Genomic DNA, 115343 nt, shown 5'->3' with positions numbered 1-115343 from the left:
ACACTTTGTTGCTGGCCAGGTTTCCCATAGCGTATTCAATCTCGGCAGAGTGTACGGCCCCACGCGCAGGTGGCATTTTGGGTGCGTCGGACCCCTTTACCACCCCACCGGCCAGACCAGCCGTTGCATTGCCCATTTCAGGATTCATGGCGGGGCGCGGGCGCGAATACAGATACCGATATACGGGTTTACTGCCCCCAGTCCTGCTGTGACTATCCGACCATTTCCAGGTGCTATACCCAATAAATCGGTCACTGGCTAAGTTGGTAGCCGCCTGTATAATCTCGTCCTCCGTTGTGCCGGGATACAGTTTCAAGACTTCATCGGCCCGGTCGCCGTATAGTTTTCTCAGCGCGTTGGCATACGTCTCCGGCGTTGGTTTCTCCTGTCCTAAAATAGCCCGGTAGCCTGATTCTTCAGAGTTCCAGCCCACCAGCAATGGCACATGAGCCTGCTCACCAGCCGCGAAGAGTTCCAATGGCGCTTTCGGGAAGAAATACCCATCGACGGTCGAGGTGAATCGGGGCAGATTTGGTTTGGCTGTTGCTTCGAGCAGTTGGGCAGCAGGCATCGCCCGCAGGTCGGCCAGGGATTTTGCGCCTACGGCCGTTGCAAAGGCAACGCCGTTTTGCTCTCCTTCGGCCAGCGAAATGGGCGGCAGCGTTCCAAGCAATGAGCCACTCTCACCAATGGCGCCAGCAATCAGGTTTTTCGACAGGGGAGACACCATTTGGGCGCTCACCGAAATCGACCCCGCCGACTCACCCGCAATTGTAACCTTTTTAGGGTCTCCCCCAAAGGCGGCTATATTTTGTTGAACCCAGCGCAAAGCCGCACTTTGATCCAGATACCCATAGTTCCCTGACGCGTGATGCGGAGATTCTTTAGTTAACTCTGGGTGCGCCATGAAACCAAACACGCCCAGCCGGTAGTTGACGGTGAGGGCTACGATGCCCTTGCGGGCCATACTTTCGCCATCGTAGCGTCCTTCGGAGCCATCGCCCGCTACAAAGCCTCCCCCATAAAAATACACCAATACAGGGAGTTTTTCATTGGCCGACTTTGCCGGCGTCCAGACGTTCAGGTACAAACAATCTTCACTCATGCCATCGGAACGAAAACCCATATCGCCGAAAATCGCCCGTTGCATAGCACGGGGACCAAACTTATCTGTTCGGCGAACACCCTGCCAGTTTTTAACGGGCTGCGGTTCTTTCCAGCGCAGGTCGCCAACAGGCGGGGCGGCAAACGGAATGCCTTTAAACGCACGAATTCCGCTGGCTTCGGTGATTCCTTCAACAGTACCGTTAGCCGTTTTTGCCTGGGGAGCGGTTTGAGCAACGGCTGCCAGGTGGCCAGCCTGAACAGCTATTAGCAACATAAACAACGTTTTCATAATCATCTGTTTTTTAAGGGGGTAAGACCCGTTCTTTCTGTCTCAGGCGATACCAGACAGAAAAACAGGAAATTTAGGCTATTATTGTCTCATTGTGTGACAATAATAAAGCGATAAATTGAAAAATCCCAATTTTTTGTTATTTGCATCGCCTAAACTACCCAAACAGAAGAGTTGTTTTTTCAGTATGTATCTTTAGTGCTATCCATTCACCACTATGCAGGATCAGGTAGTTCCCGAAGCAATCAGGCCCGACGGTGCGGGCTTCTTACCGGGTCTGGCCATCGACGCGGTCATTTTTGGTTTTCACCAGAACGAACTCAGAATTCTGCTGCTCGAATACCGAAATACGGATCTGCTGGCCCTGCCGGGGGGCTTTATCCGCGACGATGAGGATTTGAACGATGCTGCCCGCCGGGTGTTGTCAGAACGCACGGGACTTACCGACATTTACCTCGAGCAATTTTATATTTTTGGCGATCTCAACCGCCACGATCCAACTCCTCTGCGGGCCATTCTGACGGCAAAAGGCGCCGTTCCTGCCGCTACGCACTGGCTCCTCCGCCGGTTTGTTTCTGTAGGCTATTATGCACTGGTCGATTTCACGAAAGTGCTGCCCATACCCGATTCACTATCCGACAGTTGCGCCTGGTATGATTTAGCAAGCCTGCCTCCGCTCATGCTGGATCATCAGGTCATTGTTCAAAAAGCGCTGGAAACCCTGCGAGTGGATCTCGACCGGAAGTTAATAGGCTTCAATCTGCTGGCCGAAACGTTTACGATGGCCGATCTGCAACGGCTTTATGAAACGATTTTAGGGCAGAAACTTCGACGGTCGGGTTTTCAACGTAAGATCCTGAGTTTGGAAATTTTGGAGCGGCTCGACAAGAAGTATAGTGGAGGAGCGCACAAAGCCCCGTATCTGTATCGGTTTATATCAGCCAAAGAGGGACAGTCTACGTAACGTAATCTTTGCTCACCTGCTTACTAAACTATCGGCCCGATTCGTTAATTTTTTCATGCGTGGAAACGTGCTGTATCGTTCTATTTTACCGCTGCTGATTGCCTTGCCAATTGGCTTTGTGTGGCTCTACCCGCACCTGATACGGTGTATACGCGTTGCGTATTCGACAGATTTTCAACTACTTACGGGAACAAAAACTATCTACTGTAGTCATACAGCAACAGCACAGCAACAAAAACAGCTTCGCCAGCACGTGCTGACCGCCCAGAATCGCATTCAACGTTTCTGGAGCGATAGCCACGGACAGGCTGTCCTGATCTACTGCCCCAAACAAGCTGATTATGAGCAATATTGTGCGGGTGGTGAAGGCGCGGGATGTAGCATTGGCACCCCCTGGGGAACCTCTTACTTAGTGCTTGGCCCCGACGGTAACAACGCCGACGTGATCGCGCACGAACTCTGCCACGACGAATTGTTTACCCGATTAGGGTGGTGGCGGGTGAAACGCCAGATTCCGCAGTGGTTCAATGAAGGATTGGCCCTGATGGTCGATTACCGCTTTAGCAGCCCAGCCGTTTGGGAGCAGCCAGACAGCTCTAAACACCATGATTCGTTGTTTAGCGAGGGGAGTCGAATACCCTTGTCCAGGCTACCCATGCTCAAACTCACTGACCTCGAAACCACCCGCGATTTTTTCGGGGGCGATTATACGCACACGATGCTGGCTTATCAGACATCGGCCGGGGAAGTGGCCCGCTGGTTATCATTGGTGGGAAAAGCGGGCGTTCCGGCTCTGACCAACGCCCTCGCCGACGGGGATAACTTCGGCGAAACCTACCGACGGCTGGAACGAATCAGCCGAAAAAAGGATCCCTGAGTAGGCGCTCATCCGTTGCGCCATAGACATCACCAACTTGTAGGGGCTACTCTTAGCAGGTACTACAAATACATGAGCCACGAAAGGAGAAAAAACACTTGTTCGTCTTTTCCCTTTCGTCTTTCTTGTTTGCCGGACGTGTAAATCGCCATTGCATGAATTTAAACCTGACTAATAAACTGATCCTCGTTACGGGTGGGGCCAAAGGAATTGGCGAAGGCATCTCGACCGTTTTAGCCGCCGAGGGCGCCATTCCAGTTATTATAGGCCGAAATGAAGCCGACAACCAGCAAACGGTCGATGCCATTCGGGCCACCGGCGGACAGGCGCATCAGTTTGTGGCTGAACTGACCCAGCCCGATGAATGCAAACGGGCCGTTGAACAGACCCTGGCTCAGTTTGGCCGCATCGACGGGTTAGTCAACAACGCGGGGGTGAACGATGGCGTTGGGCTTGAAAATGGCTCTTATGAAGGCTTCATTGCCTCCTTACACAAGAACTTAGTGCATTATTACCTGATGGCCCATCATGCCCTGCCTGCCCTGAAAGCCTCGAAAGGCGCCATTGTGAACATTGGCTCGAAGGTGGCCGAAACGGGCCAGGGTAATACCTCAGCCTATGCAGCCGCCAATGGTGGCCGGAATGCACTCACCCGCGAGTGGGCCGTTGAATTGCTGCCCTACAGCATCCGGGTCAACTGCGTTATTGTTGCCGAAAGCTGGACTCCCCTCTACGCTAACTGGATAAAAACGCTGCCTAACCCCGAAAAGAAACTGCAGCAGATTATCTCGAAAATTCCGCTCGAACACCGGATGACAACCACCGAGGAACTGGCCAATGCAGTAGCGTTTTTGCTGTCCGACAAATCGAGCCACACAACCGGTCAGCTTATTCACGTCGACGGCGGCTATACGCATCTCGACCGGTCGATTACAGATTAATAAAATAGTTTCAGGTTTCAGCCGGGCCGCCGGAGCGATTTAAAGTTCCAGATTGCACAGCCATAGAACGTTAAAGTTGGAACTGGAAACCTCTCAAACCCCTAAACTGCTAAAGATGCCAATTGGACCCGCTTCAGACCACGTAAAAATCAAATCCGGCCAGGCGACCGGTAATTATGGTCTTGCTTTTGTGCTCGTTACCAGCCTGTTTTTTTTATGGGGACTGGCCAACAGCCTGAACGGATCGCTCATTAAGCAATTCCAGATTGCGCTGGACCTCAATCGGTTTCAGGCGGGTATTGTGGATTTTGCGTTTTACCTGGGCTATTTTTTCATGGCTCTCCCTGCGGGCTATGTGATGCGGAAGTTTGGCTATAAACGCGGTATTCTGCTGGGGCTGCTCCTCTACGGGGGTGGTGCATTTCTGTTCTATCCAGCCGCCGAAGTCCGGGTCTACAGCTTCTTTTTGCTGGCGTTATTTACGATGGCCTGTGGCATTGCCTTTCTGGAAACAGCCGCCAACCTGTACGTAACGGTTCTGGGCGACCCGGCCAAATCAGAGTGGCGACTTAATTTTTCGCAGTCGTTCAACGGCATCAGCATTATTCTGGGACCAATTATTGGCGCATTATTTATTTTTTCCAAAACCGAATATACGCCTGAAATGCTGACGGCCATGGCGCCGGTTCAGGCCGAAGCCATTCGGGTGCAGGAGGCCCTGTCGGTGCAGGGGCCCTATTTGGTGATTGGCACGATTATCGCGTTTGTTACCATCCTGTTTGCCATTACAAAAATGCCCGAAGTGGGGGCCGAAGAGGAACAAGCCGCCGGTGACCTCTCGATTCGGCGCGTGTTCCGGCACCGGCATCTGACCTTAGGCGTAATTGCCCAGTTTGCCAATGTAGGCGCACAAGCTACTCTTTGGGGCTATTTTGTCGACCTTAAACTCGACTTCTCCCGCGATGGCCACTGGGCGCTGGCCGAAGGTTACATGAACATTATCAACTCGGTAACCGGCTCCCCTACCGACTTGTCGCCAACCCAGATTGCGGGTTTTCATGCGTCCTTTGCCTTAGTGTTGTTTATGTTGGGCCGGTTTGTGGGCACGTCGCTCATGACGCGCATCCGGCCAAATCGGGTGCTGGGAATCTACGCGGCCGGCGCTGTAGTGATGGTTATTGTGGCCATGCTGTTCGGTGGCCTGACCGCCGTAATTGCCCTCAGTTTCACGTATTTCTTCCAGTCGATACAGTTTCCAACGATTTTTGCCCTGGCAACAAAAGGCTTAGGGGCCGAGTCGAAAATTGCGTCGTCGTTAGTGATTATGAGCATTGTAGGCGGGGCGCTGATGCCGTTGGTGGCTGGCGCATTGTTTGCCAACGGTGCGGTCTACGCGCTCCTTGTACCCCTGCTTTGTTTTGCCTTTATCGTCTATTATGCCATGCAGGGTTATCAAATTAAGGCTGATGATCTGCATAATCCGACTATTGCACCTGAAATTGCTCCCTGATTATGCGCTATTGCCTTGCCCTCGACCTCAAAGACGACCCGGCTTTAATTGCCGACTATGAACGGTATCACGAGCGAATCTGGCCCGAAATCGAGCTTAGCATTCGCGAGTCGGGCATTAACGACATGGAAATCTACCGGATTGGGAATCGGCTGTTTATGATCATGGAAACAACCGAAACATTTTCGTTCGAGGCCAAAGCAGCCGCCGATGCCGCCAACCCGAACGTGCAGAAATGGGAAGACCTGATGTGGACCTATCAACAGGCACTGCCGATGGCGAAGCCCGGCGAAAAATGGATGCTGATGACGCCGATATTCAAGCTCTGACTTTCCATGCCAAACCTGTATATCCTTGCCGGGCCAAACGGAGCCGGGAAAACTACGGCAGCTTATACGCTCTTGCCGGAAGTTCTGGGCGTTTTTGAATTCGTTAATGCTGACGAAATAGCGCGAGGGTTATCGCCATTTAACGTTGATGGTGTAGCCTTCGAGGCTGGCCGCATCATGTTGCATCGAATAGAGCAGCTTATGAGTCACGCCATTGACTTCGCAATCGAAACAACACTATCCACTCGTTCGTATGTGCAAACCATACGCCGGGCGCAAAAATTGGGCTACTGCGTAAGTCTATACTATTTCTGGATACCCTCGGCGGATGTCTCAAAAGAACGGGTTGCTATGCGCGTATCAAGAGGTGGACACAACATTCCACTTGATGTAATTGAACGGCGGTACGGGCGGAGCATCATTAATCTGATAAGCCTATATTTGCCTCTCTGCAACTATGTCAGCATTTTCAGCAATGCTGACATAGTTGCAGAAATAGTGGCTACAGGTGGAATTGATGTTGACGTTAGTGTGTTAAATGAAGATATTTGGAAAATCATTTTGACCTATGAAAGCAAGTCCGACAAAGCCGATACCGAGTAACAATGCGGTACTGGCAGGATTACGCCGGGCCGTGCAAAAAGTTATTGAACAGGCAAAACATAACGATGAAGAGTTAGTCATCTCCCGCAATGGTAAGCCTGTCCGTATCAAAGCCCGCGATTTGTAAGCTGCATTCCTGTTAACCTGATTTCTTCAAACGCCCGGTCTGAACACGGGCGTTTTTGTTACTATTCAATACCGGGCGTATCGCTATCTTTACGGCAATTAACTCCATCAATTTTCTTAACCCGATGAAAAACTGGCTTTATTGCCTGCTTGCGGTTGCGCTGAACTATCCGGTGCAGGCCCAACTGACCTCGACTGGCAACTTCGTTCGCGATACCTACCAGAAGTTCGAGTACAAAATCCCAATGCGCGATGGCACCAAACTGCATACTCATGTGTATGTGCCAAAAGACGCATCGGCAACAACCCGTAACGACGGTGATGCCGTGACGACGGACCGGGCAAACCGACCGAAATACCCGTTTTTGATGCAGCGGACGTGTTATAGCGTAGCTCCCTACGGCCCCGACGCCTACCCTACGCAACTTGGCCCGTCGGGAACGCTCATGCGCGATAAATTCATTTTTGTGTATCAGGACGTTCGGGGCCGGTGGGCGTCTGAAGGCACCTGGACCAACATGACGCCCAATAGTCCCGATCCGCCTGCTCCCGCGAAAAAAGGTAAAAAAGCGCCACCAGCGTCAACGGCCGGTGCGCCCGACGAAAGTTCGGATACGTATGACACCATTGAATGGTTACTGAAAAACATACCGAACAACAATGGCCGCGTGGGACAGTGGGGCATCAGTTACCCCGGCTTCTACACGGCGGCATCACTGCCCGACGCCCACCCGGCTCTGAAAGCAGCCTCGCCCCAGGCACCCGTCTCTGACTTTTTCTTTGATGATTTTCATCACAATGGTGCGTTCATCCAGGCGTATCTGTTCACGTATCCGGTGTTTGGCCTTCAACACCCCAAACCCACCACCGAAGCCTGGTATACCGATCAGTTTATCAAAACCGGAACGAAAGACGGCTTTCAGTTTCAGTATGACCTGGGTCCGCTCAAAAATGCCGACAAATACTATAAAGACAATTTCTATTGGCAGGAAACCGTCGACCACCCTAACTACGACGAGTTCTGGCAGAAACGAAACATTCTGCCGCACCTGAAAGCCATCCGCCCCGCCGTGATGACCGTTGGGGGCTGGTTCGATGCCGAAGACCTGTACGGCCCGCTGAACATCTACAAGACCATTGAGAAAAACAGCCCTGGTGCGTATAATACGCTGGTAATGGGGCCGTTTGGGCACGGTCGGTGGTCGCGCGAGACGGGCCACACGCTACACAGCAACGTTTATTTCGGGGATAGTATCGCTACATTTTACCAGCGCAACATCGAAGCAAAATTCTTTACGCACTTCCTGAAAGGCGCGGGCGACGGCAAGACCGGCCTTCCCGAAGCGTATCTGTTCAACACGGGCCGCAACGAGTGGCGCACATTCGACAAGTGGCCCGCAACGGATGCCCAAACGAAGCAGTACTACCTGATGACGGACGGAACGCTCGCGACTAACCGGATCATGGGCGCTCCGGATGCGAGTGGCAGTCGTTTTTCGGAGTTTATCTCCGACCCCATGAAGCCCGTTCCTTATACCGAAGACATTACCACCACCCAGGGCTTCACGCCTTTCAACTACATGTCGGAAGATCAGCGGTTTGCGGGCCGTCGCCCCGATGTGTTGACCTTTCAGACCGACGTGCTGACCGACGACCTGACATTGGGTGGCGAAATTACGGCTAAACTCAAGGTCAGCACGACCGGTACCGATGCGGACTGGGTCGTGAAACTCATTGATGTGTACCCACCCGATGAACCGAATCATTCCCACATGCCGAACGCCAATATCACGCTTGGTAACTACCAGCAGATGGTACGGTCGGAGGCCATGCGCGGGCGGTTTCGCAACTCATTCGAGAAGCCGGAACCCTTCAAACCGGGCGAGGTAAGCGACGTAACGTTCCGGTTACAGGACGTACTCCATACGTTCAAAAAAGGGCACCGGCTCATGATTCAGGTGCAAAGCACGTGGTTCCCGCTCATCGACCGAAATCCACAGAAATACGTAGACAACATCTTCAAAGCCGACGAAAAAGACTTTCAAAAAGCCACGCACCGCGTGTACGACAATTCGGTAATTGAGGTGCAGATTCTAAAATAAATCAATTACAATGTTATACCTATCAACTTATGAAAGCGATTTGGAACGGACAAACTATTGCCGAAAGTAACGACACCGTTGTGGTAGAGGGAAATCACTATTTCCCAATAGAAGCCATAAAATCTGAGTTCTTAACCGATAGTTCGACGCACACAACCTGTCCCTGGAAAGGACTGGCGTCCTATTATTCGCTGACGGTAGCCGGTAAAACCAATCCCGATGCGGCCTGGTATTATCCCGAACCCAAACCAGCCGCCAGCCAGATCAAAGACCGGGTGGCCTTCTGGAAGGGCGTGCAGGTAGTCCAATGATTGACATTCAGAATCTTACCAAACGCTTTGCTTCTCACACGGCTGTCGACGAGGTGACGCTGCGCGTTGAGAAAGGCGAAACGCTGGTGTTGCTGGGCACAAGTGGCTGTGGCAAAACCACAACCCTCAAAATGATTAACCGGCTCATCGAACCAACCTCGGGTTCTGTTCAGGTTAATGCTATCGATGTGCGTCAGCAGCCCGGCCCCGAACTTCGCCGACGAATTGGCTACGTCATACAAGATGGGGGTCTGTTTCCGCACTATACCGTTGCTGAAGCCATCGCTACCGTACCACAGCTACTTGGCTGGGAACCAACTGCCATTCAGCTACGAACCCGCGAACTGATTGACAAACTCCAGCTTCCCGAAACGATCCTGACGCGCTATCCTGCCGAACTCAGTGGCGGCCAACGGCAGCGTGTGGGGCTGGCGCGGGCGCTGGCCGCTAAGCCCGCAGTTGTTTTGATGGATGAACCGTTTGGTGCGCTTGACCCCTACACCCGGCGACACGTTCGGCGCGAGTTGTTCGGTCTCAACGAGTTGAAAGAGACAACCGTTGTGCTTGTTACGCATGACGTGAGCGAAGCCCTCGAACTGGCCGACCGCATCGCGCTGATGGATAAGGGTCGAATTGTACAGATTGGTCCACCCGATGCGTTCCTAAAGCACCCTGCCAATGCCTTCGTCCGGGATTTTCTGGATTTATAAGAAGCTGTCTAACTTTCTTAAAATTACCTGTGGATTCCCGTTGCTGTGTCCTCACCGTGCCACGGAGGCAGCAACGGGGACAATCGACTAAAGCAAGTTCACAAAATGTAGACAGCCTCTAAAACACTGAGAAAATAGAGGTAACACGGAGCAGTTCCCTCTGTCTCTCTATGAATTTTCTCCGTTTCTCCGTGTTAAAAAAAATGCTTGACTTCATTCGCCAAAACGCCGATAAACTGCTGGAGCAGACCCGAACCCATGTCGGGCTAACATTCCTATCGCTGTTGCTGGCGTTGTTGCTGGGCGTACCGCTGGGTATTCTGATTTCGCGTCGGCAGCGGCTGGCGAGTGGTGTACTGGGCGTAGCGGGCATTCTGCAAACGGTGCCCAGCGTGGCCCTGCTGGGTTTCCTGATTCCGCTACTGGGCATTGGCGTTGGGCCGGCGTTGGTGGCTCTGTTCCTGTATGCGCTGCTGCCCATTATCCGGAATACGTATGTGGGCATTACCGAAGTCAGTCAATCGGTGAAAGAAGCCGCACGCGGTGTGGGCATGACGGCTAATCAGGTGCTCACGAAAGTGGAATTACCGTTAGCCCTGCCCGTTATTTTTGCGGGTGTTCGCACCGCTACGGTTATCAATGTGGGGGTGGCAACGCTGGCTGCCTATGTGGCCGCTGGTGGACTTGGCGAATTTATTTTCAGTGGCATTGCGCTCAGCAACGTGAATATGATGCTGGCGGGAGCCATTCCGGCTGCTTTGCTGGCGATTGGTTTTGATTTCGGACTGGCCCAGTTGCAACGGTTATCGGGACGCAAACTCCGGGTTGGGGTGGTGACTTTCTTATTGTTAATACCCCTGCTGTCAGCGTTTTATCTCGTGCCGGGTAATCAGGATAAATTGATTGCTGGTTTCGCACACGAATTTTATGGCCGTTCGGATGGGTATCCGGGTTTGCAGAAAACGTATGGGCTGAAACTTCGCCCCCGACTAATCGACCAGAACCTGATGTACGAGGCCATCCATCGGGGTCAGGTGGATATCATCAGTGGCTACTCGACCGATGGGCGCATCAACGCGTTCAATTTACAGGTGCTGGCCGACAACCGACACGCATTTCCGCCCTACGCTGCGGCTCCGGTCGTTCGACAAACGACGCTTGATCAACACCCTGACCTCGGCCCAATACTCAACCTATTAGCCGGAAAACTGACCGATTCGGTCATGACTGCGCTGAACTACCGGGTCGATTATAAAAAAGAATCACCGGAAGTAGTGGCGAAAGATTTCCTGAAACAGGTTGGTTTATACAAAGCTCCGGCATCCGGCGACCGCACCGAAACCGTCGTGATGGGGTCGAAAGGATTCACAGAACAGTATATCCTGGCCGAAATTTACCGACAACTGATTGAGGAGCAAACGCCGTTGCGCGTCGTAACGAAAACGGGGCTGGGCGGCACACAAATTTGCTTCGACGCCCTCCGGACGGGCGCAATTGATTTTTATCCTGAATACACCGGAACCGGGTTGCTGGTCATTCTGCAACCACCAGCCGCAAGCTTACAGGCCTTGCCTATGCAGGCTGATTCGGTTTATGGGTTCGTTCGGCAGCAGTTTCAGGAGAAGTACAAACTCAACTGGCTCAGGCCGCTGGGTTTCAACAACAGCTACTGCCTGATGATGCGCCGAAAGCAGGCACAACAACTGGGCATTCGGTCGATTGAGGATTTGGTGGGGTATCTGGGGAAGAAGTAAATGTATTGGCGAAGGCACGCTGTTTTTGACTTGATTGACAGGTTAAGAAAAAATCACTTCCGGCTCACAAATCTATTCCCTTTCACGTAGTACCGATAGGGCAAATCGACGCCGTGCGTCAGGCCAATGCGCGTGGTGGTGACCATCTCGAAATTGTGGAGTACCGGCCCACGAATATAAACTTCGCCCGTCGTTAGCGAGGAGGAATTGTGGGCTATTCGGCTGATGCCCAGCGCGATGGTTAGTTTACCAGGGCCGTTGGCAAGGTTGCGCCAGCCGTCGGCGGTGGTTGGGTCGATGGTGTTGTTTCGGTATCGCTCAAAACCGGTTTTGAAGGCCTCATTGCGTCGCAGGCCCATTAACTCGATGCCTTCGGTGGGTTCGAGCGCACGAATGAGCACGGCCTCGCCCACGCCCTCCGGCCCCGTTACGATGTTGATGCAGTTGTAATGGTTATAAATCTGATAGACATACAGCGTTCCGGCGGGTCCGAACATGGCCGCATTTCGGGGCGTTTGCCGCCGATAGGCATGGCAGGCCGGGTCGTTGGTAAGGTAGCCCTCCGTTTCCACGATAATCCCGGCTGTTGTCCCTTCCGGTGATTCACGCACTAATTCGCAGCCCAGCAAAAGTTGAGCAAGGGTGAGGGTGTCGTGTTGTTGATAAAAATTAAGGGAACGTTTTGGCATACGTCAAATCATTAAATATCGACTTAACTATATAGCCTGATAAATTCATCAAAGAGCATAATTCGGCGAAACCCTTTTCGACGTGACGCTTCAACGATTGGTTTATCGCGGGTGATCAAGACCGAGTCAGTTTGTATAGCTAAAGCCAGATAGCTGATGTCTTTAGGATCGGTGTCACCAATAAGACTGACTATGAGCTGGCCAATCCAGTTTTGATTTTTCAACGATAATCTGGCTATATTTATCAATCTCAGTTAGCGCAAAATCAGATGTTATGACATCGAGCGTCTCTAAAAATACTTTATGAAAAGCACGGCCACCAATCAAAATGGCCATCAAAATATTGGCATCGAAAACAAAGCGCATTAGTCAGTTTATGGTTGATAATGATGTTTCTCCTGCTCCCAGGCTTGCTGACGGGCAGTTTGCCACTGTGGGTCATTCACTAACTCGTTGAAGTAATCTAAATCCGCCAGCGTTTCCTGAGCGGCTGCTTTAAGTTTGAGTTTAGTGGCTGCGTCTTTTAAAAACGCACTGACTTTGTCGGCTCCCAGTACGTCTATAACCTCAGGCTCAACAGTTACCATAAATTCCATAACAAATACTTGTCTAATTAGCTGTCTAACAGGAAAGTCTTATATCACATTCATGGTCTGCTCTTTAATCTTCTCTAATTCGTCTTTCATCTGCACCACAAACCGCTGCATGGCTGCGTCGTTAGCTTTGGAACCAATTGTATTGATTTCGCGACCAATTTCCTGCGAGATAAAATTGAGTTTTTTGCCATTGGCTTCTTCGGTGGCCAGCACTTCCAGAAAATAGCTTAGGTGGCTCTTTAGCCGGACTTTCTCTTCCGAAATATCAAATTTCTCGACATAATAAACCAACTCCTGCTCAAAGCGATTCTGGTCGAAGGTTTCGCTGTCCAACAGTTCCCGCACCGAGTTCCGCATCCGGTCGCGCACGGCCGGAATCCGCCGAACATCGTGTTCTTCAATGTCGGCCAGCCGGTCGGTAATGATCTGAATGTATTCCTGAAATTTACTTTCCAGCACGGCCCCATCCTGCTTGCGGAAAGCGTCGCACCGGCGAATGGCTTCCTGAACAGCCGCCTGCACCGTTGCCCAGTCCGACGAATCGGCAGTGGGGTCAGCCGATTCGGTCAGGTAGGCATTGGGTTGTTGCAGCGCCAGTTGCAGCACATCGCTGTCGGGAATACTCATCAGCATCGTGTTGGCCGTTTCCTTTATATCGCTGACGTAGGCCAGCACCAAAGGGCGGTTGATGGTAATTGACGGACGCATGGCGCTCGTGCGGGCAAGGTTCAGCGAAAGTTCAACCTTACCGCGTTCCAATTGCTGGGTAAGCGAGGCCCGCAATTCGATTTCTTTGTCCGAAAACTGCCGGGGCATCCGGCAATAAATATCCAAAAACTTAGAATTCAGGGTTTTAACCTCCGCCGTAACAGACAACCCACTGGCTTCCACTGTAGCGTTGCCGAAGCCAGTCATTGATTTTAACATTCGTTACTAAGTTATATGGTTTCAGGTTTCAGGTTCCAGATTGAAGAATCGCACGGGTGGCCCAGTGGAAACTTGAAACATTGACCCTGAAACAAATAAGTAACTTACTTCAATGCACCCGCTTCCAGTTCCAGAAATTCTTTCCGGTGACGGGCCACGTCGATAGCGGTGTAAATAGCCTGTAGCATCGACGTTTCATCGGCGAGGTTTTTACCGGCAATATCGTAGGCCGTGCCGTGGTCGGGCGAGGTTCTGACGGCAGGCATTCCGGCGGTAAAGTTTACGCCTTCTTCAAACGCAATGGCTTTGAAGGGTATCAGGCCCTGGTCGTGGTACATCGCCAGCACGGCATCGAACTTTTTGTAGGCGCGTGTACCAAAAAAACCATCGGCAGGATACGGGCCGAACACCATCTCCCCTTTATTGTTCCAGTCGGCAATGAGGGGCTTGATAATGTCGTTTTCTTCGTTCCCCAGCAGTCCCTCCTCGCCAGCATGGGGGTTCAGACCCAGCACAGCAATTTTGGGCTTTTCGATACCGAAATCCTGCTTCAGCGACTGCATCATGAGCATTAGTTTCTGGGCGATGCGTTCGCGGGTGATGTTTTGCCGAACGCGCCCCAGCGGTACGTGGCCCGTTACAACGCCCACGCGAAGCGTCTCACTAACCATAAACATCAGGTTGTCGGGCACCCCAAATTCCTGCGCCAGGTATTCGGTGTGGCCCGGAAACGTAAACTCCTCCGACTGAATGTTGTATTTATTGATGGGCGCCGTTACGAGGGCATCTAATTTCCCATCTTTCAAATCATCGACGGCTCGCTGCAAACACGACAGCGCAGCCTGACCGGCTTCGGGGGTTACCTGACCCGGCTGAATATCCTGATTCTGGTCGGGCCAGCAGGTAATCACGTTGGTGAGTTTATGGCTGATTTGCCCAATCGTCTGAGCGCCGTTGAGGTTCCAGTCTTTCAGGTCCAGCAGGTTCCGGTAGCGGTTCAGAATCCGCATGGACCCGTAAATGACGGGGGTGCAGATTTTCTGTAACCGATTGTACTGCAATGCCTTCAGGATTACTTCGGGACCAATGCCATTGTAATCGCCGAGCGAAATGCCGATAACCAGCCGGTCTTCGCGCCCACCCTGTTCAGCGGGGCTATCGTTCTGATTGCCCACGTCGCGTAATCCCGATTCAGGTACCATCGGTTCGCGTGGCTGATTCCGGCTTGTAGAATTCCGCTCCCGATCAGGCGCAGAACTGTCGCGCTGGCGGTTCTCAACAGGACGCTGTCCAGTTGCTGGCTGTCGATTATCCCGTTGTTGTCCGTCAGAACGCGGTTCGCCGTTGCGATGGTTGCCTCGTTGCCCGGCGACATCATTTCGGCTATTTCGATTGTTCTGGGGCCGATTTTCCCGTTGCTGCTGGGGCCGGCCATCGCGGGATGCGTCAGTACGCGGTTCGTCGGTACGTGGTCCGTCAGTACGTGGTCCGTCAGTACGGTTATCGCGCTGGGTCGTATTTTGCCGGTTACCAGCTTCCTGGTTATCCGGTGGCGGTACGGTTCCTAATTCACTTACCTGTGTATCGCTTAGGCGATTATCGGCTATAGGACCGACAGGCGGGGTAGTTGCGTCTGGATTCGATTCGTCAGGTTGGCGTGGTTCCATGCACTTTTTGTAGTTTCGCCAATTGGTTGGTTAATGAATAATGGAGAATGAATAATGAGTAATGGGTAGAAACGCGACTAATACTCCGGTTAACCTTTCGTTATTCAGTATCCATTTTACATTATTCCTTCTTTAGAATGTTGCAAGTTACGAAAACCCCACGGATGTCCCAGAATCAATCCTCTATTCTCATTGCCGACGAAATGCACCCGTCGCTCTTTACCATGCTCGATGAAGCAGGTTTTACCTATTCCTATCAACCCAAAATTACCCGCGCCGAACTGCTGACCTCCCTTGGGCCTTTTGCCGGACTTATTATCCGAAGCAAGACCACCGTTGACGAAGATGTGCTGACGCAAGCCCCCAACCTGCGCTTTATTGGCCGGGCCGGGGCCGGGCTGGATTTAATTGACCTCGATGCAGCCCGGCAGCGCGGCATCCGGGTGTTCCATGCGGGTGAGGGCAACCGCGATGCCGTGGGTGAGCATGTCGTTGGCATGTTGCTGGCTCTGCTGGCCAACATTTTGAAGGCCAACCGTGAGGTGCGTCAGGGCATTTGGGATCGGGAAGGCAACCGGGGCTACGAACTCGGCAGCCTGACCGTTGGCCTGATTGGGTATGGCAACAATGGTCGGGCAACGGCCCAGCGGCTTCGTGGTTTCGGCTGTCGGGTGCTGGCCTACGACAAATTCCTGACGAACTACGGCGACAATTTAGCCGAAGAAGCCGCCCTGGAACAAATCAAGGCCCAGGCCGATGTACTCAGTCTCCATATTCCACTTACCGACCAGACCCGGATGCTGATTGACGATGCCTTTATTGCCAGCTTCGCGAAACCATTTTATCTGATAAACATTGCGCGGGGCGAAATTGCATCGCTGGCGGCCGTGGTTCGCGGGCTGGAAAGCGGGAAAATTCGCGGGGCTTGCTTAGATGTCCTTGAAAACGAGAAATTAACCAAGCTTACGCCCGACCAGCAATCTGCCTTCGATTACCTTCGCCAGTCGGACCGGGTTGTGCTTACACCCCATGTGGCAGGCTGGACCCACGAAAGTTATATCAGGATTAATGAAGTGCTGGTGAGGCAGTTGGTATCATAGAGCCGCAACGTATGGCGGCTCTACTTGGCCACCGTAAACGTACCCGTGGTGCAAACTGTTCCGGCATCGTTTGTCAAACAGAGTTGCCCGTTAATGGCCCCGGTCGGTACCGTCACCCGCAGGGTTGCTCCCTCCAGAATAAACGTAGCGGGCGCCGACAGGCCATTGTTAAACCGAACTTCCTGAACAGAAGCCAGGTTTTGCCCTGTCACAATCAGTTCCTCACCAACCTTAGCGGACTTCGGCGAGAAATCGACGTTGGCTGCCAGTCGGAGAACCGTAAATGGGACTGTCGTTACCTCAACATTTGTTTCGTTAACGACCCGCAGCGGACCAGTCTGCGCCCCTGCCGGCACCAGCACCCAGCGTTCGGTATCCGTGATTTTACCCCCATCGGCGGCAGCTATAGGTGCGCCGGTAAAGAAAATCTGAGCGTTCAGCAGAAAATCGCCCTGCAACACAATGCGTTCACCAGGCCGGGCCTTCATCGGTATAATAGACGACACAACCGCTTTCTGCACCACCGTCAGAGGCACAGCGGTCGATGCCGTTCCAGCCCGGCTGCTCACCGTGATTGGGCCGGTGGTAGCCGTTTCGGGCGTACCAACCAGCAGGTCGAACCCTTCGTTGCGGCTGGTGATGGGCACCGGAATACCATTAACCCGAACGTCGGTGATGCGGTAAAGATTTTTGCCCGAAACGGTAAGTGGACGCCCACGCAACTGTCGATTAGGCGTGACAACCAGGTTGGATGGTGGCAAATAAAAAAAGAAAGACTCCGTGCCCGTGGTGCTTCCACCAATGCCACTGGCCGAAACGGTTACAGGCCCCGATGCGGGCAGCGCAGGCACAACAACTTCGATTTCCGTATCGCTCAATACCCGAAATGACGTACTAACCGAACCAATCGTTACGGTTGAAATATCGCGCAGGTTACGCCCTTCTACAATCAATTTATCGCCCGCAATGCCGTCCTGTTCGCGCAAATGGGCGATAAAAGGCGGCTGGAAAATTTTGACGGTGTCGGCGCTGGTAGCTACCAGTTCGTCGAAGACTCTCACCGCTACACGACCTGAGGTGGCTGTTTCGGGAATGATTGTCCGAATTTCGGTATCTTTCACGGTTGTGAGGGCTTTGTTGGTGACTAACCCATTAACATACACGATACCATCCGTCAGGTTTTTTCCCTGTATCACTAACTCCGTGCCGGGTTTTGTTCGCACGGGAGACACACTGGTAATCTGGGGGGTACCGGCAACGATAAACCGGCTAATCGACTCGCCCCCCGTGGTTTCGATGGCAACGGGCAATGGGCCACGTGGCGCGTTGGGCGGGACAACAATCGTGAGTCTTTGCGCCGTACTGTCCCGTATTTCCGCGTCGATGTTATCAAATCGAACCCGTTTAATCTGGTTCAGGTAATCGCCGGTTAGAACGACTACGGTTCCCGGAAGTCCATTACCGGGTGTAATGGTGGCTAATATAGGCGTTGGCTGTATAATCGTAAACGGCAATGGATCGGAAGTACCCTCTTCGGTCTGAACACGAATTTGCGTTCGGCCGGGGGCAACGCGCGGCACGGTTATCTGAATGGTCGTTTCATCGTGGCTGATGATGGGGGCGGTTACGGCCGATGTAGCAACACCAACTGTTACGACCGGGTCGGAGCCGAACTGATAACCGGTTAGGGTAACGGGCTTATCGACCAGTGCCTGACTGACAGATAAACTGACTAATTCTGGCGGACTGTTCTGCACCCGGCAACTCCATACACCAGGAAATACAAGAAAGAGGAAGAAAAGTGATACTGTCGATTTCATAACGGCAACGGGGCACGATACCCGACGCATACTGAGCAAAATTAGTCAATTTGGCCGTCTAAAAACCATTTTCCTCAAAAGCCTGTTAGCAGAATGGATAATGTATAATGAGTAATGGATAATGTGTTTGCCCTGATTATTCCTCATTTTTCATTGTTCATTATACATTATTCATTAAGCACAAATGACTTACCGCAGCCTGAAAACATCAAAATTACTTACGATAACCACACTTGGCGAATTGAAAGCCGCCGGGTACCAGTCTCGTCCAATCAAGCAGGAATTACGGGACAATCTGATTGAGCGAATCAAAGAGAAGGAGGTTGTATTTCCGGGAATCTGGGGCTACGAAGATACCGTGATTCCCGATGTGGAACGGGCTATTCTGTCGATGCACCATATCAATTTACTGGGGCTGCGCGGCCAGGCTAAAACCCGAATTGCGCGGCTGATGGTCAATCTGTTAGACGAATACATTCCGGTCGTGACCGGGTCTGAACTGAACGACGATCCGCTGCAACCGCTCTCGCGTTTTGCGCTGGATTTGATTGCTGAAAAAGGAGATGCCACCCCTATTTCGTGGATGCACCGCAGCGACCGCTATACCGAAAAGCTGGCGACACCCGATGTGTCGGTAGCGGATCTGATCGGCGATGTGGACCCGATCAAAGCCGCAACGCTTAAACTGCCGTACTCCGACGAACGAACCATTCACTTTGGCCTGATTCCCCGCTCGCATCGCGGCATCTTCGTTATTAACGAACTACCGGATTTGCAGGCCCGTATTCAGGTGTCGCTGTTCAATATTTTGCAGGAGGGCGATATTCAGATTCGTGGGTTCAAACTTCGGCTGCCACTCGATATTCAGTTTGTATTCACGGCCAACCCGGAAGATTACACCAACCGGGGCAGCATTGTGACACCCCTGAAAGACCGGATCGACTCGCAGATTGTGACGCACTACCCAAAGTCGATTGAAATTGGGAAGAAGATTACGATGCAGGAAGCAGTCGTGAAAACCGAACAGAAAGGGCTGGTGAAAACCAATGATCTAATCGCCGACCTGATTGAGCAGGTAGCACTCGAAGCTCGCGAAAGCGAATATGTCGATTCAAAAAGCGGGGTTTCGGCGCGTATGACCATTTCGGCCTACGAAAACCTGCTGTCATCGGCCGAACGGCGGGCCTTGCTCAACGGCGAGAAAGAAACCTACGTTCGCATTGCCGATCTGTATGGGGTCGTACCGGCCATCTGTGGCAAGGTTGAGCTGGTCTACGAAGGTGAGGTCGAGGGGCCGGTCATTGTGGCGCAAAACCTGATCGGTAAAGCCATTCGGAACCAGTTTTTAGCATACTTCCCCAACCCGGAGAAAGCCAAGAAAGACAAGCGGGGCAATCCCTACAAGAAAATTACCGACTGGTTTGGCGATGGCAACACGATGGATATCCTGAACGACCTGACTAACCGGGACTACGAAGCCCGGCTCCGCACCATCGACGGCCTCGATGATGTAGTCGATCAGTTTCACCCCCGGATGGGCAAGGCCGAAAAACTGTTCATGATGGAGTTTGCCCTGCACGGCTTAGCCGAACATTCATTAGTGGGCAAGAAAGCAATGGATACAGGTCTGTCGTTCAAAGACCTGCTCGGCTCGATGTTCAACCCCGGCACCCGCTTCGGCGAACAAGATGAGGATGAAGACCAGGATCGATATTGATTTAATGAATCATGTAGAATGTAGAATGAGGGTAGTGTCATTTCATTATTCATTCTACATTCTACATTATTCACTCCATCATTACCGCTGTGCCGTTGGCGCTCACCATGAGCATAGAGCCGCTGCCGCCAATGGTTTGGTAATCTAAATCGACGCCGATAACGGCATTGGCGCCAAGTCGGGTAGCCTGGTCAATCATTTCCTTGATAGCAATGCTCTTGGCTTCGCGCAGCCCCTGTTCGTAGGCCCCCGAACGCCCGCCAACTACATCGCGAATATTGGCGAAAAAATCCTTTACGATATTAGCCCCAATGATGGCTTCGCCATTGACTAAGCCGATGTATTGCGTGATGCGTTTACCTTCAATGTTGGGAGTAGTGGTTATGAGCATAAGGGAAGCGATAATTTATTGACGCTGTAAAGGTATAGAGTTGTTCGTTTATACACATGCCATTCATCAGGACCCTACACCTTCTAAAAGCCCCGGTGACCTATTCTACAACGGCTTATTTTTTAGCTGTTTCTGCACTTATTTTCTGTTCGATACGGTGCCTATTGGTTAAATTTGGAAAGCAATAAAAGCTACCTCTATACTTCCCCGGTGAGGAAGCGGTCGTATCGTAAAATGTGCAACAGATTTAAGAAGCTGTCTAAATTTCTTAAAATTACCTGTGGATTCCCGTTGCTGTGTCCTCACAGCAACCTCCCCGGTAGGCTAAACAGTGGCTGACGCGTAGGTTGCTGTGAGGACACAGCAACGGGGACAATCGAATAAAGCAAGTTCACAAAATTTAGACAGTCTCTAAGTGATTCAATTCAGGAACTCACTTTATTTGTAGGCTTATTTGTCTTTAGTCGAACTTAATCAATCACCTCGTATACGCAAACCTGATGAAAAAACTGCTCTTACCCCGTCTTCTCTCCTTCGCCCTGATGATAGCCCTATCCGTATGGTTGGATAGCTGCAAAAAAGAAGATGACCCTGGCGCACAACCGACACCAACAACGGTTGAAGGGAACTACAAAATCACCGCGCTTAAAGCAAGCCCTAAATTGCTGGGGCAGTTCGAGGATTTGCTGGGCGTCGCGCCCCTCGTTTTAGGAACCAGTTGCCTGAGTGACCTTACGGTTACGTTTAAAACAGGGGGTGATGTGACAACCGACAATCCAGCCTCCTGTCAGAAAAGCGCGGTACCTGCCAGCATGATTACGGGTATTGATGCGTCGAGTAAATGGGTCCTTAATGGCACGAAATTGACCGTTACGAAAAGTGATGCCTCCAAAACGGAATATGCTGTTTTGAGTACCGGGGCTACATTGCAGGTGCAATGGCAGGGACAGGCCGATTATGAAAACAAAGGGACCAAAACCACATATACCTACACAATGGACCTGAAGAAACAATAGACTTAGTATAAGACAGACCGCCTTTTGGTCGGCCAGGCCCCAAAAAACAACTCACAACAAGTTGTTTTTTGGGGCTTCCTGTATAAACATAATAACCTTACTTGACTAATGTTAATAGGCCATTATTTATAAATCTGTTACTTTTGAAACGACTAATTGTAGTCTCCAATCCTATAAACAAGTTAAATGAAAAAATTGAACTTAGCCCATTCAGTGGCTTACGCGTTAGTAGTGGTCATGCCGCTTTGGTTTAGTAGCTGTCAGAAAAGCAGCGATGATGCTGTAACGCCAACTTCGGCCTCTATTGTTGGAACCTGGAAAATGACCACGTATACGGTAAATCCGGGTTATGATATTTTCGGGTTTGGGCAGCCAATAACTGATCTGTTAGGTTTTTTACGGTCGTTGCCAACTAATGCAGGAGCGGATGCCGTGAGTTGTCTTACTGAAACAAAATTAATCTTTTCGGCAGATGGGAAAGCTACGTCTATACCCGGCGCTAAATGCGATGCAGCGATTAACAGTCAGGCTCCAATTGATGGTAGCGCAACCTGGAAGTTAGCGGGTGATAAACTCACCACAGTCAGTAGCACGGGGACGGATGTTTATACAGTTGTTATTACAGGCAATGTACTCAAATTAATCCAGCAAAGGCAGGAAGATACCAACGGCGATGGTAAGCCTGAAACGTACACACTGACGATTGAATTACTAAAAACATAGCCTACAATGGCGATCGGCTTTTTATCGTTTTGGTTTACATTCCCGGCTTCAACAGCCGGGATTTTTTTATGAGCAGCGTGTTCATTCTGGGGACTTTCTGCGGGAGCAGTTGCTTCTTCGGAACGAATTGAAAGCGGTTTCACACCCGCACTATGACAGTTCATCCAGCCTATTTTACTGTTTGGACAGCCCACCCCTGCCGATGCCCATCCGGCCTAATACCTTTGCATCGAACAAAAAACAAAACTCAATCAAATCACTTTACTTCCATGAAAATGATGAATGTTGGCCGTTTTCTGGCCTGGGCGTTAGTTGTCGCCATGCCACTCTGGTTTGGTAGTTGTAAGAAAGAGGGCGGTGCCGCTGATGTTATCATGCCAAACTCGATTGAAGGGAGCTGGAAAATTTCGGGCATGAAGTTATCCGAAGGTAATCAAACGGAAGACTATCTTGACCTAATCAAACAATATGCAGGGGCTGATGCGGTTGCCTGCCTGACCGACACCAAGATCACCTTCAACAGCAATGGTAAAGTAACTGGCGCCCAATCACCCAAATGCCAGTCGGGGGGCGCTGATGAGTACAATCCAGCTTCCAATAACGCTACCTGGAAGGTTAACGGCACGAAATTGACGCTTACCGACACTGACGGCGTGCAGACCTACGATCTTGTCGTGAACGGCAGCACAATGGCCTGGAGCATTCAGGAGCAGGATGACATTGACGGCGACGGCGTGAAAGAAACCTACACGACGACCATCGAATTTAAACGGGCTTAAGATTCGTTTCTATCCACAGCAAAAAGCAGTCCCTCGCCGTGTGGGGCTGCTTTTTGCTGTGCTGACTTAATTGGACAGGCAGTCGGCCAGGGTTTTGATATAAAGCTCCAGATACGTTTTGCTATCCCGGCTTCGGTACTGAAGAATGTAGCGGGGATGATCGAGCGTGACGATTTTCCCGAAGAAGCCCTGCTGCTCGTTCAGCCGGCGCAGATAGGTTTCGTTTTTCCGGCCTAAGCACACGGCTATGCGTTGGCTACAGCCAAAATCAAGTTGGGTTCGGACGGCTTCCGTAATGGCTGGCCATAAAGCTTCAGTGGTTACCCGGTCGTCGTAGAAGTTGTAGTTCTTCCCGTCTTTCGTCAGGGCTAATGGAAAAAGTGAGGTCAGGAAAAACTGGCTGTAAAACTCGTTTGCGCCACCAAATGCCTCAACGACCTGATAAATAAACCGGCTGGACAGTTCGGGCCGGGGTGCCGTACCAGTATCGCGAAGGGTATTGTCGATGCCACAATACCGACGTAAATTCTGGGGTGTGGTAAACGAAATACCGGTCACACCCGCACCAAACCGGCCGGGGTTGATGCCCAATATAAACACGCGAGGCTTGGCATCACTGAAAAATTTGGTGTAAAACTCCCTTACAACCTGTTGAACCTCTGGCTGTTGGTACGGATTCATAACGCCCAATCCGGGTGGCAGATTAGTCGGTGCAGTCAGTGAATTATAGTACGCGATAGCGCGGTTAGCAAAGGTTATCATAGCATCAGGCTTATCTAACTACCGAAAAACTGTGGAGAATAATGGCCGGAAGTGTGTAGATAGTTGTAACCTCTTTTCCCTGATACCATCCGGGAAGCCATTTTACATCCTTCAAGGCGAGCAAAGCAGCTTGTTTGGCATTAGCCAGAAAAACCGTATCTGTGTGCGAAGAAACAACTTTATAATGCACACCAGCCGGTGAAACTGTAGCTATTATCAGATACGATAGCTGCGTTACTCCGGCCTTTTGCAAATGGATGGGCAGCTTTGCTTCACGCACCAAAATACCAGTTACCTGATAGGTGCTGGCCAGGAATAGTGGCGGTGGGTTTAGTAGCACCACAACATTTTTGGCCTCTTGCTGAATAATTCCCGTACTATCTAATGTCGTTCGATTATTCGTGATAACCTTATGGGCCGAATAATCATAAACTAACTCAGGACTTCCCTTTCCATCGTAGAACGTCCAGACGCCCGTTCGTTGATTATTGTCATACTGCCCTTCTTCCAGCAGTCTGTTACCATCACGAAAGTATCGGCGATAGCTACCTACCCGGAGCGTATCGTTGGTCGTCAGTACTTCGTACTGCTCCAGTAGATAGCGACTTTTCGATTTTACCGTCTTGCGGAGCGGCTGACCATGCGCCAGTAAGGAGGTTAGCAGACAGAGAAGCAGAAGGGAAGTTTTCATAACGATTCAGTTATAATTTACTGAACCAATAATAACAGATGAATGCCAGCTCGCCAATAATCCGCTCGGCTTCCGGCGTTGGAATGCCTTCGACAAACACCGACAATAAAAATGGGATCTTTGTGTACACAATGCCCACATCGCCCCGAACGTAGTCTAACGTCCCGGTTTTGTGTGCGACAGCCGTGCCTTTGGGCAACAGGCGCGGAATGGTCGCCGTGTCTTTGTTCTGTTTCAACATAGCCATCATTTGCTGGCAGAGGGCGGGTGTGGCAACCTGATGCCGATAAATCATTTCCAGCAGCGAACTCATTTCCAACGCTGTAACGTAATTTTCACGACCCTGTTTCGCAGCCAGTGTATCCATCATTACCCGATTCAACCGGCTCTTTGTCAGGCCAATGGTTCTTATCCGCTTATTGATAACCTCACGACCAAGTTTGCTGATGAAGATATTGGTAGCGGTGTTATCGCTGTAGACCATCATCAGCCGGAGCAATTCGCGGTAGCTGATACGACTTTGATTTGGATACGTTTTCAAAATACCATCGCCCCCGGTTTTTTCGGCATCGGTCAGGCGATGCAATTGGTTTAACTTAATCGTCCCGGCTTTGGCCTGCTCCATAGCTTCGAGCATGATGGGCAGTTTGATCACACTGGCCGAAGGAACCCGCTCATCGGCGCGATAATTGACTACCAGCTTACTGTCGGTCAGCGACTTAACCAACAGGCTGACTTGTGCGGTGGCCGGAAGTTGGCGCAAATATGTATTTAGTGAGTCGGTCAATGCCTGGCCTGGCTGCGTCTGTGCAGAAACGGCTGTAATCATGCTTAGCAGCAAAAACAAAGTCGGAACGCTGGCCCCGACTTTGTTTATATGGCTTACCTGTAGTTGTATTGTCGGTTTTGAAAAAAAGCCCTCGTCAGGGTTAAGAGCCACTCCGGCGGCCCGGATGATCCACATAACCAGGTTTCTGTTAGCTACTGTCATTACTTAATATTCTTCCGGCGGTTGCGCTGAAAATCCTCGAACATCATGTTGCCCAGGCCCTGCAATCCGCTGTAATACGCCCGGCCATTATTTACCTTCGTGAACTCCTGCACAAACTGCTTCAGGTACGGGTCGGAGGCAATCATGAACGTGGTGATGGGAATCTCCAGTCGGCGGGCCTGTGCTGCCAGCGTCAGGGTTTTGCTCACCACTTTCCGGTCAAGCCCGAACGAGTTTTTGTAATACTTGATGCCTTCTTTCAAACAGGTCGGTTTTCCGTCGGTAATCATGAAAATCTGTTTGTTCTTGTTCTTCCGCCGACGCAGCAAATCCATCGACAGTTCCAGCCCGGCAACCGTGTTGGTGTGGTATGGGCCTACTTCCAGATACGGCAAATCTTTGGCCTGAATCTGCCAGGCATCATTGCCAAACACTACAATATCGAGCGTGTCTTTCGGGTATTTCAGTTTTATCAACTCAACCAGCGCGAGGGCCACTTTTTTGGCGGGTGTGATCCGGTCTTCGCCGTACAGAATCATCGAGTGACTAATGTCGATCATCAGCACCGTCGAGGTCTGCGTTTTCTGTTCTTTTTCAGTTACTTCGAGGTCGCGTTCCATGAGTGTGAACTCCTCAACTCCACTGTTTATCTGAGCGTTTTTGATGGATTCGGTCATCGAAATCTGCTCGAGCGTATCGCCAAACTGATACGTGCGGAGGTCGCTGCTGAGTTCGTCGCCGGTGCCAGTATAGGGTGTGTTGTGGTTCCCGCCCGATTTTGAGCGTTTGAGTTTACCGAAAATTTCTTCGAGTGCGCTCCGCCGGATCGTCTGTTCGCTCTTGGGCGTCATCACAATTTTCCCTTCCTGATTTTCTTCGGTCAGGTAGCCTTTTTCTTTCAGGTCATCGAAGAAATTCCCGATGCCGTATTTATCGTCGGTGAGGCCATATTGCCGGTCAAGCTGGCTCATCCAGGCCATTGCCTGCTCCACATCGCCGGAGGTGAGCAGCAGCAGTTGCTGGAAAATATTGAGCAGTTTATCGAAGTTGCTGCCTTCCTTCTGTTCGGGCGGCACAAAATCAGAAAATTGAAAGCCTTTCATGCGTAAGAGTCGTTAGTTGTAAGAGACGCAGGATGTTGCATCTGTATATAGGTAGGTGCCAAAAGAACAGTGTGTTTTGCGGATTTGTTCGCCTTTAACAGATTGCCTACAAATCAATCTGTACGCTTAATTCCGGCAAAACATCTTCGCCCGGAATGATAACTGTAGCGCCCTGCCGAATGTCAATGGAGCCATTTTCACGATAGATAAATACCTGCCTGCCCGCCCGATCAATCAACCAGCCTAATCGGCAGCCATTGTCTCGGTACTCTTCCATCTTCTCCTTTAAGACCTTAAGTTCATCACTTTTCGACCGGATTTCAACCACAAAATCAGGACAGAGTGGGGCAAAACCCTGCCGATCCGTTTCAGAGGTAGCGTCCCATCGTTCGCGGCTAACCCAGGCTACATCGGGAGAGCGAACGGCTGAGTTTGGCAACTTGAACCCAGTCGATGAGTCAAACATACAACCAAGTTGGGTTCGGCGATTCCAGATACCAATTTCAATTGACAGATCGGCGTTATAGCGTCCCGTTTCTGTTCCGGTAGGGGGCATAAAAATAATATTTCCGTTGGCGTCCCGCTCCAGTTTCGTCGTTTCGTTCGCCTGGCACAGCGCGAAGAAAAAGTCGTCGTTAAACGTCTGATTGCGCGGGGGGTGCATTGTGCGGAGTTGCAGTTCCATTGCTCAAGCTGTTTGGTCAAATATAACGAAAAAAGCCTTAAATTGACCTCACAACTGCGCCAGCAAATACAGCACCGCCATCCGAACGGCCACGCCGTTTTCGACCTGATCCAGAATGATGCTGTGGCTGGAATCAGCCGCATCGGAAGTCAGTTCAACGCCCCGGTTGATGGGGCCGGGGTGCATCAGCACGATGGGCCGGTTGAGGTCGTCGAGCATTTGTTTCGAGATACCGAAATAGAGCGAGTACTCGCGTAACGACGGGAAATATTTAATCTGCTGCCGTTCCAGTTGAATGCGTAGCACATTTGCCACGTCGCACCAGGCCAGAGCCGCCCGCACGTCATGCCCGACCTGCACACCCAGTCCTTCAATGTATTTAGGAATCAACGTTTTAGGGCCGCAAACCATCACTTCGGCGCCCTGTTTTTGCAGGCAGAAAATATTGGACAAGGCCACCCGCGAGTGCGTAATGTCGCCGATAATGGCGATGCGTTTTCCGGCTACGTCGCCGAGTTTCTCCCGAATCGAAAACGAGTCGAGCAGGGCCTGAGTGGGGTGTTCGTGGGTGCCGTCGCCCGCGTTGACAACGTTGGCTTTAATGTGTTTGGTGAGGTAATGCGGAGCGCCGGGGCTGCTGTGGCGCATCACAACCATATCGACCTTCATGGCCAGAATATTGTTGACCGTATCCAACAACGTTTCGCCCTTTTTGACGGAACTCCCCGAAGCCGAAAAATTAACTACATCCGCCGACAAACGTTTTTCGGCCAGTTCGAACGAGAGCCGCGTGCGGGTCGAATTTTCAAAAAAAACGTTGGCAATCGTCACGTCGCGCAGAGACGGAACTTTCTTGATGGGTCGGTTGATGACTTCCTTAAATTGCCCGGCTGTATCCAGAATAAGCTGAATGTCTGACTCGGTCAGGTCTTTGATACCCACCAAATGGCGGACGCTGAGAGATTGGGCCATGAGAGAGCGGTAGGGCTAAAATTAGGCAAAGATACAGGCTAACCCGGAAAATAATGCCGGATTTCCGCTGCTCACTCCATCACGATACAGCTATAGCCCGATACCGTAATGCGGTCGTCCACGAACGAACTGCCCGACCCTGTCGCGAAAACAAGGCAGCGGCACCAGGCTTCGCCGGGTGAAAGCACCACCTCGATAGAATTTCGCGTGAGGTTATGTACGATTAATGCCCGCTGCCCGGCTTCATTTTGCCGGATGAAGGCGACAATACCCAACTGCCGGATGCCCGTTTGCGCTAACCGGCTGAGGTTATCATTTAATATAGAGTGGCTATTACGGTACTGAATCAGTTGTTTATAATGAGCAAACAGCGAGTTGGGGTCGGTTTGCTGCTCGGCTAAAGGTCGAACGGTTTGGCTGGTACTGTATTTTCCCCGTCGCCAGTGCGTGCGTTGGTAGTCGTGGGCGCGTATGGCCCACAAAAATGGTTCGCGAATGGTTTCATCGGGCTTCTTCCCAAGCATCCCGATTTCTTCGCCATAATATAAATACGGCAGGCCCGGCAACGTCAGCAGCAGGTTTGCCGCGACTTTCAACTGGTTGATGTTTCCTTTCAGCAAGCTGCCGATGCGGTTCTGGTCGTGATTGGACAGGATCAGCGCGTCGATAAAGTGCGGATTCACATTGCCAAAAGCCCCGTGGACATACGCCAGAAATTCAACCAAATCCTCGGTATCGTCCTCGTTCCGAACGATTTCTTCAATCATCAGGCGCAGGTCGAAATTAAAATTGGCTTTCAGTCCGCGGAAATACGGTGCAATGCGTTCAGGGCGTGTCCAGACTTCACCAACCGTGTAGGCACCGGGCTTTGCTTCGTCAACCACGCGCCCGAACTGCTGCCAGAATTCATGATTTTTTGGCTCTTCCGATTCGCGATACAGATGCCGGGCTGCATCGAGCCGGAATCCATCGACACCCACATCGGTGAGCCAGTAGCGGGCAATCCTGAAAAATTCCTCACGCACGGGCGGATGGTCGAAATTCAGGTCGGGCATCCCACTCCAGAACATACCGTAGTACTGTTCGGCATACGCCCCCCCCCGCACCGAATGCCAGGGATTACGCTCGTCCGAATCGGCGGTGATGTCGCGGGTAGCCAGTTTGCGGGCTTTTATCTCATCGGGGTGTAACCATTTATAATACTGCCGGTACGGATTGTCGGGACTTTTGGCCGCTTCCTGAAACCAATGGTGCCGGATGCTGGTGTGATGCAGCACCAAATCAATGATAACGGCAATGCCGCGTCGATGGGCTTCGGCAATCAGTCGCTTAAAATCGACCATTGTGCCGTATTCAGGATCGATGCCGTAGTAGTCCGTTACGTCGTATTTGTGGTAACTTGGTGAGGGGCTGATGGGCATGAGCCAGATCGCCGACACGCCCAGGTCTGTGAGGTAATCCAGCTTACTCGTCACGCCATTAAGGTCGCCGATACCGTCGCCGTTGGAATCGGCAAAGGAGCGCACAAAAATCTCGTAATGAACACCCGTATGACCGATTTGAGTGTTGGTTAACTGGTCAGCCGATGCGCGAAAACGCCCGGTTGCTGCCTGCGAAGTATCTGATTGCATTCAGTCGAAAAAGAGGTATTCTCTGCCCAACAGAGAAAGCAGCCGTTGAGTTTGCAAGCTAAGAAGTTTGGTCAGAAGAGGGCGAGCGATAGACCTCAGGGCACTTTGACAAAGTTCTAAACTTTGTCAAAGTGCCCTGAGGTCTATCGCTCGCCCATGTAGACTCTATTCCAATACTGCACAGCCATAAGCCGGGACACTCAGCGTATTTTTCGTTAATGATGCACCTTTAGTGGTCTGAAAAACAACGTTCTGAAATGACTGCTCGCCCGCTGACAACGTTACCGACATTGGCTTGCCAGTCAGGTTCTGGACGACCAAAACTGAGCGGTTGCCTGACTTTCGTACAAACGCTACTACGCCCGCCTGCCGGATGCCCGTTTCGATTAACTGACTGAGGTTATCGTTCAGCACCGGATGGCTGTTGCGGTACTGAATCAGGCGTTTGTAGTGCCCAAAAAGCGAATTAGGGTCGGTTTGCTGACGGGCTAAAGGCACAACGGTCGAATCGGTACTGAACGATGGGCGCATCCAGTTGGTGCGTTGTTTGTCCTGACTGCGTTCGGCCCACAGAAAAGGCTCACGGATGGTTTCGTCGGGTTTGCGGCCCCGCATCCCCAGTTCTTCTCCATAGTACAGATACGGGTTCCCCGGCAGCGTCAGCAGTAGCGAGGCCGCCACTTTTTGGTGATTGAGATTGCCATTCAACACGCTGCCAATGCGATTCTGATCATGGTTGGTCAGCATGGTAGCGTCGATAAACTGCGGATTAGTTTGGGTAAAAATACCCCGGTTACGCGCCAGCATCCCCACAATTCCCAGCGAATCCGTTTCCTGTGCAATTAATTTCTGCAAGGCAAAACTAAGGTCGAAATTGAAGTTGGCTTTCAGCCCCCGGAAATAAGGCGCCACCTGTTCGGCCTTAGCCCACACTTCGCCCACGGTGTAGACGCCTGGCTTCGCCTGCTCCATTGCACGGCCAAACTCGGCCCAGAACGGTGCATTTTTGGCTTCGTCCTGATCGGGATAGATATGCCGGGCTGCATCCAGCCGAAACCCGTCAATACCAATGTCGTTGAGCCAGAAATTCCCGGCTTTATAGATTTCCTGACGCACCTTCGGCTCATCGAAATTCAGGTCGGGCATTCCGCTCCAGAACATGCCGTAATATTTTTCATCAGTTACGCCATTGCCGGTTCCATGCCAGGGGCTTCGCTCGCCAGAGTCGGCGGTGGCTTCGCGGGTAGCGAGGTTAAGCGAGTCAATTTGCTTCGGCGTTCTCCAGACGTACCAATTGCGGTACTGGCCAGTCGGACCTGCCGATGCCTTCTGAAACCAGGGGTGCTTGCTGCTGGTGTGGTTGATGACAAAATCAATGATGACCTTAATGTTTCGCCGGTGCGCTTCGGTCAGCAATCGTTTAAAATCGGCCATCGTACCGTATTCGGGGTCGATGCCGTAATAGTCCGTCACGTCGTATTTATGGTAACTTGGTGAGGGGTTAATGGGCATCAACCAGATGGCCGATATGCCCAGTTCTTTCAGATAATCAAGGTTTTTGGTGACACCATTAAGATCACCAATACCATCGCCATTGGAATCGGCAAAAGAGCGCACAAAAATCTCGTAATGAACACCGGTCTGCCCCGTAGGTTTGGCGGTCGGCTGGGCAAAAGCTCCGGTGCTGAATAGAATCAGGATGAGGATGTATCGTTGGAGAATAGGCATAATCAAGAATATAGAAACCGAGTAAAAACAAAATTTCCCGCCAATGCCCGCTGGTACTAAGAGACATTGGCGGGAAAGGTAAAGTTGATTCTGCCTATCGCTCACCCCAACCCTCTGGGGGAGAGGGCTTGGGGTGAGCGATAGCTTATAATAGCCTATTGCTTCGTCAGTGTGTAGGTATAGTTGCCGCCAACACCCAGGTTGAGCGTCACAAGGTACTTGCCCGCCGACGGCACTTTAATGTTGTCGCCCCCGTACTCAAGCAGACCGTCGGCTTTGGTATCGCCGAAGTTAATATCCCAGGCATCGTTAGCGCGGAATTTAAGCTCATCCTGTTTCAAATCGAGGGTAACTTTCCAGGTGCCGGTGGCCGCATCGTAGGTCAGGGGTGTACCGGCATCCCAGCCTTTGGGCGTAGCCGCACCAATAACGCTCCAAACGGTTGGCGTAGCGCTCCAGGTCAACGCATTAACATCGGCCTTGAGCAGGTAGTACCCGGCAGCCGGAATAGTCAGGTTATCGCCTGTAGTCGACAGTTTTCCGGCACCGCCCGTCCCATAATTGGTTTTATCCCAGTTAGGGGCCGAGGTGAATTTGAACGGTGTGGCTTTGGAGAAATTAACATATCCCTCATACACGCCATTGCTCTTTGCCGACGCAATCTTCGGTGCCTTGTCGGGTGCCCAGCCCTGATAATCGCCCGGTACCCAAAGTGACGGGTACTCAATAATAACCAAATAAGGCGTGCCAGTGATGGTTGTTGCGGCCGAATACATCCGGTTTGAAGGCCCGTCGTTGGGGCGGCTGATTTCCGATTTTACCCGCACATCGAGCTGACCGGCGCTACCTGCCGGAATGCCCAATTTGAGCATCATCTGGTTTAGATCGGCACCGGTTACGCTAAGCTTAGTTGCATTAAGGGCCGACACATCAATCGAATCCTTAAAGCTGTTGCCTTTTTTGCCAAACTGCACCGTGTAGTTGGTAGCCGCGCCAAAGCCATACTGAGCCGCCGACCAGGTCAACGCCAGGGCTTCTTTAGCAGCATCTTCATTTTTCAGCGCAACGGTCGTTGTGCTGGGGGTTATGGTGAGCGCATTGCCCGGTTGCAGCACTAAGCGGTCTTCTTCTTTTTCACACGAGCTGAAGGCCACTAAAGCCATGCCCGCTGCCAGAAGGTTATAGACGAGTGATTTCATGATTGTTTTTTATCTGGGTGAATGATTAATACCCTGGATTCTGCTTCAGGTTTGGGTTAGCCACAATATCAGCGGCTGGAATGGGGAATATGGTGCGGAACGCTTCAACACCGCGCCCCCCTTTCACGCCCCCTTTAAACGGCCACAGATAGCTGGCATCCGTAAACTTCCCAAAACGAATCAGGTCGGTCCGGCGATGGCCTTCCCAATACAGTTCGCGACCGCGTTCAGCCAGAATGAAATCGAGCGTCAGGGCCGAAGCCGCCACGTTGCCGGTTGTGCCTTTGTAGGACCGCTGCCGAAGCTGATTCACGTAGCCCAGCGCCGTTGCCGCATCGCCACCCGTGCCCCCGCGCACCACCGCTTCGGCATACATCAGGTACACGTCGGCCAGCCGGAACAGCGGGAAATCAGTATCGGGGAAGTTACCTTCCGTATCGCTGCCCGCTTTGCCCGCCGACGTCACGTTTTTATACTTTGTAATGGCATAGCCGTCGTCGAATTTGTTCAGCACTTCGTTGATTTCCAGATTTTGCCCATCGGTGAAAAACATGGCCCGACGGTCGGTTTTGCCCAATGGATCGGTAAAGAGATTCACCAGCGCTTTGGTGGTCCGCAGTCCGGCCCAGCCACCGTTGATACCGAAATCAGCCGGACTCATTTTACCGCCCACCGGCGCGTGAACCAAGAACGTCATACCGCCATAGGTTTTGGTGCGGGTACCATCGAACGTAACGGGGAGAATCATCTCCTTCGAGGTGTTATTGTCGGCCAGAAACAGCTTGTTGTAGTCGGCCTCCAGCGAATACGCATTTGCCTGAATCACTTTGGCGCTGTAGGCAACGGCATCGTTCCAGCGGGCCGTGCCAGTGTACACCTGCGCGTTGAGGTACAGTTTAGCCAGCAGCGTCCAGGCGGCTGCGCGGTCGGCCCGGCCATACTCAGCGGTTTTGGGCGCGGCCAGTTCGGTTTCGATGGCCTTCAGCTCCGATTCGACGTAGGCGAACAACTCGGCCCGCGAAATCTGCTTAGGCTGAAATGACCCAACGGCGTCGGCTTCGGTCACGAACGGCACATTGCCGAACATATCGATGGCGTGGTAGTAGGCTAATGCCCGCAGAAACCGGGCTTCGGCGCGGAAGGTTTTCGCATCGGTAGCGGCCTGTCCCGAAATTCCCCGTTCAGCCAATTTAGCATCCGTCGTTTCGCGAATGTACTCGTTGGTAGCCGTCACCAAGTAAAATATCCGGTTGTACATGGCCGTGATGAACTCATTGCCCGACGACCAGTTCATGTTGTGATAATCCTGCAACGAGCCATCGTTCCAGCCGATAACAGCCTCATCGGTAGGTAGTTCCTGGGCTTTCCAGTACTGTCGGAGGTAATTCGAGAATCCCTCGTCGATACCGCTGATGTCGGGCTTACCCGCCGGACCCTGTTGCCCGCTCACGGCCAGAACGGCGTAGAGTTTAGCCAGTATACTTTTGTAGTTGGCCGGGTCTTTATACACCGAAGCCGACGTAACATCGTAGAACGGCTGCCGGTTCAGGTCTTCCACACACGAGGAGGCTACCGCCAGCACCGCGGCCAGAATTCCGGTTTTTGCTATGATTTTGATTGATTTCATTTGCTTTGTTTCTTAGACCTAAAAGGTTTTTGAACCGATCCGGCGCTCCGGCTTTTAGGTCTGGTCTGCTACATTAAAAATCCAGGTTCAAACCGACTGATACAATGCGCGGGCGGGGGTAGAAATTATTGTCGATACCCCCCGAAATTTCAGGATCGAGGCCTTTGTATTTTGTAATAACAAATACATTTTGGGCCGTAGCCGACAGCCGCAAATTAGCCGCCCGACCCGTCAGGAACCGCTTCGACACCTGACCAAAATTATAGCCGAGGTTTAGATTGTCCATCCGCAGAAACGAGCCATTCTCAACAAAGTAATCCGAGAAATACTGGTTGTTCACAAACTGACTTGTCAGCACCTCAGTCGAGCCGTTTCCGTTGAAACCCAGCGCGTTGGTGAAGTTTCGATAGGCTCCATTGCCCGAGCGGGTGTTGTTGTAAACGTAGTTGCCAAAGTTGCCCCGCAGCACAAAACCCGCGCTGAATTTGCCATAGGTATATTGGGTCGTGAAGCCTAAGAATACCTTGGGGTTGGCCGTTTGATACCGGTAGCGGTCGTCAATCGTGATTTTGCTATCGCCGTTGCGGTCTTCATACACAGCTTCGAGCGGTTTTCCCGACTCATTGTACACCTGCCTGAGCACGTAGAAGGCGTTAGTTGGGTAGTTCACCGTCTGAATCTGAACCGTGTTGCCAACACCCCCCGAAATGCCACCCACTAAAATTCCCGGATCGGTGGGGCTGGGTACTTTCGACAGGTTCGTAATTTTGTTTTCGTTGTAGGTAATGTTGAAGCCTACGTCGAGGTTCGAGCGTTCGTTGCGAATCGGATTCGTGTTGATGGTAAACTCGACGCCTTTGTTTTCCAGATTACCGACGTTGGTCAGAATCTGGTTGGTCAGGTTTGAGCCAGCCGGTACGGGAATGGTCGCCAGCAGGTCTTTGGTTTTCTTCTGGTACACATCGATGCTACCCGAAATTCGTCCGTCGAAGAACGCATAATCGACGGCTGCGTTGATGGCCTGCGTTTCTTCCCATTTGATGTTGGCATCATAGCCCTCAGCCCGCAGGGTGCGATAAAACGCATCGCCAAATTGGTACTGTGCCGTTAAATCGCTCAAGGTGTAGCGGGCCAGATACGGATAATCACTTATTTCTTTCGGCAAATCCTGCTGCCCCGTGACGCCATAGCCAACGCGGAATTTCAGGGCCGATAAGGCTTTGGTATTCTTCAGGAACGATTCTTCTTTGATGTTCCAGGCCACACCCGCCGAGGGGAACGTTCCCCAGCGCGTATCCTTGCTAAAGCGCGAGGTAGCATCCCGGCGCAGGGTAGCGGTCAGCGTGTAGCGGTCTTTGAAGGTATAGTTGGCCCGACCGAAGAAAGCCAGCAATGTATATTGCGTTTTGAACGGAACACCCGCCGGAGCAAACTCATTGCCGTTGGCTAAGCGGTCGGGATAGCTGGGGTTTTCCCGAATGAAATCCTGATACGAATACCCGGCTGTCAGGTCAACGCGGCTGGCAATGCTTTTCAGGTCTTTCGCATAGTTGAAATAGAACTCCAGGGTTTTATTATTGCGGCTCTGCGAATACTGGTTGTTTTGTCCACCCCGATTAAATTGCGAAGCCGCCGTTGCCGGTACGAATATGGTTCCGGTACTCGACGAAATGTCGTAGCCGAGGTTCAGATTCGCCCGCAGTTCGGGCAGGAAATGAAACTTATAGTCAACCTGGACGTTGCCGATGCTCCGCTTCACGGTGCTCAAATCCTGTTTTTGCATCAACAGGCCCAGCGGGTTGCGGGTGGCCAGTGTGTTAGGCTTGCCGGTAGCCGGGTCGAGCCACTCGAAGAAACCGCCATATTGCTCTTTACCACTGTAAATGGGTTGTGTCGGGTCGAAGGACACGGCAGCACCAATGGCGCCCTGATCGGCAAAAACGTTGTCGATGATCGAGCCTTTCAGATTGATGTCAACCCGCAGATGGTCCTGCAAAAAGCGGGGCGACACGCCAAACGACCCCGAAAACCGCTTGAAGTTGGACGTTTTCAGCACCCCATTCTGGTTCAGGTAGCCAACCGAAGCCCGATAGGGCATGTTTCTGGCCGATCCCGTTACCGCCACGTTAACATCACCGCTGATGGCCTGCCGGTAAATCTGGTCCTGCCAGTTGGTGTTGGCCGTACCCAGCAACGCCCGCTGGGCCGCATTTCCCGTTTGGTTAATCACCGATTTGAACTCCTCAGCCGATAGCACCGGCACCTGCTTTATAATACTCGACACCGAGCCTAACGCGCTGACACTCACGCGAAGCTGGTCGCCCTGGCGGCCTTTTTTGGTCGTAATCAGGATAACCCCATTGGCGGCCCGTGCGCCATAAATGGCCGCAGCCGACGCATCTTTCAATACCGTAAAGGTTTCGATGTCCTGGGGATTCACTAAGCTCAGGGGGCTGGCGGCTCCGGTGATGCCGTTGTTGTCGACCGGCACCCCGTCGATGACCACGAGCGGGTCGTTGCTGGCATTCAGCGAGGAGCCACCCCGAATCCGGATGGTGCTGCCACCGCCCGGCTGGCCGTTGGGGGGCGTAATGCTCACCCCGGCCAATTTACCCGATATCAATTGCTCTGGATTGACAATGTTACCCTTCTGAAACTCCTCCGCCGAAATAGAGGCAATGGAGCCCGTCAGGTCTTTCCGGCGCTGGGTTCCGTAGCCAACCACCACAACTTCATTCAGCGACTTCGAGTCGTCGGCTAAGGCAATATTCACCGCTGTGCGATTTCCCACGGCAATTTCCTGGGGCGTTTTGCCGATGAAGCTAAAAATAAGCGTGGCGTTCGGCGCGACGCTGGTCAGTTGGTAGGTGCCGTCGGCGTTGGTTTGGGTACCCCGGTTGGTGCCTTTAATCTGCACCGTTACGCCTGGTAGCGGGCTGCCATCTGTTTCCTTGACAACGCCGGTCAGGGTTTGTCCCTGGGCCATTGCCGTCAGACTGACGAAGAAGGCCAGCAACGTAATTACTGCCAGTTGTAGAAGCGCGGGCAACGCACTACGCTGGCGAAACCTTTCGGAAAAGAGTTTCATCATGTGCTTAGTTTATAATGGTTAAATCAGACTAATTTCTTGACTTCATTAGCCTGAGCAGTCAACTTATTCTGACAAAAGTACCATTACAATCAACGCATGTCGTCCCACTTTACAAAGGATAAAAATTTATCGAGTATTTTTTATAATATTTTAATAATGAGCACTTTATAATCAGAAAAATAGGTGTCTTATTTTGAAAGTGGTACGGTTAAAAAGGCTGCTCGTCGCTGACCATGTTAAAATACTCTTTGGGGGTTTGGTTGGTCAGCTTTTTGAAGGCCCGGTTAAAGGCCGTTTTCGAGTTGAAGCCGACATCGAACGCGAGACTAAGCAAGGTGTAGTGCTTGGAGCGGGGGTCGTCCATCCGCCGTTTAAACTCCTCGATACGGTAGTGATTGATAAAATCGAAAAAATTCTTACCAAACCCGTCGTTAATCACCTTCGAGAGCACGTGCGGGGGCATCTTCAGCCCCGTAGCCAGCTCGTGAATGCTGAGATTAGGGTTTGTGTAGGGCTTATTCTGCTGCATATAAGCTTCCACATTTTCCTGGATCTGTTTCAGGTCAGGTGTGCTTTTAGCTGGCGCTGGTCGTGTGTCCTCCGCCAACGGAATCGCTCTTAACATCGATGTCGACTCGGCCAGGCTAACCGGTGCCGTCAGTGGGTGAACGACCTCCTCAAAAAAACTGGCAGGCTGGTCCTGCGTTAGCCGAGGTTGGGGCAGTTTGAATATTTCGGGCTGATGGACGGCCACGTACCCCAGAAAATACGTAATCGTCGAGAAGGCCAGCCAGATGATATCCACGCTGCGGTCGGCGAGGGCTACTATATCAAGTACGACAAACCGACTCAGAAGCACTATGCCAAACAGAAATCCCCACAAGGTCAGGCAAACGGCCTGAATGGCAAGTACAGTGCTGAGGTACTGTAGGTTTTGTTCGTAGGCAACGCTCGTCTGATAGTGTCCTTTGTAGGCCCTGATCGTTCGGCGACAAACAATCCAGTAGGCGACGTTAAAGAGCAGGGCCAGAAAGCCGGCAATTAGAAAGATGGCTCGGAGCGTCGGGTCGTTCCCCACCAATTTTAACTGAAATACCTTGCTGTCCATCAGAAAATAAGGCAAATAGGTCAGCACCTGAACCGTTACCGGAATAAAATGATACCCCCAACTGCGGCTCGGCAAGCCCGTATCGAACAGCAACCGACGGATGTAAAAATAAAAAAGGGGCGGGTAGAGGAACCAGATAAAATCCGGTATCAGCAACAGTTTAGGAAAATTATTGGCTACGTCGCGGTAGCTGCCAACGACCTTCAGCAGAATGAACAGCGACACAATGCCCAGCAACGCTACGAGCCAGCGGTTGGCGATCCGGTTGTAATTCTGGATACTCGGAATGGCAATCAGCAACAGTAACCCCTGAAAGCAGGAGAATAGCATCAGCAGGTCATAAATTGAATAAAACTGGAAGGTGCTGGTGAGGTCTTCCCAACTTCGAACGCTAATGTCGATGTCTTTCTGGTTGGCTTCGGCCTGGGTGACAATCCGATTAGGCCGGATTTTACCATTTTCGCTCCCCTCAACCGATGCCCAGTTGCCGCGCGTGAACTTATACTCCAACTGGGGCAGATAGGCATAAACGGTTATCCGGTAGGTACCATCCGCCTGTCGCTTAAGTTTGTAGTTCGGGTCGGCGGGGTTCCATTTATTAAACGACCCGGCAATGTAGAGTGTCGCATCATGCGGGGTGTTGGCGGGTAGTTCGGTGACGACAAATTTATAGGCTACCTGATGCTCCCAACCCGCTATGGTGGCCTTAATGTGCGACGGATTGACAATCGTTATGCGGTCAAATTGCCGGTTTTCGATGGGCCGCCCTATCGAATCACCTTCCGTTAAGGCCCAGTTGCCCTGCGTAAATTTGTATTGAAATTGGGTCAGCGAATCGGGCAGCGTCAGGGTATAAACTCCATTAGGCTGGCGTTTGAGTTCAAAACGTGGGTCGCCTGCGTTCCAGCCGTTGATGTCGCTGGCCAAAAACAACCCCAACCCGGTTGGCGACAGCGCGGGATACTGCACCACCTCCACCCGGATTTGCGCCCAGGAAGTTAATGTGGTTAGCAACAACGCTATGAGAAAACCAGGTCGGTTCATTTTAGCCGTTAGTGATTAGTCGTTAGTCGTCAGTGATTAGCCGTTGGATTTAAACACTAAGTTACTAACGACTGACGACTAACGACTAATCACTATTTTTTCAACACTTTTACTACGCGCTGGCGTTCACCCTGTTGCACCCGCAGAAAATAAATTCCGGCGGGCAGGGCCTGTACATCAATCGGTTGCCGCAACTCACCTGCGGTTTTTCGCCCGGAAACCGCCCGAACCGCCCGACTCCCCGAATCGCGCAAACTAAACTCTACGGCACCCCGATAGCTGCCCGTTAACTCAACAACGATTTGTTCATAGGCCGGGTTTGGCGAGATAAGAATTCGGTCATTGGGGTCTTCAGCAAGGGCCGTTACCTGACTGGGCACTACGGCAAACGGCACCAGACCAGCCTCGGGCGTGGGCAGTTTGCTGGTCGAATAGAGATGAAATGCTCCCGGCTCCAGCAAAATAGACTGGCTGGCATCCGTTACCTGCACCTCCTGCCCCGAAAAAAAGTGATACCATTTGCCCGCCGACGGGAAACCCGCGTTGACAGCTTGTGTGCGGGTATCAAAATTACCGATCAGGAATACCGTACCCGATGCAGACCGCAACGTCAGGCGCTTCACCACGCCCCCAAAATCCGTCGTGAAATCAGTGCTGTTGAACAGCGGGCTGGTGGTTTTCAGCTTAATCAACTCACTGTATACGTTGAACAGTTTCCGACGGTTAATTTCCTGATAATACTCCCAGCGGACGGGCTTGGCGGCTGTTCGGCAACCGTCGTTCACGGTGGTGCCGTCGGCGCAGGTGTTGATGGAGAGGTCGTAGCCCAGTTCGCCAAATTGCCAGATCATTTTTGGTCCCGGCACGGTCAGCAGAAAGGCAGCGGCTAACTTAGCCCGCTCGAGCGCGGTTGGCAAGGATTTGATGTTGTACCCACCTTCGGTCAGGCCGTTCCGAAGCAGGTCATACACGAGTCGCTCTTCGTCATGACTTTCGGCATAGCCAATCAGATTCGGTTTCGCAAAATTGCGTTTCTGGTACGAAATGCCCGAAAAATCGCCCTGCCCCTGGCGAGCTGCTCCCCGAAAATCGAAGTTATGATTGCCCCAGAACAACATACCATAATCGGCCAGTTCTTTCTCTTCGGCATTGTCAGCAAAGTGTTCCAGAATAACATACGCTGTTGGGTCCACCGTGCGAATCTGGTCATAAATGCGTTTCCAGATGGCGACCCGGCTGGCGTCGTAGTTACCCCACGCGCCTACGTCGTTGCCCGAATTTTTCTGGGTGAAGCCTTTCGAGAGGTCGAAGCGAAACCCATCGACTTTGTATTCCTGCAACCAGAACTTACAGACCCGGTCGACAAACGCTTTGGTGTCAGTACTCTCATGGTTGAAGTCGAAAAAGACGCTATACGGGTGCGTGGCCTGCTGGTTAAAATACGGACTGTCGGCAGATGGCCGGTCGCCCGCCCAGTACATTTTCACGTAGGGAAACTCATAATCGGCCTGGTTGAGCACCATGTCGAGAACCACCGCAATGCCCTGTTTATGAGCTGCGTCGATGAATCGTTTCAGCGCATCTTTGGTGCCATAGGCTTTGTCGGGCGCGAAGTAGAAGATGGGATTGTAGCCCCAGGAGTCATTACCCGAAAACTCGTTGATGGGCATCAGTTCAATGGTGTTGATGCCCAATCGTTTCAGGTAGGCCAGGCTGTCGGTGAGCGCCTGATAACTCCGGCTCTGCACAAAATCGCGCACTAATAGTTCATACACGACCATTGTGTTCACGGCGGGCCGCTGAAACGTCGTGTTCTGAAATACAAACGGCGTTTGTCCCGGCTGTAGCACCGATACCGTATTACCCTGCGCTTTTGCAGGAAACCCTTTCAGACCGGGATAGGTGCTGGTCGGAATAAACTGGTCGTTGTTGCGGTCCAGAATCTTCTCGGCATAAGGGTCAGCTACGCCAATCAGGCCATCGACCAAATACTGAAACGCCGTTTCGCCAGTGGGCAGATTGGGTAATTCGAGCCAGTAGCGGTTACCGTCGGGTGTGCGGTTCATCAGGTAAGCCGGATTAGTGGCCCAGTCGTTGAACTCGCCGAGCAAATAGACAAAACTCTTTTTGGGCGCATAGAGCACGAGTGTTGCCTTGTTCGGGCCGCTGTAATTGATGCCATCCTGCAAACCGGCTGGCAGGGCCGCTACGGTTGGCTGGGGTTTGACCGTAAAGAAGAACGTATCGGAAACGGCGGTAGCGGTGGCACTCACCGACGTAGCCTTCACAATCACGGTCCGTTGCAAACCGGCCTGAGTTCCAGTATTAAGCATGGCCCGCAGCGAATCGGTGCCGGTCGAGCTGCCAGTAGCCTGCCCGTCGAGCGTCAGGCTAAACATGGCTGCCTGCGAACTTTTATACCGAACCAGCACCAATGAATTGGCATCGACGTAAAACTGCTTCTGACCCGGAGATAGCCGCGAAAGATTAAAGCTGTTGTCGTAGATCGCTACGGACAAATCCTCGGTTTGGGACTTACCGTCGCCACTTTTCAGCAACAACCCCAATTTACGGATTGGCGTACCGGCTGGAACGCCAAAGTAGGTGCGCGGCACGAGTTTAATCTGCCATCGGTCATTTCCAAGGGCTGTCATTTTGCCCGGCGCAAAAGGTTTGTTGAAATCAGTTTGCCCGGCGGGTTGAAACTGAAACGCATCGCCGGTTGCACTCGACCCCGCCCCCGACCATAAATAAACGTCGTCAGTTTTGCCGAGCAATCCTTTCGCCCGACCATCTTTCGCCTGGGTCAAATCGAAAATCAGAGTAACTTCAGCGTCGGCCGTTGGGAACGTGGGCTGCGTCGTAACAACCTGAGCCAGAGCCGGAATGAAGGCAAAAAAGCAAAGAAGTAGCGTGTAATGAAGTATTTTTATCATATTTCATGGAGAAAGCAACCCTTAAAGATATACTATTATCACGTATCGGCATACATTTTCAACACCTGATAAACCCGGTGTGTGGGCAGACCCATGACCGTGTAGAACGACCCATCTAACCGGTCGATGCCAACTAAGCCAATAAAATCCTGGGCACCGTATGAACCTGCTTTATCGAACGGTTGGCACTTTCGGATGTAGTACGTAATCTCCTCATCGGTCAGGGACGCAAACTGTACGGTCGTTTCGTCCGTAAAGGAATCAAGCCCTTCAGGTGCCAAAATAGCTACCCCCGTCCGGACGCGGTGCGTGCGGCCCGAAAGGGCACGGAGCATCCGGCGGGCATCAGCTTCGTCGGTCGGTTTGTTCAAAATCTGGTTATCCAGAATGACGACCGTATCGGCGCAAAGAATAATCCGGTTGCCTGCGTCAGCCAGAAACTGTTCGGCTTTCTGGCGGGCGAGGTATTCGGCCACCTCGTCGGCGGGCATCGTGTCGGGGAATGTCTCATCGGTCGGCCTTGTTTCGATGGTAAAGTCAAAACCGGCATCGGTCATGAGTTGCTTTCGGCGTGGCGACCCCGAAGCAAGCACGAGCGGATAGCGTAAGTTGATCACGTGGAGATAATGATGAATGATGAATAATTTCCTTTTGGGATAAAACTGGAATGGGGCAAATTTCGCGCTATATTCGTAATTCATCCGCTTCGGCGGGCCGATTCATCATTCATCATTCCTTGCTCATCCGTCCTGCCACCCCTGCCGATGCAGCCCAGCTCACCCACCTCGCCATTACCACTATGCGCGAAGCGTTTGGGCCACCCCATAACTCAGTTGAACTTGTTGAGGAGTATATTCAGTCGGCTATTACAGAAGCTGGTATAGAAACCGAACTGGCTGACCCTCGCTGCACTTTTTTCCTGCTTGAGTTACCCGACAAAACAATGGTTGGGTATGCCAAACTCCGCCGACACACGCCCCCGCGCTCCATGCCTGCCCCATCCCGACGGGCCGGTAAAGCCATTGAGCTACAACGCATTTACCTCCTGCAGTCGCAGGTTGGGCAGGGACAGGGCCAACTATTGATGCAGCATTGCCTCAACTGGGCACGGGCGCAGAACTACGGGGCGGTTTGGCTTGGCGTTTGGGAGCGTAATGCGCGGGCGCTGGCCTTCTATGAAAAACTGGGTTTTCAGCGGTTCGGCTATCATTATTTTCAATTTGGTTCTGAACGTCAGCGAGATCTCTGGCTCCTGAAACAGGTAGATTAATTGGCCCCATCAGACACTACTCCCACGAAAGTTTCAGCAACGATACGCCCTGGCGGGGCAACGCCATAAGTAGGTTCACTTCGCCATTTTTCACAGTCATCCATTCGGGTGAGGTGAGAAGTTGCAACTGCCCGGCTTTTTCTAACTCAGCAACCTGCTCATCCGTTGGCGTTTTGGGCGAATCCATCTTCTTCCAGGCTTCATACGAATTACTGACCTTTCGGTCGATGCGGTAATGCTGGAGGAAGACTCGTTGGCCCGGAACACCCTGCACCCGCACCGTGACGAGCGCGTCGGGCGCCGGAAGATTATCATCGTGGTAATGCCAAACCATTACCGACGCTGTTTTGGCATCTTTGGCCGCTAAAGCGTTGATGTCGGCTTCGGCCCGCACACTCTGGTCCCGAATGCGGGCGTAATCGTAGGCCAGTCCGTTTTTCACCTCGACCCGATTGCCCTGCATCATGCCAAACATCCGAAAGACGTTCAGCACCGGCTTATCGACGCCGTTGGTTGCCAGGTCGCGAAAACCCCGAAACCAGGGCTGGTCTTCAAACTCAAAGGCCCAGGTAACGGCCCCCGCCAGATTCACCCCATGCGCCTGGGCCAGGTCATACTTGCGGGCAAACGAAGCCGCCGTGTAGCTGGAGTACATCGTGCCATTCCGATAGGCATTCTGCGGGTGTAAATCCTCCGAACAGGCCGCACAGCCTTCGGGGTCCGATTCGCCAATAATAATCGGCAGGTTTTTCAGCGACGGGTAGGAGGCCACGATGGCAAATCCTTTGTCGATGTCGCGCAGTTGGGTGCCCATGTTCATCTGCACGGCTCCATTCACCACTTTTGGTGCGCCTTTGGCGTGAAAGGTGATAAAGTCAATGGGCGAACCGGTTTTTCCGGTCACGTAATTTTTCCCGTTGACAACATGCTCCATGAACGCCCTGAAAAATTTTGCCGCCCCTTCTCCGCCGGGACCGGTTACTTCAGGACCACCCATTTTAGCCGTTGGCAAGGCCCGCCTGACGGCATCGGCGGTGTAATCATACAATTTTATGTATTCATCGACCGTGCCTTTCCAATAGCCAATATTGGGTTCGTTCCATAATTCCCAGTACCAGCTTTCGACTTCTTTCCGGCCATAGCGGTCAACTGAATGCTTCACCCACTGATACACTAATTCGCTCCATTTAGCGTAGTCTTTCGGCGGATAGGCCCAGCCCGTATAAATGTCGTTGTAGTTATCGCCGGGTTTCCAGTAGTGCCGGTAGGGCTGAGGTTTGGTGGAGAGAGCTTCGGGCATGAACCCGATTTGGGCAATGGGTTTCATGCCCCGCTCGATGTACGTATCGAAAATTTTATCGACGATGGTCCAGTCATACACGGGTTTCCCCTGTTTATCTTCAGTATAGGCATTGGTCGACCCCCATTTCAGGGCCGCTGTTCCGTCGCCCGTTACCAGTAGGCTATGCACCCGCACATTGACCGGCACCCGGCTCAACTGCGAAATTTGGGTGAGCAATTTCTTCCCGTCCTTCATGTAGGTGTAGTTCGGTTCGTCGTAGCCAAACCACGCCCAAATCGGCTTAAGCGGGCCTTTGTCCTTCGTCAAATCAACCTGAATTACTACAGGTTTGGGTTGGGTTTCCTGCGCGTAGCTATTCGTAAAAGGGAACAGACTGAAGGCGCAAAGGAGGAGGGCTGCCAGCCGGAAAATGAGGTTGCGTAGATACATAATGGGAGGAAATCAGTTTGGCTTCACTTCGTTCAGTTTGCGCCACTCGGCCTGTGAGACGGTGAACACCGTTCCGTGTCGGGTGCCATCGGGAAAGCTAATTTTGTCGGAAATGTCGATCCAGGTTTTCAGGTCTTTCGAGACCAGACTAACTTCCAGGCCGTATCGGCTGTAGCCGCCAGTGAGTTGGCCGATTGGCTAAAGCCCAGTTGGCTGAGCAGAAAGATAAGAGGCAGAAGCAGTTCATGCAAACAGAGCGGTAAGTACCGGCAGTATTTAGGAGTCACAAAAGAGATGTTTTTGTCATCCCGACGAAGGAGGGATCCTGAACTTTCCTACCAGTGGAGTAAGCATGTGTTGAGATTCCTCCTTCGCCGGGATGACAAATTCGGTTATTATAACAAAAATCTAAACGGCCTCACCAGCTCAACTCACCCGCTTTCCATCGACCAACCGCCAGATTTTCAACGGGTTCGTTGCTTTCAGTTCGTCGGGAAGCAGGGCGTCCGGGAAATTCTGGTAACACACAGGCCGAACAAACCGCAGAATCGCGTTCGTGCCAACGGAGGTAGAGCGCGAGTCGGTAGTAGCCGGATACGGACCGCCGTGCTGCATCGCGTGGCTCACCTCCACACCCGTTGGAAAGCCGTTGATGAGCAACCGGCCTACTTTCTGTTCTAAAATTTCCAGCAAATCGGCGTAGCCGGGCAGTTCGTCGTCGGTTCCCCAAACGGTAGCGGTCAGATGGCCTTCCAGCCCCCGCGCTACGGCCAGCAACTGCTCGCGGCTACCGGCTTCGACCAGCACGCTACCCGGCCCGAACACCTCTTCGGCTAAGGTCGGATTCGCCAGCAATGTTTCAGCCGAGGTTGTCAGCAAGGTTGGCGTGCCATTTGCAAAACTGTCGACGGCCGTAGCCTGCCCCAGCACCCGAACGCCTTCGGCCCCGCTTAACTTTCCGATGCCTTCCGTAAACGCCCGCTGAATGCCCTGGGTCAGCATGGCAGCGGGCTGCGTTTGCGTAATTAGCTTGCCAGATTCCTGCACAAAGGCGTCAGAATCAGGTGATTGCTGAAGTACTGCCAAACCTGGATTGGTGCAGAACTGACCCACCCCCAGCGTCACCGAATTGACGTAGTTCTGGGCCAGCAGGCTTCCTTTTTCCTGAATAATTTTCGGCAAAAAGAAAACCGGGTTGGTACTTCCCATTTCGGCATAGACCGGAATTGGCTCCGGGCGACGGGCTGCGGCATCGAACAAGGCTTTGCCCCCCTGCCATGAACCCGTAAAGCCAATCGCTTTAATGGCCGGATGCTCCACAATGGCCATCCCAACCGCCGTTGTGCGGCCCTGCACTAATGCGAAGGTTCCGGCAGGCAGGCCACAGGCAACAACCGCCTGGCTAATGGCATTGCCCACCAACTGCGACGTGCCGGGATGAGCCGGATGCCCTTTGACCACAACCGGGCAACCGGCCGCTAAGGCCGACGCCGTATCGCCCCCGGCAACGGAAAAGGCCAGCGGAAAATTACTGGCCCCAAATACACCCACCGGCCCCAGCGGACGCAGCATCTGCCGCAAATCGGGGCGAGGTAAGGGTTGACGGTCGGGTAGGGCGGTGTCAATTCGGGCATCGACCCAGGAGCCTTCACGCAGGTACTCGGCAAACAAACGAAGTTGCCCGGTTGTGCGCCCACGTTCGCCCGTCAGGCGGGGTAGTGGCAAGCCCGATTCGGCCTGTGCGCGCGTGAGTAGTTCGTCGCCCAACGCTTCGATTTCGAGAGCAATCTGCTCTAAGAAACGGGCTTTTTCGGTACCGGTTTTTTTACGGTATTCGGCAAAGGCTTCGGCGGCCCGGTCGCAGGCCTGAGCGACCTCAGCGGGGGTAGCTTCCTGAAAAAAACCGGTCAACGGTTGACCAGTGGCGGGATTGATACCCTGAAACGAATCGGTGCTGGCCGATGGTGCCGCGTTTGCGGGTGCGTTCGTCATAACGAAAACAAGAGGAATATGAAAGTGAGTAGCGCAAAAGTAGCCGATTTTTGACGGAATAAACTCACCCGAACCGGTTTGGCCTGAATGCGTCGATAGGCATGCTTTGAACAGAATCAGCGATGAGTTCACTAACTAATTTTCCGGTGGCCGGTCCGAGGCTTACTCCCATCATGCCGTGACCCGTCGCCAGCACCACATTTTCATATCCGTCGGTTCGGCCGATGTAGGGCAATCCGTCGGGCGAGCAAGGCCGCAACCCGCGCCAAACTCTATCAACGGCAGGCATCTCGACGGGTATATCCGGGTAATACTGATTGATGGCCTGCACAATGCCCCGCACGCGGTTCATGTTCACAGTCATGTCGGTGCCAGCCACTTCGAGGGTTCCGGCAAAGCGAAGGTCAGTGCCCATGGGTGTGGCCGTTGCACGGGCTTCGAGCATGATGGCTGGCACGCGCACGTTGTTCGTCACGTTCCGAAGCATGAAGCTGTAGCCTTTGCCGCCCTGAACTGAGAGGTTCAGGCCCAGATGCCGCGCCACGGTTGGCGACCAGGCGCCACCGGCTACGACCACTTCATCGACTTCATAATCGCCCTGCGCTGTTTGCACGGACGTGACGCGGGAAGCTGTCTTGCCAAAGCCCGTCACGGCCTGGCCATCCAGAATCGTGACGCCTTCCCGACGCAGATACGCCACCAGGGAGTGAATCAACTCGCCCGGATTCAGGTGAGCGTCGCCGGGGTAATACACGCCCCCCCGCACAGCGACGCGGGTGTCTGGTTCCAACGCCTGCACCTGCTGGCCGGTCAGCACCTCTGCGTCGATACCGGCCCGGTTGGCTACGATGGCTTCGTCGGCCATTTCGTGTTCGGCAGAGACCGTTTTGTAGAGCATCAGCAAGCCCCGCTCCTGCCATTCAAATGCCAAATCACCATTAACGGCCAAGTTCTGATAGAGTGTTTTGCTGAGCAGACTTAGGTCGCGTAACACAGGGATCGACCGCTCAACATGGCTGGGTGTTGAATGCCGGTAAAACAACCATCCCCAGCGCAGCAAATCGGCATTCAGGCGCGGCTTGACGTAGAAGGGACTGGTTGATTTCAGCATCCAGCGCATCCCTTTGGCCATCATGCCCGGCTGTGCTAAGGGAATAATGTGGCTGGGCACAACCATCCCGGCATTACCAAACGAACAGCCATCGGCAATGGGAGCCTTATCGAACAGCGTGACGCTTAGCCCGGCTTTGTGCAGGTAATAGGCCGAACAAAGGCCAATGATGCCGCCACCAACAATACCAACGTGTGCCATTTTACTCTTTCGCTCTTTAAATTACCTGAAACCCGTATACGTAAGGATCATCATCGTCCAGAATGATGTGGTTATAGCCGTGAATTCTGGCCCACCCTTCGATACTGGGCACAATAGCTGGACGATTAGCCAGTTCGGTTTCGGCTTCAATGCGCCCGTTGAAAATCGAGCCAATAATGCTTTCATGCACGAAGGTATCCCCCGGTTTAAGCTGCCCTTTGGCATACCACTGCGCCATCCGGGCCGATGTGCCCGTGCCGCAGGGCGAGCGGTCGATGGCTTTGTCGCCGTAGAAAACAGCATTTCGGGCAGTCGACGTGGCTTTCAGCGGCTTTCCGGTCCAGAGAATATGGCTCAGGCCGCTGATGGTCGGATTTTCGGGATGCACGAAGGTGTACTGCTCATTTAGTCGTGCCCGCATCGTTCGCGCCCAGCCGATGAGTTGCTCGGCTTTATAGGCTTCCAATCCGGCAAAATTCGGTTGGGGGTCCACAATGGCATAGAAGTTACCGCCATAGGCCACATCTACTGTCAGCAGCCCTAAATCAGGGCATTCAACCGTCAGTTCTTGGGCGGCTAAGTAGGATTTGATATTGATAATTTTCACCGACGTTACTTTCTTGCCTTCCTGTCGGTACTCCGCCCGCACGAGTCCGGCGGGTACTTCAAGGTTGAGCAGGCCCGGCGTTTTGGGTATAATCAGGTTTTGCTCGATAGCGACCGTAACGGTGCCAATGGTGCCGTGTCCGCACATGGGCAGGCAACCCGACGTTTCAATGAACAGCACACCCGCATCGTTGGCTGGGTCCGTGGGTGGGTAGAGAAGGCTGCCCGACATCATGTCGTGGCCGCGCGGCTCAAACATCAGCCCCCGCCGAATCCAATCGTAGTCCCGCAAAAAGTGCTGCCGCTTTTCGCTCATGCTGTCACCCCGCAAAAATGGGATGCTGCCACCCGTAACGACCCGAACCGGATTGCCACAGGTATGCGCGTCGATGCAGAAAAAATGAAATTCAGCCATATTTTCAATGAACAAGGATTAATGCAAAACGGACAATGAATAGACCCATGAAATGTGCATCATTATTCATTATACATTTCCCATTATACATTAATCACCGGCCGGTTGGCCAGGGCCGTCTGAATAACCTGCAATACCTGCTCGCGTTCGGCACCGATGAGCGGCAAACGCGGTGCCCGAACATGTTCCGAACCAATGCCCGTTGCTGTGGCCGCTAATTTGATGTACTGCACCAATTTGGGGTGAATATCCAGTTCGAGCAGAGGCATAAACCAGCGGTAAACAGCCAGTGCTTCGGCCAGTTGACCGGCTTTGGCCAGTTCATAAATGGCGACGGTTTCCTGCGGGAACGCATCGACCAGACCGCCAACCCAGCCGTCGCAGCCCAGCAGCAGGGCTTCCAGCGCCAGCGTATCGACCCCACCCATGAGACTGAACCGATTGCCGAAGGCGTTCCGCATTCGGGTAATGTTCGTCAGGTCGCGGGTGGATTCTTTAACGGCCTGAATGTTGGGCAATTCGGCCAGTTCCTCAAACATAGCCACCGTTGTCATGATTTTATAATCGAACGGATTGTTATAAATCATGATAGGCAGCGAGGTCGATTCGGCTACGGCTTTAAAGAAGGCAACCGTTTCGCGGGCATCGGCGGGGTAGCGCATGGGCGGCAGCAGCATCAGCCCGTCGGCGCCACTGGCTTCGGCTAAGCGGGCGACAACAATGGCCTGCCGGGTGGCCTGTTCGGCAATGTTAATCAACACAGGCACTTTTTTATCCGAAATGGCTAATGCAGAAGCCAAAAGCTCCATTTTTTCCTCTTGAAGCAGCGTGCTGGCTTCGCCTAAGGAGCCGCCGATGATGAATCCGTGGATACCCGCGTCAAGCTGCGCGAGTAGATTTTTTTCAAATAGCGGCAGGTCGAGCTGGTCATTAGCCGTAAAGGGAGTCAGCAGCGCAGGATAGACACCTTCCCACTGGACAGGGACGTTCATATACAGTCAGTTGGTTCGTAGTAAATGAGCCAAAGTTCTGCATTATTCCAAAGATTATGTGGCTTGGAATTAGTCAGTTATGACACTATTTTGATTTGGCGGCAGTTTGAACGCATGAAAACATAGAACTTCAGAAATTAAGTACTCGAAAAAACAAGTTGACTCCGTACAGTAGGTTTAAAAGCCAGTTCTTTAGCGCGTAAAAAAGAAATTGACGCAGGCCCTTCGTTGACACCGGAAACAGGGTCTGCCTGGGCGTTCCGATGAACCTCACCTAATTAACGACTGACAATCGGTCAGATTTGTAGCTAACGGAATGCAAAAAACTGGTAAAAAAATGGCAAAAAATTTGCGTAGTTAAATAACTACACATATACTTGTAGTCAAATAGCTACGCAATGAATTTAAGACGAGACGTATTTCAAGCCATAGCAGACCCGACAAGAAGGGCCATCCTGCTATTGGTAGCCTCACAAGCCATGACAGCCGGTGCAATAGCCTCAAACTTTGACACGGCCAGACCGACCGTGTCAAAACACCTGCAAATACTCACCGAGTGCGAATTGCTTGAACAAGAGCAAAACGGCCGGGAGATTTACTATCATATTAATGCAAAAAAAATGAAAGAAGTAGCCGACTTCATTGAGCCATTCCGCAAAATATGGGAAGACCGATTCAACAAATTAGAAACTATAATGAAAAATTATAAAACTAAATAGCATGGAACAAAAAACAAAAATCAAAGCCGAAGACGGTAAACAGGAATTAGTGATAACACGGGAGTTTGATTTGCCCCTGAAATTACTTTTTAAAGCGTATGTAGAACCCGAAATTGTTGAACAATGGATGGGGACGAAAGTACTGAAACTTGAAAATAAAAAGCACGGCAGTTGGCAATTTGAAACAACCGATGTTAAAGGCAACAAATATGGGTTTAGCGGGGTAATCCATGAGTTTAGCCCGAGCCAAAAAATCACACGGACATTTGAAATGGAGAATGCGCCCGCTTCGGCGGTTCGGTTTCCCGTCCAGCTTGAGTTCCTGGAATTTGAAGAACTTACTGATGACACCAGCAAACTCACCATGCATATCGTATATAGATCAGTGGCAGACAGAAATCAGATGATGCAAATGGGTATGGCTAAAGGTATGAATATGGCACACAACCGATTACAGGAATTTGTAAATAAATTAAAATAAAACAGTATGACAAAGAGAGATAAAATCATTTACTGGATTTCCACTTGCTGGCTTGCTTTAGGAATGCTGTCAACCGGAACAGTACAGGTATTCAGAGTGGAAAAGGAAGTCGATAACATTACCCAACTGGGTTATCCTGGCTATTTGCTAACAATACTGGGTATTTGGAAAATTTTGGGCGTTGTAGCCGTACTTATTCCTAAATTTCCTTTAGTGAAGGAATGGGCTTATGCAGGCTTTTTCTTTGCCATGTCGGGAGCGACATTTTCACGTATCGCATCGGGTGATTCCCTGAATGAGATAGCGCCTTCGTTGTTATTGCTAACACTGACGGTGGTATCGTGGTATTTCAGGCCTGCGGATAGAAAAATTGGTTCAGTTAATTTTAATAAAGGAATACAATGAACCCTAAAGTTGATTTTTATTTTAATAAAGCCAAAAACTGGCAGGAAGAACTGGAGCAATTGAGAACGATCGTTCTTGACTGTGGGCTGACCGAAGAGTTGCGGTGGGGGGTTCCCTGTTACACCTTTCAGAAACGTAACATAGTTTTACTACATGTGTTTAAAGACTACTGCGCGCTTCTGTTTGTCAAAGGTGCCTTGTTAAATAATAGTAGGGAAATTTTAATTGCACAAACGGAGAATACGCAGGCAGCGCGCCAGCTTCGGTTCACCAATGTCCGGGAAATAGCTGAGATGGAAGCCAGCTTAAAAGCTTATATTTATGAAGCCATCGACGTGGAAAGAGTTGGCTTGAAAGTGACTTATAAAAAGAATTCAGAATTCATAATCCCTGAAGAATTTCAACATAAACTAAACGAAAACCCGGCCTTGAAAACTGCGTTTAATACGTTGACGCCAGGACGGCAACGGGCATACATTCTTTACTTTTCGGCGCCTAAACAAGCCAAAACCCGACAGTCAAGGGTTGAGAAGTGTATGCAGCAAATTTTTAATGGAAAGGGAATAAATGAGTAGCAAATTGGATGAGAAAATCAGGCAACCGGCGAAGAAATTTGCCCCTTCCATAGTACAACGTTCGGCTAGCTACTGGAGCCTACCGGTAAACGGTAGGCTCCAGTCACAAAACAAATAAGCCATACCCAACTAAGTGAGTACGGCCTGCTCGTCAACTTAAACCAAACATTGCAATCTTTAGAAATAGCCAGGAAACCCCCAAATTCCCTGAAGGGGATTTGGGGGTTTCCTGTAGCTTCTTTATTTCTTCAAACCGAAGTTCTTGGAAATGCCAAACCCAGCGCCACTACCGAAACCTACGTGGAAATTCGTGGTTGATTCTGGCGCGCCTTCAACTTTCTGAGACGTAAAGCTCAGCGAACCGAAGGTAAAATTGAGGGCGAAACCTTTCTTCAAATCCACACCAATAGCGGGAAACAGCGTTGCGCCAAACCCATTGAGGGTGGTATTTCCCGCTTTACCTGACAAATAATTGGCATTAAGCTGACCGTAAATCGCAAACGGGCCAGCCAGGGGTTGCGTATACCGAATGAAAGGCCCAACCGAAAAAGCAGATGCTTCGGCCGTTCCACTGCTGGCATTACTTATACCCAGATTCAGCCCGGCGGTCCAGTTATCATTCCATTGGTAGCCTACGCCCGGCGAAAAATTAAAGCTATCTGTTGCCCTGGCATTACCTGCCTTCTGGGAATCATACCCCACATTTCCATAAACTAACAGTGTGTTACTCTGAGCCTGAATACGGCCCATACCAGCTACTGTCAGTAACAGGCCAAAAATCACTTTTTTCATGAATTGTCTATGTAAATGAAACATCCGGACGGTTTTAAGTTTATCCGTTTTTATCAATTCATAGACGAAAAAAGGCCCATAAGTCACAGGATCACCTTAATGAGCGGTTTGCATTTGACTCATCCGACCGGCCGAAACCACTCAATTTTCCCCCTAACTATTCACTCAATTTTTTATCTTTGTCTTTCTACAATCCACATTTTCATGGAGAAGCTCTCGGCCGATGACCTGATTTATGGATACATCAACGGCATCTTTCCGATGGCCGACGCCGACGGTACGCTCTACTGGTACGCGCCCGACCCGCGTGCTGTGATTCCCATTGCGACCTACAAGCCCGCCAAATCGCTAAGGCCGGTTCTGAATCGGGGGCAGTTTGAGATTCGGACGAATACGGCCTTCACCGATGTGATGCGCTTTTGTTCACTGCCTCGCAACGACGATGACAGCGTCTGGATTTCCGACGAAATCATTATGGCTTATACCCAATTGCATGAAATGGGACTGGCGCATAGTGTGGAAACGTATATGGATGGGCAGTTAGTGGGAGGGCTGTATGGTGTGGCGCTGGGGTCGGCTTTCTTTGGCGAATCCATGTTTCATCACGTCAGCAATGCCTCGAAAGTCGCTTTTCATCACTTAATTATGACACTTCGCCAACAACAGTTCACGCTGCTGGACACACAGTTCATCAACGAAAACGTTCGGCGGTATGGAGCCATCGAGATTCCCAAAGCGGATTATCTGAATCAGCTTAAAGCGGCACTCCGCAAAAAAGTCCGTTTCGCTACGCCAGCCGTCGAACCGCTATCGAAGGTTTGAGCGGGCCGTTTACCGGTGCCTGATCGGTGCGTATCTTTGCCCGCATGACAAAACCCGTTCTTGTTCTTAAATTCGGTACAGCATCCATTACGAAACCCAACGGCGAGCCAAATGAACCGATTATGGTCGACATTGCCCGGCAGGTGGCGGCTTTGCATCCGCATTACCGAATCGTGCTGGTGTCGTCGGGGGCGGTAGGCGCCGGAAAATCGTTAATTCGCGATTACCGGGGCGACATTACCCAGCGCAAAGCTGCTGCCGCTGTTGGCAACCTGCTATTACTTAATCAATATTCCCGCTTCTTCTCGATATACGGCATTTCCATTGCACAGAGCCTGTGCGAACGCCATCACTTCGCTAACCGCGACCAGTTTCTGCAACTGAAGCAGACCTACGAGGAATTATGGGCAAATGACCTGATTCCCATTGCCAATGAGAACGACGTGGTTAGCAATCGGGAGCTAAAGTTTTCGGATAACGACGAATTAGCAACGCTCATTGCCGTTGGTTTCGGGGCTGAAGCCCTCATGCTATGTACGTCGGTTGGAGGTTTGTTAAATGCCAATGGTGAGGTTATCAGACAGGTAACTGCCTTCGATGAGCATATTTTTAACGTGGTCCGAACCGAGAAATCAGCCCTGGGTTTGGGCGGTATGGCGTCCAAACTGACGTTTGCCAAATTAGCGACCCGCATGGGCATCCGGGTTGTTATTTTCGGTCTTAACGAACCCGACAGTCTGAGCCGGGCGTTAAAAAGCGAAACGGGCACCGAATTTATTCCGCAGCTCACGGCCCTCTCGGCCCGAAACCGATGGCTTGGGAGCGGCAGCTTAGCCGTTGGACGCATTCAAATTGACACGGGTGCGGTACGGGCGTTGCAGGCACGGCGGAGTTTGCTGGCGGTGGGTGTTCGGGCCATACTGGGCGAATTTGCCACCGGCGAAATGGTCGAAATTGTAGACGAACAGGAACTTACCGTGGCCGTAGCACGGGCCAGGATTTCGTCGGAAACATTAGCGCAACAGCTTAATCAGCAAAACGTTGAGGTTGCCAATGCCAATGATATTGTACTTTTGTAATTATGACTCCCATTACGCCCCTCCTCCAGGCTACGCAACAGGCAGCCGCAACCGTTCGGCGGCTTACCCCCGCCCAGAAAACCGACCTGCTCAATCGCTTAGCTGATGTGCTGGCAGCTCACACTACCGACATTGTGGCCGAGAATAAAAAGGACCTCGACCGAATGCCCACGACCGACCCGAAATACGACCGGCTAAAACTAACCGAAAGCCGCGTTGCCGATCTGTCGACAAGTCTGCGTGAGGTGGCTGTGCTGCCCGACCCGGCGGGTGAGGTAATTCTGGAACGGACTATTGAGCAGGGGCTTAAACTCAAAAAAATTGCCGTGCCGCTGGGTGTTGTAGGCGTTATTTACGAAGCGCGCCCAAACGTGACGGTCGATGTAGCCTCGCTGTGTTTGCGGTCGGGCAATGGCTGCGTGTTGAAAGGCGGCAAAGAAGCTGACTTCTCGAATCGGTATTTGGTTGGGCTGATTCAGGGCGTACTGGCCGAATTTGGTGTCCCCAAAAACGCCGTAACGCTGCTCCCCGCCGACGGGCCAGCCTCGCGGGGGGCGGTGGTGAATGAACTGCTGACGGCCACGCGCTACGTGGACATTATTATTCCGCGCGGCTCGGATTCACTGATTCAGTTTGTCCGCAAAAACTCGCTGGTACCCACTATCGAAACTGGTGCGGGTGTTTGCCACGCGTATGTTGAACAAACCGCCGATTTGGCTAAAGCAGCGGCCATTGTCGTTAATGCGCGTGTGTCGCGCCCGTCGGTTTGTAACTCACTCGACTGCGTGCTGGTGGATGAAACCATCGCCGAACGCTTTCTGCCCATGTTGACGGCCGATTTCAACACATGGAACGTGGAGGTGTTCGCTGATGAAACGGCGTATGAAATTTTCCAGCAAGTTGATTATACGAATTTGCAACGGGCACAGCCGGACGATTTTGGCCGCGAGTTTTTGGATTACAAATGTGCAGTGAAAGTTGTGGCGGGGTTCGACGAAGCCCTGTCGCACCTGCAAACGTATTCCTCCCGGCATTCGGAAGTGATTTTATCCCGGAATCAGGACCTCATCGACCGCTTTCTGTTTGAAGTAGATGCGGCTGCCGTATATGCGAATGCCTCCACCCGCTTCACCGACGGGGGGGTGTTTGGTCTGGGAGCCGAAATCGGTATCTCAACCCAAAAACTCCACGCCCGCGGGCCATTTGCTCTCGAAAAGTTAGTGACCGAGAAGTGGGTTGTCGTAGGCGACGGGCAGGTGCGGTGGTAGTTTTTGTGCGATAAGAACTGAGTTTCGTCCGAAACAAATGACTTAGTTAACATGTAAGAAATTATAAAACAGATTTTGAATGGAGAATACAGTCCAACTTAGTGAAGATTTTAGGCGGTCTTTAAGACACTTTGACTTTTATTAGACAAATGGAACTCTCAATTGGGTTGCTGGTGAGGGAGATATTTTAAAAGATATTGATTATCGAAATGAGTTGCTAACAGAAGCAAGATTGGTAGAACAAGCCTTTGCCATTTATGCCAACGTTATTCAAATGGATACCTCTGGTAAAGTGCTGAATGATAACTATGCCACGAGAAGAGCCGCTCAATGGATAAGATTTGCTTGTGACTCTAATTATAAAGTTGACCCAAAGTTTGAAGATTGGGAGGTCGAATTGTATTAGGCTATACTTGCACTTTTATCAGTTCGAGTAATTGCACAACAGTCATTCCATTCTATCTTATTTCACTATACACAATCGAAGTTATCGAACCAATCAAGAAAAAGTGCAACCAACCACGTTTAAAGATAAAACTAAAAATTTGCACTAAACTCAGAATATCCTTGCAAACAGCAGGAGCATACGGCAAATCTAACGAAACAACCATCTTTTTTTCAGTACCCATACCACTCTCCCCACCATTTCTCTAAACTACGCCGGATTTCGGCTTCGCGGGTAGTATAGGCTTTCAACTTAGCAGGATTGACAGCCTACTAATTAGGCGTCAATTGGCTCCTGGTACACTTTCATCAATTGAGTAGCTGACAAAAGGGGAAGAGCGTATGTTACCCCATTCAAGTCCGCAAATTCAACGAGAAAACTTCCATCAGTAAATGTCTCAACAATAGTCCCTAAACTACCTTTTCGTAGTTTTTCGGCTGGAATATCTGAGAGCAGTACAACAACGTCTAATAAGTCAGGGGCATCCATGATCTACAGGTTTAATCGTTTATATAACAACTAACTAAGCGTGGAAACGATTCACCGAAGAGAATAATCCAGGCTGTTCTGATAACGGCAGTTTTGTGTTGATGGGTCATGCTAAAATCCACCACATACAAATCTCCCTGCTGATTTGTCCCCGTAAAGTGAGATTCGTTCAATAACACTGCGGTTAAAATCGAATCCTTAAGCAACAGATAATCCACCGCAGTAAGCCCCAGGGCTGATTTAAATACGCGGGCTTTATGTTTTCCGGTCGTATGTGTCTCTGATAAACAATAGCCAACTAATTTTTGATCGTCAATATGGGCTTTTTCGGCAAACGGTAAGAGCATACGGCAAATCTAACGAAACAACCATCTTTTTTTCAGTACCCATACCACTCTCCCCACCATTTCTCTAAACTACGCCGGATTTCGGCTTCGCGGGCGTTGTGGCCGGGTTCGTAGAGTTTGTGGCCTTTCAGATCGTCGGGCAGGAAGTTCTGCTGAGTGAAATTACCTTCGTGATCGTGGGCGTACTGGTACTCTTTGCCGTAGCCAATCTGCTTCATCAACTTCGTGGGCGCATTCCGCAGGTGCAGCGGCACGGGCAGGTGAGCGGTTTGCTCGGCCAACGCAATGGCTTCATTAATAGCCACATAACTGGTATTGCTCTTGGGCGAAGTGGCCAGATAGACCGCAACCTGCGAGAGAATAATCCGACCTTCGGGCATCCCGATGGTGCGGATGGCCTGCACCGCTTCAGAAGCCATAATCAGCGCCGTTGGATTGGCGTTACCAATGTCTTCAGAGGCCAGAATCACCATTCGGCGGGCTATGAAAATCGGGTCTTCACCGGCCACAATCATCCGGGCCATCCAGTACAGAGCCGCGTTGGGGTCGGAGCCGCGGAGCGATTTAATAAACGCCGAGATAATGTCGTAATGCTGTTCGCCCGATTTATCATAGCGCGCAATGTTCTGCTGGGCTACGGTCGTTACGCCCTCGTCGGTAATAACCAACGGCTCGGCGGATACGTGCGCCGAAGCCACCAACTCCAGCAGATTCAGCAGTTTACGCCCGTCTCCACCCGATAACCGAAGGAGCGCGTCGTAAGAGTCGATGGTAATTTTTTTCGATTGTAAAAAGGCGTCCCCGGCAATGGCCCGGTCAACAACCTGAATTAATTCCTCGCGGCTGAGAACGTCCAGTATGTATACCTGGCAACGGGATAACAACGCGCTGTTTACTTCAAAGGACGGGTTTTCGGTTGTAGCGCCGATTAGTGTAATCTGGCCTTTTTCTACAGCGCCCAGCAAGGCATCCTGCTGGCTTTTATTAAACCGGTGAATTTCGTCAATGAACACAACCGGCGGGAACATGCCGGATGGCCGACTTAGCACATCCCGAATTTCCTTAACTCCAGAATTGATGGCACTCAGTGCAATAAAAGGCCGTTTGACCGCTTCGGCCAGTAGCAGCGCCAGTGTTGTTTTACCGACGCCGGGTGGTCCCCACAAAATCATCGACGGCAATCGTCCGGCATCAACTGCCCGGCGAAGGGCACCCGCCGGGCCGATGAGTTTACGCTGACCAACTACTTCATTGAGGGTGCGGGGACGAACCCGCTCAGGCAGTGGCGTTGAGTCTGTATTCATCCGGCGAAGTTACCCGAACGGAGCGGTGTTGCCAATTATCACTGGGCTAAAACCCAGTGCAATGTATGCGAAATCATTGGCACTGGGTTTTAGCCCGATGGCTGTAAATAAACAAAAAACCCGGTAGTTTCTAAGGCTACCGGGCATAGGCGAGGTTAGGAATAATCAGCGTCAGAGCGACACATTTTCAAGGGTAACATAGCGTTTGAGATTGCTCATCGCTCCGAAAATAAGGTTATATACCGACTGGATATTAATTTGCATAAGGGCCGAAATTTCTTCGTTACTCATATTCTGAAAATAGCGCAGGTGAACGGCTTCGCGCTGGCGACGGGGCAATTTTTCGAGTGCCTGATGCAGGCAATCATTCATGTACGAGTCTTCCTCGTGAGCAATCATTAAATTTTCGTGAGAAGGATCAGCGCCGGTGAGCGTATCGCCAACCCGTCGGCCATTCGTGATTTCATCCTGACTAACTAATTTTTGCTCGGCAGTCAGATGGCGAACTAATTTCCGCTTAATCGAAGCCATCAGGTAGAACCGCACGGATGTCGTTGGACCGATGGTGGTGCGATGCTTCCAGAGCTCAACGAACAAATCATGGATGCAATCTTTAATCAACGCCCGGTCGGTGGCAAAGTGGGCACAATAGTGATAGAGAGTTTGAACGTAGTTCTGGTACAACCGGGCAAACGCATTTTCATCGCCACCGCGAAACAGATTCCAAAGGGTTTCATCGTCGGGGCCGGTTTGAGTACGAGAGCGAGCCATGATAAGTAGAGAGAGGTAAGTAAAGGTTAGGAATAGTCTTGAGGTGTGTAAACTTACCCATAAAAAATAGAATTAAAAACGGTAACTAAATAAAATTTTTTTTTATCTCTGTTTTATACGTTCTAACGGCAAAAAAGCAAATTTCCTACCGTCAAAGAGCCCCTTATCGCTAAGCTTTAACGCTGGAATTACCAATAATGCCATAAATGACAACGTCATAAAGGGAGCCATAAGCGTAGAACCCAGTTCCTTCTTTGCAAATTGATCGAGTTCAGTATACCGGGCGGCTACTTCATACCCGTCGGTGTCGGTCATCAGTCCGGCTACGGGTAATGGCAAAAGCAGGGAGCGCGGGGCAAGGCGCAGGGAGGCATCCAACGGCCCCTGCCCCGCGCTCACCGCCGACAAACCGCCCCGTGCCTCAATGACCAGGTTTACGGCCCGGCAAATGCTCTCATCGTCGCACCCGGCCGCCGTAATATTGTGCGAATCGTGCCCCACCGATGAGGCTATGGCCCCGTGCTTCAGGCCAAAATTTTTGATAAACCCTACCGCCGGGGGCGCATTTTGATACCGATTGACAACGACTAACTTTAAAATATCCCGCTCAATGTCGGGCAAAATCCGGTTATTGTCGAGTTTCGGCTCAAGGTGCAGTTCATTCGTAATCAATTGCCCATCGAGGGCTTCAATGACGCGAATCAATACGTTTTTTTCATTCACCACATTAGTCAACTCCACCCAAAAATCGGACGGTTCTTTTGGTGAGCAGGCAAACTGATTGATGTGCTCACTACGCAAATCCGGGATGTTCGACTGGCCGTTCTGCGCTACAACCTCGCCGTTGATAACGGTTTGCTGGACCTGAAAATCGACTAAATCCGTAACGATGAGGTAATCAGCCGGGTCGCCCTCACGCAACAGACCAACGGGCATCCGATAATGCAGAACCGGGTTCAGGCAGGCCGCCCGCAAGACATGCCAGAGTGAAAAGCCCTGCTTCAACGCCCTCACGACTAACTGATTGATATGTCCTTCGGCCAGCGTATCGGGGTGTTTATCGTCGGAGCAAAACATAATTTGCTTCGGGAATTCAGCCAGCAATGGAATCAGCGCATCGAAGTTGCGGGCGGCACTCCCCTCCCGAATAAGAACGTGCATGCCGCGCCGGGCTTTGTCTAATCCTTCTTCATACGTAAAACATTCATGGTCGGTGCTGATGCCCGCGTCGATGTACCGCTGGGCGTCGTCGCCGGTGAGGCCGGGCGCATGACCGTCAACTGGTTTATTGACGGCCCTGGCCAGCGCGATTTTAGCCAGCACATCGGGGTCCTGATGCAGCACACCCGGAAAGTTCATCATCTCGGCCAGATAGCCGATTTCTTTGCGGGCGAGGAGTTTGCCCACATCCTGCACGTCAATAGTTGCCCCGGCGGTCTCGAATGGTGTAGCCGGAACGCACGAAGGCGCCCCAAACATAAATTTAAACGGCACCCGGCGGGCCTCGTCAAGCATGTACTGAACTCCGGCAACACCCAGCACGTTCCCAATCTCGTGCGGATCCGATACGGTGGCAACGGTGCCATGCACAACCGCCAGCCGGGCAAATTGGGGTGGCGTCAACAGCGAACTTTCCACATGAACGTGGGCATCCACAAAACCGGGTAGCACATACGGCTCACCCGCCCGTTCAGGGCCAAGTCGGTTAATGTGGGCTATGCGCCCGTTTTCAACGGCAATTTCTCCGTAAAAAATTGTTTGGTCGAACAGGTTCAGGATGTTGGCGGTGAGCATAAAATCAGATACGGATAAACAGATTACGGCGATACATCCACCAAAGAATACCATAGAAAATACCCAGCGTACTCATTCCAATCAGCAACGGTTCAAAAGCCGGGCCAAAGACCCGAAAAAATCCGTGGCCGACGTGTGTATACAGGGACGTAATAATAAACCTGTCGATGAGATGGACCAGACAATAAGCAGCAATGGAGTTCATACCGACAACCACCAATGGAAACGCCCATTTTCGCTCACCGGCCACATCGATGATGGCGTAAAAAAAAGCAAGAATCCAGAAACACCAGCCCCCACTGAACAGCACCCAGGCGGGTGTCCAGATGCGCTTGACAATTGGACAAATGCCTGCTACGTGAAGCACGACGCCAGCCCCCACGCCAATAATGCCGGCGAGGATTAAGCGTTGCAAGCGTTTAGAATGCGAGCGGTCTGACCGCAGCCAGCGGCCTGCCTGTAGACCCAGCAGCATCGTCCCCAGCGTAGGGATGAAACTAAGGGTGGCATAGCCCCCACTATTGAAGAGGAAGATTTTTTCGCGGGGAAACAGATTCAGAAACCACGTATCAAACGCCCAGGCAAGGTTGCTGTTTTTATTGAAGTGCGCCATCAAACCCGTATAATGATTTGGCCAGTTTCGGCCCGGCAGTCCGGTGGGAACACCCACCGCAGCATAATCGAAACCGGGGCCGGGAGCCGGATACACCACAAACGCCAGCCAGTAACCAACCAGAATTACGCCCAGGGCAATCCATCCTGTTCGGAAATTTGCGTTACCCAGCAAGAATAAGCAAGGATAGCCCAGCCCAATTTGCGTCAGCGTATCCTCGAAGGTAAAGTTAGTTTGATTAGCATGGGTAGACCGTAGAAAAATACCCAGCAGAATCAAAATCAGGGACCGGCGAAGCGACCGGCTTAACTGCAGTTGAAATGGTTTTTTCCGGGCTATCTGGCTGGCGAGCGAATACGGCAGGGCAACACCCACCAAGAAAGAAAACGAAGGCTGAATCAGGTCATGCAGCGAACAGCCTGCCCACGCCACATGGCTCTGATGATATGCCAGCAGTGCCCAGATAACGCTATTCGGAAAGGCTTCGTGTAAATGGCTGAACTCCAGAATTTCAGCCGCCATCAGAACCATGACAAAGCCCCGATACGCATCCATCGACATCAGACGTTCAGCCGCAAAACGGGTTTGGGTAGCTGCAGAAATTGGCGACATGAGCAGAGTCAGGATTAGACCATCAAAACTTGCCATTGGCGGTCACATTCGCAATAGCGTTGGCTAAAGTTTTTAAGTAGGGTGGTATATTTAGGCGTGATGCGTCTCTTTACTTTAAAAATAAACTGTTTACCCGATGTCTGCCCGCGTGCTAAAAGTTCATCCTGCCGATAACGTCATCGTGGCCCTGCGCGATTTGTCGGCTGGGGAGCACATTGAATTCGACAATAGTGTTTATGAGTTACCCTATGCCGTTAGCGCCAAGCATAAATTCGTAACCCAGGACCGGCAACCCGGCGACCCCGTCACCATGTATGGCGTGCTGGTTGGGAAAGCCACGCAGCCCATCCGGCGGGGTGAACCCATCACGACGTTTAACCTCAAACACGACGCCGACCACTACGGCCTCGACAAAAAACAGCCCTACTCCTGGCAACCACCCGATGTATCCTCCTGGCAAAACCGCCGGTTCATGGGCTATCACCGGGCCGATGGCAGCGTAGGCACCCGTAACTACTGGTTAGTGGTGCCGCTGGTTTTTTGTGAAAACCGCAACGTGCTTATCCTCAAAGATGCCTTTGAGCGCGAACTCGGCTACGCCCAGCCCGAAACCTACCGCGAGCAGGTTCACGAACTGCTTAGTCTTTACAAAGCAGGTGACATGAACGTCATCAAAAAAATGCAGCCCTTTGTCGATCAATCTCAGAACAGGACCCTGCACGGAGACAGCCCGGTACGCAATCGACCCTTCAACAATGTGGATGGCATCAAATTTCTGACGCACGAGATGGGTTGTGGCGGAACCCGGCAGGATTCGGGCTACTTAGGTTCGCTGCTGGCCGGTTTCATCAACAATCCCAATGTGGCCGGCGCAACCGTGCTCAGCTTAGGCTGTCAGCATTTGCAGATTGATACGATTTCAACCGAAATCAAACGACAGAATCCGAAGTTCGATAAGCCATTGCTGTTGTTCGAGCAGCAGGCTGGCACCGAATATGCGCTGATGTCGCAGGCAGTGAAAGAAACGTTTCTGGGTCTGGTCGAGATAAACAAATTCGAACGCCAGCCGGCTCCGCTCAGTAGGTTGACGATTGGGCTGAAGTGCGGTGGCTCGGATGGTTTTTCGGGTATTTCGGCCAACCCAACGCTGGGTCACCTGTCGGATATTATCGTGTCGCTGGGCGGAAAAACCGTGCTGGCCGAATTTCCTGAGTTGAACGGCGTTGAACAGGAACTCATCAACCGGACCGAAGACCTGGCCAAAGCCCAGAAATTCATCGACCTAATGAGCACCTATTCGGCTCAGGCCGAGGCTGTTGGCTCAGGTTTCGATATGAACCCCTCGCCCGGCAATATCAAGGACGGGCTGATTACTGATGCCATCAAATCGGCGGGAGCCGCCAAAAAAGGAGGCAACGCGCCCGTAGCCGATGTACTCGATTATGCAGAACCCGCCACCACGCCCGGCCTGAGCCTGCTCTGCACGCCCGGCAACGACGTGGAAGCGACAACGGGCATGGCAGGCTCGGGCACCAACGTCATTTTGTTCACAACGGGCTTAGGCACACCCACCGGCAACCCCATTTGCCCCGTCGTTAAGATTTCGACTAACACGAAGCTGAAAAACCGGATGCCCGATGTCATTGATTTCGACAGCGGCCCCATCATCGACGGCGAACAGGGCATTGCCGAAAATGCCGATGCGTTATTAGAATACATCATCCGGCTGGCATCGGGCGAGGAAATCACCCAGGCCGAACGACTCGGACAAGACGACTTTATTCCCTGGAAACGGGGGGTTTCACTTTAATTTTCAATGAGTGAATGAGCGAATTAGTGAATAATCGGATCGCCGGAACGGGCTGGCGTTAGCTATTCACTAATTCGTTCATTCACTCATTCACTCATTGACAATGTTCTCTCTCCAAAACAAAACCGCCCTCATCACCGGGGGAGCCAGTGGTATTGGGCTGGCTATTGCTCAAACATTCGCGCAGGCCGGCGCGTCGGTGCATATTCTCGATCTGAATAGCGACCAGGCCGACCACGCTGCCAGCGACATTCGCGGGGCGGGCGGGCAGGCTACCGGCCACGCGGTCGATGTGTCGAACCAGCAGCAAATGACCGAAGTCATCAATCGAATTGCGGGGTTGGGGCCAGTTCATATTTTGGTGAATAATGCGGGCGTGTCGCACATTGGCAATGTTGAAACCACGACCGAAGCGGATTTCGACCGTATTTTCCGCATCAATGTCAAGGGGGTTTATAATGGTTTGTACGCCACCATTCCGCACCTGAAGGCTCATGGCGGGGGTGTTATTCTGAACATGGCCTCGGTCGGTGCCACGCTGGGCCTGTCCGACCGCTTTGCCTATTCGATGAGCAAAGGGGCCGTGCTGACCATGACGCTATCGGTGGCAAAGGATTACCTCAAGGACAATATTCGGTGTAACTGCATATCGCCCGGACGGGTCCATACGCCCTTTGTGGATGGATTCCTGGCGAAAAACTATCCCGGTCAGGAAGCCGAAATGTTTGAGAAACTCTCAAAAACGCAACCCATTGGCCGCATGGCCAAGCCATTAGAAATTGCTGCGTTCGCCTTGTATCTATGCTCCGATGAAGCGGGCTTCGCTACCGGCTGCGACTACCCGCTCGACGGAGGCTTTACCCGGCTGAATACCTAACCTGTGCTACGGCTTAAGCTCAGATAGTGAGGCAAGAAGCGTTGGGAAGAACGCGGCAAATGTTGGGTAACGTTTCCGATTTTGCTCGTAGTGTTTGAGTTGGGCAACAAAGTGCGGCAGATATCGCCAGTTTGCATTTTGGGTTTCAACAGCTTTGGCATCGGCCTCGTTGCCCATCGTTCGTGCAATCCGAATTTCACCCGCCCGAACGACGTATTCACAGAATTGCGTGTGCCAGTCGTGGTATTGCTGGTCGCCTTTTATGGGCTGATATAAGGCATTGAACCGCTCAATCTGGGTTTTGTAACGAGGCTGATTGGCGAATGGATTGACAAACGAATGGCCAAACTCATGAACGGCCAGGCGTCGGATGCCCGCACGGTTATCGAAGCCCGGCGAACGAACCTGCCCATCGGTTGTGATCACTGCTTTGCTTAATGGCGACGATATATTGAAAATATCGATTCCGTTTTTGGAAATTACTTCCCAGCCCATACCCCAGCCGGTTTGAAAAAATGGGTTGATCAGGAGATGATATCCATTTTTGGTCGCACCGTAGTAGTTTTCCAGGGTTGCAATAAACGTAGATCCCGGTAAATTTTTGGTTACCTCTGCCTGCGCTTTCTGATAAACAGCCTGATTATCAGTCAAAAACTGGTTAAACCGAAGGGTGGTATAAAGTTGATTAAGCTGGCCGAAGAAACCATCGAGTGCCCGCACTACCGAATCCCGATTGGGGCTGATGGCCTCCGTAAGAACAACGGGCAGGTCTATCTGGCGACGCGCGTGAGGTACTTCGCTGTAGTACAAACTCAGCAGATACGTACCTGTTCCCAACCGGTCCTCCAACTGTTGATACGCCTGAAAAACAGGCAGTTGCTGCACCGGCTTAAACTGATAGAACGACTTCCGCATTAGAATGCTGTTCTCCCTGTACCAGGGGTTAGTAAGCGTGTCTTTCAGCAAACTGGCCGAATTCTGAACCGCCAGCATATTTATCAGTTCAACGTTTTTGTTGAAACCAACCTGAATCCGTTTTTGGGCAACAACAACGGCAGAAAGACTTAAGAGAAAAATCAGAAGGGCGGCTTTCAAGCTATACGTATGAATGGATGGGAAACTGGCTGCTATAGATACTATTCTGCAAAAACTACTTTTACGCCGTCGTCCGCATCAGCCCAGAATTCATGGCGACGGCGTTGCTCATCCGCCCAGGTTTCTTCGAGTTTATCTAACAACTCGCGCCGGTTGGGAGCCTGTTGACGTTCGTTGAGGGCTGTCATCGTATTTCCCATATAAGCAAATATAGCCAAACCTGGCCAGTTCACTTATCGGTCTTCAGCAACTTTACGGCACGTCGGTTTTGCCCTTCGTACTGGATGTGCAACAGGTACAGGCCCGCCGGCAATTGCTCCCCAAACGTAACGGTCTGACCGGCTTTGGCGGCTCCTAAGGTCAATCGTTTGCGGCCCAATTCATCGACCACGTTCATGGATTGAATATCCCGCTCAGCCACGAACGAAACCCTGTCAGTTGTCGGGTTCGGGAACACGAAGTTGTCTGCAATGTCAACAGTACTCAGGCGGACGCCCGGTGCACAGATCGTTACATTTTTGCAGTATTGAGCATACCAGGGCGCTGCCGAATAATTGACGCCCACGCACACCTGCCCACCCGTGAAATAAGAGCCGAAGTTAAAGGAAGCTTTTCCCGGCTGCACCGGGGTAATACTCTGGGTCGAGCCATTACACCACCAGGAAAAACCAGTCGCGCTGGCTAATCTGCCGGGGTTAACTTCATACACCTGCACTGCATTTTGTGCTACGCAACTGGGGCCAATCAAATCGGCGGCTGGGTTCGTCGGCGGTGTCGTCGTAGTACTGACCGTAATTGTAATAGCGGTCGATGTGGCCGAAGCTCCCCCATTGTCGGTGGCTTTGGCCGTGAGGGTATATGTCCCTACACCCACGTTCGGCCAACTGAACTGATAGGGCGATGACGCATCTTCGCCCAATTTCGTGGAGCCATTGTAGAACTCTACTTTCGTAATGGCGCCGTCGGTATCACTGGCATTAGCGGCTAACGCTACAGTTGCCGGAGCGGTAAATGTGGCACTATTGGCAGGCGACGTTAGTGACACCCCCGGCGGCTGATTGGGGGCGGGTGCTGCCGTCACCTGCACAACCGACGACGTCAGGATGCCACTACTCACCAACGCCTTCGCCGTGAACGAATACGTGCCCTGCTGAATACCCGAAATCGTCCAGGAGTAGGGAGCAGTGGCATCCTGGCCTAATTTGGTAGCGCCATTGTAGAACTCAACCGCCGTGGCGGTGGCATTGGCAACACTGGCATTAATAACCAGGTTCGTACCAATGTTAACAGTTGTGCTGGTGGCAGGGCTTGTGATGGTAACCGAGGGCGCTGGTGGCCCAAAATCATCGGCGGGGTTCAGGATATGGTCCTTCACCCACGTTCCGGATGCGCTGGTGTTGTTCCATTGCTGACCCGAACAGGCCCCCGAATTAAGCCCTGCCGATGACTCGCCTGCGTCGGAAAAGGTCCAGTTGCACCAGCTTATTTTCTGCCCCGCCGGATTCTGCCCCGCCATCAAATCGAGCCAGGCCTGACTGTTGTTAAAATCAAGACTGCCCCCACCCGAATACGTTGAGGTTCCCCACTCGCTGCAAAACAACGGCAGCGAATTCACCACCGACCGAATATCGCCCTGGAAAAAGTGCGATGCCGCATAAAAGTGAAAGGTGTACATGATGTTGGAGAAAGCCAGCGGGTCGCTCAGCACATCCTGCGGACGCTGACACCAGTTTGGGGTGCCGACCAGAATAATCGCGTCGGGGTCATACTGCCGAATAACGGGAATAACCTGGTCGGCATAGGTCTTCACCTGCGCCCAGCTAACCCCGTTTGGTTCATTACAGATTTCGTAGATGACGTGTTTTTTTCCGGCATGGGTTTGAGCCATCGTTCGAAAAAAATCAATGGCGTAGGATAGCCGGGCGTTGGGGTCGCCGGGGTTCAGTACGTGCCAGTCGATGATGCAGTAGATACCCGCCTGCGCTGTCCAGTCGACAATCTGATTTATTTTAGCCCGCAAACCGCTCTGGTTATTCAGGTAACCACCCTCATCGACATACATGGCCGCCCGAAAAATATCGACGCCCCAATTGGTGGCGAGCGCCTGCACCGACGCCTGCGAATAGCAATTGTCGAACCATTGCAAGCCGTGCGAACTCATGCCGCGAAGTTGAACAGCCTTCCCGGATTCGTTGGTGAGTTGACGATTGACAACCCTAAGCCGACCGTTAGCCGCTAAAGGCGTCGTGGACTGAGCGACCGTTAACGAATGTATCAGCAGCAACCCGAACAGTAACGATGTAAAGTTTTTCATAGTTGTGAATAGGCATGTGCTGTCAATAAAGATACAATACATACTTATTGTAAAGTTAAAGGTTTCTGAAATATTTTTTCATAAACAAAATTCATTGATTGGTAACAAGGCGTGTTTGCGCCAGAATGGTTAAACTTGCGCCATTGTCTGCTTTTCGTTTAAAGAATCTACAGTCTGCATGAAACTCTTCCGCTTCGGCTCTCCCAACCACGAACACCCCGGCGTCATTTCATCCACCGGCCAGCACATCGACGTAACCCACTTTGGTGAAGACTACGACGAATCATTTTTCGCCAGCAATGGCCCGGACCGACTCGCCCACTGGCTCAACGCCCATGCCCACACCTGCCCGGAAGTATCGGCAGATGAGCGTTTTGGCTCCTGCATCAAGCGGCCCTCCAAGATTGTGTGCGTCGGCCTGAACTACGCCAAACATGCGGCTGAAACGGGTGCCCCCACTCCCACCGAACCGATTTTGTTTTTCAAAGCAACCACCGCCCTCTGCGGTCCCAACGACAACATCGTTATTCCGAAACGGTCGGAGAAAACAGACTGGGAAGTTGAGCTGGCCATTATCATTGGTAAACGTGCGAGCTATGTCGGCCTTGATGAAGCGCTGGATTACGTAGCTGGCTACGCCCTGCACAACGACTATTCCGAACGGGCCTGGCAGTTGGAGCGCGGTGGCCAGTGGGTGAAGGGTAAAAGTGCCGACACGTTTGCCCCGCTGGGCCCTTATTTAGTCACGAAAGATGCGGTAGCCGACCCGAACGCACTGAATCTCTGGCTAAGCGTAAACGGCGAGCAATTGCAGAATTCCAACACCGACGATATGATTTTCAACGTCCCGACGCTTGTTAGTTACATCAGTCAGTTCATGACGCTTCTGCCCGGTGATGTCATCTCCACCGGCACCCCGGCGGGCGTGGGCCTGGGTCTGAAACCACCCCGCTATCTCAAACCCGGCGACGTGGTCGAATTAGGCATTGAGGGGCTGGGCAAGCAGAAACAAACGGCTGTTTCGTTTAATGAATAATGGACAATGTATAATGAAAAATGAGTGCCTTCCATATTATACATTGTCCATTATTCATTAACCTGATGACCATCGACGCGCACCAGCATTTTTGGCACTTCGACCCCGTCCGCGATAGCTGGATTACAGACGACATGGCCATTATTCAGCGTGATTTTCTTCCTTCCGATTTAGAACCCGTTCTGGCGCAAAATGGCATCGACGGATGTGTGGCAGTTCAGGCGTCGCAGTCGGAAGAGGAGACGCTGTTTATGGTGAATATGGCCCAGAGCTATGACATTGTGAAAGGTGTGGTGGGCTGGGTAGATTTGCAGGCTCAGGACCTGACGCAACGATTGACCGAGTTGTCGCAACACAACCAAATCAAAGGGTATCGGCACGTTGCCCAGGCTGAACCCAATGATTTTTTGGCCCGGCCAGGCGTTATTCAGGGTATTCGGCAATTAGCTGATTTCGGTCTTACTTACGATATTCTGATTTATCCCAGCCAGCTCAAAGCCGCGTTGCAATTGGTGCGGGCCGTGCCTGAAGTAGCCTTCGTGATTGACCATCTGGCGAAGCCCTACATAAAAAAAGGGGAAATCAGCCGCTGGTCGAACTTCATGGCCGAGATTGCCAGAAACAAGAATGTTTCGTGCAAACTGTCGGGCATGGTCACCGAAGCGGACTGGCAGAATTGGAGTAAGAAAGACTTTTTCCCATACTTAAATGTAGTGTTCGAGCATTTCGGTCCCGACCGGCTTATGTTCGGTTCTGACTGGCCGGTCTGTTTAGTAGCCGCTAACTATACGCAGGTGAAAACGTTGGTGGATGAATATGTGGATGCCTGGGGCGAGGAAGTTCGGACGAAGGTATTTGGGGCTAATGCTGTGTTGTTTTATGGATTGGAAATGTAAACTGGGACACAGAGATACACGGAGGAGACACGGAGATACACAGAGAAAAAATATACTAAACCCTCTGTGTATCTCCGTGTATCTCTGTGTCCCAGCCCTTAATCTTATAAACTATGAACTGTTTCGTTGGCGTTGATGTCGGCACGACCAACGTAAAAGCCTTAGCGATGCCGGCGAATTTAAACCAGATTCTGGCTCATGCGTCCGCGCCCCTCACAACCCTCCACCCCGCACCCGGTTATGCTGAGCAGGACCCCGCCGAAATCTGGTCGGCGTTTGTGCAGGTTATGGCTGAGGTGTGCCGGGAAGTAGCGAAAGGGGGTCATCAAATTACGCACATCGCCTTTTGCACCGCCATGCACAGCCTGCTGCCGATGGATGATGAGGGATCTCCGTTAGGCAATGCCATTCTGTGGTCTGATAACCGCGCCGAGGTTCAGGCCAGCGAGTTGCGAACGGCACAGGCCAAGTTGGGAAAGGCCATTTACAAGGAGACCGGTACGCCCCTGCACCCCATGATTCCGCTGTGCAAACTGGCGTGGCTACGCGAACATGACCCGCGATTATTGCATCGAACAGCGCGGTTTGGCTCCATCAAAGAGTTTCTGTGGAAAAAGCTGACCGGCGAGTTCGAGATTGATTTTTCAATCGCCACCGCCACCGGACTGTTTCAGGAGAAAAAGCGGCAATGGAGTCAACGGGCGATGGAGTACGCCGGTGTCCGGCCTGACCAGCTATCGACCCCCGTTCCAACCACACACCAGCGGACCTACCAGCCCAGCCCCGAAACGGCAGCAACGCAATTGCCAGCGGGTGTCTCGCTGCTGATTGGCGCGTCGGATGGCTGCCTGGCGAATCTGGGCGCGGGCGCCATCAAGCGTGGAACGGCGACGCTCACCATTGGCACGAGTGGAGCCATCCGGCAAACGGTTCGCAAACCCCTCCGCGATAAGCAGGGACGGCTGTTTTGTTATTATTTAGACGAAGGCTATTATGCCGTTGGCGGACCAACCAACAATGGCGGCAATGTGCTGGAGTGGGTCAGCGAAAAACTCACGCAGCAAGACACAAAAACCGTTCTGGCCGAAGCGTCGACCATTCCGCCCGGCGCCAATGGATTGCAGTTTCTACCTTATCTCCAGGGCGAACGCGCGCCCTTGTGGGATGCCTCCGTTCGGGGGGCTTATCTGCACGTCGACTGGCAGCACACGCGGGCGCATTTTATCCGGGCCGCCCTGGAAGGCGTATTATTCAATTTGCTTAGTATTAATGAGTTACTGACAGAGTACACTGGGTCAGCGCGGGTTATTCACGCCAACGGTGGCTTTGCCCAATCGACGTTGTGGGTGCAGATGCTGGCCGATATTGCGGGGGTTCCGGTGCGGCTCAACGCCAGCAACGAAAGCGGCTCCATGGGCGCTGTCCTGCTGACGATGAAGGCCACCGGCCTGGTAAAATCGCTGGACGAAGCTGCCGAGCGCGTAACCTTCGGCGAAACATTCGAACCGGATTTAGAGCGGCACAAAGTATACAGGACGGCGTTTAAAAAATGGGTCGAAGAGGTCAAAAAGGTATAAGAGGTTGTCTAAATTTCCCAAATTAGGTGAGGACACAGCGACGGGGACAATCAGGCAATTTTAGAATTTCAGATGGTCTCTAAGAATACTTTACCCATCGGCCTCGTTTTCTTCAACGTAATTCGTCCCTCGATTTGGCCTGTTTATCGCAGCCTTTAGTTAGTTGACTCCTTATTTATTGGCAGGTCGCCCAGCAGGTACGTAGGTTTGAGCCACAAACAGAAAGCAGCAACACATTCTACTGGTCACGTCAACTACCAACCCAATGGCTCATTTGCCCCAAATTTTAGTATCGCTTTTCATCCTGAATCTTGGCACGGCCTTCGGTGCGGGACTGTATGAAACAAAAATTATCCTTCCTCAGTGGTTTCCCAAATCAACGGAATCTGGCTACCGCGTCAATACGCAGGCCATGCGCGACATAGATACGGGAAGAAAATTCTGGGCATTTGTCACAACGGGACCACTTACACTCCTTACAGTAATCAATCTCGTTTTTGCCTGGCAATCGCAGCAGCCGGGATCTACCTGGTGGCTTGCTGCCGCGTTGATTACCCTTATTGAGCGAATAGGGACATTTTCTTTTTTCATTCCAACCGCCATCAAGTTGCAGCAGGCAGACAATCGTCCAGCCTCCAGCGTTACCCGGTTAGTCTCTTCGTGGATTGGTTTCAATTATGTCCGTAACGCATTGACGCTGATTGCGTGGGTCTTGGCGTTGATAGCACTCTCGCTATGTAGATGATTACCTGAACAGGAAAAGCATACATTAAAGCGGCTTTAAGTCGGCCAGATTTTTCCCAAACAATAAGCTTTCTTTGCCATCAGCACTAAAGTTGATTCGTTTCTCGAACAGTAACCCCAGCTTTTCGAGAAGGCGTATCGAGTTCTGATTGGTTGGTTTTGTGATTCCCGTAACGCGCGTTAATCCCAGAACCGTGTTCCCATAGCTTATCACCGCTGATGCCGCTTCGTACCCATACCCCTTGCCCGTATATTCAGGCAGAAAGGCAAAGCCAATATCAATGTCGGCTAATGTCTCGCGCTTGTGCAATCCGCAAAGGCCAATAGGTACTGCGGTGCTCTTTAGTTCGACTACATAAGGCCCAAAACCGAATCGCTCATAGCTTGTCAACGGGCCATCTAAAATATACTGGCGAGCGTCATCAGTTGTTTTCACGTTCCGATCGCCAATGAATGCAAGCCAGGAAGGCGTGTTCAGTAACTCAAGAACAAAACCAGCATCATCAACAGAAAAAGGGCGAATCAGCAGGCGTTCGGTGTCGAGCATAGGTATGAAGTTGTCTAAGACGTTTCCCCGTTGCTGTGTCCTCACCGCGCCACGGAGGCAGCAACCTCCCCGGTAGTTAACTCAGGCTGACGCACAGGTCGCCGTGAGGACACAGCAACGGGGAGAATTTCGAGCATGGGTGTGAACCATTTTAAAACGCTACGGCCTTCAGCCGCAGGCCCGTATCCTCGGGTAAGCCGAAAATCAGGTTCATGTTCTGCACGGCCTGCCCCGATGCGCCTTTCGTCAGGTTATCAAGTACACTCGTAATGAGCAATTGACCATCATGCACTTCCAGATGCAGCAGGCATTTATTGGTGTTCACCACCTGCTTCACGTCTACCGGTGCATCGCTCACATGCGTGAATGGGTGACTCTCGTAATAGTTGCGGTAAAGCTGGTTGGCCTCGGCCAGTGTACCCACAAACGGCGTATACACATTGGCCATGATGCCGCGCGTAAAATCGCCCCGATAAGGTACAAAGTTGATGGCATGAGTAAAATCAGGATTGAGTTGGGTCAAACTCTGGCGGATTTCGGCTAAGTGCTGGTGTGAGAACGCTTTGTAAATTGACACGTTGTTGTTCCGCCACGTAAAGCCCGTTGTCGGCACAAGCGCCTGTCCCGCACCCGTGCTACCCGTAATGGCGCTTATTTGCACCGCGTCGGTCAGTTTTCCGGCTTTGGCCAACGGCAACAGCGCTAATTGAATACTGGTAGCAAAACAGCCGGGATTGGCCACGCGCATCGCTTCCTGGATGCGTTCGCGGTTGAGTTCGGGGAGGCCATACACAAAGTCGTCGTGCTCATTGCGAAAATCGGCGCTGAGGTCGATCACGGCAATGTCGTCGGAGATGTCGTTTTCGGCCATGAATGTTAGAGATGCCCCATGCCCGGAACAGAGAAATAGGGCGTCAACGCCCCCTTCACCATTCTGTAAATCAGGAAGTTCGCCGGAAAATAGCAAGTCGGTGTCGCCCAGCAAATCAGTATGGGTTGACCAGACAGGTTTACCCGCCTGGCTGTTGCTGTGCGTAAAGGTTACGTTTACAAAAGGGTGATTTATCAGAATACGAAGCAGTTCGCCACCGGTGTAGCCTGCCCCGCCAATAATGCCAACGTTAATCTTCTCCATGTATTCGTAACGTGCCCTAATTTCTATTGATTCACTTGTTGAGCGATAGACTTCTCATTTACTTTCTGAAACCATTCCATAGCCCGGCCCAGCACCGTATCGTCAAACGACGCAACGTATTCGCTGACAAAACCAGGCCGGTCAATAGTCAGGTTGCGGCTTGGCCCATGATTGTGCAGGACGAGCGTTGGCTGGCTGGCTATCGGAAAAAACTGAATGCCCATGCCGTTTTTCTGAAACGACAGCGTTGGGCAACCTAAGCAGCACAAGTGCATGGGCAGCGAATCGAGCGTAAAAGCGGCCTGCGCCTGTTCGCTCAAACTGGCGATGTCCTGAAGCGTCAGTTTTCCCGTTGCGGGTATCAGTCGTTCGGCTGCGGCTGGATTGGCTGCCAGAACCCGCTCATATAGTTCGGTCGTGAACGCTTTTTGCCCGCTGAATATCAACGGATACGGACCCTCGGCCAACAGCCGGCTGGCCAACTGACACCAGTAGTCAACAGACAACATCCTCACCTCGGCTCCCGACTCGGGGCAAATCAGAATGGGTTTTTGGGCTGGAACCGGGCGATTTATCTGGCTCCACAACTGCGTTGGAGAGACTGCCGGATGAAAAAAACGGGGTTCAATTGTTTGCAAATCAGCCTTAATTCCCATCGGTTGCAGCAGCTTGAGAATCAGATCGAAATTATGGACCTCGCCGTCGGGCAGGAAAAACTCATTGTCGAGCAAGCCCCCAAAACCGCGCGTGCCAAAGCCAATTTTGCGTTTTATTTTCAGATAGGGCAACACAAAGTGCATGGGCGAATCCGAAAACCGGACATCCACCGAGTAATCATACACCGTATCGCGCAGGGCTTGTATGGCTGACGTTGTCGTCCGAAAAAACTCCTGCCATTTCGCCCATTTCGAGATGGGTTTGCGGTTGGTACTCACGTGGTTCAGGTGAACAACCTGCCGAACGTAGGGATTATCTTTCCAGATGGGGTCGCACCAGCTACCGGCCAGCATGTCAATCTGTGCGTTCGGGTACTGCTGCCGAATAAGCGGAAACGCATACGTCAGTATCAATGCATCGCCTAAATGCCCGGATGTCATCATCAGAATAGTCGGCGCATCGTGGTTGGGCAACCCGTAGTTCCGACGGCCATAACTTCCCCGCGCATACTGATCCACCACAACGTCAAGCAGTTGCAGAGGATAGGCAATGCTCCGGGGAGCGCAGTATTTTCGTGATTTACCGATCACTGATTGTTGATTTGCTCGATGATCATGACCTGATTGGATGCCACTTTAGAGAAGCCCCGCACGTCGTCGCCGGTCCAGGCATTGTTCATTTCGCCATACGACCCAAACTTCGCCGACATCAGGTCATGGTCCGACTCGATACCCAGCACCTGGAACCGATACGGAGCCAGCAGCACATGCACTTTCCCCGACACATGACCCTGAGTATCAGCCAGAAAGATTTCAATGTTTCGCATAACGGGGTCCATAAACTGCCCTTCGTGGAGCATGGTACCGTACCAGTTGGCCAACTGTTCTTTCCAGTAAAGCTGCCATTTGCCCAGCACGTGTTTTTCCAGAGTGTGGTGTGCTTTAATCAAAATCAACGGCGCCGGAGCCTCGAACCCAACCCGCCCTTTAATACCGATAATGGTATCGCCTACGTGAATGTCGCGGCCAATACCGAACGGCCCGGCCAGTTCGGTCAGTTTACGAATGGCATCCACCGGATTAGCGAACGTCTCTTCACCAAATTCGGCCCCGGCAATGGCGTTGATTTCGCCGTGTTGAAACGTGAGCGTGATGGTTTCCGGCTCCGTTTTCGTGACTTGCGTTGGCCAGGCCGACTCGGGCAGGAACTGGTCGGAGGTCAGGGTTTCCCTGCCACCGACGGATGTTCCCCACAAGCCTTTGTTGATGGAATAAGCCGCTTTGTGCCACTCCTGCTCCACGCCTTTTGCCTTGAGGTATTCGATTTCGGCCTCACGCGACAGCCGCAAATCGCGGATGGGTGTGATGATTTCGGCTTCAGGGGCAATGATGCGGAACGCCATGTCGAAGCGGACCTGATCGTTGCCCGCGCCCGTGCTGCCGTGGGCAATCGCCGACGCACCAATTTCTCTGGCGTACTCAGCGGCTGCGATGGCCTGAAAAATCCGCTCGGCGCTTACCGAGAGTGGATACGTGTTGTTTTTCAGCACGTTACCAAACACCAGAAACTTCAGGCATTGCTGGTAGTAGGCATCGGTTTTGGAAATGGTTTTGTGCGATTTAACGCCCAGCGAGTAGGCCCGCTCTTCGATGGCCTTGAGTTCGGCATCGGAGAAACCGCCCGTATCGACCAGCACCGAGTACACCTCCATATCCCGGTCTTCGGACAAATATTTAACGCAGAAGGAGGTGTCGAGACCTCCGCTAAAGGCAAGAACTACTTTTTGAGACATCAGACAGAAGACGCCGGGCGCATGTATGGCCCCTTGTCAGAATGGTTTTGGCGGGGCAAATATCGGGCTTCTTCCGTTAATTTGTGCCAATGAATTTCCCTCCCTATTTATTTGACCATTCGCCCAACGGATTGGTCTATGCTGTTGAGAGTACCAGTAGCAAGCGAACAATCCAGAAGTACGTCATATTTACGTTAATCAAACCAAGTTGCTATAATCTTGCTCTGGTGGATTTGGATGAAGATGGTCAGTTGAGTGACACAACGATTAGTAATAATCAGGATATGGAGCGCGTTCTTTCCACCGTTATTCAAATTATTGCAACGTCTCTCAAAGAAAATATGGGTACTGAAGTAGTCTTTTCGGGAAGTACGCCGGAGAGAACACGGCTTTATCGGCTCATAATCAATAAATACAGTGGCGAGGTAGCCAACACGATGCTTGTGCATGGTGTATTAGCCAATCAGAAACGGGAGATTTTTCAACCGAACCGGCCTTACATAAGTTTTGTCTTATCATTAATGTAACTCAATCAGCAATGACTATATGAAAACGGCACTAGAGCAAAATAGAAGCATTCAACAAAATTTGACTGATGCTGAGTTTGTTAAAAGGCTACAGGAACATCCTGCTGTTCAGCGTAAGGTTAAACAGACGAAGAAGAACCTGGACTTATTGATTGCTGACAAAAAACTGCCACCCTCTAAATAGCTATCCGTCAATCAATTTTTATAACAACACCAACAGACTCTCGGGCAGCACCCGCACCTCGGCCCGACCGTTGAGCAACGTTAGCGGCTCCCCATCGGCATGAATCAGCAACGGGCCATCTGCCTGCACGGTCGCTTTGGTGACGGAATGACCACGCCAGTAGCCAGACTGATTGAGCGTTTTGTTAAACAATTGCCACGTCAGCATACCCGCAGCCCGAGCTGGAAACGGCCTGATTTCGCACTGTTCCAGCCACCCGTCGGCAATATTGGCCTGCGGAGCCATCCAGGCATTATTACCAAACTGCCCCGCATTGGCAAAGGTCAGTGAAAACAGTTCTTTTGCTTGCCCATTAAGTATAAATCGGTGTGGTTTATAAGCCCAATAGGCCCGAAAGGCCGTTCGGATGTAGGTTGGCAGGCCGCGAATAGGTTGCTGGGCAAACGCATGAGCAACATAAGCCTCGAAACCAAGCCCGGCAGTGCAGAAAAAGGGATGTTCGTTAATTTCCGCACTATCAATTACAACGGGCCGGCCACTCAACGCCCGTTCGATGGCTTTCAGCGGACTAAGCGGAATGCCCAGATGCCGGGCCAGTCCGTTGCCCGACCCAATGGGTACAATCCCAAGCGCCGTTGCCGACCGCCGGAGCGCCTGCGCCGTTTCGTTGATGGTACCATCGCCCCCAATCGCCAGCACCCGGCTGACACCTCGGGCAACGGCGTCAGCAGCCAATTCAGTAGCGTGGCCGGGATGCGTGGTTAAAACGGCTTCCGGGGCAAAGCCAAGCGCGTCGGCCCGGCGCATAAAGGCATCCTGAAGCAGTTTCTTCTGCTCAACAGACGTTGTGCCCGATAGCGGATTGATAATGGCCAATATGGCCGAACGGGTAGCGGCCACTCAGGAGAAGAAGATAAATAAAAGAAGTATGAACACGACAATAAAAACGTAGTACCAGCCATCCGAGAAAATGTACGGCTTATACTCGTCATAAAATTCCCGAATCTTTTTCATAGGTCGGCGTCGGCAGATTCTCTTGTAAAGATAATCGGTTGCGTGTTCCAAGTGTCATGTTTCAGGTTCCAGGTTCAAAGTTGCGTTGTTTAACCTGGAACCTGGAACATGACACTACAACGCCTGCCCGCCATTAACCGACAACACATGCCCGTTTACAAACGATGCTTCGTCGGAGGCTAAGTAGAGATACGCATACGCAATGTCTTCGGGCTGGCCAATACGCCGGGCTGGAATAGTAGCAATAGCCTGATTACGAACCTCTTCCGGCATGGCTTCGGTCATGGCGGTTTGAATAAACCCCGGCGCCACCGCGTTTGCTGTAACGCCTTTGGGTCCGAGTTCTTTCGCCCACGAGCGCACCATGCCGATAATGCCCGCCTTGGCAGCCGCGTAATTTGTTTGCCCAAAGGCGCCATGCACCCCATTAATGGACGAGGTGCAGATGATCCGGCCCTGCTTCTGCTCAACCATGTAGGGCGCAATAACTTTGGTGCAGTTGAACACGCCCGTCAGGTTCACGTCGATGACCTGCTGCCACTCGGCAAACGACATTTTCAGCAGGGTTTTGTCGCGGGTGATACCGGCGTTGTTGATGAGAATATCAATGCGGCCATACCGCCCGGCCACGTCCTGGGCTGCGGCCTCAATACCGGGTACATCGGTCGTGCTGATTTTCATAAATTCCGCCCGAAATCCCTGGTCGCGCAGGGTTTGCGCGGTGGCTTCGCCTTCGTCGAGCAAATCCCAGATGATGACCGTAGCGCCCTCCCGGCAAAATACGTCGGCGGCTTTTTGGCCAATACCTCTGGCGGCTCCGGTGATAATGGCAACTTTATTTTGTAATCTCATAACTCAATGGGTAATGGAATGCTTTAATAGAAAGAACGAATAACGTCAAAATACGGGCTAATCCCCAAATCTGTTTGGCCAACCAACTCGGTATAGACCAGGTTCTTTTGACAGGATTACAGGATTATACAAGATTTTTTCGTTTCTATCCTGTATAATCCTGTCATCCTGTCATCCTGTCAAAAAGAACCTGTCATATTCCAACCAACTACGTATCGTAGATTTATCGAAAAACGAATCAATCATGAAACAACTGCTTGCTACTTTCCTCGTCTGCTTTCTGACGGTACCCGCCTTTTGTCAGCAAACGTCTGCAACGGTAGCGGCTAACCGCGACCGCCGGGCTATTCTGGCGATTCTGAAACGACAAACCGATGACTGGAACAATGGGCGCGTCGATAAGTTTATGGTAGGCTACTGGCCATCCGATTCGCTGACGTTTGTGGGAAAAGCGGGTATTACCTACGGCTATCAGGCAACGCTCGCCAGCTATAAAAAACGCTACCCCGACCGGGCGTCGATGGGCACACTCAAATTCGACATTCTGCAATTGGATTTCCCGGCCTCTGATGTAGCCTACGTCATTGGCCGGTTTCACCTGACACGCCCACAAATCGGCGACGCCGACGGACATTTTACCCTACTCTGGCGTAAGATTAGAAACCGCTGGGTTATCGTAAGCGACCACTCTGGTTGAAAGCAGGGAAAGCAGGGCGCGCGGAGCAGGCAAACAATCACTAACTCGGTGCGCTATGCTCCCTGTCCTGCGCCCTGCGCCCTGCATCCTGCTCTTTCAACTCCGTTGGCTCCTTCGCCGACAACCGCTCGCGGAGTTCGGTGACGGGTTTCTCGAAGAATTTATAGAGCAGCGTTGATAAAACCAGCACCAGCACCCAGAATAAGCCTACTTTACTCCAGCCAACCGCGAGTGAGGTGGTGGGTATACGCTCAATGAAGGTCATCATAACGGGCGTTAGATTAAGCAGATACATCGAGTACGAAATCAGGCTGATGTGCGTAATGATACGGGCAATGCCAAACCGCGACCAGATACCTGTAGCGGTGCGCCAGCCGTCCATGTAGGGCATCAACAGGGCCATACTGATGCCAATAGCAGGAAAGTAAACCGTGCGCTTGTAAAATGTATAAGCCGGAAAAATACCCGCCTGAACATAAAATTTAATGATAAAAATCGACGCTGAAAGCGCAACCAGCCCCGTTAGCAGCAATCCGACAACTGCCCACCGGCGACGCAGTGCTTCATTCGACCAGTGCATTGGAAAATAATGCTTTGCATAGGCAGCCAGCACGCCATAAGAAATGGCATCCAAGCGGGTTAAAACAATGCCCCGGTAGCCCAATTCACCTTCTATAATCGGTATCTGGATAGCGCTGGTCAATCGGTAGAGGTTTGTACCGATAATGATAAACAGGACAGTGAATAACACAATTTGCTGCCGCGACACCCGGCCTGCCAGCAGGCTGTGCAGGAACCAAAGCACCAGGGGAAGACTAATGTACGACCATTCTTCAATGGCTAAACTCCACGTTTCAGTGAAAAAGTCGGGAATGTAGTGGGCGAAATTCTGTAAAAAGAGGTAGTAATTGACCAGGACTCCGGCATCGGGCAGTGCATTGGGCAGCCCACTTCGCCAGGCTCGCAGCAACGCGAACATGATTAATGCCGTCAGCACCAGGTAATAGTTTGGTAAGGTGCGAAACCACCGGCGCGTCCAGAAATTAAGGAGCAGGCTCCAGTCGAAGCGGCCTTTTTTCTCATAAGACCGAATGAGGATTCCTCCAATGAGAAAGCCACTTAAGACGAAAAACAACTCGACACCATCGGGCAGGAAGTGGTGATAGAACGCACCACTATAATAGTTTCCGAGGGCAATTGTGGCATGGGCATCCACTACCAGCAGAATAGCAGCCGCCCGCATAATGTCTAACCCGAATACCCGCTTTGTGGTCGTTGTATTGAGCGAAAACAAGTTTGTCAGCATACGTGTGCGAAGGTAATCATGAATCATGACGGGGCCGCTCCCCCGGCGAAAAATGCTAAACTGGCTGGTCAACAGCGATAAATGAGTAGTAAAGCTTGCTGGCTGACTATTATCTGTTGTACATTCATACTTCAACATTCATCATTCCAATGGAATTTGGACTTAATGCTGTTCATACATACGCCTTCCGCTTCTCGCAGGACGACGTAGTAGATTTTGCCCGCGTCACGGGCGATACCAACCCACTTCATCTCGATCCTGAATTTGCAGCCCGGACCCAGTTTAAACGCCCAATTATTCATGGTGTGCTGGGAGCCAGCGCATTCACGAAGGTGCTTGGCACGGAGTTTCCGGGGTATGGCTCGGTTTATCTGGGGCAAACGCTGGAATTTCTGCGTCCAATGTTTGTCGACACCGACTACGAAGCTACGTTTACGGTGCAGTCGGTTAACCCGGCAAAACACACGGCTCAGATTCTGGGCGTAATTCGGGATGTTCAGACGGGCAAGGTCACCATGCAGGGCGTTGCTACGCTCATGCACCGGGAGAAAATTTAGGTTGAGGTTCGTAGTTAGCGGACGCACAAACAACTTATGGGTTAGCCAGCCTCAAACTAAAGCAAAACTCCCTCGTCGAAGCCGGTGCTTAACGAGGGAGTTTTTGATTGGCCGAGCGGCCTCTGTTCACATTACTTTCCGGCAGTGTTCTTCGCGTTCTGAACTTCTGAGCGGATGTCCTGCGCCAGCGTTTTCAAGTCCTGCATTCCTTTGCGAACACGGGTACCGGCAGCCTGGTTATTTTTTTCGTAGAATTTCTCGAAATCGCCCTCAAGCGACATAACCAAATTCTTTACTTCATCGAAACGTGCCATAGCAATGCGTATGGGTTTAAGTGTGTGAAAAATGCCCAAATTCCGCTAAAAACGCGGTTTTCGGCTGAAATTTAGTCATTCTATGATACAGCGCAATAGCTAAGTCAAAAAAATGCTTAAAAAATCCTATTTTTTCACAAAAACCCTACTCACTGGCTGCTTGAGCCGATACTTTAAGCGTTTTTGATGCTACAGAGCCTATATTTGCCCGGTAAATACCCTGCCCAAGTTTTTCTCCCATTTGCGAGAATGCATTCAGAGTATACTCGACGTCGGCCAGTGAGTGAGCGGCTGTCGGGATGATTCGCAGCATGATGGTTCCTTTTGGCACAACCGGGTAAACAACTATCGAGCAAAAGACACCCATGTTTTCGCGCAGGTCCACCGTTAAGGCCGCCACTTCGGCAACGCCCCCCTCTATATGGTGGAGAAATACAGGCGTTACGGGCGACTCGGTATCGCCAATGTCGAAGCCACGTTCGCGCAAACCACTTTGAATCGCACGGACATTGGTCCAGAGTTTATCCCGGAATTCCGACGAGTTCCGAATCAGCTCCAGCCGCTTCAGCCCACCCACCACATACGGCATGGGCAGGGCTTTTGCATAAGTCTGCGACCGCATGTTGTATTTGAGGTACATGATAATGTCGTGGTCGGCCGCAATAAACGCACCGATAGCCGCCATCGACTTGGCAAACGTTGAGAAGTACAGGTCGATGCCGTCCTGACAGCCCAGCAGTTCACCAACGCCCGCGCCGGTATCGCCCATGGTGCCGAACCCGTGTGCATCATCGACCAGCAGCCGGAATTCATATTTCGCTTTCAGGGCGACAATCTTATCCAGACTGCCCACTTTGCCCGACATCCCAAACACGCCTTCGGTAATGACTAAGATGCTTCCGCCTTTCTCAGCCGCTAATTTGGTGGCCCGCTGGAGATTCTTCTCCAGACTACCCATGTCGTTATGGTTAAACTTGTAATATTCGCCCATCTTGGCCTTGTGCAGCCGGATGCCGTCAATCAGGCAGGCATGACACTCGGCATCATAGACAATAACATCGCGGTGGTCGACAACAGCCTCGATAGCCGACATAACCCCCTGATACCCGTAGTTCAGCAGAAAAGCGTCTTGTTTCCCAACAAACCCGGCCAGTTCTTTTTCGAACTGCTCGTGGAGGTCGCTATTCCCCGACATCATCCGGGCACCCATTGGGTAGGCTAATCCCCACTGAGCCGCTGCATCGGCATCGGCTTTCCGAATATCGGGATGATTGGCTAACCCGAGGTAATTGTTAAGACTCCAGTTGAGCACGTCCTTGCCCCGGAAACGCATGTGGGGGCCAAGTTCGCCTTCGAGTTTTGGGAACGCGAAGTAATGGTGGCCATTGAACTCCCGTGCCGGCGAACCGATGGGACCTTGGTTGTTACGCAGTTTCTCAAATAAATCCACTTTTTGCTCTTGTTTATCAGGCTAAAGCCTTTTTTTTTACGCGGTAAGTGCAAAAATAGGGCTAACTTTTCTTACTTCAAATTCATCCCGAAGAATTCAATTGGATAATCCTTTTGCGACAAAAGCGTATTATTGGTCATTCGTTATAAAACCTAACCACTACCCAACATTCACGTGGCCAAAATTAACAAACTCCTCGTTGCCAATCGGGGCGAAATTGCCCTGCGGATTATGCGGACTGCCCGCGAAATGGGTATTCAGACGGTAGCCATCTACTCCGAAGCCGACCGTAACGCCCTCCACGTTCGCTTTGCCGACGAGGCTGTGTGCGTTGGCCCGGCCCCGTCGTCTGAATCTTATCTTCGTGCTGATGTCATTATCGACACGTGCCGGCAACTTAACGTCGATGCCATTCATCCCGGCTACGGCTTCCTGTCGGAAAATGCCAATTTTGCCCGGCTGGTACGCGAAGCGGGTTTGATTTTCATCGGCCCCTCGCCCGAAAGCATTGAGGTGATGGGCAGCAAGTTAGCCGCCAAAGCTGCCGTATCGACTTATAACATCCCGATGGTGCCGGGAACGCCCTCGGCTATTACTGACCGGGCCGAGGCCAAACTAACCTCGGCTCAAATTGGCTACCCCATTCTGATTAAAGCCAGCGCGGGCGGGGGCGGCAAAGGTATGCGTATCGTTGAGAAAGAAGCCGAATTCGATGAGCAGATGGACCGCGCCGTAAGCGAAGCCCAGTCGGCGTTTGGCAATGGGTCGGTGTTTATCGAAAAATACGTTACCTCGCCCCGGCACGTCGAAATTCAGGTACTGGGCGACCAGCATGGCAACATCATTCACCTGTTCGAGCGGGAGTGTTCGGTGCAGCGTCGGCACCAGAAAGTAGTTGAAGAAGCGCCGTCGGCCATTCTAACCCCCAAAATCCGCGACGCCATGGGCCGGGCGGCTGTCGACGTAGCCCGCGCCTGCGGCTACTACGGCGCGGGAACGGTAGAGTTCATCGTGAACGACAACCTCGACTTTTATTTCCTGGAGATGAACACCCGTCTTCAGGTCGAACACCCCGTTACGGAACAGATTACAGGCATAGACCTGGTGAAACAGATGATCTACATCGCCGAAGGCAAACCACTGAGCCTTCGGCAGGAGGATTTGCAGATTAAGGGACACGCCGTAGAAGTGCGCGTATATGCCGAAGACCCGGCCAACAACTTTCTGCCCGATGTGGGCACGCTCGATACCTACGTGCGGCCGCAGGGCAACGGTGTTCGGGTTGACGATGGATTCGAGCAGGGCATGGTCATCCCGATTTACTACGACCCCATGATCGCCAAGCTCATTACCTATGGTGACTCGCGCGAGGAAGCGATTCAGAAAATGATTCGCGCCATCGATGAGTATCAGATTTCGGGCGTACAAACGACGCTGCCTTTCTGCCGGTTTGTGATGGAGCACGACGCCTTCCGGTCGGGGCAGTTCGACACGGGTTTTGTGGGCAAGTATTTCACGCCGGATAAATTAACGCCGGAACCGGATACCACTGAGGTTAATTTAGCGGCTGTGCTGGCGGCCTGGTTGCTGGAGAATGCAAAACCAAAACAGAACGGGATGAGTGCTCAGGCAACGGGGCCGAAGAGTAAGTGGAAAGCGAACCGGCTGGGGTGAGCTGGTATGAAAGAACATTAGTTTCAATATGCATCAAATTCGATAATAAGTATGGATAACAATAATTTCAATCAACTCATTGAAACAATTTTAGGCTTTGCCAATCTAAAAATTAAAAATCCAGCAATTCGAGTTAGAGATATGTTCGACCCTTTAGAAGCCTATCTCAGAGGTTATACAACCAAAAAAGGAAATCCCAACAGAATGGGAATGCGTAAAGATGCTCTTTATAGCACACAAGGAGCAAAAAATACATTAAAAACGAATATAGAAAGACACCACCTTTTCTAATGTGAAAGTTTATGGTCGTACATTGTTGAGCATGCTCCCTGGACTAAAGAGTCCCTGCTTGAATGGTTAAAAGAACGACTTATTACTGTGCATCTAACTCACGAAGAACATCTAAAAATTGGGAAGAATTTAACTTTTAATGATCCCTGGAAGGACTTTAGAGAGGGCAATATGATTGTTTTTGACTCGAATGGTCGAAATTTGGATTTAAGAAATAATCTATAGTTTTCCTATTACTCATCAGTTAACCGTACCTCAGAGCCAAGTTCGCAGAAAGACAAATTGAGTACTAAACCCTATATAACATGACAGAGAAACTAATCATCTCGCAACTTTACCAACTCCCTGAAAGTCTAAAGGTCGAGGTACTTCATTATATCGAATTTCTTAAAGATAAATATAACCATAAATCAACAGAGAGGCCCCACAAACGAAAGTTTGGTAGTGCAACAGGGAAGTATAAGCTTTCTCCTGATTTCAATAATTCACTGGAAGATTTTAACGACTATATGTAATGAAATATCTGATTGACACACAAATATTTCTTTGGTTCATCAGTGGATCAGTCGAATTGAGCGAAAAAGCAAAAGAAATAATAGAAGACGAAGGAAATGAAATCATTATCAGCATTGCCAGCTTATGGGAAATCTCAATTAAAACTGCACTTGGGAAGTTAGCTATAAATGGAAATTACGAAACGGTGATTGATGATATAACAGAGAATTTAATAGAAATTCTTCCAATTAGTTTCATTCACACAGTTGAGCAGAACAGGCTTCCATTTTATCACAAAGACCCATTTGACCGAATTATCGCATCACAAGCCATAGTTGAAGAAATGGATTTGATAAGTAGTGATTTAATTTTTGATGATTACCTGAGGAATAAGGCCATAAAACGACTGTTTTGAATCAAAATCCCATCTTCACCTCCAACCGCTCACCCGATACGGTTTGCTCATCTAAATTGAAAATATCAGCGAGGGTCATGGGCTGGTCGGTGCGGAAGTCCATGCCGAGGTTCGCCAGCAGGGTATTGGCTTTGGCGGGGGCGAGTTTCCCGAAGGCATAGTCCACCATCAGGCGACCTTTTCGGAGCAGGGCCTTGTCTAACAGGTGTTTACTGGCGTTGAAGGTCGCAATAACCTGAATGTGCATACAATCGGCCAGCAACCCGTCGGTCAGGTTCAGGATGTTCGAGACGCTGTTGGTATCGCCCCCGGCTTCGCGCGATTGCAGAATCCGTTCGGCATCTTCGATAATCAGCACCGACTCCTTATTGTCCAGCAAAAACGGAATGATTTCGGGCGAGGTCAGGTAATTGGTCATGTAGGGCGGCAGAATGAGCATATCCTTTTTGACCAATGAACTGAGGTGTTTGATGTAGGTCGTTTTGCCGGTTCCGGGTTCGCCGTGCAGCAGAATCAGGCCCTTGCTTTTAGGCTGTGCCAGCAGGCTGACCAACCGTTCATGTACCGCCGGAAAATCGTCGTTGTAGTGAAGGCCGAGGTCAATATCGGGTGGCAAAATTTCAACGCGCTCGGTATGCAGGCCACCTAAACCGCTCTGAATAAGGTAGATATGGGTCTGATTATCTTCATGGATATACTTATGCTCGTCAAAATCGGCGAGTAGTGTTTTGGCTGATTCCTCACTGCGGTAAAATCCATAAAGCCGGAAGAACCGGTCGCCCACAAATTCAGCCTTCAGAACCAGCCCCTCATCGTGCTGGTAAATTCGCTCGATGGTGTGCCACCCCTGATCAGTAACGCGGGTTGAATGATTGATGAGCACGAAGCCCCTGCTTTCTAACAGTTGCTGCGCGGATGGCTTAAAATCTTCGTTAAAATGAATATAGTTCGGGTAGCTGCCGAATGCCTGCACAAAATGGGGAGCCAACGGAAATTCCCGGTCGAGATCGCTGGGTATGTACAGATTCTGAATGATGGATTGATTAGGCATATGACTGTCGGCGGTCAGATAGCGCAACATATCATCCCTGGAAATCTCGTAATTCGGCTTCAAACGGGCGTTTAGTTACGTTTCTACGGGGCTAAGTTACCGATTTTTTTGTTGACTCCGCCAAATGCAAAATTCCGGTGCAGCACAAGTTTAGTTTCCACAGGGTTACAGAATTTACCGGATTATACAAAAATTCAATCCTGTAATCCTGTCGAAATCTATCCTTGCAGGCGCCGGTTGGTCAATAGGAAAACCTTAGTGTATTTGGCGAGAAGCGAAGCATGATTTCATGAACGCTTTTTTGATCATACTGCCTGGCATTGGGGCTTTCGGGGGTCTGCGAATTGAACACATAGCCCAACCGAATGGCCTTACTTAGCTGATATTCAGCGAACGCCTGTACATAGTTTGTTTGAATTAGGCCCGGACTGTTTTGCCGATACGAAAGACCCAGCCCTACCTCCTCACTGAACCACGCTCGCAGATTCAGGTCGAAACCCAGCGGTCGATCGGTTATTTTTGAGATGAGAATGGATGGAATCAGAACGGTATTTTCGGCGACTTTGACCGGCACGCCGACCTGAAACAGGACAGGACGCACACTTTTATACAAATACCGGCCCGTCAAATCCGTTACCTGCCCACTTAATTCGGGCGCGGAAATACCAGCGAAAAAACGATCCGACTGATAGTAAATCCCCACACCAAGACTACCCACTGCCCGGTTAACGCTTGCCGCCGTCGTGACATCCTGAATGGGCAGTACATGCACACCGCCCTGCACACCAATAGCTAATTTGGCTAAGGCGGGCAAATTGAACCGATAGGCCACACTGCCATACACCCCTGTTGCGGCAAACAAGCCCATGCGGTCGTTGAGGGCCTGAAACCCCAATCCCACCCGCCCGTTGGCGATGGCCCCGTCGGCAGATACGCTCTGTGTAATGGGTGCATACCGAACGCTTATCCATTTTCGCCGAAGAAAAGCGGTCAGGTGGAACGACTCACGGCTACCTGCATACGCCGGATTGATACTCAGCGGATTTTGCAGATACTGCGAATACAACACTTCCTTTTGGGCGTAAGCCGATTGGCATACAAGCCAAAAGAAGCCCGTGGCTAACGAAAAAGCAGTTGATTTATAAGCGAAGAAACGCATACAGACGTTGAATACCGGAACAAATTGCGAGGTTTTAGCCGGAAAACCTAAACGGTTAAAAGCTGAAACACAGAGATACGGAGAAGACACGGAGTTGCACAGAGGAGTATTAGTTATTTTTCTCTGTACAACTCCATGTCTTCTCCGTATCTCTGTGTTTCAGCTTTTCCTACTCCAATTTCAAAATCTTGATTTCTGTCCGGCGGTTTTGCTGGTGCTCCTCATCAGCGCATTTCACGCCATCTTTGCATTTATTGATCAATGCACTTTCGCCATAGCCTTTGGCCACCAGACGCTTAGCCGCTACGCCTTTCGATTTCAGATAGGCTACGGCCGCTTTAGCCCGATTACCTGACAATGTATTGTTATACGTTGCGGTAGCCCGGCTGTCTGTATGTGAGCGCATTTCAATCGTCATGGTTGGGTATTTAGCCAGCAACGCCACTAATTTATCTAACTCAGCGGCTGCATCAGGCCGGATTTTTGCCTTGTTCAGGTCGTAGTAGATGTTCTCAACTTTAATAACATCGCCTTTCTTGAACATAAACAAATCCGTTGACCCAACGCCCTCTTTATCAACGTGGGCGCCGGTCGTTCCCCGGTTATCTTTGATGGCTTCGAGTGCATACGCACAGCCCGTTTTCACCGTAAACTCATAATTTCCAAGCGAGTCGGAGCGGGTTTCCTGTGAGGTGCCATCGCACTCATTCAGCGACACGACTTTTGCCCCCGCAATCGGTTTTCGGTCGGATTGAGCCATCACCCGACCGCGCAAGGTCATATTGGCGGCCTCTTTGTCTGCTGTTGGCTTCGACAGGGGAATCTCCAAACGAGAGGGTTGATCGTCGGACAGGTCTTTTGTTGAAAAACCAACTTTATTGTCGACATACCCTTCACGGCTGGCTAAAAACTTAAACTCGCTGTCAACGTCTAAGCAAATGCGGACAAGTCCTTCAGCATCGGTTTTAAGCTCTTTTTGCTTATCGTTAACCGGGTTGTCCATCGCCACCGACGTATTGGCCAATGGTTCTTTCGACTCGGCGTCGATGATACTCAGCGTTAGTTCGCGGCAGGGATACAGGGAGCCTTCACGCGTGAATCGGTACACGTCATCGTCGGCCCCGCCATGTTTACGGTTGCTGCTAAAATAGCCACCCATCCGGTCGCCATCGGTCACAATACCGAAATCATCTTTGGACGAGTTAAGCGGCTCGCCGAGGTTCCGCACGAGTTTACCCTGCTGTCCATCGGGCGAAAGCTGGGCGTAGAACATGTCCAGATCGCCTAAGCCCGGGTGCCCGTCCGACGAAAAGTACAGGTTATCTTTTGCGTCGATGAAGGGAAAGAGTTCGTTGCCCTTCGTGTTCACTTCCTTGCCTAAGTTCACCGGCTCGCTCCATTTGTTATTCACCCATCTGGAAACATAAATATCCGTACCACCGAAGCCACCGGGCCGATCCGAGGAGAAATACAGCAACTGATCGTCTTTAGAAAGTGCCGGATGCCCGCTCGAAAACTCGTCGCTGTTAAATGGCAGTTCTTCCGCTTTGCTCCACACACCACTAATTTGCATAGCGGTGTAAAGCTTGAGTTTGTTTACTCCGTCGGTGCTTTCGCGGTAGTGCCCTTCGTTAAAGTTATTCCGGGTAAAAATCACGCGGGACCCATCTTTGGTAAACGTAGCGGGGCCTTCATGGTATTTGGTATTGAGCGTTCGGCTGAAGCGGTCCGATTCGCTAATGGGCTGATCTTCATAGCCCATGCTGATGTTGTTACCCCCATAAAATCCAACCGTTCGTGAATCGTTGGACGTCGAAGCGGTGTAGTCGTCGCTGCCAAGGGGCCGAATCAACTGCGTGCGAACTCGTTTTGCCGAAGGCGCACTACCGCCTATGCTGGATGCTTTTCCCCGAATGGTGTTCAGGTCGGGCAGGTAATATAAATCCAGAAATGGCGTGTTATTCCACTTGAAAATTCGCTTGATGCCGTTGCCGCCATGCCCCGCCGACACAAACACCAGCCCATCCCGATATACCATCGGACTAAACTCGGCCCGGCGGGTATTCATACTTAAAAATTCGACCTTATAGCTACCGGCATTCCGGGTCAGGGCATTTACATCGCGATAGAGTTTGGAAAACGACGGGCTTCGCTTGTCACCCGTTTGCAGGCTACCATATTTATCATAGGCCGTCTGTGCCTCCCTGTATTTGCCATTGCTGGCTAAAGTCTGGGCGTAAAACAAATGACATTTGGTATAATCGGCGGGCAAATCACCACTGCCAATCAAGTCTCGATAAACACGCTCGGCATTTTGCATGTCGCGCGTCTGCTGATAGCTATACCCTAATTTAGCCCGCGCATCCCGACGTTCAGAGTCGGTCATGTCGGTTGGGGAAGCCAGTGCTTTTTCATACAGGTCGATGGCCTTTGCATAGGCTAACTGGTCGAATTGATGGTTGGCCTGTTTCGTTAACGATTGCGCCAGCAGTGGGCCGCCTGTCAGCCAGGCGAGCACGATGAGGGAGAGAATTCGTGTCATACGCGATAATGTTTCGAGAGATGGCAGCAAGGCCAAAAGAAAAGGTATACCCTGGAGGATATACCTTTTCCTAAGCAAAATCTGAGCCGAAAATTAATGGTTGAATAGTTAATTGGTTGATTGGTTGAATAGGTGTATGCGCCAGCTATTCAACCAATCAACCAATTAACTATTCAACCATTACTAAAAATAGCGCGGTGTCAGGATTCGGTTTTTCCCGAATCCAAACTCATAGCGAATCATAATTTCATGCGAACTGGGGGCCACACTCTGTAAATTACTCATGGTGCGGTCATAAGCGTAGCCGAAGCGGAACTGATCGGTCAGTTGCACTTCCACCATACCAACGATGGCGTCGGTCGTGTATTTAGTCCAGGAGGAAAACTGGTTCCGCCGAATTGAGGCACCAATGGCCAACCGATCGGCAAACCAGAAGTTGATGTTGCCATCGAAACCCAGTGGAGCACCTTCCGCATACTTAACCAGCATCGACGGCTTCATTTTGATAACGGGGCTAATTCCGACCACAAAACCAGCCGCTAAGTAGGCATGGCGAGCCTGCACCGCCCGCAAATCGCCGACGTTATACTCGCTCAGTTTATTCTTGATCAGCCGGGGCACCGAAATGCTTAGATACGACCGATCATTGCTCAGATAAATACCCGTGCCGAAATTGGGCAGTATCTTGGAGATGTTGCTGGCAAAAGCCGGGTCGGGCAGGCCATCCGGTGAGGTTTTCACCTCGGTCAGGTTAGCCTGGTAACTCGAAGCCCCCGCCTGCAAACCCAATGCCAGCGTCGATTTAGCCCCTACTTTAATCCGAAACGCATAGGAAGCAAAGGCACCCGCTTCCTGAATCACCCCGGCTTTGTCGCCGTAGAGTTGCAATCCGACGCCAACCCGCTCCTGATTGAGCGGCATATCGGCCGTAAAGGTTGCCGTTTGCGGGGCTCCCTGAATGCCGGTCCACTGGTTTCGGTAGAGGGCCGACATGCTCAGCACGTCGCGACTACCGGCATAGGCCGGGTTAAGGGCCATCATGTTGAACATGTACTGCGAGAACATTTTGTCCTGCTGTGCCCGGACCTGGCCGCTGCCGATCCCCAGGATCAGCAGCAGCACAATTGCCCAATGTTTGGTTGAAAACTGGTTTGACATCGGTATTAGCGGTTAATCGTCATGTATCGAACAAACTTACGTCCGTCGCTGGTGTTAATCACGTAGTAGTACGTTCCGTCGGGCAGGCCGTTGCCATCCGAACTGATAGCAATACCCGTGTTAGGCTTACCATCCCAATCGTTTTTGTAGTCGTCGCTGGTGTAGACCATGTGGCCCCAGCGATTGTACACCTGCAGGCTAACCGTAAGGCCGGTGGCGCCCCGAATCACGAACAGGTCGTTGACACCGTCACCGTTGGGCGAGAAGCCTTCCGGTATGAAGAGCGACGCATAGTTCGGGGTCAGGTTCAGCGGAGTTGCCTCGCGCTCGTTCGAGTCGTTCGGGTTGTTGTTGCCATTCAGATCGGGGTTCAGACCGCTCGTCGAGACATCGCTCACTAACCCATCTTTTGCCTGCGCCTGGCCGTAGGCCGAGTTCAGGAAGGTTGTCGTACTGCCATCGGTAATCACGTTAATGACTACCCGAATTGTATCGACTTTACCGGCTGCCATTGTGCTGGTGCTATCGCCCAGAACCACCACGGGGTCAGTGCCACCGTTGAAGTTCGGGTTCAGTTTCAGCGCGCTGCCCGTCGATGTCGTGAAGGGGGCCTGCACGATAGAGAAGCTTGCTCCGGTCTGGCTGTTGAACACCTTCGACAGCGAGTCGCTTATCGTTACGTTTGTCAGTGCATTAGGGCCATAATTTTTCACGACAATCTGATACGTGACGTTGAAACTACCGTCAGCCTGCCGAACCGTATCCTGAACGCTCATGGCCAGACCAATATACGATGTTGTCGAGAGATTATTCAACCCAATTGGTGTTGGCAGGCTGTTGTTGCGCGGGTCGAGGTCATTGTCCGGATCATCGTTCGTGCCCGCCGTCGATACATCTTCTACGACGTCATTGGTAGGCGTCTTGGCCGTTGCCATAGCCGTATTGTAGAATGTCAGCGTGTCGGCATCCTTCACGTTCACCCGAACGGTGAAGGTCAGATAAGCCTTTGCTCCTACCGCCAGTGTGCTTAGCGAATCGTTCAGCATTTTCGTAATCAATCCCTGCCCGGTGTAGAGCGGATCGACCGTTACGCTGCCTGTACCGGAAACACTGATCTGGCTACTGACAATCAGGGCACCATTGCCAAACGTTTGCGAGAGGTTATCCACCACCTGCACATTCTTGAGCGGAACCGTTCCTAAGTTGCACAGCGCAATAGTGTAGGGAATGTCATAGACACCCGTTTCAACCAGTACCGGCGTTCCTACCGATTTCGCTACGCCCAGCAAGCCCTTCGGCAGATCGAAACGCACCGTTGTCGATACTGACCCTTCTGGTTTTGGATCGAAACCGTTGTTCGAAATATCCTCCACCGTCTGACTCAAATCAGCCGTATGACCCACCGCCGTAGCACTTGAGTAGAAGGGACCATTGTTGCCATTGGCCTTCACGTTCACCGTGAACACAATCGTATCCTGAGCACCCACCGCCAGTTGGCTGGTGTTGGTCAGAATATCCGTCTGTGTGCTGCCGTTGAAAGTCGCATTGGCAACCAATGTGCTTCCTGCGCCCACCTGCGGTGCGCCTACCACACTGTATGAGGCTGGCGAGACAAACACCCCAGCTAAGCTGTCTTTCAGACTTATGCCTTGCAGCGCAACATCGCCGTAGTTCTTAATCGTCGCTTTGTAGGTGACGTTGTAGGAACTATCCGGTAGCTGCACAACATTCACAACCGCCAGCGCCAGGCCGATAGCGGGACCCTGCTGCTGATCGACCCCTAAGGTGAAGCTGGTTGCGCCTGTATTGTTGGTTGGGTCGCCATCGTTATCCGGGTCGGCATTGCCACCGCTCATCGATAGGTCAGACACCGCTGTCAGGCTGTTCAGCGCCGACGCACTCGCCATGTTGTTGAACGATTTAGTAGTATCGCCCGCAGCGCGTTTCACGAGTACGTTCAGGACGAACGTCTGCGAAGCGCCTGGCAACAGGTGACTGGCTGAATCAAGCAGGTTCGTGTTGCTTCCGGTGCCGGTGAACGCTGGATTTGTCGACAGCGACGAACCGTTCGAGGCAGTTAGCGTCACACTCTGCACGGTGTTCGGCGAGAAGGCAAACGCCAGATCATCACCTACCTGTACCTTATGCAGGGTATCATCGCCGAAGTTCGTTACTACGAATTTGTACGAAACGTTTATCAGCGAATCGCCTGCCGCCGTTGGCTGACCAAGTACCGCCTTCGCCAGACCAATCCAACTTGCCTGACGGCTTGTCGTATCTTTCACGGTCACGCTCGATGTGTTATTGGCCGGGTTGGTGTCTTCGTTGTCGAGATAGGTAATCTCAGCCTTGTTGACAATATCCTGCCCCTTCTTCGTAACGCGGGCCGCAAAAACAATCTGGTAAGAATCCCCTGCCTTCAGGCTGTCGATGTGCTTCCTGATGACACCGTCCGACACCGTGTAGGTGGACGCCTGCGAAACGATCACCTCCAGGCCTTCTGGCAGCACGTCGCGAACGTCGATGTTGTGAGCCGTGTGCGGTCCTGCGTTGCTCACCGTGACAGTGTAGGTTACAGGGGCTCCGTTTTTCACAAACGCAGAGCTAACTGTTTTGGCAATGCTCACGTCGGCATCAAGCGTATCGCTCGCGCAGTTGAAGACTTTCACCACCACTTTGGCTGGCTTGCTCACGCAGCCTCTCGCCGTTTTCTCAACGATCCAGTAGGTGCCTTCACAAACCGAATCCGGGCGCGTAATGATGTTCGACGTTACGCATTCACAAATTCGGTAGATGTAGGAACTACCCACCGTTGTGGTCGAGAGCGCTTTGGTCAGATCGACAATTTTCGATGGGCAGGTGTTGCGTAAGTTGCTTACCAGCGGCTCAGCTACCGGGGCCGCTACGTTCACCGCTACATCAGCCGATTTAACCGAACTGCACCCTTTTGCATCGAGTAACTGAACGCTGTAGACTCCGCTGCTCTTCACAACAATCTGCTGCGTTGTCGCTTTGGTGTTCCACAGATAACCCACAGCACCGTCTGGCGCCTTCAGGATAACCGAATCGCCAAAGCAAAGCGTCGTTCCACCAACCACCACGATGGTCGGCACCGACTTGATACCGTCAATGGTGAGTATCATCGCATCCGTAGCTACCGGGCAGGCCGCATTGTTCGTGCTTACCGAGAGTGTCAGGGTTACAGTGCCGGACAGGATGTCTTCAGCACTGGCCGTATAGACCGGATTGAGCGCATACGGGTTGCTGAATGTACCATTACCGCTGGTCGTCCAGTGGGCGGTTGTACCCGCGCCACCCATAGCTCCATTCAGTTGATACGTTTTCGCTGCACAGATGCTGGCATCAGGACCAGCATTGGCCGTTGCCGGATTCTGCTGATTACAGGGCGTTGGCTCTGTGCAGGGAGTAATCTGCACATGAATTGCGAGCGGCAGGCTCAGGCAACCATTGGTGGTTTTCTCAACAACGTAGTACGTTCCCGCACCAACGGCTGCCGGGGTAGCCACTTTTGTAGTCAGCGAAGCATCCGAGTAGAACTCAAACACACCACCCACCGTTGCCGGGCTGCTGGTGACAGCCGTTGCCAGGTCGACCGTTGTGAACGGACAGGCATTCGTCTTGTCAACAACCGTTGGCTGTGGAACTTTCGGCAGAACCGTTACCGTCAGTTCGTTCGATGGTTCACTCTTACACGTATTTGAGTTGCAGCAACGAGCCGTGAACGCAGCGGTTGATGCCAGCGATACCGTTATCGACTGACCAACCTGATTGTTCGACCAGGTCACGTAGCTATTCGGGCCACACCCTTGAGCCGTCAGCGTTACCGGCGCACCGAAGCAGGCCGTCGTGCTGCCGGTTGCCCCAACAATCGAGATTGTGGGCGGAGCAGGCGTACCTACCGTGATGGTGTTGTAGGCTGACCATTCCCCTTCGCAGGTGCCAATGACGCACTTCACGCGGTATTGCGATGTCGTCGTTGGCGTTACCGTCAGAATACTGCCCGTTGTGCTGTTCGGATCCGACCAGACGTAGGTGCCCCCGTTACAGCCGGTTGCTGTCAGTGAAACCGTTTCGCCGAGACAGATGGCCGGTTTGTTCGTCGCGATAGCCGGGATAGCTGGTGAAGCCACCGTGATTTGCACTGCCTGCGATGGGCTGCTTGTGCAACCGTTGAGGGTACAGGTAGCTGTCAGCATCAGATCAGCGTAGACCGTTTTCTGAATGCTGGCTCCAACTGAACCATCCGACCAGTTTACCGTACCACCTTCGCAGCCGGTCGCCGTGAGCGAAACCATGCTACCGTAGCAGGCAGTAAGCGATGAAGCGGTTAGAACGGGTGGCGTCGGGCTCGTTACAATCACTTTAGCACCCGTTGCATCAAGAGCAGCACATTTCGCACCGATCAGGGCCAGTACATCGGCTGCTGTTGTTACGCCTGGCTGTATTCCTGACAGATTGAGGTAGTTTGGATCCGCAGGGGTTGCATTGTACACCAGTGTATGAATGGTATAGTCAGCCGCACCAGTCGTTATAGTGAACGAAGGTGTCGGACTGGTGTTTTGAACCACTAAGCCAGCCCCTTTCGTCAGTATGTAAAGAACCGAGTAGCCCGTTGGTACAATCAGCCCACCACCTGGTGTAGCCGCTATTGTCAGCGTACCGCTTGTGCCACCGCAGACCGTTGCACTTACGGGTGCCAGAGTTCCGGCTTTCGCGATGCAATCACCTGGGTTGATGATGATCGTTATTGACGGATCACTCAGGCATTCGCGGTACTTGCACTGAGCGTAGTAGGTCTGTGTACCTACTGGTATCACCACAATCGACGCTCCGTGATTATTGCCGTTGATGTCGTTTGCCGACCAGATAACTTCACCCACACAGCCCGTTGCCGTCAGCGTTACCGAACTGCCCGCCGTAACCGCTGTAGCCGAAGCCGTGATGGTTGGCGGCAGCACCGGCGTCACCGTGATGGTGTAGCTCAGCGAGGTTGGGCTTTTGCATACCCCATCCAGACAGTAAACCGTGTAGGACGTTGTTACCGCTGGCGTCACCGTAATGCTGGTAGCGTGCGACGAGGTGCTGCTCCAGTACGGAATACCCTGGCAGTTCTGCACCGTCAGCACGACGTGTTCGCCGGGGCATATCTCAGCCGTACTGCAAACAACAGTTGGCGTTGGTATCGGTGTTACGTTGACCGTAATCGTGTTCGACGCCGGACTGCTGCACTGCGAACCCGCTTTGCAGATGGCCGAGAATTGGTAGTTATTCGGTGTAACCGTTACCGAAACAACCGGTCCGGTCTGCCCATCCGACCACTGTATCATGCCATTCGCACAGCCGGTCGCCGTCAGCGATACCACGCTGCCACTGCAAACTGTTAGGCTCGAAGCCGTTATCACCGGAGCTGTACCTGCTGTGTTGACAACTACCGTCACCTTATTCGACGGACCACTTTCGCACGTACCATTCTTACAGATGGCGTAGTATTCGGTGGTTGCGGTTGGTATCACCTTGATGCTGGCACCGGTCTGGTTGGTACCATACCACTGAACTGTACCACCGGCACAACCCGAAGCGGTTAGCGTCACCGTGTCGCCACTGCAAATCGAAGTCTGACTGGCCACGATGCTCGGAGCAGGTGCTGGTGTTACGCTGATGTTGATCACGTTCGATTTACCCGTACCACAGAGCGTACCACTGGTTGGTTTGCACAGCGCGTAGAATTCATGGTTGTTGGCCGTAGCCGTTACCGATACAATCGGTCCGGTCTGCCCATCCGACCACTGTATCATGCCATTCGCGCAGCCCGTTGCTGTCAGGGTAATCACACCACTGGTGCAAACTGACAGACTCGAAGCCGTTATGACTGGAGCCGTACCCGGACCGGTGTTGACGGTTACACGAATCTTGTTCGACGGATCACTTTCGCACGAACCTTTCTTACAGGTTGCGTAGTATTCAGTGGTTGCTGTTGGGTAGATGTCGATGCTGGCACCTGTCCGATCGACACCATACCATTTCACGATGCCGTCGCATCCATTTGCGGATAGCGTTACTTTTTCCCCGCTACAGATGAGCGTTTTGCTCGCTGTGATAATCGGAGCCTGCGGGTTAACCACTACCACTTTGACAGCATTGGATTGTGCGCTCAGGCAGGTGCGGTATTTACATTGAGCATAGTAGCTTATGTTCGCCGTCGGGTAAACCGTAATGCTTGCGCCGGTCTGCCCAGTCGACCATATCACCTGGCCATTACAACCCGTAGCCGACAGAACTACGGCTCCTTTCGCACAAACTGTATCGGCGCTGGCCGTTACGGTCGGGATTGTTGGTGCCACAATGTTAATTGTGTACACCGCCGACGACGGACTAATGCAGGCCCCGTTTTTACAGTACACTGTGTAGCTGTTATTGCCCGGCGTTGGCGTGACAACGATGCTGCTGGTTGTAGCCGTCGTGCTATTCCACACGGGTGTACCGACGCAGTTCTCAACGGTCAGCGTCAGGGTTTCGCCTGGGCAGACAACCGACGTGCTGCACACAATCGTTGGTGTTGGAAGAACGGGTGTAACGTCAATTGTTTTCGTAGCCGGACCACTTAGGCAGCTACCTATCCGGCATTGAGCCGTGTAGGTTGTCTTGCCATTGAGGGTTACCACAATGGAGTTGCCAATTTGCGCCCCATCTGACCATTCAATTACCCCACCGACGCAACCTGAGGCTGTCAGGGTTACCGATGTACCTGGGCAAACGCTTGTGGCGCTGGCTACGATAGTGGGTATCTGCGGATCAAGTACGGTTACTGTAATGGTGTTCGAGGCTGCACTGGTGCAAGTACCAATCGCGCAACTTGCGGTGTAGGCGGTGGTTACAGTCGGCGAAACGAAAATCGTTGCGCCTGTTTGCCCATCCGACCATTTCACTGTGCCATTCTCACAGCCTCTCGCTGTCAGCGTCGTTGACGTGCCTTTACAAATCTCGGTGATGGCACACACAATCGTCGGCGGCTGAATAGCAACAGGACATCTTGGCACGTAACCTGCGTCTAAGTTGCCGTTGAACTCACCCGCTGCCAGCGTGACCGAGCGGGTCGTGCCCGTCACCGGATTAATGTCGCTGTCGGTGCCATCATTGCCCCCCTGACCCGGCTGAGTCGCCGTGTAGCCCGAAGGTGTGGTGAAACCCACCGAGTAGGACAAACTATTGCCCGGCGTCAGGCCCGTGAAGGAGTAGAAGCCGCTGGTATTGCTCACCGTTGTAGCCGAGGCTACTCCATTCGTATATAAGGTAACGAGTACTCCCGGAATCGGGCTGTCGCCCCCGTCCTGAATGCCGTTACCATTGTTGTCATTGAAGACATAATCACCAAGACCCGCTTTGGGCGTAATATAACCCGCATCAAGTGTGGTATTGAACTCACCGGCAGCCAGCGTCACCGACTGGGTGCGGCCTGTTATACCATCCGCATCGCTGTCCAGGGCGTCATTGCCACCCTGGTTGGCCAGCGTTGCCGTCAGCCCTGCCGGTGTGGTGAAGCCCACTGAGTAAGATAAGCTGCTGCCCGGCGTTAAACCTGTGAAGGAGTAGAAGCCCGACGCATTGCTCACCGTTGTAGCCGACCCTACTCCATTGATATAGAGCGTGACCGTTACTCCGGCCAGTGGCGTATCGCCCCCGTCCTGAATGCCGTTGCCGTTGTTATCAACAAAGACATAGTCACCAAGGCTGGCTTTGGGCGTCGGTGTTGGCACGTAACCTGCGTCTAAGTTACCATTAAACTCACCCGCTGCCAGCGTGACTGAGCGGGTCGTGCCCGTCACCGGATTGATGTCGCTGTCGGTGCCATCATTGCCCCCCTGACCCGGCTGAGTTGCCGTTAGACCCGCCGGGGCCGTGAAGCCCACTGAGTAGGACAAACTATTGCCCGGCGTCAGGCCCGTGAAGGAGTAGAAGCCGCTGGCGTTGCTCACCGTTGTGGCCGAAGCCACACCATTTACATAGAGCGTGACCGTTACTCCGGCCAGTGGCGTATCGCCCCCGTCCTGAATGCCGTTGCCATTGTTGTCATTGAAGACGTAGTCGCCAAGGCCCGCTGGCGTACAGTCTTTCACAGTTATAACAATCGGTATACGCTCACTTTTACAGTTGCCTAATGTCACCTCCACGTAGTAAGTTGTGTTGGTAGTCGGTGTCACAACAACACCTTCACCACTGTCAACTATAGCGAAAGCAGTTCCACCGGTCGGCGTCAGATAATAACAGACTTTAGCGCCTGGAATTAGTGTTGACGTTATCAGCGTATAAGAAGCCCCACTACAGATGGTAGCAGCATTGGGCACAGTTAAGCTGTAATTGGTCGGGCAGGTTGGTGTGAGCACATAACCCGCGTCTAAATTGGGGTTGAACTCACCCGCTGCCAGCGTGACTGAGCGGGTCGTGCCCGTCACCGGATTGATGTCGCTGTCGGTGCCATCATTGCCCCCCTGACCCGGCTGAGTTGCCGTTAGACCCGCCGGGGCCGTGAAGCCCACTGAGTAGGACAAACTATTGCCCGGCGTCAGGCCCGTGAAGGAGTAGAAGCCGCTGGCGTTGCTCACCGTTGTGGCCGAAGCCACACCATTTACATAGAGCGTGACCGTTACTCCGGCCAGTGGCGTATCGCCCCCGTCCTGAATGCCGTTGCCATTGTTATCATTGAAGACATAATCACCAAGACCGGCCGACGGCAGATAGAATCCTGCATCTAAGTTGGGGTTGTTCTCACCTGCCGCCAGCGTGACCGAGCGGGTCTGGCCTGTCACTGGGTTAGCATCTGAGTCTTTGGTGTCATCTCCACCGACCTGAGCGGTGGTGCTGGTATAGCCCGTAGGTGTTACAAAACTCACCGAGTACGGAACGCCTGGAGTCAGACCGGTGAACGAGTACAACCCACTGGCATTGGTGGTCGTTGAAGCGATCGGAGTGTTGCTGCCATCCAGCAGTACCACCACTACGCCCGGTATGGGCGTATCGCCCCCGTCCTGAATGCCGTTCTGGTTATTGTCAGCAAAGACATAGTCGCCCAGCGAAGCCGAGGGAATGTAGTAGCCTGCATCCAGTGTTGGGTTAAACTCCCCATCCGCCAGCGTCACGCTTTGAGTGCGGCCCGTAATGGGGTCAGCATCCGAGTCCAAGTTATCCAGGCCGATGTTCTGCAGGGTAGCCGTATAACCCGAAGGAGCTGTGAAGCCCACCGAGTAGGACAAGCTGCTGCCTGGTGTCAGGCCCGTGAAGGAGTAGAAGCCGCTGGCATTACTCACCGTCGTTGCCGAGGCTACTCCGTTTGTATATAAGGTAACGAGTACTCCCGGAATCGGGCTGTCGCCCCCATCCTGAATACCATTCTTGTTGGCATCTACAAAGACGTAATCGCCCAAACCAGCGCCTGGCAGGTAATAACCCGCATCAACAGTTGGGTTGTTGCGAGCGGTGCTGGATTCGGGCTGGCTGGTATCAATTGTATAGACCCCCGTAAATCCACCGATACCCGCATCACTGTCTAAGTTATCAGCTACACCGGCGGCATTGGCCGAGGTGGATTGATAACCTGCTGGCGTAATAAACTTAACAACGTAGCTTCCATCGGTCAGGCTATCAAACTTATACAGGCCGCCACCTGAGGTAACGGTGGTGCTCAGTAAAGTCGTCCCGGTCTGATCGTATAATTGTACGGTAACCCCATCAATACCGGTTTCACCAGCATCCTGCGCTCCGTCCCTATCTGCATCTATAAATACGTAATCACCCAGGCTGCCATATGGTCCCTGGATGAGTTGAATGTCGCAGCAGTTTGTTGAAGGACAACCATTTCGGTAGGTGACGAAGCTATACGTGCCCGGACTTTTGATGGTCAACGAAAAATCGCCATTAACTTCAGCTAATGACGTGGAGACAGCCGACGTGCTGATGGGTGTACCATTACGGGACCAAACAATCTGATCGTATCCCGATGGGATCGTCACCGTATGTTCATCGCCCGGATACCAGAGAATGGGAACTGAAAAACAGACAGCGTCATAATCGTCCTCAGTCAAACTCTGATTATTAGGCACTGAGTTAGAATCTGTCTGATCAGCAGAAACAATTTCGGCAATGTTAAACCAAACACCCTGGCTTGTGACATTGGCTTTAAACACCAAAACAGCCGAGTCGCCCGGCGCAATGGAACCAATGGTCCATGTACCGGTAATCGCCGACGCCGAAATGGCAGGCGAAAAGACACCGCTGCCGCGCACGGTGGTTGCCGACCCAGGCACGAACGTTACGCCCCCAGCGGGCAGGTCGTCTTTCACAACGACATTGGTCGCTGTGGTTGAGCCAGGCGAGTTCGCCACAACAATAGTGTAGGTAACAACATCACCAATGGCAGGGGCCTGAACACTAATAGCCTTATGAAGGCTTAGGTTCACTGTTGCTGGTATCTGCGCCTGAACGGGTGAACTTACCAGCCAAAGCATCAGAAGAGCCAGTACTGAATAAGCGCCCTTCAGAACAGGTAGCGCTGTAGGATGAGCATAGGCGACAAATAGAGCCAGCAACTTCGTGAAGTGGCTTCTCGTCTCCGGCTTAGTTCTCAACAAAACTGTCCCTTCGGCTGCATCAGGCAGCATTGGGGGGGGCGTATGGTGAGGTAATTCGCTTAGTATAATTTGCTCATTCATTGGATGTTGTACAAAAATAGTAAAAGCACTATAAAGAACATTTAGTCGAAGACCAGGAGGAGGAGCATCTGGTATGTCGGGCGGTTCCGAATCTAACCTTGGTAAGCCCTGCACCGGTCGTTGTTCAGTGGCGTCCCTTCGCCCTACATTAACGGGTGTAACCCAGGAGCGTACAGCCATTGGAGATGGCCTGAATTTGCCATAAAATAATTTTAAGACGTAGCTTATCAACCGTCCCGTAAAGCGACCTGTCCGGTTTTCTCTTTCAACCGATTGGCGGCACTTTTCTGAAAGTATGCGGCCAGCAATAGGCTCAAGACGTTTTGCGTGTAGTGTAGATATTTCTTCCATCTGCAATTTGATTTGGGACGGTTTCCTGTTGGCAAAAAAAAGCCCTCTGCGAACGAACAAACACTCTGACCAGCCAACCGTATATAAGTAACGGCAGGCTACCTGAGATAAAAAGGCTTTTTGCTCCTTAAAAATCAACTAAAACTATGCCAAACCACCGCGCACTTTTTTTTCTTCTGTTTATTAACGGCTAAAAACCTGTGTTTTAAGCCGTTACTATGCATTAACTATTTTGCCAAAACACGACAGCTACTCATAATTCAGGCAAAACAGGGGGAATGCCACTTAATTATTCGGTGGCAGACGATTAGCGAAAACTATGCCAATTGTAGTATCTCCGTACAGATTCCGTTGACTTAATGAATTAATGCCCTCAGAGAAAGAAATTTACCGGGCTGTTGCCAGGCTGTTTGAGCGGCTTTATGAGAGGAGGGTTAGGCTACTGGAGGCCTATCTGTCGCGTACAGTGACTACTGCGTTCAGATGAACAAATATATGTACGAAGCTTTTCTGGCGGGCCGGTATTTACTGTTCGGTAGTTTAGCTGGTATAACGTAAAAGGTCACTCTGCATAGAGTGACCTTTTACGTTATACCAGCTAAACGAGTACGTCAAAAATCGTAACCCAGGGTGAGATACGGAATTGGCTTGCCAACCGACTTATCTTCAAGTCCCCAGGCATAATCGAACTTGACAAAATAACCGAAAAGCATGGTTCTTACACCAGCCCCATACCCAATCAGAAACGGATTTTTAAAGTTCGTGACAGTTGCCCGGAAAGGAATATTTCCCCCGCCAACAACCTCGGTATTCAAACTGTTTTGCTGACTGAATGGCCCACTACCCGTCCAGGCGGTACCAATATCTGAAAAGGCAACCAATTGAAGATTCCGCAGGAAATTAGACGTCACATTGCCCCGATACAGGTATCGAATAAGCGGCAGGCGGAGTTCAGCATTGAAAAGCATATAGCTGCTCCCGGTAAGTTTCCCCTGTCGGAAACCCCGCAGCGGAGCGGCAAAATCCAGAAAGAAAACATCCCGATAATCATAGGGAACGTTGTTCTGAGATACGTTGGGAATCAGCAGTGGATTGGAGGCAGTCGACTCTTTCTGGCCGGCAATCCAGTTCTCCATGCCACCCAGCGTGCTTTTTTTAGGCGATGCCCCCCCCGACTGGCTAAACGAAACACGAGTAGCGAGGACCAGATCGCGGTGAATTCGCTGGTAATGCCGCAAATCGAGCGACAGTCGCCGGAACCCCTGCGATGAGCCTTTCAAACCCGCATATTCCTCAAACCGAAGTTTCGCCCGTGTGCCAACCGTCATGTTCATACCATTGACTTTGGTATTGTCGAAGACAAACTCGCCCCGCAACCCGGCATAGTCGGAAACACGGTCTGGCTCGTTAAACGACGACAGGTCGATCAGGCGGGTAAGGGCATAAAAAGGAGATACGGTAAAGCGGCTGTTCACTGAAATCGGATAAGATGCCGAAACAGCAAAGCGGTTGAACCGGTATTTCTGAAGTAAACCGGCCCCATCGACAAACAAAGTCTGCCGGTCAACCCGTCCCCCATAATCAATCCCGTGTTTCAGGTTTGTATATTCAGCAAATAAATCGCTGTTTCGAAGCGTATTGGTCAGGCTGATAAATCCACCGGCACGCAGGACGTGGTTCTCCAGCAAATCGGTTAATGTGACTTCCTGAGCATAGCCAAATCCCTTGATTGGGTCGATGCGCCAGTTAGACGGAGCCTCGTTAATGCCAAATGTTCCTTTATAATCAAATGGACCCCGAATGGTGATGTTTTCGCGTCGCCGATTGCGGGGAGGTGCTGTGGTTAGCCCCGGCGAAACGCCCACCACCGAACGGCGCTGGCGATACTCGGCTGCTTTCAGCACTTCAGGGTCAAATTGATAATTATCCGTATCGACTTCGCCCGGCTCCAATGCCAGTGTTTTTACTGGTTGAGACGGTAAATCAGCCACTTTACGCCCGCCCCCGGTGGTATCTGGCCGGGTAGCCCGGTTCGTTGAATCCGATCGTACCGGCCCCGTTCGTGTCGAAGTCGTGGCCCGGTTAACCGTAGTGCTGCGCTGAGTGGGTGGTGCCTGTAGTGTTTGGGCCAGGTTTAGTTGAGAGCGAAATCCAACGTACTCGTCCCCATTTTTTAAACTGCTATAGACGAATCCACCCGTAATTGGGTTAAGATCATACAACTGAATACTTTGCGGAAAAGCCGTTACCTGATTGGTCGCCTTACTCTCGGTATCGAGCCGGTACAGGTTGCGAATACCGTTCATATCGTTCAGGAAATATACCGTTGTCTCACCCGACGGAATTGGTTGGGTTGCGTGCGCCAGCGAATCGGTTAGCCGAACGACGGCTAAATCGCGGGCACTTCCTTCGTGCGAAAAAAGGCTCAGGTGGTCGCGGATGGTTTTGTACGATCCTTTATCGACGCCCAGCGTATCGTCTTTGCGGTTGGAGCTGAAGACAACCTGCTGAGCAGTGCGCCCAATAAACGACGGGTATAAATCGTCATAGAGGTCGTTGGTAATCTGCTGATACGAGCCGCGATTGATGCTGTACAAAAATAAGTCGCTCTGCCCTTTGCGCTCGGCACTCAGGATCAGGCTGCCGCCATCCTCCGATGCGTCCATCCAGACTACCTGCGAGAGGCCATTCACCTGCCGCTTAAACTGGCGTTTGGGACGCTTCTCAAAATCGCTGTACTGGTAGAGGTTAGTTTGGCCTAATTCATCGGTAATGATAAGCAGGTTGTTATCGCGCTGCCAGGCTACCAATGGCGTACTGGTTTGTGTGGCCTGCCCGTCGAGCCGATACCCTCCCGACAGAACGGAGGTCTTTTTGCGGGTTGTCGTGTTAACAACTTCGACATTGAATCGTCCGTCACGCACCGTAGAGTAGGCAATAAACTGTTTGTCGTTGCTCAACTTTAAGCTAATCAGCGATGATTTGTTATCGGTCGACCCTATTTTAAGCTGGAAATTATCGGCGCCAGCCTGATAGGATTGGGTTACGGTGCTGGCCATACCCGTGTAATACTCGCGCCATTCGCGCAGAAACCGGCTGTAGGGCACACCCAGCGTGCTGGAAATGCTGTTTTGTTCATTGCGAATGATGCGCGTAAGGTTCAGAATGTTCGACACATTATCGCGGCCATAGCGTTGAACGATGTAGTTCCAGATGGAGTGTCCGGCGTGTTCAGCGTCGATACCTGACAGTAGCGACGGTTTTCGGATGGGGTGCGTCAGCGAAACATCGCGCATGTAATCGTCCAGTTCCAGGCTATTCCCGTCAGCGATGTAGGCGGCAATGCCGGGCATGAACCAATCGGGCAATGTCAGTAGCAATGAACTCTGGAGCGCGTCTTTCAAACTTCCGCCGTAGAGCATATCATACACAAACAGCATGGAAATATCGTGTACGATCTGCCGCCGAAAACTGACCTGGTCGCCCGTAAACGCCAACTCGACCCGCGATTTAGACAGGTTCTGTTCCCGGCTGCTCAGGCCTCCCTGAGCGTTCAGACCAACATTGCTCTGGGCAAGTTCGGCGGGCGAATTGAACAGAAATACTTTAACCCGATTGTAGGGCGTATAGCCAAGCAGTTCAGTAATACGGTCAAATTCTGACTCTGCATACTGGGCTGTCAGATTAGCAATCTGGCTGCCATCCTGATAGTAATAAATCTCGAAGTTCGAGGTCCTGACAATTTTCCACTCAAAATTGCGGTATTGGATACGATTTTTCCCGAACCGTTCGAGCGACGGATAATTTTGTGCCGCAGCCACGCTCAATCCGCCCAGCCATAGGCTCAACAACAGAATGTATTGATTTCGCATAACAAGACAAGTAACCAGCCCATCCTAATCTGATATGGCGGCACAATAGCATTAATTTTGCTGAATATCACTCAAAAGTCGAACAATCGCTGTCCGGCTTCCACTAAATTATTTCGTGTTACTATAACGAAATATACCGGCTAATATTCGCTTCGGGTTCCAAATCTTCACCATCCAGCAGGTGCCGGGCAAACTGCTCAGCCAGGTAGGGTGCCAGCGACACGCCTTTGGTGCCCATCCCGCCAAAAATACCCACAACGGGTTGTGTGGGATGTATGCCGACAAAAGGTCTTCGATCTTTAGTGGACGGCCGAATGCCCGCCTGCTGCGCCACCACCGTATAGGGAACTTTCAACAACTGGGCCACTTTCGTCTCTAAGAACTGTCGGGCATCCTCCGTTGTTTGCCAGTCCAGTTCATGCCAGCTATAGGTTGCCCCGATTTTCAGGATTCCTTTCCGAACAGGTAAAATAAACAGCCCCTGATTGACTATAGTGGAAATAGGATAATTCTCGACGGTCGCCGTTAGAATCTGCCCTTTAACGGGATTGTAGGGAAGCCAGTCAAATAACGGATTCTCGCGGGCCATCGCCCCATCGCAAAACAGAACTTTCCCGAACTCAACTTCTTTCCAGATTACCTTATCGTTGGTTATGGTCAAGTCTTTATGCTCAACCTTACCCTCGAAATATTGATTTTTTTTAATAAAATAGCCTTTAATAATTCGGACGAACTCCGTTAAATCTAACCACCCGGCCTGCGTCACGTCCAGCCCCCCGAACGGATTGTTAATAAAGTCACTATAGTGCTGATCATCAGGCGAATTATTCACATATTGACGCACATCCGGGTCGGCTGACAGTGCCAAATAGGCAGTCTGTTCGTCTGTCGACCGAAACGGTCGGTAAATGGTTTTGGGGTGAAAAAACTGAACACCAAGCTCCTGCTCGATGTGGCTGTAAAATTGATGCAGAAAGGGAAACAGTTCATTGGCTTTCCAGGTGCGAACCAATTTGCGGCCCGTTAGCGGATTGACAATACCAGCCGCTACCGCCGAGGCCGACGGCAGGGCGGGGTCATCAACCAGCAGCACCGAACAGCCACGCCGGTCGAGGGTCCAGGCCAGCACGGAACCCGCTACCCCCTGCCCAACAATCAGAAAATCAGCTTTCAATTGAGACTATTACTTAAAAAAAGAATGTTGCAAAAGAAGCGTAAATCTCTCATGGGCTAATCTTCGATAATGGATTTATTTTGACTGATTAGAAGAAATAACGGTAAATATATACCTACTGCGATTAATGACATTAACAAACCACCAATTGTACCGATGCCCAGCGCGTACCAAAACGCTTCCTGTTCATACAGCAGAAATGGAACCATGCCTACAACCGTTGATAAGACAGTTAGCAGTACCGGGCCAATTTTATGCCTGAATGCTTTTTGATACCCAGCAAAAGTGGTCAGGGTAGGGTATCGCTTGTTGAGCCGGTTCATTTCGGCTACGATAAAAATTCCCGCACAAACAACATTGCCCGCCAGCAAAAGAAAGGACGCATAGCCGCCCTGGTCAAAATTGCTATCCGTCCAATAGAACGCTGAAAATACACCGGTATACGACAGTGGAATTAACCCGATCAGTGCCAGTGGTTGCCACAAACTCTCAAAAATTATGGCACAGATGATATAAATCAGCAGAACAATCAGCCCGATTAATTCATAGGGCGTTCGCTCGTCCGCGCCGAACCAGAACTTCTCGGCTGCTTTGGCGGTGTAGCCAAGCGGCAGCGTAGCACTTAACTCATGCAGGGTTTTGGTCAGAAATTTCTCCCCAAAATTATAGCTACCGAAATACTCAAAACTGACCAATCGCTTGTATTGCTGGTCTTCTTTATGAATCTCCGGCGTTACCGGCTGCCGCAGAACGGTTCCAACATCACGCACCTGAGTTAAGGCCGACCCAACCGTTAGCGGTTGGTTTTGCAGTTGCCAGATGTCTACGGTTCGGCTTTGGGAGGGAATTAGCTTAATGGGTTCGTAGTCACCATTGATAAACGCATACTGGTCGGGTTGAGGGCGGGCGTTCAGGTCGGCCAGCCGGTCGTATAGTTGCGTGGCGCCAATGCCGCGTAGGGCCAGTCGCTGAGGGTCGGTTTGCAAGACGAATTCATAGAGTCGCTTGCGCTGATACAGGCTTGGGTTGCGGTTAATATTTACGTCCTGAATACGCGGATGCTTTTCCAGCAGTTGTTTCAGTACGCTGGCCTGCTGCGCCAACTGCCGGTAGTTATAGCCAAACATTTCGACATTGAACGTAGGCGATTCCTCGTCATTCAGGCTCTGACTGAAGCCCTGCCCAACGCCGAAAATATCCCAGTCGATGCCACTCATTTCCGTCGATAGCAGAATCGCCCGGTTCTTTAACTGGTACGGAAACATGCCTTTGTCGTGCGGCTCCTTAAAGTAAACGACCATACTACCTTCCTGCCCGTTATTGACCTGGGTAATAAATTTGTCAATTTCTCCGTACTGACTTAAACTCGACTCAAACCGCCGAAATACGGCATCCATCTGTTCGGGTGTGCTCTGGTTAGGCAATTCGGCAGTGACGTATAGGGCTGTGCGTTCGGGCTCACGCTGGTATGACCCTTCATACACATAGTTAACAAACAGCCGAAGCGTTCCGCCCAACCACTTGTTGAGGTATGGTTGCAAGTTCTCGGCATACCACTCACTACCCAACGTAGCGTTGTAGTAGGGAGCCAATGGATTTTTCGTATCCAGCTTGTTGGGCAACCAAAATACCGGCAGGCCAAACAATAGCATAGCTCCCAGCATTGCCCAGCGCCGATACCGTAACAATACGCTGAGCGAATGCCCATACAGCCGTTCCCACCAAAGACTCCGCCTTGCTTTTTTTGCCTGTTTATTTCCGCTCTCCTGTTTAGCAGTTTTCTCTTTGGGCCAAAACTGCTCCATCACGGCTGGGGTGAAAACCATCGCCACCAACAGGGAAATAAACAGCGTAACGGCCATCACGACCGAAAAATCGCTCAATGCCTGGCGGTTTTCTTCAGGCAGGAACCAGACAGCGATCAGCCCGGCACAGGTTGTCAGCGTAGCACCCAGCAGAGCCGTAAAGGCCCGCAGATCACGGTGTCGGCGGTAATGGTCGATCATTACAATAACGTTGTCCATCACAATGCCAAGCGAGGTGGTCAGGGCCGCTAACGAATAGAGGTGAATCTCAACGCCCATCCAAACAAAAACCACTACCGATAACAGCAGCGTGACGATGGTACTAATCGTGATTAAGGCTACATAACGCAGGTTGCGCGTTGTCAGGGCAACAAACAGCAGCAAAATCACGATGGCGACGCTCGTCTGAATACCGATCTTACGCAGATTTTCCCGAATATAAACCGTCGCGTCATAATCGACATCTAAGCGGTAGCCGGTTGGTAATTTCAGCTCGGCCACCTGCTTGTTCAGTTGCCCGGCGACCGTTAGCTGATTCGCTCCGGCCGCAGCCGTCAGGACTACGTTAACCGCTGTTTTGCCGTTGATGCGGTAAAAGTTGGTGGCTGGTGGCTCCTGCCGGGAAACACTAACCACGTCGGTTAGGTAGATGATTCGACCGGCCCGATTGACAACCGGAATCTGCGACCAGTAATCCGACCGATTGGCCTGCGTGTTATCTAATCGAACCCGTAAACTCTGGCCGTCTACTGAGATAACCTGCCCCAGCGGTTCGCGCTGAAAATAGCGTTGCACAGCACTACGGAGTTCATTTTCAGTGAGTTGTAATGTAGCCAGAACATCAGCGTTGTAGGTCAGTACCCACTCTGGGCGACTGCCGCCAAACACGGCTACACTGCCAATGCCCTCCGTTGCGGCCAGACGGGGTTTTAGCTGCTCATTGGCGTAGCGTTGCAGGTCGGCGGTTGACACGGGGCCGCTGAGTTGCAGGGTAAGCAAGGGTTTGGTGCGGCTCTCCTCATTGGGCGTATCTAAGCTAATCTGCGGATAGTCTACCTCTCGCGGCAGTTGCGGATACACCTGCCGAACCAGCGCGGCCAGTTCAAATCGCAGGGCATCGGCATCCGCCGACCGATCAATTTCCACCGTAACGTAGCCCCGGTTGTAGCCCGACACCGACCGGACTTTTTTGACGTTGGCCAGTGTACTGAACGCCCCCTCCAGCCGGGCCGACACCTGCCTTTCGATGGCTTCGGGCGAGGCTCCCGGCCAGCCGTAACTGACTGTGATTGAGTGCCCCGCACGCGAAGGAGCCAGTTGCACCGACAGCCGGGGCAGCAGGGCCAGACCCATAACCGACAGCACGGCAAACAAAATCAGAAACTGGTAGGAACGGGGTAGCATCGTGAGTGAATGAGTAATCAATCTATGGATTCAACCTTGAAAATTTAAAGGCGGAGTTACTATTTACCAGGTTGATGAACAAGTTTGCCTAAACCCAATCAGGGTTTTCTTCCTGTTTTCAACAAATTTATATACATAAGTATCAACCTAAATTATTTTTCATTATACTTGGCAGATAAATCCATAATGTCAACGCTCTACGTCGAATCACATGCTTTTTCCAACCCGCTTCCCGATTTGCAGCCAATGCTTAACCTCCTGCGAAGCCAACGTATTATGGCTCTGCTCGGAAGGATTGACCAACCTCCAAATTGCCGGGCGACTTAACCGTAGCCCTAAGACGATTAACCGCCACCGCGAGAACATCCGCCAGCGATTTGCGTTGACGGGCTATCATGCGCTACAGCAATTTGCCCTGAAAATCAAGCCAGAATTAGAAAAATGGAGGATTTTATTTGCCACAATGGATAACATTACCCATAAAAATGGGTAATGTTATCCATTGTGGCATAGGGTAGAAAAGGTTGAACTTTGTAGCGTTCTTTATTTTAAATCACAAAATATAATGAAAAACAAAAAACGCTTACTCGCATCTCTGCTTATATGTGCAGGCTGTTTTTTCAATTTACACCTTGATCATTCAACTTTATCAGTTGGATCTGAAGCCTATGCCTATAGGGATGATGGAGGTGGGGGCTCAAGCGAGGCAACAAAAAGATATACAACCAATAACTGTTGGTATATGGATCCAGGCCCTTCAGTTGGATCGCAATGTGCTACACCTGATAAAGCTGGTCCTTGTGATAAAACAAGTGCTTGCCATTAAGATTTTGTGAAAAGTATGCCGGTAGGCTTAGGTTTACCAGGCATACTTGTTTACATATCATACAGGTTAGGTGTTTATCCAAATTCTTGTAATTAATTTAATTTGTCCACAATGATTTCTAAAAAAACCATACCTACAACGTTAATGTTGATAAATTTTCGCTTGATATACTTTATATTGAATTCTAAAATCTATATTGTACTTCTACTTTTACTGATATTTACATTGTATGCTTGTAACAAAGAACTGGATCAATCTAACAATTTATCAGAAATTAATACTACTGACAAACTAGAGAAAGTCAATATACATATCGATTCTATTTCAATAGAAGTAGACAGTATATTATCCTTCTATACTGTTTTCAATTTCTTACCCCATAATAAAGATATTGTTTTTTTAGGCTATGATCATACTCGCCACTCAATTAATACTATTAATATTAGTACAAAAAAAGTTTTAAAAGTATCAAAATTAAGTAAAGAAGGGCCTCAAGGAGTTGGAGAGATAAACGGGATTTACTGTCAAAGTTTAGATAGTATATTCGTATTTAGTTCAAATGGTCTTTCTTTATACCTTCTAAATAGAGATGGATTAATAATTCACAAGTGGCCAATGAACGAAAAAGATAGTCGCAACGAGAAATTTTATATATTTAATCAATTTACTTTAATCAAACCCGATGGTTTCTATTTCGATAATACAACAAAGGATGTATATATAAGAAATTATTACTATGAAAAGAGTATAAGTAAAGAATCCAAAGAATATTTTGCCAACGCAAAATTGTTAGGAAAATTTAATATAATACAAAATACACCATCCCTTTTAAACATTGAGTATTCTAATGTTTTAAAAACTAATTATGTTGGCTATTTACACGACCCGTACATAACTTTTATCAATAAACATGGAGTTCTGGAGAAGATTGTGTATAATTTTCCGGCAACATCTGAAATATTCTCTTATGACAACTTATCAAAAAGAGTTACTCAATATAACGCTAAATCAAGGCCAGTCGAACTGCACATAGATTTTTTAAATTGGAAAGATTCCAATAAACCAGAAAAATTACTATCATCACTAAATACTGACGTTATTTACGGAAAAGTTATACATATTAATGATCAAAACAAAGATATGTTTTTTCAATTTTGCATGGACAAACCAAAAAATTCTGCTGCGAAAACCTCTACCCCATCTGTCCGGAAAGTTTTTTTGAATATCTATGATTCTAATTTTAATAGAATATATACAACTGAAATGCCTTATAAAATGGCTCATTTCTTTAATAGCTTTTATTATGAGGGGAAAATTTTTGTGCCAATTTTAAAAAGTGAGAACGAGTTAACTTTCACTACAATAAAAATCAAATTTAACAATGAATACTTTATTGGTCAGTGAGTAAGTTTGTTATGTAAGCTGCCTTTGCTTTCTGTGGCAATCTGCAAATAATCCGATTACGAAGCCCTTCGCCGACGCTGTGTTGAACTCAGTCAGGCCGGTTGGCAACAAACAGGCAGCCATCGCTCAGACCTTTGGACTCACTCAACCTTGGGTCTCTCGAACC

Annotated in this window: 97 protein-coding genes (2 of these 97 only partly in view); 42 read left to right on the top strand and 55 right to left on the bottom strand. The window is 51.4% G+C overall.

Annotated elements, in window-relative coordinates:
- A protein-coding gene (locus ACYVI1_RS07745; RefSeq protein WP_460908510.1) for a carboxylesterase/lipase family protein crosses the window boundary here: on the bottom strand, window positions 1-1396 show its 5' portion. Its footprint begins 221 nt before the window's first position; the window shows 1396 of its 1617 coding nt (coding positions 1-1396); its start codon is at window positions 1394-1396; the stop codon falls past the left edge of the window.
- Window positions 1397-1613: 217 nt separating this feature from the next.
- On the opposite strand from ACYVI1_RS07745, the gene ACYVI1_RS07740 reads away from it, so the two are divergent.
- The 11 genes from ACYVI1_RS07740 to ACYVI1_RS07690 all read left to right on the top strand — a co-directional run bounded on the left by ACYVI1_RS07740 (window position 1614) and on the right by ACYVI1_RS07690 (window position 11623).
- Window positions 1614-2360: an NUDIX hydrolase gene (locus ACYVI1_RS07740; RefSeq protein WP_460908508.1), complete on the top strand. Its 747-nt coding sequence runs from the start codon at window positions 1614-1616 to the stop codon at window positions 2358-2360.
- A 55-nt stretch (window positions 2361-2415) separates the two neighbouring features.
- A complete protein-coding gene (locus ACYVI1_RS07735; RefSeq protein WP_460908506.1) occupies window positions 2416-3237 on the top strand; it encodes a hypothetical protein in 822 nt (273 codons plus the stop codon).
- Window positions 3238-3392: 155 nt separating this feature from the next.
- Entirely contained in the window at window positions 3393-4178 is a 786-nt protein-coding gene (locus tag ACYVI1_RS07730; RefSeq protein WP_460908504.1) for an L-fucose dehydrogenase, read from the top strand.
- A gap of 115 nt (window positions 4179-4293) precedes the next feature.
- On the top strand, window positions 4294-5688 hold the full coding sequence (gene fucP / locus ACYVI1_RS07725; protein ID WP_460908502.1) for an L-fucose:H+ symporter permease: 1395 nt from the start codon (window positions 4294-4296) through the stop codon (window positions 5686-5688).
- Window positions 5689-5690: 2 nt separating this feature from the next.
- Window positions 5691-6017: an L-rhamnose mutarotase gene (locus ACYVI1_RS07720; RefSeq protein ID WP_460908500.1), complete on the top strand. Its 327-nt coding sequence runs from the start codon at window positions 5691-5693 to the stop codon at window positions 6015-6017.
- Window positions 6018-6023: 6 nt separating this feature from the next.
- Entirely contained in the window at window positions 6024-6620 is a 597-nt protein-coding gene (locus ACYVI1_RS07715) for a zeta toxin family protein (RefSeq protein ID WP_460908498.1), read from the top strand.
- Complete coding sequence (locus tag ACYVI1_RS07710) at window positions 6586-6747, top strand: hypothetical protein (RefSeq protein WP_460908495.1); 162 nt, start codon at window positions 6586-6588, stop codon at window positions 6745-6747. Before ACYVI1_RS07715 ends, ACYVI1_RS07710 begins: the two co-directional genes overlap by 35 nt.
- Window positions 6748-6871: 124 nt before the next feature.
- Window positions 6872-8848 carry a CocE/NonD family hydrolase gene (locus ACYVI1_RS07705; protein WP_460908493.1) on the top strand — a complete coding sequence of 659 codons (1977 nt, stop codon included), beginning with the start codon at window positions 6872-6874 and terminating at the stop codon, window positions 8846-8848.
- Between the two features lie 29 nt (window positions 8849-8877).
- Window positions 8878-9159 carry a DUF427 domain-containing protein gene (locus tag ACYVI1_RS07700; RefSeq protein ID WP_460908491.1) on the top strand — a complete coding sequence of 94 codons (282 nt, stop codon included), beginning with the start codon at window positions 8878-8880 and terminating at the stop codon, window positions 9157-9159.
- Window positions 9156-9869, top strand: a complete 714-nt coding sequence (locus tag ACYVI1_RS07695) for an ABC transporter ATP-binding protein (protein ID WP_460908489.1) — start codon at window positions 9156-9158, stop codon at window positions 9867-9869. Before ACYVI1_RS07700 ends, ACYVI1_RS07695 begins: the two co-directional genes overlap by 4 nt.
- A gap of 203 nt (window positions 9870-10072) precedes the next feature.
- Window positions 10073-11623, top strand: a complete 1551-nt coding sequence (locus ACYVI1_RS07690; protein ID WP_460908487.1) for an ABC transporter permease/substrate-binding protein — start codon at window positions 10073-10075, stop codon at window positions 11621-11623.
- A gap of 53 nt (window positions 11624-11676) precedes the next feature.
- Here the strand turns inward: ACYVI1_RS07690 and ACYVI1_RS07685 are convergent, their stop codons facing one another.
- The 5 genes from ACYVI1_RS07685 to pdxA all read right to left on the bottom strand — a co-directional run bounded on the left by ACYVI1_RS07685 (window position 11677) and on the right by pdxA (window position 15502).
- A complete protein-coding gene (locus ACYVI1_RS07685) occupies window positions 11677-12312 on the bottom strand; it encodes a DNA-3-methyladenine glycosylase (protein WP_460908484.1) in 636 nt (211 codons plus the stop codon).
- Between the two features lie 174 nt (window positions 12313-12486).
- Entirely contained in the window at window positions 12487-12678 is a 192-nt protein-coding gene (locus ACYVI1_RS07680; protein WP_460908482.1) for a PIN domain-containing protein, read from the bottom strand.
- An 8-nt stretch (window positions 12679-12686) separates the two neighbouring features.
- Window positions 12687-12908 (bottom strand): hypothetical protein, encoded by a 222-nt coding sequence (locus tag ACYVI1_RS07675; protein ID WP_460908480.1) that lies wholly within the window; start codon window positions 12906-12908, stop codon window positions 12687-12689.
- A 39-nt stretch (window positions 12909-12947) separates the two neighbouring features.
- Entirely contained in the window at window positions 12948-13835 is an 888-nt protein-coding gene (locus ACYVI1_RS07670) for a YicC/YloC family endoribonuclease (protein ID WP_460908478.1), read from the bottom strand.
- Between the two features lie 104 nt (window positions 13836-13939).
- Window positions 13940-15502, bottom strand: a complete 1563-nt coding sequence (gene pdxA / locus ACYVI1_RS07665) for a 4-hydroxythreonine-4-phosphate dehydrogenase PdxA (RefSeq protein WP_460908476.1) — start codon at window positions 15500-15502, stop codon at window positions 13940-13942.
- Between the two features lie 164 nt (window positions 15503-15666).
- Between pdxA and ACYVI1_RS07660 the strand changes: the two genes are divergently transcribed.
- Complete coding sequence (locus ACYVI1_RS07660; protein WP_460908474.1) at window positions 15667-16602, top strand: NAD(P)-dependent oxidoreductase; 936 nt, start codon at window positions 15667-15669, stop codon at window positions 16600-16602.
- A 20-nt stretch (window positions 16603-16622) separates the two neighbouring features.
- On the opposite strand, the gene ACYVI1_RS07655 is transcribed toward ACYVI1_RS07660, so the two are convergent.
- Window positions 16623-18422: an IPT/TIG domain-containing protein gene (locus ACYVI1_RS07655; RefSeq protein WP_460908472.1), complete on the bottom strand. Its 1800-nt coding sequence runs from the start codon at window positions 18420-18422 to the stop codon at window positions 16623-16625.
- Window positions 18423-18606: 184 nt separating this feature from the next.
- On the opposite strand from ACYVI1_RS07655, the gene ACYVI1_RS07650 reads away from it, so the two are divergent.
- Window positions 18607-20139 (top strand): sigma 54-interacting transcriptional regulator, encoded by a 1533-nt coding sequence (locus ACYVI1_RS07650; protein ID WP_460908469.1) that lies wholly within the window; start codon window positions 18607-18609, stop codon window positions 20137-20139.
- Between the two features lie 70 nt (window positions 20140-20209).
- Here ACYVI1_RS07650 and ACYVI1_RS07645 read toward each other — a convergent pair whose 3' ends face one another.
- On the bottom strand, window positions 20210-20530 hold the full coding sequence (locus tag ACYVI1_RS07645; protein ID WP_460908466.1) for a heavy metal-binding domain-containing protein: 321 nt from the start codon (window positions 20528-20530) through the stop codon (window positions 20210-20212).
- Between the two features lie 500 nt (window positions 20531-21030).
- Between ACYVI1_RS07645 and ACYVI1_RS07640 the strand changes: the two genes are divergently transcribed.
- From ACYVI1_RS07640 to ACYVI1_RS07630, 3 genes are all read left to right on the top strand, one after another.
- On the top strand, window positions 21031-21546 hold the full coding sequence (locus tag ACYVI1_RS07640; RefSeq protein ID WP_460908464.1) for a lipocalin family protein: 516 nt from the start codon (window positions 21031-21033) through the stop codon (window positions 21544-21546).
- Window positions 21547-21732: 186 nt separating this feature from the next.
- Window positions 21733-22269 carry a lipocalin-like domain-containing protein gene (locus ACYVI1_RS07635; protein ID WP_460908462.1) on the top strand — a complete coding sequence of 179 codons (537 nt, stop codon included), beginning with the start codon at window positions 21733-21735 and terminating at the stop codon, window positions 22267-22269.
- A 269-nt stretch (window positions 22270-22538) separates the two neighbouring features.
- Window positions 22539-23048 (top strand): lipocalin-like domain-containing protein, encoded by a 510-nt coding sequence (locus ACYVI1_RS07630; RefSeq protein ID WP_460908460.1) that lies wholly within the window; start codon window positions 22539-22541, stop codon window positions 23046-23048.
- 66 nt (window positions 23049-23114) lie between these two features.
- Here the strand turns inward: ACYVI1_RS07630 and ACYVI1_RS07625 are convergent, their stop codons facing one another.
- The 14 genes from ACYVI1_RS07625 to ACYVI1_RS07560 form a co-directional block, all read right to left on the bottom strand.
- Window positions 23115-23810 carry a uracil-DNA glycosylase family protein gene (locus ACYVI1_RS07625; protein ID WP_460908458.1) on the bottom strand — a complete coding sequence of 232 codons (696 nt, stop codon included), beginning with the start codon at window positions 23808-23810 and terminating at the stop codon, window positions 23115-23117.
- A gap of 10 nt (window positions 23811-23820) precedes the next feature.
- A complete protein-coding gene (locus tag ACYVI1_RS07620; RefSeq protein WP_460908456.1) occupies window positions 23821-24501 on the bottom strand; it encodes a toxin-antitoxin system YwqK family antitoxin in 681 nt (226 codons plus the stop codon).
- Window positions 24502-24511: 10 nt separating this feature from the next.
- Complete coding sequence (locus tag ACYVI1_RS07615) at window positions 24512-25330, bottom strand: serine hydrolase (RefSeq protein WP_460908454.1); 819 nt, start codon at window positions 25328-25330, stop codon at window positions 24512-24514.
- 161 nt (window positions 25331-25491) lie between these two features.
- Window positions 25492-26595 (bottom strand): vWA domain-containing protein, encoded by a 1104-nt coding sequence (locus tag ACYVI1_RS07610; protein ID WP_460908452.1) that lies wholly within the window; start codon window positions 26593-26595, stop codon window positions 25492-25494.
- Between the two features lie 106 nt (window positions 26596-26701).
- Window positions 26702-27280 carry a Uma2 family endonuclease gene (locus ACYVI1_RS07605; protein ID WP_460908450.1) on the bottom strand — a complete coding sequence of 193 codons (579 nt, stop codon included), beginning with the start codon at window positions 27278-27280 and terminating at the stop codon, window positions 26702-26704.
- Window positions 27281-27328: 48 nt separating this feature from the next.
- Window positions 27329-28252 carry an aspartate carbamoyltransferase catalytic subunit gene (locus tag ACYVI1_RS07600; protein WP_460908448.1) on the bottom strand — a complete coding sequence of 308 codons (924 nt, stop codon included), beginning with the start codon at window positions 28250-28252 and terminating at the stop codon, window positions 27329-27331.
- Window positions 28253-28323: 71 nt separating this feature from the next.
- On the bottom strand, window positions 28324-29883 hold the full coding sequence (locus ACYVI1_RS07595; RefSeq protein WP_460908446.1) for an alpha-amylase family glycosyl hydrolase: 1560 nt from the start codon (window positions 29881-29883) through the stop codon (window positions 28324-28326).
- Window positions 29884-30048: 165 nt separating this feature from the next.
- Window positions 30049-31611 (bottom strand): alpha-amylase family glycosyl hydrolase, encoded by a 1563-nt coding sequence (locus ACYVI1_RS07590; RefSeq protein WP_460908444.1) that lies wholly within the window; start codon window positions 31609-31611, stop codon window positions 30049-30051.
- 155 nt (window positions 31612-31766) lie between these two features.
- Window positions 31767-32810: a SusE domain-containing protein gene (locus tag ACYVI1_RS07585; protein WP_460908442.1), complete on the bottom strand. Its 1044-nt coding sequence runs from the start codon at window positions 32808-32810 to the stop codon at window positions 31767-31769.
- A gap of 25 nt (window positions 32811-32835) precedes the next feature.
- Window positions 32836-34437, bottom strand: a complete 1602-nt coding sequence (locus tag ACYVI1_RS07580; RefSeq protein ID WP_460908440.1) for a RagB/SusD family nutrient uptake outer membrane protein — start codon at window positions 34435-34437, stop codon at window positions 32836-32838.
- Window positions 34438-34510: 73 nt separating this feature from the next.
- Window positions 34511-37528, bottom strand: coding sequence for a SusC/RagA family TonB-linked outer membrane protein (locus ACYVI1_RS07575; RefSeq protein WP_460908438.1), 3018 nt, complete (start codon window positions 37526-37528; stop codon window positions 34511-34513).
- 208 nt (window positions 37529-37736) lie between these two features.
- The gene (locus ACYVI1_RS07570) at window positions 37737-39680 is read right to left on the bottom strand and encodes a helix-turn-helix domain-containing protein (protein ID WP_460908436.1); all 1944 of its coding nucleotides are present in this window, start codon (window positions 39678-39680) and stop codon (window positions 37737-37739) included.
- A 92-nt stretch (window positions 39681-39772) separates the two neighbouring features.
- A complete protein-coding gene (locus ACYVI1_RS07565) occupies window positions 39773-42616 on the bottom strand; it encodes an alpha-amylase family glycosyl hydrolase (protein ID WP_460908434.1) in 2844 nt (947 codons plus the stop codon).
- 38 nt (window positions 42617-42654) lie between these two features.
- Window positions 42655-43233, bottom strand: a complete 579-nt coding sequence (locus ACYVI1_RS07560) for a Maf family protein (RefSeq protein ID WP_460908432.1) — start codon at window positions 43231-43233, stop codon at window positions 42655-42657.
- A 50-nt stretch (window positions 43234-43283) separates the two neighbouring features.
- On the opposite strand from ACYVI1_RS07560, the gene ACYVI1_RS07555 reads away from it, so the two are divergent.
- Window positions 43284-43886 carry a GNAT family N-acetyltransferase gene (locus tag ACYVI1_RS07555; protein ID WP_460908429.1) on the top strand — a complete coding sequence of 201 codons (603 nt, stop codon included), beginning with the start codon at window positions 43284-43286 and terminating at the stop codon, window positions 43884-43886.
- A gap of 16 nt (window positions 43887-43902) precedes the next feature.
- Here ACYVI1_RS07555 and ACYVI1_RS07550 read toward each other — a convergent pair whose 3' ends face one another.
- From ACYVI1_RS07550 to ACYVI1_RS07525, 6 genes are all read right to left on the bottom strand, one after another.
- On the bottom strand, window positions 43903-45618 hold the full coding sequence (locus ACYVI1_RS07550; RefSeq protein WP_460908427.1) for a GH39 family glycosyl hydrolase: 1716 nt from the start codon (window positions 45616-45618) through the stop codon (window positions 43903-43905).
- A 128-nt stretch (window positions 45619-45746) separates the two neighbouring features.
- Complete coding sequence (locus tag ACYVI1_RS07545) at window positions 45747-45905, bottom strand: hypothetical protein (RefSeq protein WP_460908424.1); 159 nt, start codon at window positions 45903-45905, stop codon at window positions 45747-45749.
- A gap of 139 nt (window positions 45906-46044) precedes the next feature.
- Window positions 46045-47610, bottom strand: coding sequence for an aldehyde dehydrogenase (NADP(+)) (locus ACYVI1_RS07540; RefSeq protein WP_460908422.1), 1566 nt, complete (start codon window positions 47608-47610; stop codon window positions 46045-46047).
- A gap of 64 nt (window positions 47611-47674) precedes the next feature.
- Complete coding sequence (locus ACYVI1_RS07535; protein WP_460908420.1) at window positions 47675-48922, bottom strand: NAD(P)/FAD-dependent oxidoreductase; 1248 nt, start codon at window positions 48920-48922, stop codon at window positions 47675-47677.
- Window positions 48923-48938: 16 nt separating this feature from the next.
- Entirely contained in the window at window positions 48939-49943 is a 1005-nt protein-coding gene (locus ACYVI1_RS07530) for a 4-hydroxyproline epimerase (protein WP_460908418.1), read from the bottom strand.
- 83 nt (window positions 49944-50026) lie between these two features.
- Window positions 50027-50935: a dihydrodipicolinate synthase family protein gene (locus tag ACYVI1_RS07525; protein WP_460908416.1), complete on the bottom strand. Its 909-nt coding sequence runs from the start codon at window positions 50933-50935 to the stop codon at window positions 50027-50029.
- 398 nt (window positions 50936-51333) lie between these two features.
- Here ACYVI1_RS07525 and ACYVI1_RS07520 point away from each other — a divergent pair, with 398 nt between their 5' ends.
- Genes ACYVI1_RS07520 through ACYVI1_RS07505 form a run of 4 tightly spaced genes read left to right on the top strand, consistent with a single transcriptional unit; the run spans window position 51334 to window position 53115 of the window.
- Window positions 51334-51654 (top strand): ArsR/SmtB family transcription factor, encoded by a 321-nt coding sequence (locus tag ACYVI1_RS07520; protein ID WP_460908414.1) that lies wholly within the window; start codon window positions 51334-51336, stop codon window positions 51652-51654.
- Window position 51655: 1 nt separating this feature from the next.
- Window positions 51656-52135, top strand: coding sequence for an SRPBCC domain-containing protein (locus ACYVI1_RS07515; RefSeq protein ID WP_460908411.1), 480 nt, complete (start codon window positions 51656-51658; stop codon window positions 52133-52135).
- A gap of 6 nt (window positions 52136-52141) precedes the next feature.
- A complete protein-coding gene (locus ACYVI1_RS07510; RefSeq protein WP_460908408.1) occupies window positions 52142-52540 on the top strand; it encodes a DoxX family protein in 399 nt (132 codons plus the stop codon).
- Window positions 52537-53115 carry a YdeI/OmpD-associated family protein gene (locus ACYVI1_RS07505; protein ID WP_460908406.1) on the top strand — a complete coding sequence of 193 codons (579 nt, stop codon included), beginning with the start codon at window positions 52537-52539 and terminating at the stop codon, window positions 53113-53115. The genes ACYVI1_RS07510 and ACYVI1_RS07505 overlap by 4 nt, the downstream gene beginning before the upstream one ends.
- 240 nt (window positions 53116-53355) lie before the next feature.
- Here the strand turns inward: ACYVI1_RS07505 and ACYVI1_RS07500 are convergent, their stop codons facing one another.
- Window positions 53356-53907: an outer membrane beta-barrel protein gene (locus ACYVI1_RS07500; RefSeq protein WP_460908404.1), complete on the bottom strand. Its 552-nt coding sequence runs from the start codon at window positions 53905-53907 to the stop codon at window positions 53356-53358.
- Window positions 53908-54111: 204 nt separating this feature from the next.
- On the opposite strand from ACYVI1_RS07500, the gene aat reads away from it, so the two are divergent.
- The 4 genes from aat to ACYVI1_RS07480 all read left to right on the top strand — a co-directional run bounded on the left by aat (window position 54112) and on the right by ACYVI1_RS07480 (window position 57482).
- A complete protein-coding gene (gene aat / locus ACYVI1_RS07495; protein WP_460908402.1) occupies window positions 54112-54729 on the top strand; it encodes a leucyl/phenylalanyl-tRNA--protein transferase in 618 nt (205 codons plus the stop codon).
- A gap of 44 nt (window positions 54730-54773) precedes the next feature.
- Entirely contained in the window at window positions 54774-55808 is a 1035-nt protein-coding gene (gene proB / locus ACYVI1_RS07490) for a glutamate 5-kinase (protein ID WP_460908400.1), read from the top strand.
- A 2-nt stretch (window positions 55809-55810) separates the two neighbouring features.
- Window positions 55811-57076, top strand: a complete 1266-nt coding sequence (locus ACYVI1_RS07485; RefSeq protein WP_460908397.1) for a glutamate-5-semialdehyde dehydrogenase — start codon at window positions 55811-55813, stop codon at window positions 57074-57076.
- 184 nt (window positions 57077-57260) lie between these two features.
- Entirely contained in the window at window positions 57261-57482 is a 222-nt protein-coding gene (locus ACYVI1_RS07480) for a DUF7677 family protein (RefSeq protein ID WP_460908788.1), read from the top strand.
- A 315-nt stretch (window positions 57483-57797) separates the two neighbouring features.
- Here the strand turns inward: ACYVI1_RS07480 and ACYVI1_RS07475 are convergent, their stop codons facing one another.
- From ACYVI1_RS07475 to ACYVI1_RS07450, 6 genes are all read right to left on the bottom strand, one after another.
- Window positions 57798-58010: a DUF4926 domain-containing protein gene (locus ACYVI1_RS07475; protein ID WP_460908395.1), complete on the bottom strand. Its 213-nt coding sequence runs from the start codon at window positions 58008-58010 to the stop codon at window positions 57798-57800.
- Window positions 58011-58021: 11 nt separating this feature from the next.
- A complete protein-coding gene (locus ACYVI1_RS07470; protein ID WP_460908393.1) occupies window positions 58022-58357 on the bottom strand; it encodes a DUF6883 domain-containing protein in 336 nt (111 codons plus the stop codon).
- A 32-nt stretch (window positions 58358-58389) separates the two neighbouring features.
- Entirely contained in the window at window positions 58390-59661 is a 1272-nt protein-coding gene (locus ACYVI1_RS07465; protein WP_460908391.1) for a replication-associated recombination protein A, read from the bottom strand.
- Between the two features lie 171 nt (window positions 59662-59832).
- On the bottom strand, window positions 59833-60432 hold the full coding sequence (locus ACYVI1_RS07460) for an RNA polymerase sigma factor (protein WP_460908389.1): 600 nt from the start codon (window positions 60430-60432) through the stop codon (window positions 59833-59835).
- Between the two features lie 102 nt (window positions 60433-60534).
- Complete coding sequence (gene ade / locus ACYVI1_RS07455) at window positions 60535-62226, bottom strand: adenine deaminase (protein ID WP_460908387.1); 1692 nt, start codon at window positions 62224-62226, stop codon at window positions 60535-60537.
- A gap of 4 nt (window positions 62227-62230) precedes the next feature.
- A complete protein-coding gene (locus ACYVI1_RS07450; protein WP_460908385.1) occupies window positions 62231-63451 on the bottom strand; it encodes an acyltransferase family protein in 1221 nt (406 codons plus the stop codon).
- A gap of 136 nt (window positions 63452-63587) precedes the next feature.
- On the opposite strand from ACYVI1_RS07450, the gene ACYVI1_RS07445 reads away from it, so the two are divergent.
- Both ACYVI1_RS07445 and ACYVI1_RS07440 read left to right on the top strand, forming a co-directional pair.
- Window positions 63588-65261: a UxaA family hydrolase gene (locus tag ACYVI1_RS07445; RefSeq protein ID WP_460908382.1), complete on the top strand. Its 1674-nt coding sequence runs from the start codon at window positions 63588-63590 to the stop codon at window positions 65259-65261.
- A gap of 103 nt (window positions 65262-65364) precedes the next feature.
- A complete protein-coding gene (locus ACYVI1_RS07440; protein ID WP_460908380.1) occupies window positions 65365-66138 on the top strand; it encodes an SDR family NAD(P)-dependent oxidoreductase in 774 nt (257 codons plus the stop codon).
- A gap of 6 nt (window positions 66139-66144) precedes the next feature.
- Here the strand turns inward: ACYVI1_RS07440 and ACYVI1_RS07435 are convergent, their stop codons facing one another.
- From ACYVI1_RS07435 to ACYVI1_RS07425, 3 genes are read right to left on the bottom strand one after another with little or no spacing between them, the layout of a single operon-like run.
- Window positions 66145-67233 carry a DUF4932 domain-containing protein gene (locus tag ACYVI1_RS07435; protein WP_460908378.1) on the bottom strand — a complete coding sequence of 363 codons (1089 nt, stop codon included), beginning with the start codon at window positions 67231-67233 and terminating at the stop codon, window positions 66145-66147.
- A gap of 41 nt (window positions 67234-67274) precedes the next feature.
- A complete protein-coding gene (locus tag ACYVI1_RS07430; protein ID WP_460908376.1) occupies window positions 67275-67421 on the bottom strand; it encodes a hypothetical protein in 147 nt (48 codons plus the stop codon).
- Between the two features lie 41 nt (window positions 67422-67462).
- Window positions 67463-69547, bottom strand: coding sequence for a cellulase family glycosylhydrolase (locus ACYVI1_RS07425; protein WP_460908374.1), 2085 nt, complete (start codon window positions 69545-69547; stop codon window positions 67463-67465).
- 178 nt (window positions 69548-69725) lie between these two features.
- Here ACYVI1_RS07425 and ACYVI1_RS07420 point away from each other — a divergent pair, with 178 nt between their 5' ends.
- The 4 genes from ACYVI1_RS07420 to ACYVI1_RS07405 all read left to right on the top strand — a co-directional run bounded on the left by ACYVI1_RS07420 (window position 69726) and on the right by ACYVI1_RS07405 (window position 73801).
- Window positions 69726-70583 (top strand): fumarylacetoacetate hydrolase family protein, encoded by an 858-nt coding sequence (locus ACYVI1_RS07420; RefSeq protein WP_460908372.1) that lies wholly within the window; start codon window positions 69726-69728, stop codon window positions 70581-70583.
- A 65-nt stretch (window positions 70584-70648) separates the two neighbouring features.
- Window positions 70649-71479 (top strand): amidohydrolase family protein, encoded by an 831-nt coding sequence (locus tag ACYVI1_RS07415; RefSeq protein ID WP_460908370.1) that lies wholly within the window; start codon window positions 70649-70651, stop codon window positions 71477-71479.
- 113 nt (window positions 71480-71592) lie between these two features.
- Window positions 71593-73056, top strand: coding sequence for a gluconokinase (locus ACYVI1_RS07410; protein WP_460908368.1), 1464 nt, complete (start codon window positions 71593-71595; stop codon window positions 73054-73056).
- A gap of 265 nt (window positions 73057-73321) precedes the next feature.
- Window positions 73322-73801: an anthrone oxygenase family protein gene (locus tag ACYVI1_RS07405; protein WP_460908365.1), complete on the top strand. Its 480-nt coding sequence runs from the start codon at window positions 73322-73324 to the stop codon at window positions 73799-73801.
- 24 nt (window positions 73802-73825) lie between these two features.
- On the opposite strand, the gene ACYVI1_RS07400 is transcribed toward ACYVI1_RS07405, so the two are convergent.
- The 4 genes from ACYVI1_RS07400 to ACYVI1_RS07385 form a co-directional block, all read right to left on the bottom strand.
- Window positions 73826-74347, bottom strand: a complete 522-nt coding sequence (locus tag ACYVI1_RS07400; protein WP_460908361.1) for a GNAT family N-acetyltransferase — start codon at window positions 74345-74347, stop codon at window positions 73826-73828.
- 151 nt (window positions 74348-74498) lie between these two features.
- Entirely contained in the window at window positions 74499-75482 is a 984-nt protein-coding gene (gene argC / locus ACYVI1_RS07395) for an N-acetyl-gamma-glutamyl-phosphate reductase (protein WP_460908359.1), read from the bottom strand.
- Between the two features lie 23 nt (window positions 75483-75505).
- Entirely contained in the window at window positions 75506-76729 is a 1224-nt protein-coding gene (locus ACYVI1_RS07390; protein WP_460908357.1) for a glycosyltransferase family 9 protein, read from the bottom strand.
- Window positions 76726-77931 carry an argininosuccinate synthase gene (locus ACYVI1_RS07385; RefSeq protein WP_460908355.1) on the bottom strand — a complete coding sequence of 402 codons (1206 nt, stop codon included), beginning with the start codon at window positions 77929-77931 and terminating at the stop codon, window positions 76726-76728. The genes ACYVI1_RS07390 and ACYVI1_RS07385 overlap by 4 nt, the downstream gene beginning before the upstream one ends.
- A gap of 89 nt (window positions 77932-78020) precedes the next feature.
- Here ACYVI1_RS07385 and ACYVI1_RS07380 point away from each other — a divergent pair, with 89 nt between their 5' ends.
- Window positions 78021-78458 carry a DUF6934 family protein gene (locus ACYVI1_RS07380; protein ID WP_460908353.1) on the top strand — a complete coding sequence of 146 codons (438 nt, stop codon included), beginning with the start codon at window positions 78021-78023 and terminating at the stop codon, window positions 78456-78458.
- Between the two features lie 19 nt (window positions 78459-78477).
- On the top strand, window positions 78478-78642 hold the full coding sequence (locus tag ACYVI1_RS07375) for a hypothetical protein (protein WP_460908351.1): 165 nt from the start codon (window positions 78478-78480) through the stop codon (window positions 78640-78642).
- An 18-nt stretch (window positions 78643-78660) separates the two neighbouring features.
- On the opposite strand, the gene ACYVI1_RS07370 is transcribed toward ACYVI1_RS07375, so the two are convergent.
- Together ACYVI1_RS07370 and fabG are read right to left on the bottom strand one after the other, a co-directional pair.
- Window positions 78661-79542: a diacylglycerol/lipid kinase family protein gene (locus ACYVI1_RS07370; RefSeq protein ID WP_460908348.1), complete on the bottom strand. Its 882-nt coding sequence runs from the start codon at window positions 79540-79542 to the stop codon at window positions 78661-78663.
- A 228-nt stretch (window positions 79543-79770) separates the two neighbouring features.
- Window positions 79771-80508, bottom strand: a complete 738-nt coding sequence (fabG, locus tag ACYVI1_RS07365; RefSeq protein WP_460908346.1) for a 3-oxoacyl-ACP reductase FabG — start codon at window positions 80506-80508, stop codon at window positions 79771-79773.
- 244 nt (window positions 80509-80752) lie between these two features.
- On the opposite strand from fabG, the gene ACYVI1_RS07360 reads away from it, so the two are divergent.
- A complete protein-coding gene (locus ACYVI1_RS07360) occupies window positions 80753-81205 on the top strand; it encodes a YybH family protein (protein ID WP_460908344.1) in 453 nt (150 codons plus the stop codon).
- A 40-nt stretch (window positions 81206-81245) separates the two neighbouring features.
- Here the strand turns inward: ACYVI1_RS07360 and ACYVI1_RS07355 are convergent, their stop codons facing one another.
- Window positions 81246-82511 (bottom strand): acyltransferase family protein, encoded by a 1266-nt coding sequence (locus ACYVI1_RS07355; RefSeq protein ID WP_460908342.1) that lies wholly within the window; start codon window positions 82509-82511, stop codon window positions 81246-81248.
- 149 nt (window positions 82512-82660) lie between these two features.
- On the opposite strand from ACYVI1_RS07355, the gene ACYVI1_RS07350 reads away from it, so the two are divergent.
- The gene (locus tag ACYVI1_RS07350) at window positions 82661-83068 is read left to right on the top strand and encodes a MaoC family dehydratase (RefSeq protein ID WP_460908340.1); all 408 of its coding nucleotides are present in this window, start codon (window positions 82661-82663) and stop codon (window positions 83066-83068) included.
- Between the two features lie 131 nt (window positions 83069-83199).
- On the opposite strand, the gene ACYVI1_RS07345 is transcribed toward ACYVI1_RS07350, so the two are convergent.
- The gene (locus ACYVI1_RS07345) at window positions 83200-83382 is read right to left on the bottom strand and encodes a histone H1 (RefSeq protein ID WP_460908338.1); all 183 of its coding nucleotides are present in this window, start codon (window positions 83380-83382) and stop codon (window positions 83200-83202) included.
- 145 nt (window positions 83383-83527) lie between these two features.
- Window positions 83528-84832, bottom strand: a complete 1305-nt coding sequence (locus ACYVI1_RS07340) for an aminotransferase class I/II-fold pyridoxal phosphate-dependent enzyme (RefSeq protein ID WP_460908336.1) — start codon at window positions 84830-84832, stop codon at window positions 83528-83530.
- Between the two features lie 174 nt (window positions 84833-85006).
- Here ACYVI1_RS07340 and accC point away from each other — a divergent pair, with 174 nt between their 5' ends.
- The 4 genes from accC (at window position 85007) to ACYVI1_RS07320 (ending at window position 87707) form a co-directional block, all read left to right on the top strand.
- Complete coding sequence (gene accC / locus ACYVI1_RS07335) at window positions 85007-86506, top strand: acetyl-CoA carboxylase biotin carboxylase subunit (protein ID WP_460908334.1); 1500 nt, start codon at window positions 85007-85009, stop codon at window positions 86504-86506.
- Between the two features lie 51 nt (window positions 86507-86557).
- Window positions 86558-86797, top strand: a complete 240-nt coding sequence (locus ACYVI1_RS07330) for a hypothetical protein (RefSeq protein ID WP_460908332.1) — start codon at window positions 86558-86560, stop codon at window positions 86795-86797.
- 305 nt (window positions 86798-87102) lie between these two features.
- Entirely contained in the window at window positions 87103-87312 is a 210-nt protein-coding gene (gene vapB, locus ACYVI1_RS07325) for a type II toxin-antitoxin system VapB family antitoxin (protein WP_460908330.1), read from the top strand.
- Entirely contained in the window at window positions 87312-87707 is a 396-nt protein-coding gene (locus tag ACYVI1_RS07320) for a type II toxin-antitoxin system VapC family toxin (RefSeq protein ID WP_460908328.1), read from the top strand. The genes vapB and ACYVI1_RS07320 overlap by 1 nt, the downstream gene beginning before the upstream one ends.
- 1 nt (window position 87708) lies before the next feature.
- Here the strand turns inward: ACYVI1_RS07320 and ACYVI1_RS07315 are convergent, their stop codons facing one another.
- The 8 genes from ACYVI1_RS07315 to ACYVI1_RS07280 all read right to left on the bottom strand — a co-directional run bounded on the left by ACYVI1_RS07315 (window position 87709) and on the right by ACYVI1_RS07280 (window position 112947).
- On the bottom strand, window positions 87709-88821 hold the full coding sequence (locus tag ACYVI1_RS07315) for an AAA family ATPase (protein WP_460908326.1): 1113 nt from the start codon (window positions 88819-88821) through the stop codon (window positions 87709-87711).
- Between the two features lie 178 nt (window positions 88822-88999).
- A complete protein-coding gene (locus ACYVI1_RS07310; RefSeq protein ID WP_460908322.1) occupies window positions 89000-89917 on the bottom strand; it encodes a PorP/SprF family type IX secretion system membrane protein in 918 nt (305 codons plus the stop codon).
- A gap of 169 nt (window positions 89918-90086) precedes the next feature.
- Complete coding sequence (locus tag ACYVI1_RS07305; protein WP_460908320.1) at window positions 90087-92459, bottom strand: OmpA family protein; 2373 nt, start codon at window positions 92457-92459, stop codon at window positions 90087-90089.
- A 183-nt stretch (window positions 92460-92642) separates the two neighbouring features.
- Window positions 92643-93617: a PorP/SprF family type IX secretion system membrane protein gene (locus ACYVI1_RS07300; RefSeq protein WP_460908317.1), complete on the bottom strand. Its 975-nt coding sequence runs from the start codon at window positions 93615-93617 to the stop codon at window positions 92643-92645.
- Window positions 93618-93622: 5 nt separating this feature from the next.
- Window positions 93623-104341, bottom strand: coding sequence for an SdrD B-like domain-containing protein (locus ACYVI1_RS07295; protein ID WP_460908315.1), 10719 nt, complete (start codon window positions 104339-104341; stop codon window positions 93623-93625).
- Between the two features lie 962 nt (window positions 104342-105303).
- Window positions 105304-108564 (bottom strand): hypothetical protein, encoded by a 3261-nt coding sequence (locus ACYVI1_RS07290; RefSeq protein ID WP_460908313.1) that lies wholly within the window; start codon window positions 108562-108564, stop codon window positions 105304-105306.
- 121 nt (window positions 108565-108685) lie between these two features.
- Window positions 108686-109738, bottom strand: coding sequence for an NAD(P)/FAD-dependent oxidoreductase (locus ACYVI1_RS07285; protein WP_460908311.1), 1053 nt, complete (start codon window positions 109736-109738; stop codon window positions 108686-108688).
- Between the two features lie 56 nt (window positions 109739-109794).
- Window positions 109795-112947, bottom strand: a complete 3153-nt coding sequence (locus tag ACYVI1_RS07280; protein WP_460908309.1) for an efflux RND transporter permease subunit — start codon at window positions 112945-112947, stop codon at window positions 109795-109797.
- Window positions 112948-113158: 211 nt separating this feature from the next.
- Here ACYVI1_RS07280 and ACYVI1_RS07275 point away from each other — a divergent pair, with 211 nt between their 5' ends.
- The 3 genes from ACYVI1_RS07275 to ACYVI1_RS07265 form a co-directional block, all read left to right on the top strand.
- Window positions 113159-113440, top strand: a complete 282-nt coding sequence (locus tag ACYVI1_RS07275) for a helix-turn-helix transcriptional regulator (RefSeq protein WP_460908307.1) — start codon at window positions 113159-113161, stop codon at window positions 113438-113440.
- A gap of 444 nt (window positions 113441-113884) precedes the next feature.
- A complete protein-coding gene (locus tag ACYVI1_RS07270; RefSeq protein WP_460908305.1) occupies window positions 113885-115177 on the top strand; it encodes a DUF4221 family protein in 1293 nt (430 codons plus the stop codon).
- Window positions 115178-115256: 79 nt separating this feature from the next.
- Window positions 115257-115343, top strand: partial view of a helix-turn-helix domain-containing protein gene (locus ACYVI1_RS07265; protein ID WP_460908303.1) — the 5' end (the start) only. It continues 96 nt past the right edge of the window; 87 of the gene's 183 nt are visible here — the first part of the coding sequence; it begins with the start codon at window positions 115257-115259; the stop codon falls past the right edge of the window.

The organism is Spirosoma areae (assembly GCF_054781775.1).
Note: the sequence above shows the minus strand (reverse complement) of the source record. Positions and strands in the feature narration are given on the sequence as shown.

Excerpts from the sequence above, each read along its gene's own strand:
- ACYVI1_RS07320 (WP_460908328.1), top strand. The coding sequence starts at position 87,312 with ATGAAATATCTGATTGACACACAAATATTTCTTTGGTTCATCAGTGGA.
- ACYVI1_RS07610 (WP_460908452.1), bottom strand. The coding sequence starts at position 26,595 with ATGAAAGGCTTTCAATTTTCTGATTTTGTGCCGCCCGAACAGAAGGAA.
- ACYVI1_RS07615 (WP_460908454.1), bottom strand. The coding sequence starts at position 25,330 with ATGATTACAGCCGTTTCTGCACAGACGCAGCCAGGCCAGGCATTGACC.
- ACYVI1_RS07485 (WP_460908397.1), top strand. The coding sequence starts at position 55,811 with ATGACTCCCATTACGCCCCTCCTCCAGGCTACGCAACAGGCAGCCGCA.
- ACYVI1_RS07740 (WP_460908508.1), top strand. The coding sequence starts at position 1,614 with ATGCAGGATCAGGTAGTTCCCGAAGCAATCAGGCCCGACGGTGCGGGC.
- fabG (WP_460908346.1), bottom strand. The coding sequence starts at position 80,508 with ATGAGATTACAAAATAAAGTTGCCATTATCACCGGAGCCGCCAGAGGT.
- ACYVI1_RS07290 (WP_460908313.1), bottom strand. The coding sequence starts at position 108,564 with ATGCGAAATCAATACATTCTGTTGTTGAGCCTATGGCTGGGCGGATTG.
- ACYVI1_RS07280 (WP_460908309.1), bottom strand. The coding sequence starts at position 112,947 with ATGCTACCCCGTTCCTACCAGTTTCTGATTTTGTTTGCCGTGCTGTCG.
- ACYVI1_RS07345 (WP_460908338.1), bottom strand. The coding sequence starts at position 83,382 with ATGGCACGTTTCGATGAAGTAAAGAATTTGGTTATGTCGCTTGAGGGC.
- ACYVI1_RS07505 (WP_460908406.1), top strand. The coding sequence starts at position 52,537 with ATGAACCCTAAAGTTGATTTTTATTTTAATAAAGCCAAAAACTGGCAG.
- ACYVI1_RS07660 (WP_460908474.1), top strand. The coding sequence starts at position 15,667 with ATGTCCCAGAATCAATCCTCTATTCTCATTGCCGACGAAATGCACCCG.
- ACYVI1_RS07465 (WP_460908391.1), bottom strand. The coding sequence starts at position 59,661 with ATGAATACAGACTCAACGCCACTGCCTGAGCGGGTTCGTCCCCGCACC.
- ACYVI1_RS07620 (WP_460908456.1), bottom strand. The coding sequence starts at position 24,501 with ATGAAAACTTCCCTTCTGCTTCTCTGTCTGCTAACCTCCTTACTGGCG.
- ACYVI1_RS07385 (WP_460908355.1), bottom strand. The coding sequence starts at position 77,931 with ATGTCTCAAAAAGTAGTTCTTGCCTTTAGCGGAGGTCTCGACACCTCC.
- ACYVI1_RS07350 (WP_460908340.1), top strand. The coding sequence starts at position 82,661 with ATGGAATTTGGACTTAATGCTGTTCATACATACGCCTTCCGCTTCTCG.
- ACYVI1_RS07670 (WP_460908478.1), bottom strand. The coding sequence starts at position 13,835 with ATGTTAAAATCAATGACTGGCTTCGGCAACGCTACAGTGGAAGCCAGT.
- ACYVI1_RS07735 (WP_460908506.1), top strand. The coding sequence starts at position 2,416 with ATGCGTGGAAACGTGCTGTATCGTTCTATTTTACCGCTGCTGATTGCC.
- ACYVI1_RS07410 (WP_460908368.1), top strand. The coding sequence starts at position 71,593 with ATGAACTGTTTCGTTGGCGTTGATGTCGGCACGACCAACGTAAAAGCC.
- ACYVI1_RS07310 (WP_460908322.1), bottom strand. The coding sequence starts at position 89,917 with ATGCGTTTCTTCGCTTATAAATCAACTGCTTTTTCGTTAGCCACGGGC.
- ACYVI1_RS07655 (WP_460908472.1), bottom strand. The coding sequence starts at position 18,422 with ATGAAATCGACAGTATCACTTTTCTTCCTCTTTCTTGTATTTCCTGGT.
- ACYVI1_RS07440 (WP_460908380.1), top strand. The coding sequence starts at position 65,365 with ATGTTCTCTCTCCAAAACAAAACCGCCCTCATCACCGGGGGAGCCAGT.
- ACYVI1_RS07275 (WP_460908307.1), top strand. The coding sequence starts at position 113,159 with ATGCTTTTTCCAACCCGCTTCCCGATTTGCAGCCAATGCTTAACCTCC.
- ACYVI1_RS07680 (WP_460908482.1), bottom strand. The coding sequence starts at position 12,678 with ATGCGCTTTGTTTTCGATGCCAATATTTTGATGGCCATTTTGATTGGT.
- ACYVI1_RS07520 (WP_460908414.1), top strand. The coding sequence starts at position 51,334 with ATGAATTTAAGACGAGACGTATTTCAAGCCATAGCAGACCCGACAAGA.
- ACYVI1_RS07535 (WP_460908420.1), bottom strand. The coding sequence starts at position 48,922 with ATGGCACACGTTGGTATTGTTGGTGGCGGCATCATTGGCCTTTGTTCG.
- ACYVI1_RS07690 (WP_460908487.1), top strand. The coding sequence starts at position 10,073 with ATGCTTGACTTCATTCGCCAAAACGCCGATAAACTGCTGGAGCAGACC.
- ACYVI1_RS07510 (WP_460908408.1), top strand. The coding sequence starts at position 52,142 with ATGACAAAGAGAGATAAAATCATTTACTGGATTTCCACTTGCTGGCTT.
- ACYVI1_RS07650 (WP_460908469.1), top strand. The coding sequence starts at position 18,607 with ATGACTTACCGCAGCCTGAAAACATCAAAATTACTTACGATAACCACA.
- ACYVI1_RS07715 (WP_460908498.1), top strand. The coding sequence starts at position 6,024 with ATGCCAAACCTGTATATCCTTGCCGGGCCAAACGGAGCCGGGAAAACT.
- ACYVI1_RS07580 (WP_460908440.1), bottom strand. The coding sequence starts at position 34,437 with ATGAAATCAATCAAAATCATAGCAAAAACCGGAATTCTGGCCGCGGTG.
- ACYVI1_RS07515 (WP_460908411.1), top strand. The coding sequence starts at position 51,656 with ATGGAACAAAAAACAAAAATCAAAGCCGAAGACGGTAAACAGGAATTA.
- ACYVI1_RS07600 (WP_460908448.1), bottom strand. The coding sequence starts at position 28,252 with ATGGCCCAATCTCTCAGCGTCCGCCATTTGGTGGGTATCAAAGACCTG.
- ACYVI1_RS07415 (WP_460908370.1), top strand. The coding sequence starts at position 70,649 with ATGACCATCGACGCGCACCAGCATTTTTGGCACTTCGACCCCGTCCGC.
- ACYVI1_RS07525 (WP_460908416.1), bottom strand. The coding sequence starts at position 50,935 with ATGAACGTCCCTGTCCAGTGGGAAGGTGTCTATCCTGCGCTGCTGACT.
- ACYVI1_RS07300 (WP_460908317.1), bottom strand. The coding sequence starts at position 93,617 with ATGTCAAACCAGTTTTCAACCAAACATTGGGCAATTGTGCTGCTGCTG.
- ade (WP_460908387.1), bottom strand. The coding sequence starts at position 62,226 with ATGCTCACCGCCAACATCCTGAACCTGTTCGACCAAACAATTTTTTAC.
- ACYVI1_RS07685 (WP_460908484.1), bottom strand. The coding sequence starts at position 12,312 with ATGCCAAAACGTTCCCTTAATTTTTATCAACAACACGACACCCTCACC.
- ACYVI1_RS07730 (WP_460908504.1), top strand. The coding sequence starts at position 3,393 with ATGAATTTAAACCTGACTAATAAACTGATCCTCGTTACGGGTGGGGCC.
- ACYVI1_RS07565 (WP_460908434.1), bottom strand. The coding sequence starts at position 42,616 with ATGATAAAAATACTTCATTACACGCTACTTCTTTGCTTTTTTGCCTTC.
- ACYVI1_RS07355 (WP_460908342.1), bottom strand. The coding sequence starts at position 82,511 with ATGCTGACAAACTTGTTTTCGCTCAATACAACGACCACAAAGCGGGTA.
- ACYVI1_RS07295 (WP_460908315.1), bottom strand. The coding sequence starts at position 104,341 with ATGAATGAGCAAATTATACTAAGCGAATTACCTCACCATACGCCCCCC.
- ACYVI1_RS07635 (WP_460908462.1), top strand. The coding sequence starts at position 21,733 with ATGAAAAAATTGAACTTAGCCCATTCAGTGGCTTACGCGTTAGTAGTG.
- ACYVI1_RS07375 (WP_460908351.1), top strand. The coding sequence starts at position 78,478 with ATGAAAACGGCACTAGAGCAAAATAGAAGCATTCAACAAAATTTGACT.
- ACYVI1_RS07550 (WP_460908427.1), bottom strand. The coding sequence starts at position 45,618 with ATGTATCTACGCAACCTCATTTTCCGGCTGGCAGCCCTCCTCCTTTGC.
- aat (WP_460908402.1), top strand. The coding sequence starts at position 54,112 with ATGGAGAAGCTCTCGGCCGATGACCTGATTTATGGATACATCAACGGC.
- fucP (WP_460908502.1), top strand. The coding sequence starts at position 4,294 with ATGCCAATTGGACCCGCTTCAGACCACGTAAAAATCAAATCCGGCCAG.
- proB (WP_460908400.1), top strand. The coding sequence starts at position 54,774 with ATGACAAAACCCGTTCTTGTTCTTAAATTCGGTACAGCATCCATTACG.
- ACYVI1_RS07330 (WP_460908332.1), top strand. The coding sequence starts at position 86,558 with ATGGATAACAATAATTTCAATCAACTCATTGAAACAATTTTAGGCTTT.
- ACYVI1_RS07555 (WP_460908429.1), top strand. The coding sequence starts at position 43,284 with ATGGGGCAAATTTCGCGCTATATTCGTAATTCATCCGCTTCGGCGGGC.
- ACYVI1_RS07590 (WP_460908444.1), bottom strand. The coding sequence starts at position 31,611 with ATGCCTATTCTCCAACGATACATCCTCATCCTGATTCTATTCAGCACC.
- ACYVI1_RS07270 (WP_460908305.1), top strand. The coding sequence starts at position 113,885 with ATGATTTCTAAAAAAACCATACCTACAACGTTAATGTTGATAAATTTT.
- ACYVI1_RS07500 (WP_460908404.1), bottom strand. The coding sequence starts at position 53,907 with ATGAAAAAAGTGATTTTTGGCCTGTTACTGACAGTAGCTGGTATGGGC.
- ACYVI1_RS07585 (WP_460908442.1), bottom strand. The coding sequence starts at position 32,810 with ATGAAATCACTCGTCTATAACCTTCTGGCAGCGGGCATGGCTTTAGTG.
- pdxA (WP_460908476.1), bottom strand. The coding sequence starts at position 15,502 with ATGGAACCACGCCAACCTGACGAATCGAATCCAGACGCAACTACCCCG.
- ACYVI1_RS07710 (WP_460908495.1), top strand. The coding sequence starts at position 6,586 with ATGAAAGCAAGTCCGACAAAGCCGATACCGAGTAACAATGCGGTACTG.
- ACYVI1_RS07425 (WP_460908374.1), bottom strand. The coding sequence starts at position 69,547 with ATGAAAAACTTTACATCGTTACTGTTCGGGTTGCTGCTGATACATTCG.
- ACYVI1_RS07400 (WP_460908361.1), bottom strand. The coding sequence starts at position 74,347 with ATGCTCGACACCGAACGCCTGCTGATTCGCCCTTTTTCTGTTGATGAT.
- ACYVI1_RS07430 (WP_460908376.1), bottom strand. The coding sequence starts at position 67,421 with ATGACAGCCCTCAACGAACGTCAACAGGCTCCCAACCGGCGCGAGTTG.
- ACYVI1_RS07605 (WP_460908450.1), bottom strand. The coding sequence starts at position 27,280 with ATGGAACTGCAACTCCGCACAATGCACCCCCCGCGCAATCAGACGTTT.
- ACYVI1_RS07695 (WP_460908489.1), top strand. The coding sequence starts at position 9,156 with ATGATTGACATTCAGAATCTTACCAAACGCTTTGCTTCTCACACGGCT.
- ACYVI1_RS07630 (WP_460908460.1), top strand. The coding sequence starts at position 22,539 with ATGAAAATGATGAATGTTGGCCGTTTTCTGGCCTGGGCGTTAGTTGTC.
- ACYVI1_RS07445 (WP_460908382.1), top strand. The coding sequence starts at position 63,588 with ATGTCTGCCCGCGTGCTAAAAGTTCATCCTGCCGATAACGTCATCGTG.
- ACYVI1_RS07530 (WP_460908418.1), bottom strand. The coding sequence starts at position 49,943 with ATGGCTGAATTTCATTTTTTCTGCATCGACGCGCATACCTGTGGCAAT.
- ACYVI1_RS07470 (WP_460908393.1), bottom strand. The coding sequence starts at position 58,357 with ATGCTCTTACCGTTTGCCGAAAAAGCCCATATTGACGATCAAAAATTA.
- ACYVI1_RS07360 (WP_460908344.1), top strand. The coding sequence starts at position 80,753 with ATGAAACAACTGCTTGCTACTTTCCTCGTCTGCTTTCTGACGGTACCC.
- ACYVI1_RS07700 (WP_460908491.1), top strand. The coding sequence starts at position 8,878 with ATGAAAGCGATTTGGAACGGACAAACTATTGCCGAAAGTAACGACACC.
- ACYVI1_RS07575 (WP_460908438.1), bottom strand. The coding sequence starts at position 37,528 with ATGATGAAACTCTTTTCCGAAAGGTTTCGCCAGCGTAGTGCGTTGCCC.
- ACYVI1_RS07420 (WP_460908372.1), top strand. The coding sequence starts at position 69,726 with ATGAAACTCTTCCGCTTCGGCTCTCCCAACCACGAACACCCCGGCGTC.
- ACYVI1_RS07570 (WP_460908436.1), bottom strand. The coding sequence starts at position 39,680 with ATGAACCGACCTGGTTTTCTCATAGCGTTGTTGCTAACCACATTAACT.
- argC (WP_460908359.1), bottom strand. The coding sequence starts at position 75,482 with ATGGAGAAGATTAACGTTGGCATTATTGGCGGGGCAGGCTACACCGGT.
- ACYVI1_RS07645 (WP_460908466.1), bottom strand. The coding sequence starts at position 20,530 with ATGCTCATAACCACTACTCCCAACATTGAAGGTAAACGCATCACGCAA.
- vapB (WP_460908330.1), top strand. The coding sequence starts at position 87,103 with ATGACAGAGAAACTAATCATCTCGCAACTTTACCAACTCCCTGAAAGT.
- ACYVI1_RS07380 (WP_460908353.1), top strand. The coding sequence starts at position 78,021 with ATGAATTTCCCTCCCTATTTATTTGACCATTCGCCCAACGGATTGGTC.
- ACYVI1_RS07625 (WP_460908458.1), bottom strand. The coding sequence starts at position 23,810 with ATGATAACCTTTGCTAACCGCGCTATCGCGTACTATAATTCACTGACT.
- ACYVI1_RS07640 (WP_460908464.1), top strand. The coding sequence starts at position 21,031 with ATGAAAAAACTGCTCTTACCCCGTCTTCTCTCCTTCGCCCTGATGATA.
- ACYVI1_RS07305 (WP_460908320.1), bottom strand. The coding sequence starts at position 92,459 with ATGACACGAATTCTCTCCCTCATCGTGCTCGCCTGGCTGACAGGCGGC.
- ACYVI1_RS07460 (WP_460908389.1), bottom strand. The coding sequence starts at position 60,432 with ATGGCTCGCTCTCGTACTCAAACCGGCCCCGACGATGAAACCCTTTGG.
- ACYVI1_RS07675 (WP_460908480.1), bottom strand. The coding sequence starts at position 12,908 with ATGGAATTTATGGTAACTGTTGAGCCTGAGGTTATAGACGTACTGGGA.
- ACYVI1_RS07705 (WP_460908493.1), top strand. The coding sequence starts at position 6,872 with ATGAAAAACTGGCTTTATTGCCTGCTTGCGGTTGCGCTGAACTATCCG.
- ACYVI1_RS07540 (WP_460908422.1), bottom strand. The coding sequence starts at position 47,610 with ATGACGAACGCACCCGCAAACGCGGCACCATCGGCCAGCACCGATTCG.
- ACYVI1_RS07405 (WP_460908365.1), top strand. The coding sequence starts at position 73,322 with ATGGCTCATTTGCCCCAAATTTTAGTATCGCTTTTCATCCTGAATCTT.
- ACYVI1_RS07450 (WP_460908385.1), bottom strand. The coding sequence starts at position 63,451 with ATGTCGCCAATTTCTGCAGCTACCCAAACCCGTTTTGCGGCTGAACGT.
- ACYVI1_RS07720 (WP_460908500.1), top strand. The coding sequence starts at position 5,691 with ATGCGCTATTGCCTTGCCCTCGACCTCAAAGACGACCCGGCTTTAATT.
- ACYVI1_RS07475 (WP_460908395.1), bottom strand. The coding sequence starts at position 58,010 with ATGGATGCCCCTGACTTATTAGACGTTGTTGTACTGCTCTCAGATATT.
- ACYVI1_RS07595 (WP_460908446.1), bottom strand. The coding sequence starts at position 29,883 with ATGCAATCAGATACTTCGCAGGCAGCAACCGGGCGTTTTCGCGCATCG.